This window comes from Chitinophaga dinghuensis (genome assembly GCF_003259435.1).
In the GTDB taxonomy this organism is placed as follows: Bacteria; Bacteroidota; Bacteroidia; order Chitinophagales; family Chitinophagaceae; genus Chitinophaga; species Chitinophaga dinghuensis.
Genome location: NZ_QLMA01000005.1, coordinates 1 through 115,343, shown reverse-complemented (window position 1 = coordinate 115,343; position 115,343 = coordinate 1). Strand labels below are relative to the sequence as shown.

The following is a 115,343-nucleotide window of genomic DNA, read 5'->3' as shown; positions in this document are numbered from 1 at the left end:
CGCTTCAGGAAATGCCTGCTGGTCTGGATGATCATGTGTCTTGCTACAACTACTTTTGCTACTATCCCGCCAGATTCTTCCGGCAGCTATGCTTCCTTCGATCATACCCGTATTCACTTTACTATCAAGGGAAAAGGAACGCCGGTAATACTCCTGCATGGATTTATGCAGCAGGGAGACGCGTGGTTCAAGTACCCGCTGTACGACTCCCTGATTCGTCAGGGATATTGTGTAATTACTCCAGACCTGCGCGGCAACGGCCTGTCTGATAAACCTCATGAAGAGAACGCCTACGCCAATGATGCGGAAGCCCGCGATATCATGGCTTTGGCAGACCATCTGCACCTGAACGCCTATAAAATAGTAGGATATTCCCGTGGCGCCATCATCGCTTCCCGCGTACTCCTCCTGGATAATCGCGTGCGCTGCGGCGTAATGGGCGGAATGGGCACTGCCTTCACCAACCCCGGCTGGCCACGGCGATGGCTTTTCTATCGCGCACTCTCCGGCGAAAATGTACCTGAACTGGCAGCAATGGTGAAAAACGTACAGTCGGCAGGGTTAGACCAGCAAGCACTGGCCCTGCAGCAAAAAGAACAACCTGCTTCTACGCCACAGGAACTGGCAGGCATTCATAAACCAGTACTGGTAATTGGCGGCGATAAAGACGAGGATAACGATACTGGCGGCGCACTCGCAGCCATGATGCCCACCGGCATGCACGCAACAGTCACCGGCGATCATAACAGTACTGTTCGATCCCCTTACTTTGCAGCCTGGGTAATCGACTTCCTGCAAAATCATTAATAACAGTCAGAGACAGGGTAGAATATCATTGGTCTAATGCGGCAATCAGCCCGGAAAAATAGGCGGGAGCCCCTTTTAACCGGCTGCCATACCAGGAAAAATATTCGCCGTCCACCAACTGAATAGTGGCCTCCGGCAATATCTCCTGCAATTCCGACATATGCTTTTCCTTAAATGGATAAGGCTCAGAGGAAAGTAATACCAGGTCGCAATGACTGGCTTTCAGTTGCTCCATCGTAATTTCAGGATATCGGGTCAACTCCCCGAAAACATTCTGAATGCCGCAGGCTTTCAACATCTGCTGAATAAAAGTATCTCCGCCCGCTACCATCCAAGGTTGCCGCCAAATAAAATAAGCGGCTGTTAAAGGCTTTGATAATGGCCGCAGATCGGAGAAATCCTGCGAAATTTCCGCTATCATAGCGGCCGCCCGGTTACTGGTGTGCGTAATCGCACCAATGCCAGCCATCATACCATAAGCATCTTCCAGGGTATGTATATCGCTTACCCATACCGGATATTCCTGCATAAGTGCTTCTATATCCGACTTCGTATTTTCTTCCTTATTGGCAATAATCAAATCCGGACGTAACGACCGGATGGTATCCATATTAACTTGCTTAGTGCCGCCAACACGGGTTTTAGTCCTGAACCACGTGTCAGGGTGTACACAAAACTTCGTAATCCCCACTACCTGCTCTTCCAGGCCCAGCGAATAAAGCAACTCCGTTTGGGAAGGCACCAGAGAGATAATCCTCTCTGGCGCCTTTTCCAGCACGACATTACGTTGCAGTTGATCTGTATATTCCATCATTATCTTCCCAGCGCCTGAATAATATCGTATTTGGTAACAATATGATAATCGCCGCTTTCGTCTTTTGTTAAAACAGCGCCGTTCTCTTTATTAATGTAAAAGGATAATTTCTCAATAGGCGTATTTTCACTGACAACCGGGAATGACGCCTGCATAACGTTTCTGACCGTAGCGTCTTTCAGATGTACGTCATCAATCAGTTTGTTAAACAAACCATTCTCGGATACAGAACCTATCATCTCTCCATTCTCAAATACCGGTAAGTGCTCTATATCATATTTCCTCATTTTGGAAATGACATCGCTTACTTTTACATCCGGTGTAATACTTACCAGTGGCTGATTACGACGGGAGCTTACCACATCCTTCACGGTTTTTACATCCAGGAAGCCGCGTTCCATCATCCATTGGTCGTTGTAGACTTTCCCCACATAGCGACTACCATGATCATGGAAAATCACTACTACCACGTCCGTTGGTTTCAGGTGCTCTTTCAGCTGGAGCAGCCCAGCCACAGCTGAACCGGCGGAATAACCCACAAAAATGCCCTCCTCCTTGGTGATACGGCGGGCCATCACAGCGCCATCTTTATCCGTCACCTTTTCGAAACGGTCAATAACGCCCATATCATAGTTCTGTGGCACGAAGTCTTCCCCAATACCTTCTGTGATATATGGATATACTTCGTTCATATCAATCTCTCCGGTCTCAAAATATTTTTTCAACAGGGAGCCATAGCTGTCTATCGCCCATACCTGTATATTCGGGTTCTTTTCTTTCAGGAATTTACCTGTACCCGTAACAGTACCGCCTGTGCCGGTAGCTACGACCAGATGGGTCACTTTTCCATCCGTCTGTTCCCAGATTTCCGGACCCGTCTGTTCATAGTGCGCATCCCTGTTAGCCAGGTTATCGTACTGATTGACATAGAAGGAATTGGGAATTTCCTGAGACAAGCGTTTGGAAACGGAGTAATAGGAGCGGGGATCTTCCGGCTCCACATTGGTAGGACAAACAATTACTTCTGCGCCTACCGCTTTGAGGATATCCACTTTTTCCTTGGACTGCTTGTCGGTAGTGGTGAAGATACATTTGTAACCTTTGATAACTGCGGCCAGGGCTAATCCCATACCGGTATTGCCGGATGTGCCTTCGATAATGGTGCCGCCGGGCTTGAGCAGACCTTTTTTCTCGGCTTCTTCCACCATTTTCAGGGCCATACGGTCCTTGATGGAGTTGCCTGGGTTAAAAAACTCTACTTTGGCAAACACTGGGCATGGCAGGGTGGCAGATACGCGGTGTAATTTGACTAAGGGAGTATGGCCAATCGTTTCGAGGATGTTTTCACAATATTTCATAATGCTATGAGGTTGTACATTTACTAAGATAGCTTTTTTCTCAATGCCACCAGCAGAGCAAACATTGCCGGAATCCCTATCTTTGCCGGAATGATGAACCGAATTTTTATTACAGGAACAGGCACTGGCGTAGGTAAAACCGTTACTGCTGCCTGTGTGACAGAAGCGCTGCAGGCCGATTACTGGAAGCCCGTACAAACAGGACTGGCCGAAGGAACCGACACCAATACCGTTAAAAGCTTACTTTCCAATCATATATCCGTCTGCCATCCGGAGGTCTATGCCCTGGAGGAACCGGCATCCCCCCATCTGGCAGCCAGGCTGGAACATACCATTATCGAACCCGGGAAAATTTTACAACAACTTAACAGCTTTCCCACCGACCGCCCATTGGTAATAGAAGGCGCTGGCGGACTAATGGTACCCATCAATGAGGAGATGTTTACCCTGGATCTGATTAAAGAAATGAATGCAGGTGTCATAATTGCCGCCCGTAACTATCTTGGCAGTATTAACCATGCCATGCTAACTGCACGCATGCTGCAACATACAGGCGTTCCCGTTATGGGATGGATCTTTGGCGGCGACTGGCACTCCAATGAAGAAGACATTATCCGCTGGTCAGGAATCCCCCGGATAGGACGCATTCCACAGGCCGAAGCTGTCGGAAAGGCATTTATCAGCGAGCAGGCACAATTGTTGTCACGTCCGCTGTACCAACTGTTACAATGACAACTAAAAAGGATATACGAAAACAATTCCTGGAACAAAGGCTCAACCTGGATGAGCCCACCGCAACTCGGCTGAACTCCGCATTGCAGGCCAATGTACTGAAGCTAAACTTCTCCGGATTGCAATATATCCATGTATTCCTTCCCATCCTGGAAAAGAAGGAGGCCGACACCTGGCCTATCATTGAGGCATTGCGCACCCAGTACCCACAACTACGATGGGTACTCTCCCGGTCCGACATGCAAACCGCCACGATGACACATTTCCTCTGGGAACAAGATACTCCACTTGTAAAAAACAGTTATGGGATCACAGAACCAGCTGCCGGCGAAACCGTGACCCCACCACAGATAGACCTGGTGTTCGTGCCTTTGCTGGCATTCGATCACACCGGCCATCGGGTAGGATATGGCAAAGGTATGTACGACCGATTCCTGCAGGAATGTCGGCCGGATGTACAAACCATCGGCCTTTCCCTCTTTGAACCAATTCGGGAAATTCCGGATACCAATGCGGGCGATATTGCCCTGCAAACAGTGGTGACCCCGGAGAATATTTATCATTTTTCTAAAAAAGACTAACGTGCTCAAATATTTGTCAGTACTCCTATATCCCTTCTCCCTGCTCTACGGACTGGTGATGTGGATTCGCAATAAACTGTATGACAAAGGCCTGCTGACGGCCGTTGAATTTGACATTCCTACCATCGCAGCCGGGAATCTCTCCGTAGGAGGAACAGGGAAAACCCCGCATGTGGAATATCTGATCCGACTCCTCAAAGAACATTTCCAGGTAGCCACCCTCAGCAGAGGCTATAACCGCCGTAGCAGCGGATATATCCTCGCTGATGAACATACTACCGCCGCTGATATCGGCGATGAACCCATGCAGTTTCATGATAAGTTCCCGGATATACACGTATCTGTAGGAGAAGAACGCATGCTGGCCATCCCGCAGCTCCTGATGGACGAACCAGGCACCCAGGTAGTGCTGCTGGATGATGCATTCCAGCACCGTAGCATTAAACCTGGCATGAATATTATGATCACAGAGTACAACCGCAGGTTTACAAAGGATCATATAGTACCTTTCGGCCGACTGCGAGAAGGAAGGCAAGGATATACGAGGGCGAATTGCATTATCGTGTCTAAATGTCCGCCAACCCTTTCCCTGGCAGAAAAACAGGCAATTGAAAAAGAAATAAATCCTTTACCCCATCAGCAGGTGTTTTTTACTACCTTGCAGTACGGAGCCATGTACGACCTGATTACGCATGAGCCGGTACAACTGGCAGCAGATACGACCGTTTTGCTGACATGCGGTATCGCAAGACCTGAGCCACTGCTGGAAAAGCTCAGATCTTCATTTGATCAGGTTTTCCTGTTACCATTCCCGGATCATTACTATTATTCTGAAAAAGATATAGCAAAGATCAGGAAGGAACTGGATGATCTTCCAGGTAAAAACAAGATAGTAGTGACCACCGAGAAAGACGCCGTGAGGCTGCATTTACTGAAGAAAACACTGACAGAACAAAACCTGCACATGGCTGTTATGCCTGTAGAAATTGCGTTCCTTTTCGGCGCGCAGGAAACATTTAATAATTTTATTTTTGATTACGTCAGCAGATATTACCCTGCAACCAATCAATGAAGAACTACCCTGAAACATGAGTAAAAAGAAGAAAGATAAAAATAGAGGCGGAAGCCAGAACAGAGGCGGAGGCCAGAAAAAAACCTACAAAGGCGTGGTGGAAGTAACCCGCTCAGGCATGGCCTTCGTAATCGTACAAGGCCTTCCACGCGATATCCTGGTAAAACAGAAAAACCTGAATACTGCACTGGACAAAGACGAAGTGTTGGTGGATATCATTAAGCCTGCCCGCAGCGGAAGCCGTATGGAAGGCGTTATAACGGACATCATTAAACGAAGTAAAACAGAATTCACCGGCACCCTTCAGGTCAGCAAAAACTTCGGTTTCCTGATTCCTGAAAAAGGGATGTTTATGCCGGATATCTATATTCCGGCCAACTCCCTTGGAGAGGCCCGTACCGGCGATAAAGCCGTTGTGAAGATTGTGGCCTGGGGCGAAAAATCCCGCAAACCAGTCGGCGAAATCGTTGAAATCCTGGATGCCAGCAATACCAACGATCTGGCCATGAAGGAAATCCTGATTGAAGCCGGATTCCCGCTGAACTTCCCTAAGGAAGCCTTAGAAGAGCTAAACCACATCCCAGACACTATAACGGAAGCGGAAGTACGAAAAAGAAGAGATTGCCGCGAAATCCTCACCTTCACCATTGATCCGGTGGATGCGAAAGACTTCGATGATGCCATCTCCATTCGTCCGCTGAAAAATGGCCTGTACGAAATTGGTGTACACATCGCTGACGTAAGTCACTATGTGCTGCCAGGTACAGAGCTGGACAAAGAAGCAGAAAAACGCGCTAACTCAGTATATCTGCCGGATCGCGTATTACCTATGCTGCCGGAAAAGATTTCCAACGAACTCTGTTCCCTGCGTCCACATGAGGATAAATATACTTTCTCTGCCATCTTCCAGATGAACGAGAAAGGAGAGGTGAAGCAACACTGGATAGGCAGAACCGTTATCCACTCTGCTCATCGATTTACCTACGAAGATGTACAGGACATTATAGAATCTCAGGAAGGTCCTTATAAACAGGAAATCCTGTTGCTGAATAAAATTGCCCAAACCCTCCGTAAAGACCGCTTCTCTAAAGGCGCTATTAACTTTAGCTCCCAGGAAGTACGCTTCAAGCTGGACGAAACAGGCAAGCCTATTGGCATCGTTATCAAAGAAAGCAAAGAAGCCCACCAGCTGATTGAAGAAATGATGCTGCTGGCCAACAGAACAGTGGCTGCTTATGTGGCTAAAATCAAGGTCAACAAACAGCCAGTTCCATTCCCATATCGGGTGCATGATACGCCTGATCCGGAAAAACTGAAAGTATTCGCTTCCTTCGCCAACAAATTCGGTTATCGGTTTGACCTGAGCTCTCCAGATAACATCGCGTCATCCTTCAATCGTATGCTGGAACTGGTGAAAGGAAAACCGGAACAGCACGTGCTGGAAACCCTCGGTATCCGTACTATGGCTAAAGCGGCTTATACGATAGATAACGTAGGGCACTACGGTCTTGGGTTTGAAGATTATTGCCACTTCACATCGCCTATCCGCCGATATCCGGATGTATTGGTACATCGGGTACTGGCAGAATGTCTGGCCAATGATATCCATCCAAATAAACAGATGGAGAAAGAATGCAAACACTGCTCTGAAATGGAACGTAAGGCCATGGAAGCAGAACGTGCGGCCAACAAATACAAGCAGGTGGAATACATGCAGCAGTTCATTGGTGAAACCTTTACGGGTGTCATCAGTGGCGTGGCACATTTTGGCTTCTGGGTGGAAACCGTAGATACCAAATGCGAAGGACTGGTAAGCGTGCATAACCTGAATAAGAAAGAAGATTTTGTGTTCAATGAGGCGGAATATGCGCTGGTTGGTTCTAGCAGTGGACGCCGTTTCCGCATTGGACAGGAAGTGGAAATCCGGGTGGTAGCGGCTAATTTGGCGAAAAGACAACTGGATTATGAGCTGGAAGAAGAACTGCAAACAAGTATGCAGCCACGCATGCAGCAGCCTAAACAGGTGGTGCAGCACCAGCAGCAACATCCTGGTAAGAAGAAAAAGAAAAAAGACAAACAACGCAACTTTATACCACAACCGGTGGTGAAAACAGAAATCGGAAATGGCGCCGATATGCCGCCGGTAGATCTGCCAGTTATTTCTGAAAGTATTATTACGCCTCCGGAAGTACCAGCAAACTTACAACCGCATATACAACCCGCATCTACTGCCGTTGCTCCTGCTTCCACAGATGGGTTGACCGGTATCGTGAAACCTGCTGCTACGCCGAAAAAAGCAAAAGGCAATAAAAAAGCGGTAGAAGATAAACCAGTGGTGAAGGAGACGCCAGTCGCTCCGAAAGCTGCTGCCTCTAAGAAAGTGGCGAAAGACACTAAGAAGGCAGTGGTAGAAAAACCAGTGGTGAAGCAGACGCCAGTCGCTCCAAAAGCTACTGCTCCTAAGAAAGTGGCGAAAGATACTAAGAAAGCAGTGGTAGAAAAGCCAGTGGTAAAGGAGATACCAGTCGCTTCGAAAGCTGCTGCTCCTAAGAAAGCGGCGAAAGGCACTAAGAAAACAGTTGCCGTAAAACCAGCAGTGAAGCAAGCTGCGGTGGCATCAAAAGCCAAGGTCAAAGCGAAAAAAGCAGAGGCTCCGGCTCCTGCGAAGAAAGTTGCCGCTGGAAAAGTTGCGCCTAAAGCAACGAAAGCTGCAACGACTACCAAGAAAGTAGCTGCGCCAAAGAAAGCCGCCGCAAAAAAAGCGGTAGTTTCGAAGCCAGCGAATAAAAAAGTCGCTGCTAAGAAAGCCGTTCCAGCTAAAAAGACGGTTGTCGCGCCAGCAAACAAAAAAGCAGCTGCGCCTAAAAAGAAGGCCGCGACAACAGTAAAAAAGGCTGCAACTACAAAGGCTACGCCTAAGAAAGCAGTAGCCGTAAAAGTAGCTGCCAAGAAAGCTGCTGCTAAACCGGCTCCTAAAAAAGCTGTTCCTAAAAAGGCAACTACTTCGAAAGTAGCTCCTAAAAAGGCTGCTCCAAAGAAGGCTGCTGCGAAAAAAGCAACTGGCAAGAAAGGCAATACCGTAAAGAAGAAGAAATAATTTTAACGTATATCAGCAATGCAATCATTTAAAGAGTTAACAGGACAGTTCAGTAAACATTTCGATCAGCTGCAATTCCCGGAGCAACCTAACCGGCTTTATGATGCCGCCAGACATATTCTGGAAATAGGAGGTAAACGTATCCGACCTGTGCTTTGCCTGATGGGTAATGAACTGTTCGATGAGCTGCATCAGGATGCATTTCACGCCGGCAGTGCGGTAGAACTCTTCCATAATTTTACCCTGATACACGACGATATTATGGATAAAGCCCCTATCCGCAGGGGCAATCCTACTGTTCATATGGTCTACGGCGAAACGGCAGCCATTCTCTCCGGAGATGTGATGCTGATCAACGTTTATGAGCGGTTGAATAAAGTACACGCGAAATACCAGAAGAAACTGGTATCTGTATTCAATAAAGCCGCTATCGAGGTATGTGAAGGGCAGCAACTGGATATGGATTTCGAATTACTGGAGCCGGAAGCGGTAGACTACGATTCCTATGTGAATATGATTGGGCTGAAAACCTCTGTACTGCTGGCGGCGAGCCTTCAGATGGGAGCGATCATCGGCGGTGGCAGCGAAGGAAACCAGGGGCACTTGTATGCTTTCGGTAAGAACGTAGGCATTGCCTTCCAAATCCAGGACGATTTCCTGGATGCCTTCGGAGATCCTGAAAAATTCGGAAAACAGCAGGGCGGAGATATTCTGGCCAATAAAAAGACCTTCCTGCTGCTGAAAGCCTTTGAGCTGTGCAATCCTGCTCAGAAAGCGGAACTAAAGGCATTGCTGGCATCTAATCCGGAAGATAAGGTTGCCCGTGTGTTGCAACTGTTCCGCGATTGTAAAGTGGATGAATGGGCAGAGAAAGAAAAGGAGCGCTTTACCCAGATGGCTTTCAAAAATCTGGACGATATCGCCGTATTGACTAGTCGCAAACAACCACTGCGAGATCTGGCAGATTTTCTGCTGAATCGTCAGCAATAATCTGTTGAAATATAATTTGGAGTGAAAAAATCCGGGCATAGTCCCGGATTTTTTAATTTACTGTAAATTATTTTTTATAACTTTTTCCCATATATTCGCGCCCAAAACTGTAATAATCCACGCCGATGTCCAATTCGCTGTTTCGTAAAAAGTCGCTCGCAACCATTTTAAAAGACGCCAACGCCGGTTTGTCAGACGGACACGAAGCAGGTGGAATGCATAAGGTCCTGAAAGTGAAGGATCTCACCGCGATGGGTATTGCAGCCGTAATTGGCGCCGGTATCTTTTCTACCATCGGGGAAGCCGCTTTTCATGGAGGTCCTGCCGTTTCCATTCTTTTTATTATCACAGCTGTTACCTGTGGCTTTTCTGCGCTCTGTTATGCGGAATTTGCCTCCAGAGTACCAGTTTCCGGCTCTGCATATACTTATTCCTACGTTACATTCGGTGAACTGGCTGCCTGGGTAATCGGGTGGTCGCTGATCCTGGAATATGCCATCGGTAATATTGCCGTAGCTATTTCCTGGGGCGGATATTTTAATAACCTCCTGAATGGCCTTGGGATTGGATTCCCGGATTGGCTTACCAACAATTATGATAGTGCGCCACCGGAATTGATGGCTGCTGCCCCTCATATTTTTGGGTTACCGATTATTCTGAATCTGCCGGCATTTATCATTGTTATATTGGTGACTTACCTGGCTTATGTAGGTATCCAGGAAAGTAAACGTACCGCCAATCTGATGGTAGGTTTGAAGATTGCCGTTATTCTTTTTGTGATTGCCGTGGGCGCTTTCTTTGTGAAGGAGGAAAACTGGCATCCGTTTATGCCAAATGGTTTCTCTGGCGTATTGCAGGGCGTTTCTGCCGTGTTCTTTGCTTATATAGGCTTTGATGCAGTAAGTACAACCGCAGAAGAATGTGCGAACCCTCAGAGAGATTTGCCTAAGGGTATGATTTATTCCCTGATTATTTGTACCGTTTTATACATCCTCATTTCCTTTATTCTCACCGGTATGGTGCCTTTCACGGAGCTGAAAGTGGCCGATCCGCTGGCTTTTGTGTTTGATAAAGTAAACATGCCATGGATCAGTTATCTTATCTCTGTGAGCGCAGTAGTGGCTACTACCAGCGTATTGCTGGTGTTCCAGATCGGACAGCCGCGTATCTGGATGAGTATGAGTAGAGACGGATTGCTGCCAAAGAAATTCAGCACCATTCATAAACGCTTTAAAACGCCTTCTTTCGCCACCATCATCACCGGTATAATTGTGGGCGTACCGGCGTTATTCCTGAACCTGACCATCGTAACAGATCTGACCAGTATCGGTACCTTGTTTGCCTTTATTCTCGTTTGTGGCGGCGTATTAATGCTGCCCCCACAGGAAAAAACGGCAGAAAAGCGATTCCGTCTCCCGTATATCAACAGCCGGATTATTGTGCCTCCAGTGGTAATCGTGTTGTTGTATTTCTTCGGCGGGGATATCCTGGACCGGTTGACATTCAACGGTGGCTGGGAAGTCTGGAAGCATAATATTCCGTTCATGCTCTTTGCAGTAGTGGCTATTGTCACCATTCTGCTGGCATGTGTACGTAGATTCTCCGCTATTCCCGTTCTGGGACTTTTAAGCTGCTTTTACCTGATGACAGAAATCGGTCTGAAAAACTGGATCGTATTCAGTATCTGGCTTTTGGCAGGCCTCGCTATTTATTTTATGTACAGTTATCATCACAGTAAATTGAAAAAACAATAAATTTTTCGTAACTTAATTGTAGCTCTTTGATCCATAAAATCTGATTTTATGAACACGCTACAAAGAATCGAAAAATGGGGTGATGCGCATCATCCCAAATGGCTCAGTGTCGTCAGAATGGCGCTGGGATGTTTTCTGATGTATGTAGGAGTTTTATTCGTCATGAACAGGGACGCATTGGATGCAATTATCAATGAAAATCCTACATTGACAGCAGTATCATTTGGTATCGCTCACTACATTGTGTTTGCCCACTTTGTAGGTGGGTTATTCATTACAATGGGACTGTATACCCGTCTTGCCGCACTGTTGAACTTACCCGTACTTTTGGGCGCCTTATTATTTGTGCACTCACGAACAGGTTTGTTTCAGGTTTATCCAGTATTAGGCCTTTCACTCCTTGTGCTGTTACTGCTTGCCTTGTTTCTTGTAGAAGGAAGCGGCCCCATTTCAGTAGATGACTACATGCGCCGTCATCCGGAAAAGAAGCATAGCCGTCATTATACTGCCGGCGTCAAGGACAAAGAAGCCTGATTTCATACAGGCATACACGTTAGGCGGGTTTGTTAACCCTGTTCTTTCAGGAGATTCCTCCTGCTATTTTTTCTGTAACTGTATTGTTCCTTTCTTTTGCAGGCGTCTGCCCGCACATACCTTTTATATCCTTCCTCTTTTCTTTGCCGGAAAAATTTTAGCTTTGCAGCAAGAATGCAATTATGAAATACGAAATCGGAGATAAAGTTCTGCTGTTAAGTTCCAAAGAAGAAGGAACTGTAGTGGAAATTGTGAATGATAATATGGTGATGATTGATGTAAAAGGAACCTCTTTTCCAGTATACCTGGATCAGATTGATTTTCCTTACTTTCATCGCTTCACAAAGGAGAAATTGGTGAAACCCAAGCCCAAGCTGATTCCCGGAGATGAGATCAAAGTGAACCGCAGCAAGTATGAAGATCTGAAAACAGATAAAGGTATGTTCATTTCAGTACTGCCTGTTTATCATCATGATGGTTTTGATGAAACAGTAAAGCTGATGAAATTCCATCTGTTTAATGATACTCCGCATGCCATGCGATTCTATTTTCAGGTATGGCTGAATAATCAGCTGGATCTGGAAATTAAGAATGAAATCCATCCTTACAACCATTTCTACCTGACAGATCTGTTGTTTGAATCTTTGAACGATAACCCAAGATTCGAATTTACATTCGTGCTGAAAGATGCGCAGCCGGAACTGGCGTCTTCTGTGAAGAAAACATGGAAGCTCAAAGCCAAACAACTGTTTGTACAACTGGAAGAGTTAAGAACCAAAGCTGAAGCTACATTAACGGTTCCTTTGTTTGAGAAATTCCCTACCAAAGCAGAAGAGCAGCCGGTATTACCTCCTGTTCAGGAAACGCCTGCAGCTGCTGTAAAAGGGAAGAAGCCAGATGTCGCAAAAATAGGATCTGGTACTATGGCCAGTTTGCTGAGCAAAATTCAGCTGCAGCCAGAAACCACGCTGGAACCTAAACATGAAGTGGATCTGCACATTGAAAAGCTGGAGAAAAACTGGAAAGGTCTGAGCAATATCGCCATCCTGGCCATTCAGTTGAATGCATTCCAGCGCTACCTGGACCTGGCTATCTCCCATAAACAACATCATCTGATTGTTATTCATGGTGTTGGGAAAGGTAAGCTGAAAGATGAAATTCATAATATCCTGCGTCAGACGCCGGAGGTAGCGAACTTTGTGAATCAATACCATGCCCGTTATGGCTATGGCGCAACGGAGATAAATTTCAGATAAAGAAAAAAGATATATAACGGATTTCAATACAGGAGAGGGATTGCGACAATCAAAGTCAGCAATCCCTTTTCTGTTAATGGTTTCCGAAGGAAATTCCTTATCTTTGCGTTCTAACTACAAACCGTGCTATCGTCTTCCTGACTTGAGCAGGAAGAAGGAAAGTCTGGACAGCATAGAGCAATGCACCACCTAACGGGTGGGACTATTTTCTGAATAGTACAGCAAGTGCCACAGAAAATGACCGCCTGTGCTCCGGTACAGGTAAGGGTGAAAATGTGGGGTAAGAGCCCACGGTGTAGGCAGGTAACTGTTTATGCGGGTAAACCTTGCGTGCTGAAATGCCATGTATACGGTCGATTGAGGGCTGCTCGTCCGATGACCGAGGGTAGGCAGATACAGGTGATGTGTGAGCATCATCGTAGATAAATGGTAGCAGTTCTCCAGCTTGCTGGAGTTCACAGAATCCGGCTTACAGGTTTGTAGTTTTTCTTTTATTTTAGTGTATTGCAAATTTCAGGATAAGACCTTAACTTCATTTTCTCTCTAAAAAATTACCCCATGAACCAAAGAGATGAAAGAACCTGGGCTACCATTTTACATTTAGCTGGTATAATCGCATTTATTTTCCTCAAATGGGGCTGGGCAGGTAATGTTGTGCTCGTGCTCATTTTGTGGCTTATAAAACGTAATGATTCAACGTTTGTGGAGCAGCAAGGTAAGGAAGCGCTGAATTTCCAAATTACGATCAGTCTGTTGGCATTAGTATTCATTATTATTGGCTTCGTCACCACTGGCATCCTGATGTTGGGAAGCTCCATGATTGGATTTCCAACGGCAGGATTCAATGTTGTCGGATGGATGGGCCTTTATGGATTGCTAGGACTTGCCAATATTATTTTTTCCATTATTGCGGCCGTCAGTGCCAGCAAAGGAGAGAATTACCGTTATCCGTTTGCCATTCGGTTGGTGAGATAATCATTCAGCAGAAATCATAAGAAGACGGTCCGTCGTTCCAGTTAGTTTGGACAAAGCAATTAAAAAGGGCTTGACGTTGTACAAACGTCAAGCCCTTTTTGATAAGTTGCTGATATTTTTAGTCAGACACGTTTTAGTTCTTTCTGACAGGCTTCATTTTAGCTTTATTCTTTTTCGGCTGTAAACGATCGCCTTTAATGGTAGCGGCCAATTTCAGCGCATCGTAAGCGTTTACAATGCCTCCGGAAACAGACAGGTCAGAGAAATTTACTTCCTGATCATCGGTACCTGGTTTATTCACGATGGTAGTACCATCCGGAAGGGGAGTAGCGCTTTTTTCGAGTACATATTTCAGTTGTGCTGCGCTGAGGTCAGGGTAGTAAGACAACACCAGGGCTGCAACGCCGGCTACAACAGGAGACGCCATACTGGTGCCGCTCGCCGCGCCATATTTGTTACCGCCAGGGATGGTGGAATAGATCTGTACGCCAGGGGCGAAGAGGTCTACTTCGTGCTTACCGTAATTGGAGAAATTAGCTACTTTATCCTTGCCTCTTCCACTACCGATAGCGCCTACAGTGATAAAGTTGGTAGCTCTGCCACCACTGAGGTAATTTGGATTAGGGTAGTTAGGAACGGAGTCGTTGTTTTCGCCATCGTTACCTGCGGCATGTACCAGCAGTACGCCTTTCTGTTCTGCATATTTCACGGCATCGTCCACCCAGTCTTTATGTGGGGAATAAGGCTTACCAAAGCTCATATTGATGATCTGAGCGCCATTATCCACGGCATAGCGGATCGCCAGGGCAACGTCTTTATCGCGCTCATCTCCATCAGGAACGGCCTTCACCGCCATGATACGTACATTGTCTGCAATTCCTTCGATACCGGTTTGATTATCGCGTACTGCGCCAATAATACCTGATACGTGGGTGCCATGGAAGGAGAAAGTACCCATCACATCATTGTTACCATAGTTGCGGTCGTTGATATCGTTGTAGTTATCGCCTACAATCTTCTCCCTGTTTGCATTCGGCAGTATTTCTGTACTTTCTGCCTTGCGTTTCAGTTCGTTCAGGTATTCGTCAAATTCTGATTTGAATTCATTGAAAGAGTCTGGCATCTCATCGCCGGCACTTTTCAGGAGTCGGGAGATGAAATTACGTGCCAGCAGTACATCCTGATTGGTAGTTTGGATACTGTCCAGCTGACCGAGTGTGAAGTTGTCCTGGTGAAGATAATTCTTCAGGATAGTTTCGCACTTGGAGAGGTTATCCGCCAGCTTAGACATCGTCTTATAAGACATCTTGTACTGGGTAGCTGGCTTCTCTACTTTCGCCTGTAATTTCAGCCAGGTGGCATATTCTTTAGAATCCTTTGCCAGAGCAGAATCCGGATTGATATATTTCTGTTTGTAGCGATAGTATTCACGGGTAGCTTCATCGGAATCTTCTTTCAGGCTGGTACCATTTTTACCGCCAAGGAAGTTCCATCCATGAATATCATCGATGTAACCATTGCCGTCGTCATCTTTGCCATTGTTGGGTATTTCGCGGTGATTGGTCCATAACACGGGCTTCAGATCCTCGTGCGTGGTATCAATGCCGGAATCAATCACGGCAACAATAACTGGGGTGCTTTTTTTGCCTTTCAGCAGTTCTTTGTAGGCTTTTTCAGTAGCGGTACCATAAACACTGTCCGTGTCATAGGATAACAGATGCCAGTTTCTGGGTACTGGGGTTTTGGATTGTGCAATGGTTTTGGTACTAAACGCAGTCATCAGAGCTACACAACCGGCCACGACTGCTGCCTCTCGACTAAACAATTTCATGATCAACATTTTCCCGTAATAAGTATAAAATAATCTAGATAAGGTTAAAGGTAGGGAAAAAAGCGGGATAACATTAAATATAAATGATAAGTGCGCAATGGGGTAGTTGACTGGTTATAAATAGCTGGAATATGATATTTCTAATAGAATATATATTACTTATTTGTATAAAGTAAAGCGAAATCTACCGTGTAAATGATTTAGCAGAAAGGAAAGATTAGTACAGTAGCACAAACGTTGAATATGAATATTCAAAAATTAGTGTCATATTTATGGTCTGAAGAGTATTTGATAGCATCCTTGCTATCAGGTATTTTTCTCATAAGCATGGTTTCCGTTTAACGAAAAGCGGGGTTCTCTAGCCTCGCTACTATTTTTGAAATCATGTAATGTCGATGTATGTAGAAGCGCAATTTGCGCCATAATTTTGTCAACCGCTTTTAAAAATCTGATCGGGCAGTAACACCTGAAATGAAATTAAAAGCTCCGACGCCTGGCGTCGGAGCTAAGGTCCCAAAGAGATTTTTTCTGTACTATAAGTCGAACTTAATACCTTGTGCCAACGGCAGTTTGGTAGAATAGTTAATGGTATTAGTTTGTCTTCTCATGTACGCTTTCCACGCGTCAGAACCACTTTCCCGGCCGCCGCCTGTTTCTTTTTCACCGCCAAATGCGCCACCGATTTCCGCGCCGGAAGTTCCGATGTTGACATTGGCAATACCGCAGTCAGATCCTGCTGCAGCGAGGAACTGTTCTGCTTCCCGGAGGTTCAGCGTCATGATGGCGGAGGATAACCCCTGAGGTACATCATTCTGCATATGGATAGCCTCTGTGAGTGTCTGGTATTTCATCACGTAGAGGATAGGTGCAAATGTTTCGTGTTGCACGATATCGTAGATGTTTTCTACTGCTGCAATACAAGGTTTTACATAGCAGCCGGAGGAATATTCCGGACCTTCCAGTACGCCGCCTTCCACAAGGAAGGTGCCACCCTGTTTGCGAACGGCTTCAATGCTTTGCTGGTAAGCGAGTACGGCATCCCGGTCGATCAGTGGTCCTACGTGATTGTTTTCATCCAGCGGATTACCGATACGTAGTTGTCCGTATGCTTTAACCAGGCGGGCAATAAACTGATCATATACTTTCTCATGAATGATGAGTCGGCGGGTGCTGGTACAACGCTGGCCAGCAGTGCCTACAGCGCCAAAAACGGCCCCTATGAGCGACATATCCAGGTCTGCATGCTCTGAAATGATAATGGCATTGTTTCCACCCAATTCCAGGATAGAACGGCCCAGGCGTGCGCCTACTGCCGCACTTACCGCTTTACCCATACGGGTGGAACCGGTAGCAGACAATAATGGTACCCGATGATCTGCGGCCAGCCACTCGCCGGCATCGCGACCGCCAGTGAGCAGACAGCAAACGCCTTCTGGTACATCGTTGGCAGCGAATACGGCTTCGACTATACGTTGACAAGCAAGCGCGGTAACAGGCGTTTTTTCAGAAGGCTTCCAAATGCAGACATTACCGCAAATCCATGCCAGCATAGAGTTCCAGCTCCATACAGCTACCGGGAAATTAAACGCGGAAATAATTCCGGTAATACCCAGCGGATGCCATTGTTCGTACATTCTATGGCCAGGACGCTCAGAATGCATGGTAAGGCCGTGCAGCTGACGGGAAAGACCCACCGCAAAATCACAGATATCGATCATTTCCTGAACCTCCCCAAACCCTTCCTGGAGGCTCTTTCCCATTTCATAGGACACGAGTCTCCCTAAATCATGTTTATGCTTACGTAAAGCTTCACCTATCTGGCGTACCACCTCGCCCCGACGCGGAGCCGGCCATTGACGCCATATTTTAAATGCTTCCTGAGCAGTAGCTACTACCGCATCATAATCCTCCTTGCTGGCGGATTTCACGGCAGCAATTACTTTCCCATCCACAGGAGAGGAGGAGGTAATAACCGGACCACCGCCAGCCAGCCAGTGCTTTCCTGTACTGACGCCACTTTGTTGGGCGGTGATACCAAAAGATTTCAGAGTCTCTTCCATATTATGTGTTGTTGAACGCCTGCGGCGTTAGTTTTTCTCGCAGAGTTTTGTTTTTTGATCTCTCGCAGAGCAGCGTAAGCAGCAAGGCAGCAAAAGATGGTGTTATGTTGTTTTGATCTCTCGCAGAGCAGCGTAAGCAGCAAAGCAGCAAAAGATGGTGTTATGTTGTTTTGATCTCTCGCAGAGCAGCGTAAGCAGCAAGGCAGCAAAAGATGGTGTTATGTTGTTTTGATCTCTCGCAGAGCAGCGTAAGCAGCAAGGCAGCAAAAGATGGTGTTATGTTGTTTTGATCTCTCGCAGAGCAGCGTAAGCAGCAAGGCAGCAAAAGATGGTGTTATGTTGTTTTGATCTCTCGCAGAGCAGCGTAAGCAACAAAGCAGCAAAAGATGGTGTTATGTTGTTTTGATCTCTCGCAGAGCAGCGTAAGCAGCAAGGCAGCAAAAGATGGTGTTTTGTTGTTTTGATCTCTCGCAGAGCAGCGTAAGCAGCAAAGTAGCAAAAGATGGTGTTTTGTTTTTTGATCTCTTGCAGAGCAGCGTATGCAGCAAAGAATAATGTATGTTGTTTCTATTTCGTACAAAAAATAAATACTAACAACAAGTTACAAGCCTTTGCTGCTTTGCTGCTTATGCTGCTCTGCGAGCAAAAAATTACGATTTTTTTTCCGTTTGAGCAGCATAGGTGCTTTCGAAGATTTTGTCTGCATTGCCGGCTTCGAAACCATCTCTGCGATGTTCTCTTTTTACTGCGGCTGCGGCCAGATCAGCGTATTGCGGTAATACTCTGCGTTCTGCAAATTCCACGTAAGAGCCGGCAATTTTGTATGCTTCGCCACCGGAGAAAGTTGCTGTCAGCATTTGTGCTACCGTAGCGCTTTGCAGCAGGTTGCCATCCGGACTGGCTTTTATCTTCCCGCCAGCATCATTCAACACAAATCCATGTTTTTCCAGGAACTGGTTGAAATCCGCTATGGTATTATATCCTGTAGGAAGATTATGTACGCTTACCGTAAAATGATTCAGGTAATAACGATTGTAAATAACCCATGCGGCATATTCGCTCTCGGCTGCAAGTACCTTGAAATCCTCGAGGGTAGGCGTTCTCCACAAACCGCTATGCAAAAAAGTATCTACCGCTTTACTATCATCCAGGTTCAGCGCAGTTACCGGATCAACGGTTACTTCATCCGTATAACTGTAAATGATTTCCTGTGCACGGGCGCTGAGATCCTTTACCCGTAACTCGGAAATAAAGATGCGCGGATATTGTGGCGCTGGCGGCGCATACCACCAGGCATCCAGCTTTTTACCTGCGAAGTAATAGTGATCTTTTTTCGTATAGCCGTAATGGAGAAATATTTTCTCCAGGGATTGTACGCCCAGCTGGGGTACGCCCATGGTACGAAAAGCAATATGATCGTTTTCAATGTCTGACGCCTGATGAATTATTCCTTCCGTTATCATGGTTCGGATAACGGCTGCTACGTCTGGCACTCTTTCCTGGTAACGGCTCATCAGGCCATTCAAAATCTCACTGAGCATGGTTGTTTAATTAGTTGTTATAGTAGGAAGTAAACCTGTTGGTAATCAGATCGCCGAAAAGTACGTCTTCCTGACGAACAAATCCTTGTTTAGGCAAAGCTCCTTTGGCATGCAAATCAATCACTGCACAAGCGGCGCCGGCGGTGGTCAGTTGTATGGCGGTAAAATCCTTTCCACTGATCTGCTGGTTATAGATTTTGCGGGAATAGGAGCGCTGTACAGAGCGGCCATTTACCATACCGGACACGGACACAAATACCAGCACCACATCCTGCGGGGTGAAAGGTATGCTATCCTCCATAATTTCCTTCAGTACCTCTCTTTTTTTGTTCAATTTTAACTCATTCAATAAAATCTTCATGAGATTGCAATGGCCAGGATAACGAACGGTTTTATAGTCCAGGTTATAGACTTTTCCATCCAGGATTTCCGCCAGTGCGGAGAGTCCGCCTGAGGTATTAAAAGCCTCATATTCCACGCCATCCAGGGCAAATTTCTCATATCCTTCCATTGGCATCACTTCCTTTCTCACTCCTTCATGAATGGCATCGCAAGGGTTGCAATATTCATTGATGAGGCCATCTGTACTCCAGGTGAGGTTATACATGAGGCTGTTGGTAGGAAACTGTGGCAATGCGCCTACGCGGAGGCGTACGCTCTCCAGAGAATCGAATTGTTTGGCGATATCATAAGCGGCGATGCTGATGAAGCCGGGAGCAAGACCGCACTGTGGCATAAAGCTAACGCCGGCTTTTCCGGCGATTTCACGGATGGCATTGGTGGTAGCCACATCTTCGGTGAGGTCAAAATAATGGGTGTTGGTGTGGGCTGCCGCAGTGGCAATTTTAACATTCAGGAAGAAAGGCGCGGCGCTAAGAACAATATCCTGTTCCTGCAGGGCATTTTGAAGGGCATTGGCATCATTTACATCCAGCAGCAGTGGCGTTACACCTGCGGATACATGCTTTTCCAGCATGAGCGGGTTACTATCGGCCATTGTTACCTGGTAGTCGCCGGATTGTTGTAACAAGAATGCGGCAGTCTCGCCGATCTTTCCGGCGCCGATGATGGTGATCTTTTTCATGTGTCAATGGAATTGGTTATGTATATGAATAGGCTTCTAACGTATATGGCTATACGAAAATGAATACATGATAGCAGAATGCGGCATGCACCATCGTGAACGCATATACGTAAGTAATCGGTCTGCATAACGCAGACAGCCACTAAGATTCCGTAAATAAAAAGAGGATAACCCCGTTAGCCATTAAGGCACGTGGGAGCAAGTGCTCCGTAGATAGGAGAGTAGAGAAAGCTGTATGTTTAACAGATAGTTCATTTCTATCTGGCGAATATAAGGAAATTTGGTAAACAAACCATCAACAAAAAAGCGCCTCTGTTTGTAGAGGCGCTTTTTTAAGCTGTAATGCGATTAATATTGTTCGTTATCGTTGGGGAAGTCTCTGGACTTCACATCTTTAATGTATGCCTGTGTGGCATCATAAATTTCTGTATACAGGTCCAGATAGCGACGCAGGAAGCGAGGTTTGAAATCTTTGTTGATACCCAGCATATCGTGCATAACCAGCACCTGGCCATCTACATATTTTCCGGCGCCAATACCAATGATAGGAATATACAGTTCTTCGGCTACTTTTTTCGCCAGTTGTGCCGGAATCTTTTCCAGTACAATAGCGAAGCAACCGGCATCCTGCAATAGTTTCGCATCATTGATCAGTTTGGCAGCTTCGGCTTCTTCTGTAGCGCGAACGGCGTAGGTACCGAATTTATAGATCGACTGTGGTGTCAGTCCGAGGTGGCCCATAACGGGAACGCCTGCACTGATGATACGTTTTACGGATTCTATAATTTCTTCGCCGCCTTCAATTTTAACGCCATGCGCACCGGTTTCCTTCATGATGCGGATGGTCGAATTCAGGGCTTCTTTGGAATTACCCTGGTAAGATCCAAAAGGCAGATCCACTACTACAAAGGAGCGTTTAATGGCTCTTACAACCGACTGTGCATGATAGATCATCTGGTCGAGCGTAATAGGCAGGGTGGTTTCATGACCCGCCATCACATTGGATGCAGAATCACCCACCAGCAGAATGTCCGTTCCGGCATCATCCAGAATACGCGCCATGGAGTAGTCGTAACAGGTAAGCATGGAAATACGCTCCCCGTCTACCTTCATCTTCTGTAATACATGCGTGGTGACACGCTTGATTTCTTTATTGACAGACATAAGCAGTAAGCATTTGCTTTCCGCAAAGGTGGGGATATAAAAAATAAAACGGAAATGTTTTTTATATAAGGCTGGTAGTGGCAGCAATTTCCGTGTGGAGTGCATGAATCAGACCATCGGCCAGACCAATCTTCGGTACATAGATTTCGGAGGTATCTGCCCAGCGCATCACATTGATATAAATTTGTAATGCCGGTACAATAACGTCCGCACGGTCTTCCCGGAGATTGTAAATATGTATGCGTTCTTCCACGGAGAAGCTGGCAAATTCCTTGTAATAATCCTTCAAGGTATCGAGGGATAACGGTTTGCCTTCTTTACGTTTGGAGAGAGAAAAAACCTTGTTGATATTACCGCCAGAACCGATGGCTACCACTGGTCCGATATTGCGCAGATGATTCTTCAGGAAATCTTTTAGTTGTTGCCAGGTACTGTCTGGCACCTGGTTGTGGAGCAGACGGATTGTCCCGATATTAAAAGATTCTTTAAAAACGAGTTGTTTATTGCTGAAGAGGGTGAGTTCGGTACTACCGCCGCCTACATCAATGTAGAGATAGGATTTGGTATTGTCCAGCTGTTCTGCAATGTGGTTTTCGTAGATGTAAGAAGCTTCTTCCTGGCCACTGATAATCTTGATATCAATACCTGTCTGATGGCGTACTTCCTGCAATAACTGCGGACCGTTAATGGCATCGCGCATGGCAGAGGTAGCACAGGCTTTTAGGTATTTTACTTCATAAACATCCAGCAATAGTTTATATGCACGGATGGTATCCAGCAAGCAGGCTGCTCTTTTTTCAGATATTTTGCCAGTATCAAATACATCAAAGCCCAGACGCAACGGTACTCTTACCAGATTCACCTTGGTAAAATCCATTGCCCCTGTGCGGTTGGGAGAGGCCTCTGAAATAAGGAGCCTCGCAGCATTTGATCCAATATCTATCGCAGCTAACTTCATCTGAACGCTTTAATCTTTAATTAAGACGCAAATTTAAATATTTTTCCTTTTCTCTAAAAGACAATACCAGTAATTGCTTACTGGTATTGTTTCTCTTGCAGATATTTTAAGATTTCCACCTGAGACCGGATCTTTTTATCTCCCTCCCGGTAGTATTCGTTTTTTTGTTCGTTATCGAGTACACGCGCTTTCACATTACCGCTGAGCTGGATTTTCATAATCTCATGCAGCTCTTTTCGTATAGCCGGGTCCGTGATTGGAACTGCGGCTTCCACTCTATGATCCAGATTTCGGATCATCCAGTCGCACGAAGCGATGAAAACTTTTTCCTGTCCGCCATGATGGAAAATGAATACCCTGGCATGTTCCAGGTATTCGTCTACAATGCTGACGGCATGTATGTCTTTTTTCCATTTTTTATTTTCCGTATAGGCGCAACAGATACCGCGTATCACCATCTTAATATCTACGCCTGCTTTGGCGGCTTCATAGAGTTTGCCAATCAAAGCTGCATCGGATAAGGAGTTCATCTTGATGATGATACTTGCTTTCTTTTTATTGCGGGCATTTTTGATTTCACGGTCTATCAGTCGCAGGAAGGTGTTGCGCATGTTCAGCGGACTCACAGGCAGCGTTTTGCAGCCTTCCAGCACTTTGATATCATGGCGGCCATTTTCCAGGTAGGCGAATATTTTATTGATATCAGCCATGATAGCGCGGTTGGCGGTGAGCAGACAATGATCGCCGTAAACGCGGGCGGTTCTTTCATTGAGGTTGCCAGTGCTGACGAAACCGCATTGAATGGTTTTGTTACCGATACGTTTTTTAATCACGCATAGTTTGGCGTGAATTTTCATATTGGGAATACCCAGCATTACTTTTACGCCTTCCTCTTCCAGTCGCGCTTTCCAATCCAGGTTGGCAGCTTCATCAAAGCGGGCGCGGAGTTCCAGAATAACGGTTACATTTTTTCCGTTACGGGCGGCATTGATGAGCGCATTGACTATTTTAGAATTTCTGGCCAGGCGGTAAGCGGTCATCTTGATGCTGGAAACATTCGGATCGATGGCGGCTTCCCGGAGCAAGTCGATGATGGTATCGAAAGAATGATAGGGGAAATGCAGCATTACATCTTGTCGTTGTACTACGTGCATTACGCTGCTAGCATTCAGGAAAAGCGGATGGATAAAGGATTTGCGATGGGAATGCGGCGGAAAGATAGTGTCCGGGAAGTCCATGAAATCCTTAAAGTTGTGGATACGTGCGCCGGGGATGAGGTTATCTTTTCCGGAGAGGCCTAGGCGGCGGATCAGGTATTCCAGCAACAGCGGATCGATGTCTTTGTCGTACACAAAGCGTACAGGCTTTCCTTTGCGGCGGTCTTTCAGTCCTTTTTCGATCTGATGGATAATACTGTCGGCAATATCATTATCGATATCCAGTTCGGCATCGCGGGTTACCTTGATGATATGGGAGCTGAATTTATCGAATCCGAAGTAGGAAAAGACGTGGGGGAGACAGAATCTCACTACATCTTCCAGCAAAATGATATCATGTTCTCCTGGTTTGGCAGGAAGGATAATAAATCTTGGTAAGACAGATGGTATTTCTATCAGGGCGAATTTCTGACCGATGGAATTATCCTGTCGGGCCAGTACTACGGCCAGATAAATGGATTTATCACGAAGGATGGGAAATTGTTGAATACTTTCAATCATCAGGGGAATGATATTCGTTCTCACCTGTTCGTTGAAATAATTCAGGACAAATTTCTGTTGTTCTTTATTCAGTTGTTTTTCAGTGCGGAGGAAGATATGTTGTGCTTCCATTTCCGCCATGATTTCCTTCCAGATTCTGTCAAATTCCCGTTGTTGTTCCATCACGATGGTTTGGATGGAGTCAATGATTTTCCCGGGGTTTTCTTCCAGGTGCATTTTGACAGCGGATTTTCCGAAGGAGAGCATGCGTTTTAAAGTGGCCACGCGCACGCGGAAAAATTCGTCCAGGTTATTAGAGAATATTCCGAGGAAACGAATCCTTTCATAAAGGGGGACGGTTTTGTCGGCGGCTTCCTGCAGGACTCTTGCGTTGAATGCCAGCCAGCTGACATCCCGGGGGATCAGTCGTTTTTTCTCCGCAGTTTCCTTTTTGCGGGTAACTTTCTTTTGTATAACTGCTGTGGGCATCGTCATAATTTCCAGGTTCTCACTCTTCTGCAAACGCATACGGACTTTTTTACATTCAAAAAATTCACAAATAGTAGTGCGATGATACGGTTTTAGAACTAATGTGGGTATTAAATTAAAGTTAACGAAAAGCGCTGAGATAAAAGCAAACTTCCTTTTGCATTTATGACGGAGAGGGATAGGAGAGAAGCGCTATTGCAGTCACAATACCTATTGGATATGTTCCAACAGATGGTGCCTAACAGTAATGGGTATACGAAATGGAACAATCCATACTGAACCTTCCATGATGGGGAAGTTGAACAGGAGGTTGTTTGGGGAGACGGCAGTCGCTCTATAGTGAATAGGCCTGATGAAAATTAGTTAGCAGATGCGGTGTTGTTGTTCTGGCTGCGGTTTTTATTGTAGATCGGGAGGGCGATCAGGCTGATGAAGCCCAGTACAATTACCAGGATCGTTTGTACCACCCAGATGATCCAGCCGAATGCAAAGCCGATTACTTTATTGATACCGTATAGTTCCAGGGTTTTCTGCACCAGTGTTTGGTATGCACCGATACCGCCGGGGGTAACGATCATGCCTATACTACCGATGACCAGCACGGCAAGGGCAGCAGGGATGCCCAGGTGATTGGTTTCTGCCAGGCAATAGAATCCGATGTAGACCTGAGAGAGGTAGCAGCCCCAGATGAGAATTGACTGGAAGATAAAGGCCCATTTGTTTTCCATTTTGCCGATGGAGAGAATACCTTCCATCACGCCGCGGGCGAGACTTTTAATAGTCACTGCGGCTTTGGAGCGGGCGAATTTTTTAAGTAACCAGATAGCGATACCGATAACGGCTGCGAGTATCAGGAGGAGTATCAGTAATTGTACAAAATTGGCGTTGGCTATTTTGTTGCCGATGGGCGTCAGGATCTCGCGGTTGACGTAACTACCGAGTACTTCGGCTTGTGTGAGAACGGTGAGTGCCATGAGGAGAATGAGGCAGAGCATATCCACTGCTCTTTCTGCGATCATGGTACCAACTAGTTTATCGGCGGGAATTTTTTCGTATTGGGCGAGGATGCCGCAGCGGGTAACTTCGCCCAGGCGTGGAACGGCAAGGTTAGCGAGATAGCCCACCATCACGGCAAAAAAGGTATTGAGGGTGGTGGGTTGGTGGCCCAGCGGTTTCATGAGTAGTTTCCATCTGGTAGCACGGAACCAGTGGCTGGCAATACCGAGAATAACTGCAGGGATTACCAGCCAGTAGTTTGCGCGATGGAAAGCCTGATTCATCTGGTCCCATTCAGCGGGAGTCAGATCTTTGGTTACTAACCAGATAAGTAAAACACCTATGCCAAAAAAACAGATAAACTTAATGAGGTTCTTAAGTGCTTTAGGCATAACTGGCGATAGTTTAGGGTGTTACAATTGGTTAGAGACCGGTTTGGCGATTATAATTTGTTTCCTTCCTTAGGGAAGATGGCAATTGGCGTATATTTTTTGGCTTCTTCGAAGTCCATGGTAGCATAGGAAATAATGATCACTACATCACCAGGAGCAACGAGGCGGGCGGCGGGACCGTTCATACAAATAACGCCGGAGCCGCGTTTGCCTTTAATAACATAAGTTTCCAGTCTTTCGCCGTTATTAACGTTTACGACCTGTACTTTTTCATATTCGATGAGACCCGCTGCATCCATCAGATCTTCATCGATGGTGATGCTACCTACATAATGGAGGTTGGCTTCTGTCACGACCGCGCGGTGGATCTTACACTTTAATATTTCTATTTGCATAATTCAATCGACTCCCTGTGAGGAGGAGTGTCTGCAAAGCTATGTAAAATAATGTTTCGGGCCAAAGGGGAAGTGAATCACGCAAAGGCGCATAAGCGGCAAATATGCAATGGATTATGTTTGAAGGAATGTTAAGATATTATTTCCGAAAATAATTTAACAATTCTTTGGACATATATAGTATAAAACTCTTGCGTCTTTACATTTCCTTTGCGTCTTTGCGTGAAGTATGATTACAGTTTGCCTTTGAGAACCATGTTATCGATGAGGCGGACGCCGTCGAGCCAGGCAGCGATGGCGGCTACAACGATAGTATGGTCATCGGCGGGGTGATCGAGTGGGTGGAGCATATCGTCTTTGAGGGCGAGTATGTCTACGTATTCCGGTTCGAAGCCTTTCGCTTTAAGGGAATCCATTGCTTCGTGGGCTGATTCCATGAACAAGAGATCTTTGCCAAAGTTATTTTTCAGGTTGGTGAGGGCCTGGTAGATGGCTACGGCTGTCTTACGGGCAGCGGGAGAGAGGCGGACATTCCGGCTGCTCATGGCGAGTCCGTCGGGTTCTCTTTCCGTTGGGCAGACAACTAATTCTGTGGAAGATCCAATGATTTTGAGTAACTTACTGACGATAAGACACTGTTGGAGGTCTTTCTGGCCCATGAAGAGTTTATTGGGTTGAACGATATCCAGCAATTTATGTACAATGCGGCCGACGCCCTGGAAGTGTCCGGGGCGGAATTTACCCTCCAGAATGGATTCCAGGTCGCCAAAATCATAGTGGATAGCGTCGGAAAGTCCTTCGGGATACATTTCATCTACGGATGGAAGGAATACTATATCCGTGGATACATCATTTAATTTTTTAATATCGGCTTCAATTGTAATGGGATATTTTTCAAAATCTTTCGGGTCATTGAATTGAGTAGGGTTGACGAAGATGCTACAGACTACCACATCGGTATTTTTTTTTGCGGCCTGAATAAGTGACAGGTGCCCGCTGTGCAGGGCGCCCATAGTCGGCACAAAACCAATCGTTTTGCCACTTTTTCTTACCAGGTCCAGGTGCTTCTTCAGGTCAATACTACGCTTAAATTGATACATAAAACATTGTTAAAAAGGATGTTAAAACTGACAGATTGGCCAATATTCCGTAAAAAATCCGTAATTTTGCAAGCCAAATTAAAAATTACTGCATTAATAATCAGCGTTAAATGTCCACAAAGAAAAGAATTCTTTTTATTGCCCAAGAGATGTCGCCTTACCTGGAATTGAGTGATTACGCGGCGATGGTCAATAAAATGGCAATTAAGTCCAATGAGGCCGGACTGGAAGTGAGAGTGATCATGCCGAGATTTGGAATTATTAATGAGAGAAGACATCGTTTGCACGAAGTGGTAAGGTTGTCTGGCATTAACATCGTGATTGACGGGGATGATTATCCGTTGATCATTAAGGTAGCTTCGCTGCCTAATGCCCGATTGCAGGTCTACTTCCTGGATAACGAGGACTATTTCAAGCGCAAGACGGTATTTGCTGATGAGAATGAACAATTCTTTGATGACAATGCTGCCCGTGCCGTATTCTTCTGTAAGGGAGCATTGGAAACCGTGAAGAAATTCGGATGGCCTCCGGACATCATTCACTGTAGTGGTTGGATGACCTCCCTGATCCCTATGTATCTGAAAACTGCCTATAAGAAAGAACCGGTTTTTGCGAACAGCAAAATCGTTTACTCCATGCTGCCAAATACCTTCAAAGAAAAACTGGGAACAACTTTTGTTAAGAAAGCTACCATCAGTAACCAGATCAAGGAGAAAGACATGGAGCTGTTCAAGGAAGGTACCAATACCGCATTGAACAGAGGCGCTGCCAAATATGCGGATGCAGTAGTACTTGCAGCCGACAAACTGGAGAAAAAAGTGGTGGATGAAGTGAAAGCAGAAAAAGGAAAAATTATTCTGCCTTTCAAGAAAGAAAATGAAGATCTGGGTGATTACCTGCAGCTATATAACCAGTTACTGGGTAAATAGCTTTGATGAAACGAATGTTCGGCAACTCAACTACACATAAACACCATAACGCGTGAAGATTAAACTCAGGAACCTAAGCTACGTAGCTGCCATTGTATCTGTATTATACGCATCCACCGGTTGTAATCAAGCGACCCTTCTCGGTACCAATCTTATCCCTCCGGGAGATCTGGTGAACAGCCAGGATTCCGTTGTTACGGGAATTATTACCAGGAACGTATCACAATACGATTCTTCTATTATCAATAATTATAGTAACTATACGCATATTCTCGGTTCTATTACTGCCGATCCTGTATTCGGGAAAACCCATGCCTTCCTTTTCATGCAGGTGGGGCTTCCCCAAAGTGCCTTTACTTTCGAAGGTACCAATCAGATACTGGATTCCGTAGTACTCTCCCTGAGCTATGCTGGTTATACCGGAGACTCTACCTCTCCTCAGACATTCTCTGTTTACAGAATGAATGAGACAGGTTTCAGGATTGATTCCAACTACGCCTACAACAAGGTATTAGGCTACGATAATTCCCAGTTGCTGGGTACCGCTACTGTCACCCCACTGACAACCCGCGATTCCGTAAAAGTGCTGGGAGCAACAGAAACAGCGCAGATTCGTATCAAACTGAGTAACGCATTTGGTAATGAACTCCTGGCCCAGAAATCAGATGGCGCTTTTGCCACAGATTCTTCTTTCCGCGCCTTCCTGAAAGGACTGGCTATCATTCCAGATACCATGGCCGCGAATCATAAGAATATGCTGTATGTGAGCATGAACAGTACCAATACCAAACTGACCGTGTTCTATAAAGCCAATGGTAAAGACTCTACCATGAGAAGCACATTCGGCTTCAATGGCTCTACCAGCGGCCACTCTACCACATTCCTGCGTAACTATAACGGCTCGGAAGCAAGCAATTATATCAATACGAATAATCCAAAAGGCGATAGTATCCTTTTCTTACAGGCAGCTCCTGGTCTGTTTACCAAAATGACTATCCCTAACCTGGAGAACTTCCCGAATGTATTGATCAATTCCGCAGAATTGGTAATCACGCAGATAACTGTTGGAGAAAGTGATAAAAATAATATTTTTATTGAGCCATCTAACCTAACTTTGCGCCAGTATACAAACGGCGATTCCACCAAAGTCCCGATTGATGCAGGTAGTACAAGCTATTATACAGCGCCTAAACAGATTGTCACCAACTTTGGAGGCGTAATGATTGCGCAATACAAGTTTAGCTTAAACCACTACCTTGCACAGCTCATTAAAAAGAATGAAACTAACAACGGATTCAAACTGGAGGGCTTCTCCTCATTGATGATGGATGTTCCCCGCGTGAAAGCTGGCGGTGGTAGCCATTCTCAATACAGCTTGAAACTGCGAGTTATTTATACCAAACCATAAAACTGCTAATCCAAGTTTTTTATGCCTTATTTATTTACATCTGAATCCGTTTCAGAAGGTCACCCGGACAAAGTTGCAGATCAGATTTCTGATGCGTTGATCGATAACTTCCTCGCATACGATGCCAAATCAAAAGTTGCCTGTGAAACACTGGTAACTACTGGTCAGGTTGTGCTGGCGGGTGAAGTGAAATCCGAAGCTTATCTCGATGTACAGGACATTGCCCGTGAAGTAATCCGCAAGATTGGTTACACCAAGAGCGAATATATGTTCGAAGCTAACTCCTGTGGTATCCTTTCTGCTATCCATGAACAATCTCCTGATATCAACCAGGGTGTTGACCGTAAATCTCCAGAAGAACAAGGCGCTGGCGATCAGGGTATGATGTTTGGTTACGCTTCCCGCGAAACCGAAAACTACATGCCACTGGCACTGGATCTGGCTCATAAACTGCTGCTGGAACTGGCTGCACTGCGTCGTGAAAATAACGAAATCAAGTATCTGCGCCCGGATGCAAAATCCCAGGTGACTATCGAATACTCTGATGATAATAAACCTGTTCGTATCGATACTATCGTGATCTCTACTCAGCACGATGACTTCGATCAGGACGAAGCTATGCTCGCGAAAATTAAAGCGGATATGATCAATATCCTCATCCCTCGCGTGAAAGCTAAACTGAAACCAGAACTGCAACAGCTGTTCGACGGTTTTGATATCCAACACCACATCAACCCAACCGGTAAATTCGTTATCGGAGGTCCTCACGGTGATACCGGTCTGACCGGCCGTAAAATCATCGTTGATACCTACGGCGGTAAAGGTGCTCACGGTGGTGGTGCTTTCTCTGGTAAAGATCCTTCCAAAGTAGACCGTTCTGCTGCTTATGCTACCCGTCACATCGCTAAAAACCTGGTTGCTGCCGGCGTTTGCGACGAAGTACTGGTACAGGTTTCATACGCTATCGGCGTTGCTAAACCTTGCGGCGTATACGTGAATACTTATGGTTCTTCCAAAGTAAACATGAATGATGGCGAAATCGCAAAGAAAGTAGAAGAAATCTTCGACCTGCGTCCATACGCTATCGAACAACGTCTGAAGCTGCGTAACCCAATCTATAGCGAAACTGCTGCTTATGGTCACATGGGCCGCGAACCTCAAGTGGTTACCAAAGTATTCAACAAAGGAAAGAAAAATGAAAAATCGGTGGAAGTAGAACTCTTCACCTGGGAGAAACTGGACTATGTTGAAAAAGTGAAAGCAGCTTTTAATATCTAAGCTTTCCCATCTAAAAAATAAAAAGCGGCTGTTTCGTCATGAAACAGCCGCTTTCTTTTTTCAATATACCTTCGCCTCTACGCTTGCTGGTAAACTCGCTTTAAAGGCCTCCAAATGCTTTCTAAGGGCCGGTGCATCCGTACTGTCCAACGCAAAGAAATGAACAATCCGATCCGCACATACCACATTGTCCTGTATCGCCCAGCTTCCCACTTCCGTCCACTTATTATACAACGCCGGACCATACCAATCCTTGTAAATTACGGCTACCTTTACGCCTTCCTTATTCAGAAAAGTTTTCAGATAGTCGTTACTGTAAGTGCCTGTTAATTTACTCCTCGCTATTTCATTATTACCCAAGCCCCATACATCCATGATGCGACTATCAGACAAAAAACTCACAGCGCCAATGTCATTGGCTGCCACCGAAACACCACCATAGTACTGCTTCAGGAATGTACCCATCTGTACCTGTTGTTCATAGATATTCCTGCAGGCTCTGTGTTGTACCCTGTAACCCGCAACAGCCCTGGCTAAGAAAGGACTGCCCGCAAAGAATAATAATAGACATAGGATCGCTTTTTGGGGTAAACCAATTCCCTGGTACCAGCTAACTACCTGCGGCCAGATACTCCAGAGCAATAGCGCTATGCTGATAATCGCAAGTCCTACCAGATAGGCCTCATACCTAAACATCCAACCTACTGCTGCAAGGGCCATATGTAAGGCACAGGCAATGGTCAGTACAATACCAAAATACATGGCCTGTTGGGCACGCGCGCCCGCCCCCTTGGCTTTCACCAATAAAACCAATACGGGTACAATAATCAGCACCCTGATAAGAGAGGTACCAGATATGGAAGAAGCATAAGCCTTGGAGGCATCGGAATGAAATAATCCCTGCACTGTACTGTTGCCGTACATTAATCTGTAGATGAGTACTTCCTGCAATGCCTGGGCCATACTACCAGGACCTGCCGCACCACCACTGCTTTTCAATAGTACAGAATTCGGAAGGATATACCCCCCGTAAGCGACGGAAATCACCGCGAATAGCACTACCGGCAGCACGGCGAGGATGCCCATGATCAGGGCGACTTTTATCTTCCTAAAATATAACAACAATAGACCTGCTGCCCCCAGCAGGAACAATGCTTCGAACCTTGCGCCTACCATCAGCGCGCCATAAGCGCCACTGAGCAGCATTTGCTTTGTGGAGATACGGTCTTCCGAAATCATTTCTACTACTGTCTGTAAAAACAACAGAGAGAACCACAAGTGTAATAAGTGCTCCATACCAGTGAGGATAATCACGGTAAACGGCAGCAGAATTATCAGCGAAAACAGCACCAGTAACCGTCCCGTTGCAGGCATGGCATACTTCAGCAGTACCCGGTGTACACTGTATAACAACCAATAGGCAGCTACTACGTTAATCCAGAAACCTACCATATAACCGTTGACGCCTGTACGAAAAATAATGGCCAGAATAACGGTAAACAGTGGGGAAGATGAAGCGGAGCCATAAGCGTCCGGAGTAATGCCCCATACGCCATGCAGGCCGAAATTTTTGGCGACTGCCATATGAATAAAGGCATCATCCAGGGAATAACAGAAATGTCCGCCTGTAAGTTGAGAAATCCTGATCCAGGAATATACCAGCAGTGCTGTCAAAAAAATCCAGGCGAAGTAAAGCGGTTTGTTTTGTTTCATCCGTTGCAGATTGATTATTTATTCATTAGTTGAATCGCATTTTCCAGCGGCATATTGATGGAGGTTTCCAGGTCTATTTTTGCCTGATTCATGTCTCGTACCAACTTCACATTTTGAACCATTTCAACATTGTATGCTTTATAAGCGGCACTATAAACTTCAATGGCTACTTCTCCTGCTGCAAACTTTTTCTCCGTGGATTGGAAGTTGTTCAAAGCCTCTTCCAGCAAAGGAAGATGGAGCTCGAACAATTTCTTGGTAGCGATGAAATTTTCATATTCAATCAGTACCTTATTTTTGCTGCTACGCAAATCTGCCTGTCGTTCTGCATCAAATAATTTCTTTTGTGCCTGTGCAATTTTTACACTCCTTGGCGTTGTAAAAAAATCACCTAATGAGAAAGCCAGTCCCAGGTTGTAAGTAGGATAATAATTATTTTTATTATTATCATTTTTGGGATCATTGGGATTATTAGGATTGTAATAAGTACTGTTCCTGTTGAAACTATTTTCATTCAGGTTGGTAAAAAAGGTAACATGGGAAAGCCATTGGGCTCTTGCATTGGCGATTTGATAGTCGCTGATTTTTTCTTTGGTCTGTACGGCATCCTGGATAGGCGTCTTACTGGCCAGATCAACAATCAATTGCTTGAAACGTGCTTCCAGTAGGGGACTTTTCAGAATGTAATTCAGTCCCAGGGTATCTTTTTGGGCCTGCACATGCAGCACAAAACAAAGGGATAAAGCGAACAACAGCAGTTTTTTCATACATGCTTATTTTCAGTTACAAATATTTTGATTTCACAATCACGCCAGTCATGGCATTCATAAAAATGGCAGTTTCCATTAGTCCGCCTGTTTCCTGCGCATACATGGAAATAACCACTGCAAACACCATGGAGACGCCGGAAATTGCCAGTAGTTTATCCAGTTCATCGGTAAACCGGAAGTAATTTCCAATACAAGTACTCATCTGTATAAAATGAAATACCAATACTATGATGAGCATTATCCAGCCCATTTCCAGTACAATCCTTACCAGTCCGCTATCCGGTGGAAAGCCTGCCAGCGGGTGCCCGGGATTATAGGAGGTACCTTCTCCGCCAACTGTGAAAAGTCCGCCTCCAAAAGGATGACTATACATAAATGGCTGTACGCTATGCCGGTTGATTTCCCGTACATTCAAGGAAGCATCCTGCGTGCCTACAAAGGCAGTTCTTACCCTGTTGAGAGTAGCATTGCCATAGAATGGCCCGAACAATATTCCGCCTCCGATAATGGTGAACAACATCGCGGCAATAATGGTATTGCGTTTATGAATATTAACCAGCAGGAAGAGAAACAGTCCTGCAGGGATCATTACATATCCTGTTCTGGTACCGGAATAACCTAAGGCCATCAGATGAAATAACAGCGACAAGAATATGAGCAGCTTCTTTCCCCAGCTGATAACCCTGGCGCTGGCACTCAACAGAATCAAGAGCATGACAGAAGTAGCTGCCATCATAATACCATACACTGCCGGATCGCTCATAGTGGAGGATACGCGCAGATGTCCGTCAATCATAGTGGTGGCCATTTTCTCAGGAGTGGACAGCATATACGCCATTTCCCAGGGAGGAAGCCCGAACCACTCCTGTATGCAGCCATATACAGCTGTTACTGTAGATAAACCCAACCAGAATTTGAAGAAGGTATAGATGTCTTTCTTCGTTTTCAGCACCATTGTCGTTAAGATGGCAAACAACAGGTAACGCAGCAGTATGCGCATGAATACTACCAGCGTATCTTTACCGGGCGCCATAGGGTTAAACCCTTCGAGGAAATAATATATAAATTGTAAGTACAGCAATAGTAACAGCGGTTCCTTAAAGTAATTAACCGGGTTCTCTGTTTTACGGTTTTTCTTCAACAACGTTCCCAAAACGGCGCTGAACAACATCGTATCTAATGCCAGTCCCACCTGTACTTCCTGCCCGTATATCCTTTCAAAAAAGCGTATGGTCATCACCGTTGTAATGGTGATATAGAAACCCATCTTGGCGCTATTGAAACATACTACGGCCAGGGTAAGACCGAAAATGGCAAAAAGGATCAACACCCCCGTTTTAAAATCATTGGAGGTTAAATATGATATCAGTGGAACTGCTATGGTGAGCAGCGCCAACAGGATAATATTTGATCGCTGTAGCTTTACCGCTTCCATAATCAGAGAAACAAAACTTTAATCAGCATTGACAACAGTACGATGGCAATGAAAATATTTATTAATTGCTGGTGAAAGCCGGCACTCATACGTTTACCAGTTTTCTTCATAACGATTGTTTTTTACTGGTAAATGGTCCTTTGAAAAGCCATCCCATCTTTAAGGCGGTTAATGTCTTATAAGCCAGAATAGACAATGGGATCGCAGTTATTATCAGTATCAGTAATAACAATGGCACATTCATAATCAGGCCACTTTTCAACAAGAGGCTCCGTATTACAGCGGCCAGCATTACATGCATCAGGTAGATAAACAGGCTGTAATGACCTATCGTCTTCATAAATGTTAATTGCTGATGGCGGGATAACCAGGCAGACAACATCATCATGAATATGCTGCCAGTTAATGCTATCACGGCATACAGATAAAGGTTCATTTGCTGATGATAGAGAAAATACCATTGAGATAAAACAAAGACTGGCAAAAATAACAATAGGTTATAGCCAGACGCCAGCCTGGTTTGCATCGTTTTGTCCAGTAGTAATGGAGCTGCTATTACGCCAATCGCAAAGAATATGTAATGCAGCATGACATCATAAAAGGTACTCCATTGCATTACCAGCGGAGCGAGTGCCAGGAAAACCAATCCCAGCAATAACTGCAGCCTTTCGTTCATTCGTAGTACCACATGATTGAACAGATAAAATGCGGTGACATTAAACAAAGCAAACAGATACCACAGTTGGTCTAACCCTCTCGGCTGAACGATAATATCCAGATAATTCCATACGGTCCTGTTGGCATTGGCATACTTTGCAAAGATGATCTGTAACGTGATTTGGATCACCGCCCAGATGATATAAGGATAAAGCAGGTTATTTACTCTTTCCGTTATTAAACCGCCAGGGCCACGCTTGCGCAATCCCGCCTGAAAGAACAGACCAGAGAGTAAGAAGAATAACGGCATACGAAAGCTGAACAGCATATTGTTGCCGTCAATGATCCACTGCGCTACATCCAAACCGCTATGCTGCAATCCATACAACATATGACGATAGACCACCAGTATGATGGCAATGCCCTTGGCATAGTCCACCCACTCGAAGCGCGTCACGGCTGCTTTAGGCGCTGATGCAATATCTATAATGCTGCTAGCCATCTTACAGTTGCAGGTAATCTTCTTTTACTTTATTTAATACTGCGCCGATGCATTTATCGCCCAACTCGTGCAGGAACTGGATCGATTCTTTATCGGTTTGGGTCAATGATGCGCTGGAAGAAAATACCGCGATAACGCCTTGTACATAATTCACCAGTTCTTTACTGTCCGTGTAGTCATTGAGAGGAGCGCCTTCCAGGAGGATGAAGTCGTAGTGCTTCGCCAGCTCCGGCAGATAATTCAGCAAATGATTCTCTGGTAAAATTTCAGACGGCGTATAGTCGCCGCCTTTACATCCGATCACCTCTACACCTTCAGAAGGGTATCTCGTTACGATATCCTTTATTTTTTCCATACTGAATTTTCCCGGAGGAATAGACAAACTTTCCAATGTCGGCTTAGCTTCCAGCTGTACCGTCAGGTCATTGTTACAGAAGTTGGTATCAATGATCAGTACCTTTTTGTTACTGAGACTGAGACTGTATGCGAGTGCCTGTGTGAGGGTTGTCTTACCTTGCTGCGATTCAGTACTCGTAAAAAGAAAAATCTGTTTGCCGCTATGTTCTACTTCATACCGCAACTTGCGTAGTAGCTCCCGGAATGTATTCTGACGTTGCTTTTTGTCATCTGGCGCTACGGCTACTTTTTTCTGTAAAATCTCAAGGATGCTATATTTGTGGAGATCAGTACGGTTGATGGTGCTGATCAGTTTAAGGTCAACAGAGCGTTCGAAGATGGAGGGCGATTTCAGGGAGTTATCTAAAAATTCCATGAAGATAATCGCAAGGGTAGAAAGGAAGAAAACGGATATACCGGAAAGGCTCATCATGATGAGTCTTTTGGATGATTCGGGTTTGATAGCTGGTTGTCCGATCAGGCTTTGTTTAAATCCATCTTGCGGCGCGGCGCGATTGTCGATGGCAGCATTGAGTTTCTCTTTCAGCTTATTGTAATCTTCCTGTGCCATGGTTACTTCCTGCTGGAGAGAACCTACAGTGGCCTCTTTGTTGGCATAAGAGCCTAGTGTTCCCCTTAGCGATGCGATGCGGGCTTCCAGTGTCGAGATGTTCAGGCCAGTGGCTTTAATCTGTGCCTGGAGGCTGCCTTTCTTCTGCTGTAATTCATCTGCATTGGTTACATTCTTACCGGAGGTGGTGGTCATCTGATCCAGCTTGCCTTGTAACTGGCTGCGCAAAGATTTGATCTTAGCTTCCAATGCATCATCTGTACCGCCGCCTTTCTGATATTCCTCATTGAGGTCGTTGATCTGACGGCGCAAAGAAATGATATCGCTATTGGTGCTGGTATTATACACCGTTTTACCACTGCTGGCGAGGGTCAGTTGGTTATTGATATTTTCCAGGGAAGCCTGGAGCGTATTCATATTGGCTTTCTCATCGAAGAGCTTTTTCTCAAAGCCTTTGATCTGGTCCATTTCACTGCCGCTGGCAGATTCCACATTCAACACTCTTTCAGAGGCTTTGTAGGAGCGAAGCGCTTCCACTTTCTGGTCCAGTTCTTTTTTCTTTTGTACGACCAGACTTTCAAAAGTTTCCACGTTCTCTACTGTCTGCTCTGAACGCTGGCTGCGATAGTAGCGAATGAATTCTGCATACAATCTGTTTACCATATAAGCAGAAAGCTCCGGATGCTCGGATCTGGCAATGAGGTTGATATAGTCAGTCCGATTCATGCGTGCTACGAGCAAGCCATTGCGTACCGACTCATAGTCATATCCGTAAATTTTCAATACATCTTGCAGTTCTCTTTCATCCGGGCGGTATGCACTGAGCATCTGCATGGAATCATGTTTCTGCTGACAGAGTTGCAACAGCTTTTGTTTGTCTGCTTTTTTCATGACGGCACTGTTTTGTTGTGCTTCTTTCAGGGTGCGGAAGGGTTGTCCTTTGCCACCCATATCATGTAAGAGCAGGTCATAAGAGAGCAGGGAGATGACAATCGGAGAGGTGACGGTGGTGATAATACCGTCAAATTTCTGATCTACCTCAAACATATTGACATGATCATCACGTAGTCTGATCTGGTCGGTGTAGGTGAGGCCGGTGGCCATTTGTGCGGTCGACACATACAGCCTGGGTTTGTTCATGGTGAAAAAGAAGGCTGCGACTACAGCCAGTGCGGAGCTGATGAGAATCAGCCATTTTCTTTTCAGTAGTGCCTTCAGAAAATAGATTACATCCATATAAAATTGATCTTTTCGCTTTCATCCATCTGCTGGAAAAGAGATGCCGCGGTTGCAGCATCTCTTTCCAACAAGATTGAATGAATTTATTTATTGCTTGATCGCACGAATGACTTTCGTCTTATGCTGATCATCGGTTAACCTGATGAGATAGTATCCTGGTATAGTGATACTTGCTCCTGTATTGATTCTAAGTGTTGATCTTCCTTTCGGAATCTGCGACAGCATTTCGCCGTACACTCTCTGTCCGTTGAGATTGAACACTTCCAGTATTACGCTTGAATTGCGATTCATGGTCATGTCAATGTTCAGCTGATTTACAAACGGATTCGGGAATGCGGTAACATCTGCGAATACCGTTGATGTGTTGTTGTTAGCTGTACTCATGGCAGGTTGATCGGTGGCCACTTTTACATTCTGATTCAGAGTTTGTAAGCTGCCTGGAACTGCACCTGGGCTGGAAGGTGTGAAACCTTGAATCACCATTGCGCCCAGTAAGCCATAGCTGGAATTAGGACCTGCGTCTACATCCAGTCTGATTTCACCATTCTGATCTGGAACCACGTTGAAAATGGTAGCAGTACCCTTGGTGTTATAATAAGCGTTCAACCAGGTTACCTGTTTGCCGTTGGCAGTAAACTTGGTATTATAGTCCATCAGGTCCAGTGCACTGGAGAAGACGGTCAGGTTGTAGGCCAGCGACTGGTTGAGACCTGTAATCTTCATGCTGGCGTGTGCACCTGCAAACAGTACAAAGTTTTCTTTCATCACTGCATCAGGATATACACCGGAATTATTACCTGTGGTCATACCCTGACCGCCATATATACCTGCGAAGTTGTCCATGATCGTCATGCCGATATTGGTAGGTACGCCGCTATCATCTTTCAGATTGGAGATGAGTACTCCTGGAGCCGGACGTCTGGAAGTATTGTTCCATGGCGCAGGGGCGTAGCTGGTATCGCAGAAATTGACATAGACGTTCAAGGCAAAGGTGGTACCGCCTGCACTTGCACTGTAGTCGGAGTAAACGCCTGATTTCACGGCTCTTACTCGATAGATATAAGGCGTATTGGCAGTAAGCGTGCTATCTAGGTAAGCAGTGGTGTTAGCGACTGTTGTAGCCAGCAACGATTCTGTACCGGTAATGCCTGTTTTTCTCCAGATCTGGAAGCCGGTTTCGTTATTACTGCGATCAGCCCAAACAAGAGAGATACGTTTGTTATCGAGAACGGTTGCACGGAGACTACCAGGACTAACTACCGCCACTGTTGGATCATATGATTCTACCACCAGCGTACCGATGTAAGCCCATGACTTCGGATCTTGCGTGGATGGTCTGGTAAACGTAATCAGTGCAGAATCTCCGCTAGGCGTAATGCCGTTGATCTGAACCGTTTTGCCGATGTTGTATGCGCCGTTAAGGGTGACTGTTTGGGTACCGATAGTATACGTAGTCGTAGCATCAAAACCATAGTTCTGGCTGGCAAAGAATACGAAGTTGTATCGTTTGTTTGGATCAAGGCCATGAACCACCATTTTCCTGGTGGTACCACTCTTCAGGTACCAGGAAGTCATCATGATTGAATCCGGATAGATACCGGCATTCTGACCAGTGTTCATGCCATTATCCGTATACCAACCGTCTGTGAAGCCTTCCAGCAGATAGAAGCTCATGCCATTAGGCGTGTTGTTTTCATCCAGTACATTGGATTTCGCACCAGCGCCTACTAATGGAGGACCTACTACGGTATTCCAAGGAGCAGATGCAGTCTGACTTGCGCCCAGGTTGAAGTAAGTTAATGTAGTATTCTTATCAGAAACAAACAGTCTGAAGTTTCTGGTTCCGATACCGCCATGGATATCTTTCACCTGAATAGTGATATTGTAGGTGCCTACGTTGTCGGTAGATGGACTGAATACTATTTGTCCGTTACCATTGCCGCCATCTGTGAATACTGCGAATGATGGCAATCCTATTGCCAGGAGTTGAAGTCCTGGTTGGTCGGCTGCATCATCTGTTGCATGCAGAGTGATGGATTGTCCGTTGCCTGCACGCACTTTTACATCCGGAATGGAATCCAGTATTGGATCTTTATTTGGCAGGGTAATACCTACATAGTTGGAGAACATAGAGCCACCTGCGCTGTTGAATGCGCGGACTTGATAATAATAAGTCTGGTTACCCAATGCAGTGGCATCTACATAGCTGGTAGCATCCGGAGGAGTGCTGGCCAGCAGGGTGTAGTTATTAATACTATCCTGACTTCTGAATATCTGGTAGCTGGTTTCGTTATAGGCTACATCTATCCAGGTCAGTTTTGCTTTTTGATTTTCAATGCTGCCAACAAGATTTTTTGGAGTGGCAGGAGCGAGGCCATCATCAAAGTTCCAGCCAAGTTCTATCACGCTGAATTCACCTACGTAACTTGGATCTTTCCTCATACCGGCGGCAAGGATTGTACCGTCAGGATTTGGTTTGAGATTATAGAAGTTAGCAGTATTGCTATAGTTATTGAGGGTATAAAGCGTTTTGGTGCTGTCGCCAACACGATAAGTGGTTGCTCCATTCAGATTATCCATCCAGGAACTGCCTCCGGAGAAGAATTTCAAATAATAAAGTTTTGAAACATCCAAACCGGAAATGATAACTGGGATAGAATCTGGTTGATTGTAAGTTAATGCCCCGAAATAAGTGTATTCACTTATTACATTGGTTGGGTAAGCCGTAGTGGCGCCACTTGGAACATTAGGAGGGGCGGGGTTCCAGAGCATACCCAGATTCTTCATCTGAATACCTATTCTGGTGGTATCGCCTTGTTGATTTCTGAGATTGGTAGCAGAAGCTGTCTGGAGGATATTCCAACCATCCCAGGAAGTCACCGTTCTTCTGTTGAAGTTAACCAGTACGCGGCCATTTGGATGACCTTTGCTGACAGTGAGCGTGAATGTTTTCACATCTGTACCACCCTGGTTATCCGTCACTCTGATGCTTACAGGATAAGTACCTGCATCTACATAACTTGGATTGATAGTGGCGGTGCAATTCAGTCCATTGCCATTGAGCGTAATGAAGGATGGCATGTTCACGCCGGTCCAGGTGTAGGTATTGTTGGTATCCTGGTCGGTAGCCGTCAGATTGATTTGTTGTGTTTCTCCTTCCAGCATACTCACGTTTGTGATAGCATTGAGTACCGGAGGATAGTTATTATTGATAACAATACTAAAATTGGTGGTATCGCTGGCGCCGTGGTTATCATTTGCAATGACTACGATATTGAGGTAAGCACCTTGCTTGGTACTATCTGTAGCCACATTTAGATAAGGGCCGTTAGGACCATTTACCTGCGTAATGAAAGTAGGCAGGTTCATAAAAGTGAACGTAATCGGATCGCCATCCGGATCAGTGGCCACTAACGGGATCTGGATCGGATTGTCATACCGGATAGTTCTGCTAGGAATAGGGGCCACTTTCGGCGGATTATTCGGAGCAGTGGCGGAGGCAACATTAGAGTAGTTAGATTGTCCGCCATCATTCACTGCACGAACGCGATAATTATAGGTTTCGTTGGCGAATACGCTGGAGTCGGTATAAGATGCCTGTGCGCCGGTTCCAGGGATCGCATTGATGGTCGCGAAGTTGCGATAATCGGTGCTGCTGCCAACGGAACGTTGGATCTCATATTGGTTTTCGTTATTGGCATTGTCTTTCCAGGTAAGATTGATGGCTTTACCTTGTACGGCGGCAGTCAGTGTACCCGGATCTGCCGGAGCGCTTGGAAGGCTACCAGTAGTGACGAGGTTCAGTGGCAGTGTATTGGCCTGCAATGATGCGATATCAGTTATGGAGCTGTCTATAATGATCACATTATCGACAATGCCATAGAAGGCAGCAGGAGAACCGTCATTGAACGCATTGTTGGAACTATTGGTACCACTGGCTTTACCAATATAGGCCGTTTCCGTACTATTGGAAATAGCGGTGCTGGTATTCGTGGAGCTTTGATACAAGTAACCGTTCAGATAAATTTTCAGTCTGCCGTTAGTATCAAAAACGACAGCAACATGATACCAGGTATTGCTGCTGAGTGTAGGCGTTACCGTTGCTTTGATGGGGGTACTGTTACCATTACCGCCATAAGCTGCTTCCAGTACATTTTTATTCAGTCGGATAGCGAGGCCATTTCCGCGGCTTCCCTGTTCGAAGATATACTGATTAGCCACTGTAACGTTGGTGGGTTTGATCCACATCGAAATGGTGCGTTTGCTGTAGGCATCCTGGAGGAAGCTACCGGAGGTACCATTACTCAACGTAATAAATGCGTTAGCACTACCATTGAGTACCGCTGCCTGTGTACCTTCTTTTGCATCTGTAGTATAGGTTACAGCTGATCCTGCCGTCGCATTATTGCCTGCATAGCTGGAATCGGCAGTATTACCATTCAACTTCCAGATGGCGGTATATGGATAGGAGTTGATCTGTGCGCTGGAGCCGTATTTGTTTACGCCAATTACACGGTAATAATAGCGGGTATTAGGTTGTACCTGCATATCCGTGAAGCTGGTAGTATTGGAAGACACGCGTCCAATGATGGAGAAGGCGCCTTTCTGCGCGCTGGCTCTGTATATTTCGAAGGCGTCCTCGTTAGTGTCGTTATCTGTCCAGCTAACGGTTACACTCTTATAAGAGTTAGCTACTGCGGTGATGGCAGAAGGCGAGTTGGGAGTAGCGCCGCTGTTGGTAGCGCTTTCCTGTAGATAAGATGGATCTATGTCTACAAAGTTGCTGCTACCAGGTATTTTCCATTTTACCTGCATCACCTGATCGCCGCCTGCCTGGAAGTATACAGCGGTAATAGGCACTACTTGTCCTGCTGTCAGCGACATCGTACCCGCAGAGGATGCATATTGGGCCGCATGTGCGCCGTCATTATTTACAGTGGCAGAACCGGTGTTGGTATAAGCTTTGTTGACAAACAGTTTACTTCCGTCATCGGAATAAGTCTGGAACTGATAAGAACCGGTAGTGGGTATACGTAAATATCCCGTCCACATCATGGCATAGTTCACATCCTGCTGACGAACAGATATATCGATGGTCATGCTGTAGCCGCTTGCCAACGCTGTTAAATTGCTAAAGTTCGGCAGATTACTCCAGGTCGTACCGCTAGGCGTTTCGTAGTAGGTCCATTTCCAGCCGCGTCCTATCGCATTGATGGCAAGCTGTGAACTAGGAACAGAGTAGTTGCCACTCAGGTCTTTTGCCACTACGTATATACTGTAGTATTGCTGACTGGTGAGGCCATATAATACCACGTTGGTCTGGCTGGCATCTACTGTATACGTTTTCACACCATTCACATATACTTCATAAGAAGCAACGCCTACATCATCTGTAGAGGCATCCCAGGCAATTGGAATAGAGTTGCTGGTACTAGGTCCATTCAGGCGCAGGTTGGCCGGAGGGGTAGGAGGATTCGTGTCTGCAATGGTAGCGCCACGTACCTCTGCTGACACTGGGCCGGCAGCGTTGTTATTGATTGGACGAATGACATAATAATAATTGGTATTAGGTATCAGTCCATTATCTGTATAGGTAACGACATCCTGAGGAACCTTTGCGACCAGTGTGTATGGGCCACCGGCTGTCAGGGAGCGATATACCTCAAATAAAGTTTCGTTGTATTGAGGATTCACTTTGTCGGTCCAGTCGAGGCGCAGGGCTGTTTTTGAAACTGGCGTAGCGGTGAGCGACTGTATACCATCCGGTCCGTTGGGCCCGTTGGCATTGATAATCGAGAACGGTGCAGAAGCATTGCTGGAGCAGCCGTATTGTTCTGTTACTTTCGCGGTGTAAGTGCCTACAACGCTGGTGGTATAAGTACTGTCCGTGCTCACCAGCTGATTGGAGGAGTTAAACCAATTATACACTGTATAACCTGCAGGAAGGCGCATAGTGACACTGGTGCTGCCATCTGGCGCGGGTATCACATTGCTCTTCATTCCTGTGGTGATAGGCGGCGTTTGTGTAGGCGCTTTGATTTTTACTACCAGTGGGGTAGGAGAGAAAACAGACCAGGTAACGCCGTTATCTCTGGAAACGCTGACTGCATAAGAGCCAAGTGCCGTAACATTTATGGAGTTGGAATTTGAATTAGGAATATCCTGACCATCCTTCTGCCATTTGTAGGCAGAGAATCCCGGAGAGATACCTACGGTAAGGTTGATAGGATCTCCGGTACAGAATTCGGATCTGCCGAAGAGTGGCCATGGCGTCAGGATATGTGCCCGGTTCATGGTTGGAAGAAAATCTGTTTCTGCCCAGGCGTGATACCAGGTATCGTGTGCTACGCCATCGTAGATGGTATACCGGATGTTGGCCCCAGCTGCAAGCGCAGTGTTTACAACATCAGTAGAAGTATATGGCGCAGGAGAACCATCCAGCGCTCCCTGGAAAAGCCAAACCGGAGAGAATTTATATTTATCTATAGTGGCCGGTGTTTTTAAAGAGATACCTGAGTTACTCATAGGTAAGCAGGTAGCCACATAAGAAGGATAAGATGTTTTGAAGTCCCAGGTGCCAGCTCCTCCACTGGAGAGACCATTATCAATTACACGAAATAAGTCCACCTTATTGTTGGCAGCCATGTAATCAAGGATTTCTTTAACGCGGCTTAATTCAAAGTCTGTCCAGAAGCCGCCGGTATTTTGGGGGTAAAGAAGGTAGCCGTCGAACTGTCCATTGAGCACTGCATTACTGAAGATATAGCCGCCGTGATACAGCTGCCATTCATTGTCAGAGATAGGGCCAGATTCGCCTCTACCATGAAAGAATACGAATACGGGGTACTTTTTTCCGTCGTTTGCGGTGGGGTTATAGGATTTAGGAAATTGCACACGGAAAGCCATACCTCTGTAGATATAAGCTTTCAGGGGAGTGGATTTCCAGCCGTATGGCATGTTTCCACTTCTGTCGGTGCTAATCCATTTTCCTATTGTACCATCAGCAGGTTGTGCCGGCAGAGTTCCGCTGGTGTACCTGACGATGGGATCATTGGGGTCAATAACGCTCTGTGAACTGGCCTGCTTGAAACATAGCAGAAGAACGCAGAACAGGATTTGTAGAAATTTTTGCATAACATTCATGTTTATGAATAGGACAGTGAATTGCGCTGTAACTATGGATGTTGGCATACGGCATTACACATACGTTAACGCACATACGAAAACACATGAATTCCAAAGGAGATGGCAAAAATTGTTGGAGGATTGGGATTAATTATTCCAAACCAAAGTTGGCTTTAACGAAGGATAAGGTGAATTATTGGTTAGGTTGTATTACTGGGGTCCCCGAGTATATTGGCAATCACATCTGTACTCTATTATTCTTCTCGAGGTATATCCGGTATCGGCCGCTAATTTACTTCGGCTGTTTTAAATCGGTATCATTTTTACGTAAAAGTTATTTTTTTGTTAGGGAACGCATCGTTTATTCGGTTGAATGCAGCCCACTGCAAAATACATTTATCCCTCTATTGCGCGTTCTGAACGCTCCCATATGGCGGATTGACGCCCGCGCATAAAGCGGATGAAGCCTTTATATACTGCAATATTCATGAATACAAAATAAAAGGGTATATAAAAGTACTTGATTTTCATATCATGCTGTGCCATCAGAAATCCCGTATAGGCGGCCCCGTAGAATAACATTTGTAATACAAACAAGATAATAAACGTATAGTCGGCCCCGTTAAAGATCACCATCAGATTACTGATAAGCAGGAGTGCCAGACATAGCGGCGCCAAGGTCCATCGCAAGACCCTGTGCGATACATACTGCCAGGTAATGGCAGGATATCGGAAAATATTTAGCAACTCCAGTAAGCGTCCCATTGCCTGAAACCCTCCAGCGGCGATTCGTACTTTTCGCTTGAATTCTTCTGTCAGGGAGGCAGACGGCGATTCCATCGCATAAGCGCGGGATTCATACTGCACCGTATAGCCCATCCGATTGATATTGAAGGAGATCATGAAATCATCCAGAATCGTGTCTTCCGAAACCGGCTGGTATAGCTTTGTTCTTACAGCCAGCAATTCTCCTGCGGCACCCATCACACTGTATAGCTCTGCATCCCAGCGTTTGAGTAGGGATTCATATTTCCAGTAGGCGCCTTCGCCTGCGCCTTCTGTACCACTGTCGGCCCGAGGAATCACTTTCTTTTCTCCGGCTACTGCGCCTGTTTTTTCATTGCGGAAATGTTTCACCAACTCCCTCACAGCCTCCGGATTGAGCAGGGTATTGGCGTCCGAGAAAATAACTATCTCACTGTCCACCAGTTTCATCGCTCTGTTTACGGCCGCTGTTTTTCCATTGCGTTGTGGTTCATACATTAGTTCCACTCCTTCATATCTGCTGATGATATTATTAGTGGAGTCGGTACTTCCATCTGTTACAAAGAGTATCCTGAATTTATCTTTCGGATATTCCAGCTCCAGGGTATTGGCAATTTTCAGATGGATAAAAGCGCTTTCGTTATAAGCGGCTACAAGGAAAGTTACAGTTGGTGTGTAATCGCCTACAGGCGGCGGCGTTGCACGCCAGAAGAGGCGTTTAACCCGCAGTACGAGGTACAATACTATACCATATCCCAGATAACTGTAGAAAATGGTAACCAAACTAAAAAGGCATAGGAGTTTCCAGACAATCATAGATATTATACTAACGAAACAGGAAATAAGTTTCAAGCGATAAAAGACCAATCAACATACCCACGGCAAAACGAGCCAGCTTCCAGTAACTGATCCGATCATACGGTACGAGCAAGAGTACCGCTAATCCTGCCGCCTGTGCTACATAGCGACTACTGAACAAATGCGTGACGCCGCAGCTGGTAGCGAGGATTAACAGGCAACTGGCCAGCAGAAAGAGATATGTCTCTTCCTCTCTTCTTTTCCAGGCCTGATACAGACTACTTGCAACATAATATAAGGCGATTGTTGCCAGCACAGGAGAGATCACAAACGGGTAGATACGCATCAATGCAGCTGGCAATACCTTTTCCAGGGCTTCGCTCAATGGGGCATAGCTGTAATGTAAAACAAAGATATTCAGTACCGCCAGTACTACATAGGTGACCAGTAATCCCAGCAGTATCCTCCGGTTATAAATAAACCAGGAGGGCGCAATAATAATGGTCATCATGGCGCCATATGCGAAAGCGAGGATACCATGCCACAGGCTAAATCCTCCGGCAGCTACCAGCGCTTGTTTGGGGGGCATCAAGCCTTTCCATATATAGATCACCGGCGCACAGATGGCCAGCGCCGTTACTGCAAATAGTATCACCAGCATCCAGCGCCGGCTATCTCTCCAATGATACAATAATAATACCCCCGATGCAGGTATCATTACTATAAACGGACTCCTTCCCAATACGGCTAATCCCATCGCTGCTCCCGCAAGTAGGCTGTATAAAATACTCTTTGTAACCGATTGCACTGGGTTGATACCAAGCAACAGCCAGTAAATCGCCAGCAGGGAAAAGAATATAGGAGGTATTTCTGTCAACGCCATTCCGGATACCTGCCAGATCATTGGTACGGCCATTATATTCAATGCATATAGGAATGCAGTGCGCGCATTTATCTTGTAGTGTTGTACGATAATTCGTATAAGCATGAAGGTTATCCCTGCGAGTAATGTCATGTTCACCAGGCGAAGGCCTGGCATCTGCCACCGTGTAAGGAAATACAATGGATAATGTATCATCTGATACAGTGGACCAGGCGCCTGATCATTCATCTCCAGCAAAAACCGGGAGGACAGCCCCTCTTGCTCCATCAGGAAAAGATTACGGACAAACAACGGCTCATCAAATAGCGGCGGCTGATGATGTAAAAGGGTGATGAGTAACAGGAACGCATATCCGCCAATTCCAAGTATGAGTAATAGTCTTTTATTCATAAGTAACGGGATTTGGGATTGGACATGAAGGCATCAGGTGTTTTTGGGATCGTAAAATTATAAATCAATATCAGTATTTCAAAATCATACGCTGAAGAATATTATTTATGATTATGTGTTTTTACACTCACACTTAAATTTGATGCATTCACCGGAAAAAAATTACTGTTTACCAAAAACATGATCACTGATTTATAAAGAAATATAATTTTACGCTCAATCTGAATCGCCCGGTTGTGGCTAAAGTATTAAAAGACAAATAACAACCTATGACCCTGAGATGCCAATGTATCTCCGTAAGTATCCTCCGAGAAACCACCTGATAAAAATCTAATATTTTCGACCAGATCCCAGAAAAAGCCTTCCCATGGTTTAGCTGCCGTATTGGCTTGCACCCATGTCAACTTTTTAAACATTTAAACCAGAAGGTGGAATGAAAAAGAAAGTATTAATAATAGATGATAGCTTACCTATCAGATTTTTACTGGAGGCTATCTTCAGCAAAAATTATCATGTGGTATCCGCACAGGATGGACTGGTGGCTATGTCGTGGTTAGCAAAAGGACATACCCCGGATCTTATTATCACTGATTTGCAAATGCCAAATATAGACGGACATGAACTGGTACAGTTCCTGGCTGCGAGTAATTTATATAGAGATATTCCTGTGGTAGTTTTGTCTGCCTGCAATGATGCAGATACGATTGCTGCAGTCAACCAACATCATAATGTTCAGGCCTTTTTCAGTAAGCCTTTTGATCCTGTACTGTTGTCGACTTCTGTAGCGGATATTCTGAATGGCCATCTGGTAGCTGCCAGTTGAACACCCAACGATTGTTTTAACGCCAAATAGTAATTATGGGAACGTTTACACCTGGATTAACTCCTGTTGCATCACTGAAACCTGTGAATGAGAAAACGGAAACTGCTGTGATTCGCCAACTTAACCCTGAAAAGATTATCATCTTCGTCGGAAACACTTACCTGGATATCAGAGATACTCCCGGTAACTTCAAATTCCTGGTAGTCCAGGACCTCGCTGCCGCGCAGGCTGCCATTTCTGAAGTATTAAACGTGTTCAGAAAAATACCTGCTGTTATCATCTACCGTTTTAACAGCCGCTATGAAGAGGAATGTGAACAATGGGAAAAATACTTTCAGGATAATCAGATCCTTCGCTCTATACCTTTCTTTATGTATTCTGAGCAGGTATCCGATCAACTGAAAGCTTTCGCCCGGAAGTACACTTTTATCGATGAAGTAATTACAAGGGATTGTCTGTTACATACACTCGACAAGAAAATTGCTTTCGTTAGTAAATTCAAATATCTCAGCGTCATTACCCGCCAGGATAAACCTGCCGAAAAAAGAACGAAACTCTCTATCGGTTATATCCTGAAAAGGGGAGTGGATATTCTGCTGGCAAGTACTATCCTGCTGCTGATTTCTCCCCTTCTGCTGATAATTGCGCTGGTGATCCGCCTTGAGTCGAAAGGCCCCATCTTTTACGCTGCCAAACGTGCAGGTAAGAATTACAAAATTTTCAAGTTCTACAAATTCAGAACCATGGTGGCGGATGCAGATAAAAAACTGCAACAACTCCAACACCTGAACCAGTATAGCAACAATGAAGGCGGCGCTGTCTTCTATAAAGTATCCAACGATCCGCGCATTACCAAGTTTGGCGCTTTCCTGCGTAACTCCAGTATCGATGAATTACCGCAACTGGTAAACGTAATACTGGGCGATATGTCGCTCGTCGGAAACCGCCCCCTGCCTTTATATGAGGCAGCTGCTCTCACTACGGACGACTGGTCCCAGCGCTTCAATGCGCCTGCAGGAATCACCGGGCTGTGGCAGATCAGCAAAAGGGGAAATAAGGATATGTCGGTCGAAGAAAGAATAGGTCTGGATATCAACTACGCCAACAAACACTCTTTTGGCTATGATATGTGGATCATGATGAATACGCCTTTTGCCCTGGTTCAAAAAGAAAACGTATAGTAATGACCGTTATTGAAGTGATGTTGTTTGCTGTGCCGGCTTTCTGGGTATTGTATAACCTGATATTCTGTCTGGCGGCTACTTTCGCCGGAAAGAAGAAAAGTAATACGCCTTACCCGGAAGCGTCCCGCAGATTTGTGATTCTTGTGCCTGCTTATAAGGAGGATGGAATTATTCTGTCTACCGTACAGGCACATGAGGCATTGCATTACCCCAGGGAGCTGTATGATATTGTGGTAATTGCCGATTCGCTGCAACCTGCTACGATACAAGCATTACAAGCAACAAGCGCTATCGTGATTCCGGTTTATTTCGAACGCAGCACCAAGGCTAAAGCCCTGCATGCGGCCATGAACCAACTGGAGAAATCATATGATGGCGCAGTAATCAGCGATGCGGATAATCTACTGGATGCCGACTTCCTCCTGAAAATGAACCAGGCCTTCCTGGAAGGACATGAAGTCATACAAGCACGCAGAGTTGCCAAGAATATTGATACGCCATTTGCTATACTGGATACTGCCAATGAAATTATCTCTAATCATATCTACCGAAGAGGAAGTAATGCCATGGGCTTATCCTCTTCTGTAATAGGATCGGGTATGGTCTTCAACTACCGCCTTGTCAGGGAAATATTTTCCCGCATAGATGGGACCGGAGAAGATAAGATACTACAGATGATCATTGCGGAGAAAAAGATATTTGCTGAATTGGGATTACCAGTTCAGTCTATTTATTATATGGAAGATGCGCTGGTATTCGATGAAAAGATCGACAACCCGGCCGCTTTTGCCCGTCAGCGCAAACGTTGGCTGGCAGCCCAATACAGCTACCTCTGGGAATATCGTAAAAATGGTTGGGATGCCTTGCGCAAAGGAAATTTCGATTACCTGAATTTATTTCTTTGCCATAACCTGATGCCACCCAGAATGTTGTTACTGGCATATCTCACATTCATCCCTGTTATCTATTTCATTTTCGGCGCCTACCTGTTTATCCCTTACTGGTGCTGGCTGATACTCTGGTCGCTGAACGCCGCCAGCCTGTTGTTGCCCATTCCAAGAAAGTTCTTCAGCCGTTACTTCGTACAGGCGGTAATCAGTCTGCCCAGAGCAATTGGCATCATGGTGGGTTTGCTATTCCGTTTGAAAGGAGCCGGCACTTCGTTTATCCATACCAGTCATCATAAAACCGCTGTAAACAACCCGTTGGTAGATGCAGAAAGTTAACAACATACCGCTGGTTTCTATTGTAACAGTCAACTACAATAATGCAGCCGTTACAGCTGCCTTATTGGCGTCTGTTGCCCGAAATGATTATGAGCGAGTGGAGATGATAGTGGTAGACAATGCTTCGTCGGAAAATCCTACCGCGCTCTACGCAAAAGATTATCCATGGGTTAAAGTGATCCGCAGCGAAACCAATCTGGGATTTGCTGGCGGAAACAACCTGGGCATACAAGCCGCTACCGGCGAATATCTGTTCCTGGTGAATAATGATACAGAGTTTACACCAGGACTAATCCCTGCGCTGCTGGAGGTTTTTCAGTCGCACCCCGACGCTGGCATCGTAAGCCCCAAATTTCATTTCTTCTACGAACCTGGCATCATTGAATATGCGGGCTACAACAAAATGGATGTGTTAACCGGCCGCAACTCCATGATTGGCAGAGGACAACGGGATGATGGTCAGTATGCCGAACTGACGAATACCTGGTATGCACATGGCGGGGCGATGATGATAAAAAGAAGTGTGCTGGAAGACGTGGGTCCGATGCCAGATATGTATTTTCTCTATTATGAGGAACTGGACTGGTGCGAGCAATTCCGTAGAAAGGGCTACCAGTTGTACTTTCAGCCTGCAGCGCTTATCTACCATAAGGAGTCTGCCTCCACCGGTAAAAACTCCCCGCTAAAGACTTACTACCTCACCCGTAACCGGATTTTATTCATGCGGAGAAATGTGAAGTGGCATCAGTTGCTATTGTTTGCAGGCTATTTCACCTGTATCACTATACCCAAAAATACCCTTGGTTTTTTGCTCCGCAGGGAATCTGAACACTTGAAGGCTTTTTGGAAGGGTGTTTCCTGGCACCTGAAATGGCAGTAACCCTTGTAAAATGTTGAACATGTACATGAACAAAAAAATAAAAGTACTACAGACCATCCACCAGGGAAAAGTGGGAGGAGGAGAACGGCATATTCTGGACCTGGTGAATCATCTGGACCGCAGCCGATTTGAACCTACCGTGCTCTCTTTCACAGACGGCCCAATGGTGGATTCTCTGAAAAGAATGCGTATACCCGTTGAGGTGATTCATTCGGAAAAAGCTTTTGATTTTCGTGTATGGGGCAAGGTGAAAAAATTCCTCGAAGATAAACAAGTGGATATTATACATGTACATGGCACACGCGCTAATACGAATATCCTGCCCGTATCGTGGAAACTGCATCTCCCTGTAATATATACTGTACATGGCTGGTCATTTCATCATGGCCTTTCTCTGCCTGTTCATAAGGCCAGACAACTGGCGGAAAAATGGATTACCAGCAGAACAACGTTAAACATAGCCGTTTCAGAATCTAACCTACAAACAGGGTTGGATAGTTTTGGGAAATTCCGTTCCGTAGTAATCCGCAATGGCGTTAACCTGGAACGTTTTAATCCAGCTGCCGCCAGCGATCATCTGCGTGCGCAATATGGTTTTACAGACGAAGATATTGTAGTAGGGTTCATTGCCCGTATGACGGACCAGAAAGATCCGCTGGGACTGATACGCTCCTTTGCAATGGCAGTACAACAACAACCCCGCCTGAAACTCCTCATGGTAGGAGACGGACCATTAAAAGGGGAAGCTGTCCGACTGGTACAGCAATTAGGGATCTCTGCAAATGTAGTATTAGACAGCTTCCGCTCTGATATACCAGATGTACTCCAGGCAGTTGATATCTATTGTCTTCCTTCACTTTGGGAAGGTTATCCGATTGGCGTACTGGAAGCTATGGCAATGGGAAAAACAGTGATTGCCACAGATGTAGACGGTACCCGCGAAGCGCTGGAAAATGAAGTAAGCGGCATCCTGATTCCGCCGGCTGATAAAACCGCATTATGCGAGGTGCTTCGCAGAGTGGCTGCCGATAAAGGTTTCAGAGATAAACTGGCATTCGCCGCGTTACAACAGGCAAGAGTAGAACATAGCATCACTGCGATGACCTCCAAGATTGAAGATATTTACAACAATATTTTCGTGCAACAGGAAATGGTGAAATGATCTAATTATAATTGTCCCATCAGGGCTATTCGTTGATCCACCTGTTGCAGAATATCCGGCGATTGCGTAATGTCAAACTTCCTGGCAAAGAATTTTCCGGAAGCTACCATGTTGGGTACATCTTCTGGCATCAGTGTTTTAGGCGAAGGCTTTTTGGCAGACCAGTCAATATATCTTAAGTTATCCCGAACTACTTTCGATTTCCATTCCGGTGAATTCATAATAATCGTCTGGAAAATAAACTCATCTCCACCCCAGGTATACTTATAATAAGTCAGAAAGTTAGGATGGGCCTGCACAAAGTCCAGGCAATATCTGACGCATTCCTCACTTAAGCTCCACCAGGCAGAACCGCCCCAGTGCTTATATCCCAGCGGTAATTTACGTACCGGCATCAATCGGTTTACCCATCGGGTCATAAAATATTTACCCCGGAAGTGAAAATCTTCATAATGATATTGATCCAGTTTGGAGATCGTATCCAGCACTTCCTGCTCCGGCATGATATCCAGGAACTCTTTGCCCTGATGTATCGTGAAAAATTCAATAATTTCTGCAATCGGACGAAGGGGATAATCCATGCCACTCAGCAAACAAATATTTACATATTTACGCCTGCTGCTCAAAGCTACTTCCATGCCATTCAAAGTAGCGCGTACTATACTGAAACCAGCCCAGTTCACTTTTACCCTGGCTGGTACAAAATAGACCTGGCTCAACTGCGTAGATGCATGATAGGCCGCGATATCAGCTTTTGCGTCGAGATGTACATAACAATCGACGGAGGGGTGCGATAATCGCTGCAGCAATTGTAATAATTGATCAGGGTTTTTATGGGCAAGGATGATAAATGCAAGTCGCATGACACAATTTATTTTTTAACCAGTTGTAATTTTGCAGGTAATTTTTCTAACATTATCATGATCTCTCCCCATCCCTGTTTCAGTATATCCTTCACCGTTATATCCAGGTATCTCTTCAGACAAATATATCCGAAAATAATACCGGCCACCAGGTTCAGAAAAGATACTGCTGCTACGGCTCTCAAATCCATGAACAGCCAGATAAACAGCAGATCTCCGCCAATATTGATACTCACTTTCAACAGGTTCTTATAAAAGTTTACCTGTGGTTTGTTGATCATATCCAGTGTAACGCCAATGAAACGATCCATTGGGTAAAGGATGGCAGAGAAAAGGAAAATTAATACGATAGGAGTGGCGCCCAGATAATTCTTCTTGGCCAATATGATAATGAGCGGTTGTACAAAGACAATCAATCCAATAATGAAAGGTAATATCAGGAAGGTGATCGCGCCGGTATACCTGCAAAAAGTGCGGGCAACTGCCTGCATATCATTTTTATTTGCTGCGGCGGATAAGGTAGGTTGTGCCGTGGCGGCAAAACTGCGCAGTATAATTTCTATGACTTCCATGAATTTCTGCGGAATGCTGTAAATAGCTACTGCATTCGGATTGATCAGGGTACGAATAAAGAAATTATCAGAATAAGGAATGAAGCTAGACGCCACCATACTGCCCACTATCAGTCGCCCATATACGAAAAGCGCCTTTACATCTTCCATCTTTTTGAAGAATAAAGAGCGCAGGGAAGTCCAACCCAATATCATACTGTATACGCTGGTTACCAGCAGTGCGGCAGCATAAGCGTATAAGATGGTTTGGAGAGACGTCTGTCCGCCGAAATGCAGTATTACCAGCAATGCCAGGAAGGTGCTGTTTTGAAGGAGGCGTAATTGTACTATACGGTCAAACTGATGTTTTGCCTGCAACAACCAACTGGCGAAGTTGAAAGGTAAACTCAATACTAGTAATAGCCCCAGATGTATGCCAAAGAAATGCCAGGTGGCATTAAAATGAGACCACATGGTAGCGAATACTAAAAAATTTATAATCAGGAATCCTGCTGTAAGTAATAAGGCAATGTACCAGGCGGCTCCACATACCCTACGGGCTGTTTCCTCTTCTGTACCAGCATAGAATTTTATCAGACCAGACTGCAATAATCCTGTTCTGATCTGTTCTAAAATATTAAAAGTAGCAATGAATAATACCCATTCCCCGAAATCACTCTCCGGCAAGGTTCTTACCAACAGCGCAAATGAAAGTACATTAAAGAAGGCAGAAATGACATTCCCCAACAATGATTGAAAATGATGATTCCTGACAACAGTCAACAGCCTGAAACCCATACTAAGTTTTATGTTACAGATCCAAACAGACATACCAATGGCTATGTCGCAGATCCGGGATAATAAATATAACGGAGGCTTTTTTGAACAGGATATAGTTGGAGTTGGCCACAAGATACAATTTTTTTTAAAAAATAGATGAATTTTAAAACTAATAAAATATTAATGTAATATGTTGATTTTGTAATCATTGAATATATTAAAAAAATATGCTTTATTAATTTTGGGCATATATATAAAAAAATTTTACTATTTGTTTGAGAAATTATACTTTCTTTGTTGCGTATAATCGATAGTTGTACATACTGAAAAACCATCTACATATCTGGGAAAACTTTACCAATCTTATATGAACGACCTCAATTATTTCAATAAGAGATTGAAAATTGTGATTGCCGTTGGAATGTGGTGCTGGATGATATTTGCTACTCCTACGGCAGTGGCACAGCAGGGGAAGTTAACTGCAAAAGTTACGGGCCTCTTCAACCCCGCGGGTTTACTGGAATCCTTACCGCAGGATTATGCTACCTCCAATAAGAAATATCCGCTATTGTTATTCTTCCATGGACTGGGAGAGGAGGGCGACGGTATCAACGATATATGGAGAGTTATCGCCAATGGGCCGCCCAAGCTGATTAACCAGGGAACCTTTCCGGCTACCTTCACTGTCAATGGCAATACCTATTCTTTCATTGTGATATGTCCGCAGATGAAAGGTCCGCCACCCAACATCCGAGACCTTGATTCCATCATCAATTATTGTTTTAAGAATTACCGGGTAGATACTAACCGGGTGTACTTCACTGGGTTGAGCAGAGGAGGCGGAGAAATATGGGGCTATTGCAGTGCCGCAAATTATTGCGCTAACCGCACCGCAGCCATGGTTCCTATTTGCGGCGCCTACGATCCCGGCCCATTACGTACCCCCATGCCTTATGCGCCTATTACGCTGGCAGCCAACAATGTACCTATCTGGGCACTCCATAACTCCGGCGACCCTACAGTACCGGTATCTTCCTCCCAAAACTGGCAGGACCTCGTGAATGCATATACTCCGAAATGTAATCCCCAGATGAAACTGACCATCTTTAATGCGAATGGTCATGATGCCTGGAGTAAAGCATACGATCCTAACTACCGGGAAAATGGCATGAACGTTTACGAGTGGATGCTGCAATACAGCACCATCAATCGCAACGGGCCTGTCACCAACAAGCCGCCAGTCGCCAATGCAGGGAGTAATATAACCATCACACTTCCGGCTACAGCTCAACTGGACGGCTCCGCCTCCTCAGATCCGGACGGAACTATTACTACGTATAAATGGACCCAGGTATCCGGCCCTAATACCGCCGGCATCAGTAGCCCCGGTTCCGCCAAAACTGCCCTGACCAATCTGGTAAAAGGCGTATATACGTTCCAGTTAACGGTGACCGATAACGGCGGACTCACCGCCACCGCTAATGTACAGGTCACCGTTCAGGATGCTGCTGTCAATAAACCGCCGGTAGCCAATGCTGGCAGTAACTTTACGATTACCCTCCCCGCTACGGCTCAACTGGACGGCTCCGCCTCCTCAGATCCGGACGGAACTATTACTACGTATAAATGGACCCAGGTATCCGGCCCAAATACCGCCGGCATCAGTAGCCCCGGTTCCGCCAAAACTGCCCTGACCAATCTGGTCAAAGGCGTGTATTCGTTCCAGTTAACGGTTACCGATAACGGCGGACTCACTGCTACCGCCAATGTACAGGTCACCGTGCAGGATGCTCCTGTCAATAAACCGCCAGTCGCCAATGTCGGCGCAGACCAAATCATCACGCTGCCTGTGAATGCCGCCACTCTGGATGGTTCCGCCTCCTCAGATCCGGATGGTACGATTGCTACCTGGAAATGGACCCAGGTGAGCGGTCCCAATACGGCTGCTTTCTCCGCGGCCACCGCTGCGAAAACGACGGCCTCCGGATTGATAAAAGGCGTATATGCGTTCCGGTTAACCGTTACAGATAACGGTGGACTCTCAGCCAGCGCCAATATACAGGTAACCGTACAAGATGCGCCGATAGATAAAAAGCCGCCTGTTGCCGTTATCAATGCGCCAGATACCATTCTGCTGCCTGTCAATAAGGTAAAACTGAATGCTTCCGCCAGTACAGATCCGGATGGAACAATCGTTTCCTGGGCATGGTCCCAGTTATCTGGCCCCGGCATATTCCTGGAAAATGGAGGAACGGCTGTCGCGACAGCCATCAATATGCCTCCGGGTGTCTATAATTTTAAATTGCTAATCACAGATAATGATGGGCTCTCCGCCACCGCCACCAAAAAAGTGGTGGTCGTTGATCCTAATGATCATATGCCCAATGACGGTATTGCAGTAAAATATTACCCGAATCCAACCCGTGGCAATCTCCGGTTAGAAGTGCGAAAATCAGATGTCCATAATCTACGTGTAACCATTTACGATATAAGAGGTCTGGCAGAATCCAGGTACACTTATACTGTGAACGGTAACACTTACATCGATCTGGACCTGAGCAGTCTGGCCAATGGTATCCACATGGTGGAGCTCCGTGGTGAAGGGAATTTTAGATGGACCGGCAGAGTGATGAAGTTCTGACGCCATCTGTTTGTAGCAACCCCCGCGCATTCTTTATTGCATGCGGGCTTTTTGTCGCTCAAAATTTTCAATGGCTGCATAAATACCGGCAACGGAATTCTCCCAGGTATGGGATAATGCAAACCTCCTCCGGTCAGCGGCTATCCCAGTACCTGTTTCTGCCAGCGCTTTTTCGGCAGACAGGATATAATCGTCGGCCCCGGTTCCGAGATACACGTAATCCCGGAATAATTCCATCGTAGGGGTAGTCGTAGCCAGTACAGGTTTTCCCATGGCCAGGTATTCATCCACCTTCAAAGGGTAATTGCCGACTGTCATTTCATTCACTAACTGCGGATTCATACAGACATCAAAATGTTGTACATAAGCTGGTAGCTCCTGCATCTGTTTACGTCCCAGGAAATGAACATTGGTTAATCCATGCAGGGCGGAAGTTTGGAAGTCTTCATCTTCTGGGCCTACCAGCACAAAATCCCATTCCTGTTTTCGTGTAGCCATAGCAGTAATCAGGGAGATGTCCAACCGCAGACTCGTCAGCGCACCCACATAGCCAATTACCGGGCGTCCTCCTTTGGGCATATCCTCCGGACGCGGATATTCCTGCTCGGGGTCAAAAAGAGATAACTCGCAACCCTGACCTATATAATAACTGTTAGGGTTATACGATTTCAGCCGGTCGGCCAGATATTTTGAATTGGCTACGCCGATGTCGGCCTTGGCGATGTGCAATGGTTCTATGGTCTGTCCATGTTTTTTCCAGTAATCTACGGCCAGCAGGTAATCCCGGCTATAATAAATGTATACTTCCGGTTGTAACAGCTCCTTCAGATGGAAGCCCCGGAAAATATCATTGTCGTTGAAGAGGATGATATTCCGGAAGCCCAGCTGGCGGACGGCCTTTTGAATAGCCTTGGCGAAACGCCTGTTGTTCAACTGATTGAATACCCGGAAAAGTCCTGTAGAAGGCATCCAGTTAACAGATTCCATTACCGTCAGCGGAAAGTAATTCCACATATTGGGATTGATCTGCACCAGGGCATCCTGCCCTTTTTTTAATAACTCTTTATGATGGAGGATATTAGGATCTGCGTGCTCTGTCAGGATTGTTTTACGATCCAACGGAGCATTGATATACAATACCCGGTTGTGTTTGGAAAATTCCAGGGCTATATTTTTACAGTTACTTCCTATAGGGGTGTACCATGGCTGCAGGCCAACAATGACAATATCCCGGTCATGAACAGGCATAAGTGCTGATATTAAATGATAGATACAGGTTTTTTCCCAGGATGGATGGATAAAATCAGCGGAGTGTAAAGTAAATAAATTTCCCCGAGAGTTGGCTGTCTCCCCTAAAATTCATCCTAAACCTCTTTGCGGGAAAAATGTTAACTTATATGAAGTACAATCTCTTGATTTATGTCCGATATCGTAGAAATCAGAAATCTCACTGCGGAAGATTACTTTGACCTCAAAGAGTCCATGGTATCTGCATACGCCGACATGATCGGCAGCTACTGGCGGGAACCGACGATCCGTCATCTGATCAACATATTTCCGGAAGGGCAGATAGCCGTTACCGTGAACGACCGGGTAGTAGGCTGCGCCCTCTCTATCATCGTGGATTACAATAAGTTCGGGGACGATCATACCTACGAACAGATCACCGGTTACTATACCTTCAATACCCATAATCCTAAAGGCGATGTGTTGTATGGGATTGAAGTCTTCGTGCATCCTGATTTCAGGGGGCAGCGACTTGCACGCCGACTCTACGACGCCCGCAAGAATCTCTGTGAACAACTGAACCTGGAAGGTATTGTGGCAGGAGGCCGCATCCCCAACTATGAAAAATATGCAGATAAACTAACGCCCAGAGAATACATCCGGAAGGTCCGGGATAAGGAAATATACGATCCAACGCTCACCTTTCAGTTTTCAAACGACTTCCAGGTGACGAAGATCCTCCGGAATTATCTGCCTACAGATGAAGCCAGTAAAGGCTTTGCCACCTTGCTGAAATGGTATAATATCTACTATGAACCAGACAGGGATAATATTCGGAACACGAAATCCACCGTACGGATAGGGTTGGTGCAATGGCAAATGCGGGATTACGGGGGACTGGACGGTTTCCTGCAGCAGGTGGAGTATTTCATTGATGCTGTTAGTGACTATGGATCTGATTTTGTGGTCTTTCCGGAGTTATTCAATGCACCGCTAATGGCGGAATTCAATCAGCTGGACCCGGCGGGCGCCATCCGGGGGGTAGCGAGATATACAGAGCAGATCCGCGAAGCCATGCAGCAGTTGGCGGTGTCTTACAATGTGAATGTCATCTGCGGTAGCATGCCTATTGTCATCAACGAACTGTTGTACAATATCTCTTATCTCTGTCGCCGCGATGGTACCCATGAAGAATATACGAAAATTCATCCCACGCCCAGTGAGGTATATGCCTGGGGAATTAAAGGGGGGAGTGAGATAAAAGTCTTTGATACTGACTGTGGTAAAATAGGCATCCAGATATGTTATGATGTGGAATTTCCGGAGCCTTCCCGGATTCTGGCACAGCAGGGAATGCAGATACTCTTTGTGCCTTTCATGACGGATACGCAACATGCTTTCAACCGGGTACGCTTTTGTGCACAGGCAAGAGCCATTGAAAATGAATGTTACGTAGCTATTGCCGGATGTATTGGGAACCTCCCTAAAGTGAATAATATGGACCTACAGTATGCACAAAGTTGTGTACTTACGCCGAGCGATTTTCAGTTTCCGGTAACAGGTATTAAAGCAGATGCCACACCCAATACAGAGATGGTGGTGATTGCGGATGTAGACCTGGTTTTACTGAAGGAACTGCATGCTTTTGGGAGTGTACAAACGATGAAGGATATACGAAATGATTTGTATAAAGTGGTAGAAGTTAAGAAATAATTTATTGAATATAAATGTTTGATTTGTAGTAAGATGAATGTTATTGTTGAAACTATTACTTTAACTATAATCCGATCTTTTACATTCATTTTCAGGTAGGTTGTATTACTTTTATAGTGATTTGTATTAATTCTAAGCTTTAATTAAAAGTTTGTAAATATTTAATAATCAATAGAAAAGTAAAAGATTTAAAGATGAGCAAGACCATTAATTTAGCCCTTCAGATCCTTCCTTCCGTGCCTTCTGAGCAGGTATATGCCGTAGTGGATGAAGCGATAGCAGTGATTAAGGAATCCGGTGTAAAATACAGGGTATGTCCTTTTGAAACCGTGATGGAAGGTACTTATGAAGAACTCATGGAAGTAGTACGCAAAGCGCAGGAAGTATGTTTTAAAGCAGGTGCATCTCAGTTGCTGGTGTATATAAAAATGCAGATAAGAAAGGATGAGGATGTGACTATGGAAGAAAAAACGGGTAAGTATGATAGTATATAAAATTTATTTTCTATCTTTCTTCTTGTAATTAAAAGAACAGACTATGCAATACGCTGCGGAACAGGATAAAGCTTCAAAGATCACAACCCATCTTTTAATTATCCTGGTAATACTGATCGGGTTTCGACAGGCCACAGCAGTTTCCAATTCTTCCATGGCTACCACCATTATGTTGTTTATACTGATTCCGGCGTTGGCGCTGGCATGGTGTTATAGTCCGCGATATTATGTGCTAACTGCTACCAGTATCATTATCAAAGGTCATTTACGTACCATTACCATTCCCCTCGAAGAGGTAGTGCGTTTACGTAGCATTGAAGAAGAGGAGCTGGGTCAGAGTGCGAGAGTATTTGCCAGTGGGGGCGTATTTGGTTATCTGGGTGCTTACAGATCAGTGGAGCTGGGTGATTATCAGCGTTGGTGTACCAACAGTGTGCATATGGTACTGATAGAATCCGCTACTACCAAATGGGTCATCAGTCCGAGTAACTCCGCCGAATTTATCCGGGAAGTCAACAAGATCATCAATGAAGTAAAATGAGCTGATAAGGCTTACAGATATACGAAGAGCTGACCACCGGTCAGCTCTTCTTTTTTTCTCGCAAAGCAGCGTAAGCAGCAGAGCAGCAAAGAATTGTGTTGTGGAGTTTTGTCGTTTTTTCTCGCAAAGGCGCAAAGGGACAAAGGATTATGTTGTGTTGTTTATTAAGCCCGCAAAGCCCTCCCGGGTACTAACACTCCTTACTAGAAAAATTCTTTCAAATAGAGGAGCAGTACCTCAAGACCTTTGCGGTCAGAATTTCACGCAAAGCGTCGTAAGCAGCAGAGCAGCAAAGAATTGTGTCGGAGATGGGCGTTTGAGGTTTCACGCAAAGGCGCAAAGAGGCAAAGGATTATGTTGTTTATTAAGCCCGCAAAGCCCTCCAGGGTACTAACACTCCTTACTAGAAAAATTCTTTCAAATCGAGGGGCAGTACTTCAAGACCTTTGCGGTCAGAATTTCACGCAAAGCAGCGTAAGCAGCAGAGCAGCAAAGAATTGTGTCGGAGATGGGCGTTTGAGGTTTCACGCAAAGGCGCAAAGGGACCAAGGATGATGTTGTGTTGTTTATCAAGCCCGCAAAGCTCTTCAGGGTACTTACATTCCATACTAGAAATACCATTTCAAGTAGAGGAACAGTACTTCAAGACCTTTGCGGGCTATTTATCTCCAGACAATCAAACAGCAAAACATAATCCTTTGCCTCTTTGCGCCTTTGCGAGAAAAAAACGACAAAACACCACAACACAACTCATTGCTGCTTTGCTGCTTATGCTGCTCTGCGAGCAAAAAAATTCGCGTTACTGATGAAAGAACAAGTACCCCAGCACAATAGCCGACACGATCCCACAGAAATCGGCTATCAGTCCTGCCGTGAGGGCATACCGCGTTTTTTTGATGTTCACGGAGCCGAAGTACACTGCCAGGATATAGAAGGTAGTTTCGGTCGTGCCTTGGATGATGCTGGCGATACGGCCGGCAAAGGAATCGGGACCATTATGTTCCAGGATTTCCACCATGAGGGCTCGGGAGCCACTACCACTGAGCGGTTTCATAAAGGCTACCGGTAACGCAGGTACGAAATCGGTATTGCATCCCATGGCGGCAAAGAGGCTGCCGATTCCATTGACCACATAGTCCATACAACCGGTGGCACGGAAAGCGCCGATAGCTACCAGGATGCCCACCAGATAAGGAATGATTCTTACAGAAATCTGGAAACCCTCTTTAGCGCCTTCTATAAATACATCATATACATTGATCTTTTTGAAAATGCCGGCTGCTAAGAAAGACACGACGATGGCGAAGATAATACCGCCGCCAAGGCTCGCCGTACGAGGTCCGATCTGATCAGGCGGCATTGTTTTCACCCAGTAATAAAGTCCGGTTAATAACAGGGCGAATCCTGCCAGAAATATCAAAACAGGTAATTTAAACAGGTTGATTTTCTGATAGATAGATACGGTAATCATCCCGGCTATAAACGCTATAAACGTCGAAATCAGGATAGGGATGAATACATCAGCAGGATTGGCGGCATGAGCAGATAGTCGCAACGCAATCACGGAAGTAGGGATCAATATTACCCCTGCTGTATTTAGCACCAGGAACATTATCTGGGGATTGCTGGCTTCCTCCGGTTTAGGGTTCAGCTCCTGCAATTCCTTCATGGCTTTCAGGCCCATAGGGGTGGCCGCATTGTCCATTCCCAGCATACTTGCGGAGAAGTTCATCAGCATGGAACCCATTGCAGGGTGCCCTTTAGGCACATCCGGGAATAATTTCGAAAAGAAAGGATTCACAAAGTTGGAAAACCGCTGAATCATTCCGCCGGCTTCTCCTACACGCATAATCCCCAGCCAGAAGGTCATTATACCTGCCAGGCCCAGAGAAATTTCAGCTCCCGCCTTGGCGTTGGTCAGCATAGAGTTCATTACTGCTCCAAATACCGTGGTATCCTGCAGGATAAAGGTCTTGAACAGGGCAACTACAAAAGAAATAAGGAAAAATGCCAGCCAGACATAGTTTAAAGCCATGAGTTTTCAAATGTTTAATGCGTGAAGATACTTTTTTGTTTCTATCCGCCAAAGCTGTTAAGGCTTTATAACCCTTTGAGAGTAAGAAACAAAACACTATCTTTGCGCAAATTTTTTTTAAATGGCTTTGCAAGTAGGAATCGTAGGACTGCCGAATGTCGGAAAATCAACTTTGTTTAACGCGGTGAGTAACAGCGCTAAAGCGCAAGCCAGCAACTACCGTTTCTGTACTATTGAACCAAACGTGGGTCTCGTGGACGTACCGGATGCCCGCCTGATGAAACTGGAAGAGCTGGTTAAACCTAACCGAGTAGTACCTACTACCATTGAGTTTGTGGATATCGCCGGTCTGGTAAAAGGCGCCAGCAAAGGCGAAGGTCTGGGAAACAAGTTCCTGGCCAATATCCGCGAAGTGGATGCAATCGTACACGTAATCCGCTGCTTTGAAGACGATAATATCCTCCGTGATGAAGGTCCCATCCACCCGGTGGGCGATAAAGGCATCATCGATACCGAATTACAGCTGAAAGATCTCGAAAGCGTAGAGAAGAAAATCTCCCGTACAGAGAAAATGGCTAAAACCGGCGGTGATCCAAAAGCGAAAAGAGAGTACGAAATCCTGAAACAATGCCAGGAACACCTGGAACAGGGTCGTAACATCCGTGAACTGAACCTGAGCAAGGAAGACAGCGTGGCAATTGCCGACCTCTTCCTGCTGACCGCCAAACCAGTTCTGTATGTAGCCAACGTAGACGAGGCTTCCATCCATACCGGTAACAAATTCTCCGAAGCCCTCGCTGTTGCGGCTAAAGAAGAAGGCGCTCAGGTAATCATCATGAACAACTCTATCGAAGCCCAAATCTCCGAAATGGAAGATCCGGCAGATAAAGAACTGTTCCTCTCTGAATACAGTCTTACAGAACCAGGCCTCAACCGCTTAATCCGTTCCGCTTACGATCTGCTCCAGCTGATCACTTACTTCACTGCCGGCGTGCAGGAAGTTCGTGCCTGGACTATCCACCAGGGCTGGAAAGCGCCACAGGCAGCCAGCGTTATCCATACCGACTTCGAAAAAGGTTTCATCAAAGCAGAAGTAATCGCTTATGATGACTACGTGAAATTTGGCTCCGAAACCGCTGCCCGCGATAACGGTCGCCTCAGAATTGAAGGTAAAGAGTATATCGTTGCTGATGGTGATGTAATGCACTTCCGCTTTAACGTGTAACTATACATAAGAATTCTTCATGTTTGTTGCATGAAGGTTACAACAAAGAGGGGCCGGAGTACATCCGGCCCTTCGCTATTTATGCCCCCATGATAAGTTGAACCCCAAAACCCCAGACCAGATCATGTCTCCCCAATACTACCATATGGTAAAAAAATACTATATATATTAAAATAAAAATGCATAATTCATCTCTAATCACCTGATAATTTACTAGCTTAGCCATCCTAATTAGTTAACTCATGAAATTCGTCAGGAATGTGAAGCTCTTCTTTAGGGAAGGGAACTCAGACAAGACCTATGAAATCGACTTGTGTGAAGTAGGGCCGGATCAATACCTTGTCAACTTTCGATACGGTAAACGAGGAGCCAACCTGAAAGAGGGAACCAAAACTGCCAGCCCCGTACCCCTGGCTAGCGCGACAACCATATTCGATGCACTGGAGAAAGAAAAACGCAGCAAAGGATACATCGGAGAACAGGAGTCGGCCGCCCAGGTACAAATGGAATCAGTGAGCGATGATACCATGGCAGAGGTGCTTAACCCCCGTCACAAAGCGATTCTGAAACGTCTTCAGGGCAAACCAGGCGGCAAAAATGCCTGGAAAACATCCCGCGTTATCTGGAGAGCCGGACAACTGAAAATCCGGGAAGCTGCTCCTTATATTATCCGTCAGGGAGATCGCAAAGATGCGATCCAACGCTATGCTGCCATCTGGGCAATGAGCCGCGCCGGCGATCCGACCGCCATCCCTGCCCTGAAAGCCTATGCAGAAAACAGCGCTTATCCGCTGAACATCCGCATGCTGGCCGCCAACGGTATCTCCATGCTGCTGCCGGAAGAAGAACTGGGCGCTTTCCTCCAGCCATATTATAATGGACTGCCGGATGTGATCCGCTTCTCGGTCGACAGACAAGTACCCCGCGACCTGCACAGCATTATGGTAAACCATATCATGCAGCAGGTCCTCCCACAATACACTGTACTGGAAGATTTATACCTGTTGTCTGGCGCTTACCCAGTAATACGCCAGGCATTGTTGCCATTGCTGGCACAACTGCCATTGCGTCCATCCTGGTTCCAGCATATCCGCCATATCTATAAACAGGCGGAAATGAAAGACGACCATATCGTGGTAGCGTTACTGGCAAAACGTATGTTCCTTTCAAAGCCAATGTTCAGTATGCCGCCAAAGCCGGAAGAAGGCTGGCAGCCGGAAATCTATATCCCGGAACTACAGGACTTTGTTAAGGCACATTCCGAAATCAAAAAACCAGGTAGTCGCATTGCATTCTCTCATAAAACGCGCCGGTACTTTACCCGCAGAGTACTCCGCCGCCTGAAGCAATTAGGCCAGGATGGCGATGATCATTACGTTCGCTTCTCCACCGCCTTACTGCTGCAGCATGCACAGGAAGTAGATGCCTCGAACGCCTACCAGGAAAGGGTATACCAGTACGTTAATAACAGATACACTACTGTCGACAAGCAATATCCGGAAAACTCCAAAGCCGTTTTCCTGAACTATATTATCCGTGGGAACGCTCCAGATCTGCAATACATCAATGGTAGAGAAGAATGGATGTTCAAGCCGAAAGAAACCACGGACACGAATACACGCAGGGCACAACCTAATCCGGATCTGGAAAAGAAAGCCAGCGGAAATCTAATGAAGAAACTCTTCAGTTGGCTGAATACAGATAAACACCTGACCCCGCAGCCAGGAGAATATCAACCAGACAGTCAACCAGAAGTGCAGTCAGATGTACCATACTTACATCTCTGGAAACAGTTGCCGGAAGCGTTTATTCAGTTGCTTATTGGCGGACAAATGGAACAAGTCCATGCATTTGCCCTTGAACAATTGAAAGCGCATGAACGCTTTGAAGAAATCAAAGCAAAAATTGACGAGGATATTATTATCGCTTTCCTCTTTAACCGACTTACTATCCCTCCATTGTTCGGCCTTGAACTGGCGAGAGAAAAATATAACCCAGCTGCTCCTTCCCATAAACTGCTGAAAGCGATGTCGCTTTGTCCACAGCAACAAGTAAGGGAGCAGGCATTGCAATGGATTAAAGAAGGGAAGAACCAGTTGCTGACAGATGCTGGGTTCTTGCTGGATCTCATCTTCTCTCCATATGATGAAGTACGTAAATTCCTGACGGAAGTTTATCCGCCAGAAGAAATGACGTTCGCGCAGTCGCAAGTACTGGCCGGTAAAGCTACTTCCTGGCTGATGGTGGTGGAGGCCCCCAACGATGCGGCCAATCATGTGATTACAGAAGCCTGCCGTATGATAGAACTATACTGCACGGCTACACTGAAAGAGATGGATATGCAGGTAATCAACGACCTCATGTCAAGAGATATAGTAGCGGTACAGGCGTTTGCGGTGAGATTACTGTTGCTCAAAACGGATACGTTCAACTTTGATGTACTGTCTGGCGAAATGCTGGAAAAGCTGCTGGAAAGCGAATATGGCCCGTTAAGAGATGCCGGTTTTGCGTTGATCCGCAGGATGACAGATGAAGAATTGCTGCGCAGACCAGCATTTATTCTTTTCTGCTGTTCGGCCTCCTTTAAAGGTGTCAGAAGACAATCTGCGCAGTTGGTGAAACGTCTTATCCCGCTTGATGAGCGTCTGGCTATATGGCTGGTAAATGAACTGGTGCCTATGCTGATGCGCACGGAAAAATCCGAAGGCATGCATGAGGATATCGCAAATTTGCTGAGTACAGAGCTGGTCGGCTATCTCCATGATGTAGATACCGCCACTGCATTACGATTACTTTATGCCAATTATCGCCCGGCACAGGAATTTGGCCTGGTCGTATTGGAAAAATATATCCCTGCCGATACGCTTACCATCAAACAGATTATTGCCACTGGTGCACATGAATTGTTGCAGGCAAGAGAATGGTGCTGGCGTTATTATCGGGAAAATGAATCCCGCATCCGTGCAGAGAAGGATGGGGCAGTAGCCTTGCTGGACAGCAAATGGGATGATACCCGCCAGTTTGCCATTCAGTACTTCGGATCTGTTTTCCAGGAGGCAGACTGGAGTCCGGAAAGCCTGATAGCGCTTGCCGACAGCGTGCGTCCGGATATTCAGCGCTTTGGAAGAGAGCTGCTGATGCGTTTCTTTAAATCAGAAGATGGTCCGCAGTACTTATTGAAACTGAGCCAGCATCCTAGCACGGCTATGCAAACTTTTGCCACTGGCTATCTGACAAATTATGCTTCCGGTAATCTGGAATATATCCAGTCCATGGAACATTATTTCCGCTCTGTACTCACCCGCGTCAATAAGGCAAGGGTAGCCAAAGAGCGCATCTTTACCTTCCTGGAAACAGAAGCGCTGAAATCCAAAGAGGCCGCTACCTTCATCGGTACGATCATCGCAGATATTTCTGCAACAGTTGCCATTGGAGATAAGGCCAGATGTATCAGTATGATGCGCAGTATCAGCCAGCAGTATGAGGTAGCATTGCCTATCCAATTTGTTGAACCCGCAGTACGCCTGCAATAAAAATCGTTTAGCCATTTATGTTATTCAACTATAGATATAGCGGTAACTCTCAGGTGTTCAGCGATGCCGGCAGCTCCGGTATCTCCTTTGCGCCGGATACGCACCGGGAACCTACTTTCTTTGTAGGTAAACTGAATAAGAAAATCGCTTTCCGTGAAGCCATTTCTTCCCTCCACGATGTGGTAGTTTCTGATCTGCGCTTCAAACCGAAAGATAAAACCGCCTATAAAGAGTGGGCAGCACAACAGGAATCATTGTGGCTGGCACAATACATGAACAACTATGATGTTGATGCCGCCAACGATCGCATTAAAGAGCTGGAAACCTCCCTGCGCCTGGTAAGAGATGAGAAGGATAAAGTGATGGGCCCTTTTAATAAAGCGAAACGTCAGTACTTTGATTATCTCTATGAGAAAGACAAAGATGCCTGGTTTGTATTGGACCCAGTGATCAGCGTGCATCCGGATGAAGTGTTCTTCGAATGTTTCAGTCAGGATGAATCTACTTATGGTAAACTGAGTGCCAATTATAATGTGTTTCGCGAAATCAATGAATTTGAATGCGGTACGACCAACATTGATTATTCCGCCGCACTGTACGATGAATTCCAGAAAATACGAGACTATAAAGAAACCGATTTCCGCATAGATCCAGGAGGGTTCCAGGTGCAAACAAGCCAGGAAGAACTGTATCATGAAGTGAAAATTGACTTGCCAGATAGCTGGGTAAGAGGTTTTCTGCAGGTAAGCTCCGCGATGACGTTGCCTGCCAGCACTTTCGATCTCCATCCGATGGATGTTTACAATTTCTGTTCCTGGTTGCGTCGCTTCAAAGAAAAGAAAGGACCTCGCTCCATTCGGTTCATCCTGGAGCCAGGAAAACCTGTCAGAGCAGTGTTTGAACCGTGGAATAAAGAAATCGTATGTGCGAGATCGTTATATACCGGAAATCAGGCGCGCGAAATTCGTATATGGGGCAGACGCAGACTCTTAATACTGGAACGTCTTATCCCTATTGCAAAGAAATTCACCGTTCACCTGATGGGCACCGGCTTGCCTTCGTTTTATGTTGCAGACCTGGGCGATATGCAGTTCACTTTAGGTCTTTCCGGATGGACTGCGAACGATTGGTCCAGAGCTGGACAATTTGACCTCATGGCGCCAAGAGCAGAAGTTTCAGAAGGAGAGAAGCACAAAGTGTACAATGCCTTGAAGTCAAAGTGGATGAGCTCCGGTCAGGAGCTTGCACATGCAACTGGTCTGAACAGCGCTACAGTACTGGGTGCACTGGGATTATTCACACAGGCTGGTAAAGTAATTTACGATCTGCATACAGGATTATACCGACTCCGGGAATTGAGTCGGGAGCCCCTGCCAATGGAACTGCTGCGTTTCAGCAGTCCTGAAGAAGAACAGGCGGAAGTCCTTGTCAGAGAAAATCGTGTGAAGTTCAGTGCTGCAGAAATTATAGGATCAGGTACACAACTGAAAGGAACGGTAACGGCTAATCGTGCATACCATCCTGTAATGACAATAGATGGCGATGAAAGAATGACCAACGCACAATGCGATTGCGATTTCTATCGTCAGAACAAACTTTACAAAGGACCGTGCAAACATATGTTAGCACTGAGAAAAGCATATGCTGCAAAATAATTTCATGCAAATAATTTTTGTTTTTGAAATTATTATATAACTTGCTGGCTCATTAGAAAAAGATCTTTATAAAGAGGAATTGATTGCACTTGCGCTCCTTCATGGAGATGAATGATGTTTCGTCATTCAGGTATTCTGACTATACATGCTTCACTAAATGCAATCTTTACTTTGGGAGGGGCGTACTATATCGATATTTACGGTATAAGCCCCTTGGGGCTTAAATATCAATATAGTACGCCCCTCCCTGGAGTTGATTGATTTAGTCAATGGTTTGCACGAAGCGCCCTTTCCTCTTTATAAATTTCTACTCTCTCTCCCCAGCGGTTATATCCAGCAAATTTTTAGGTACTTTAATGAACTACTTATTATGCCGGAAGGTTTAACCCGTCAGCAACTGTACGATAGAATTCGTCAGTCTTCCAAAGAAGAATTCATACTTGAAGAAATGACACGCCTTGGCTTCTGGGCCAGAGATGTCAATAAACCATCTGTTCCTGAAACGCTCATCCAACAGGAAGGAGGCTTGCAACGTCAACTGAATGAGCTGTTGCAAGAGAAAGCCAAGTATAGAAATAAACAACGCCTCCTTACAGACATGCGCAAAGAACGCATGGCTAAAGCAAAGGCAAAACGCGCTGAAACCAAACAGCGCAATGAACAAAAACGCATAGAACGCGCAGCCGCATGGGCGGAAAAGAAACAACAAGATATCATCTATCTCGGTGAAGCTGTTTCCGCAGGGCTGAATAAAAATACTTCCAACGAGGCCCAACTACAGCATTTTGGATTACCTGTTTATCACAATGCTCAGCAACTAGCAGACGCTATGCAACTGGCACTGGGTAAATTACGCTTCCTCGCGTTCAACCGTAGTGTTGCTACAACGACTCACTATCAGCGTTTCCAGCTTCCTAAAAAATCCGGTGGCGTTAGAACCATCTCTGCACCAATGCCACAGCTGAAAGCAGCGCAACACTGGATACTGGAGAATATCCTCTACAAAGTTTCCAATAGCGACGCTGCCAATGGCTTTGTGCGCGGACGTTCTATCGTAACCAACGCACAACCGCATATTGGTAAGGATGTAGTAGTGAATATCGATCTGAAAGATTTCTTTCCGGGCATCGCTTATAAAAGAGTAAAAGGCTTATTCTGCAAACTGGGTTACAGTGAACAGGTAGCCACTATTCTTGGATTGATTTGTACAGAACCAGAAGTAGATGAAATCATCCTGGATGGCAGAAAATATTTCGTAGCAAAAACCGACAGGGTTTTACCTCAGGGTGCGCCTACCAGTCCTGCCATTACCAACCTGATCTGCTTCAAAATGGATCGCAGGTTTGAAGGATTGTCTAAAAAATACGGTTACGCCTACACGCGATATGCAGATGATATGACTTTTTCCGCCAAAGGAGATGCGGCTGCTAAAGTAGGTCAGTTACTCTGGGCCGTAAAGAAAGTGGTGGCGGAAGAAGGCTTCGTCCTGCATCCTGACAAGCTGAAAGTAATGCGGAAAGGAGACAGGCATGAAGTAACAGGTATTGTCGTAAATGAGAAACTCAGCATCGACAGAACAACCTTGCGTAAATTCCGTGCACTCCTTCATAATGTAGAACTGACAGGCCTCTCCGGGAAGAAATGGGGCAAAGGAAGCATCATCGCCAGTATGGAAGGATACGCCAACTTTGTAGCCATGGTGAAGCCAGAACAAGGGAAAAAATTAAAAGCCCAACTGGCGGCATTGTTTAGTCGCGCTGATATTAAAGCAGAAGCACAAGCTATTTGGAAAAATGAGGAACAACCGCAGCAAGACAGCTCCGTGTCTCCCCAAACGCCCAATACACAAGATACGCCAACACCCCCTAAACCATCCGGGCCTGAGAAACCCTGGTGGAAAGTGGTTTAATATTTTGCGATCAGTCATCTCAGTAAAAGAGATGACCGATTGCTTTTATACGGCTTCACCTAAAGAAGTGATTCTTTTTATCACAAGTGAGCACTGCATGTAATAAAAAAACGGGTCTCAAATATTTTGAGACCCGTTTTTTTATCGTAGTTATTTTTCGTTTAGTCTTACAGGTTATATCCCAGCGATACGTACCATTGAGAACCCACAGTTGGGTTACCCCATGATTGAACATATGATCTGTTCAGGATATTCGCGCCACCTAATTTTACGGTAGTTTTGGCTTTAGGGAAGAATTTGCTGGCTTGTGCATCCAGTGTACCATATGCAGGAATAACGCCTTGATTGGCCACATTCACCGCATTGCTCACGAAAGTGGATTGCCATACAAACTGATCCTGCCATCTCCAGGTAACATTAAATCCGATGTTGCTTTTCGCGATGTTACGATTACCTACGTACAGGTTGTAACGTACTTTTGGCGTGTTATACATAGGAAGGAAGCTGCCCAGATCTTTTGTTTCCAGTTCATTGTAGGAAATGTTACCGCCAACAGCAAAGTTCTGAGGGAGAGAGTAGTCTATACCCAATGCCCAACCCCATGATTTGATATCTTTATCCAGACTAACAGGAACAGAGAAGATATTTTGTCCGGTAGAAGTAGGCTGTACAAGGATTTGCGGACCATTGAAATTTTTGAAGTTGTTGGTATATACATAAGCATCCACCAATACTTTCTGTGCAAACAGGCCCTTGTAACCTAATTCCCAGGCACGGATTTTTTCTGGTTCAAAATCACGGAAGGTGTACTGTGTTGGATGGCCAGCCTGTACGGATTCCAGTGTATACAACGGACCAGTATTCAGGTGATATCGTTCGCGCAGGAACGGTAAACCGCCGATCAGGCGTGCCTGTGGCGTCAGCAAATCGATGTATTGATCCTGGTTGGTAGGAATACGGAAACCAGTCTGATAGGAAGCCCTGATGTTATGAGATTCCAGGAAGGTATACACGGCAGATAAACGTGGACTGAACTGCCCTTTGAAGTTCTGATTCTTATCATAACGTAAAGATCCAGTCAGTTTCACATGTTCATTCAGAATATTTTTCATCGCCTGTACATAGCCGCCATACTCTTTTACACGGAATTCGTTACCGTTATCATCAACGGCAAACAGCGTTTTTTCTGAGTTCAATTCATATACGCGATAGTTACCGCCCACGAGGATTTCAGCAAATTTCACCAGGTCTTTGAAGTTATACATGAACTCTGCCTGATAGAGATTCGTTTTGTCCATGAACTTCGCGCCTACGCCGGTAGCGTCGCCTGGAATAGGTTTGCTTTTCACTTTGTCGGCTGCAGCATTGAATTCAGGGCTGCCTGGCATGAAACGTCCCTGGTCAGCAATGGATCTGGCACTATTGGCAAAAACTCCTCTGTTATTATTCACTGCAGTCTGGCCAGCAGCAAGCGCCTGAGCTGGTGTAGCGCCACCTTGAAGGGCTGCGCCATATGCTTGTGCGAATGCGCCTACTGATTGCGTGGTATAAGTACCGAAGTACTGCTGATACCATACCTGGCTTGTTTTCCAGGCTTCGTTGATACCAGAAGCCAGCGTACCAATTGCATAGCTGTCGCCAGATCTTTCCTGGGTGGTATACAACCGAACATAGAAGTTAGATCCTCTTAGTTCTGCTTTATACTGGCCCATTTTGAAGTTCTTGATGGCATAACGGTCTGCGCCAGTGTACACAGTGGTACCTGAACCATAACTGCCTTGGATCAATGCCTCCAGATTATCGTGGATTTTATAGTGGAAGGCGGCATTGAACTTCATGTTCTTGGTATTGTAATCCGCTACAGCACTTTCGTCATAACCGGTGCGGGTTACATAACCATTTGCCAGACCAGGCATTGCTGCTGCCAGAATCTGACCAGGAGTAACGGTATTACCCAATTGTGCTGCCACTGCTGCCAGTGTCTGTGACAACTGGCTGGTAGGAACCGCAGCTTGCTGATTCATAGCAGATGTCATGTTCTGCGCCAGTTCATCGCCATAAACGTTTACGCCGTTGTAGCCTTCGTTATTGGCGCGGGTACCGTCTGCAAGGGTATGACCGTTAGCCAGACTCTGATCACGGCGATCATGGGCCTGCCAGTCGTCTGCTTTGATATATCCGAAGTTGAGTTTAAAAGCAAATTTATTGTTGAAGGCTTTGGCATAACGTACCGCCACATCGTAATATCCGGTGGTAGCGGAAGTACGACCGCCGTCGTTCATAATACCTGATTTAACGTTGGCGCTCAAACCCTGGTACTGGAACGGATTCTTACTGTTCAGCAGCACAATACCATTGAGGGCATTAGGGCCGTACAGGGCAGAAGCGGCGCCAGGAATCAGCTCCACATTGTCCATATCCAGTTCAGAAATACCCACGATATTACCTACCGAGAAGTTCAGGCCAGGAGCCTGGTTATCCATACCGTCTGTCAGCTGCAGTACGCGGGTATTACCATTGGCATTAAAACCGCGGGTATTGACAGATTTGAAGGTCAAACTCTGCGTGCTCATTTCTACGCCTTTCAGATTAGCTAATGCATCGTAGAAAGTAGGAGCGGGACTGTTTCTGATGGCCCTGGAATCCAGTTTTTCGATGGACACCGGCGATTTGAGTATGCTTTCTTGTACACGACTGGCAGCTACCACCACTTCCAGACCAAGAATCTCTGTGGAAGACATTTCCAGGTTGATATCTGCGGCACTGGAAACAGTGCGTTCTTCTGTTTTGTAACCTACATAGGAGAATACGAGTGTTAACGGAAACGCGTGTGTAGTCTTAACCTGAAAGCTGCCGCTGTTGCTGCTGACAGCGCCCTGAGTGGTACCTTTCACTGAAACGCTAACGCCAGGAAGAGGATTTCCACTGGTTTTGTCTTTTACAGTACCGGAAATCGTTGACGGACTCTGGGCATAGAGTATACTTGGCACAAGTAGCAACAGGTACAGGATTCGCCTTAGGAACCTGAGTTGATTCTTTTTCATAAACAGTGGAGGGTTTAGTTTGATTTCAGTTGATACTTATTAAATATAAGTAAAAATTAGTAACCAAAAACCTTCCCCTGGAAATATTCGTTAGAACCAGTCCTGCAGGATCTTTCCGATTTTTTCGAATTCTATGAGGAACCCATCATGACCGTACGGAGAGTCAATTTCATGGTAGGTTGCTTGTGGAAGATGATGTGCCAGGAATTGTTGTTCTTCCGGCGGGCATAAGATATCGCTGGTGATGCCAATGAGCAGTACCGGGATGTTGATATGGGAGAGGGAGACCGTAATATCCTCATGACGGCCACGGGCAATGTTATGGCTGTCCATCGCCTTTGTGAGCAGCCAGTACGACTGTGCATTAAAGCGTTTTACAAGTTTATCGCCTTGGTAGGTGATATAGGAAGACGCGCGGAAATGATCCGTCTTTTCCTTATCCGGGTCGGATTGAGTGCGTACGAAAGTCTGGTAATTCCGATAAGTCAGCATGCCAATGGCTCTCGCCGCTTTGAGTCCTTTATGGCCGGCATGGGGCGTATCTTGTTCCCAGGTGTGATCTGCTTCGATCGCTAATCGTTGGGCCGTATGAATAGCTATACCCCAGGCGCTTTCAGCGGCGCCGGTGCAAAGCAGGAATAATTTACCGATGATTCCTGGCTCTGTCAATGCCCATTCCATGGCTTGGTAACCGCCCATAGAGCCACCCACCAATAATTGGATATGTGGAATCTGGAGGTGCTTTCGCAGTAACATATGCGCCTGAACCATATCCCGAACAGTAACAGCAGGGAAGTGGCGATACCAGGGCTTGCCGGTTTTCGGATTTTCAACAGAAGGGCCGGAGCTGCCATAGCAGGAACCCAGGATATTTGCACAGACAATGAAGTGACGAGAGGGGTCAATCACCTTACCTTCACCCACCAGACCAGTCCACCAGTCGGCCACATCGCTGTTGGCCGTGAGGGCATGACATATCCAGACCACATTACTGCCATCCGGCAGCATGGAGCCGTAAGTATGATATGCGATTTGTAATTCCGGTAATGTTTCTCCGGATTCCAGCCTGAATGTTTCCTTACTGTGAAATACCTTTGCCGACAACGATTTAAAATTTTCGCAAAACTAAGGTTTCAATCATTAAAAATGCAATGAAAATTCAGAAGCCCCTGTAGGTAAGGGTTTGAGGTGGCTTTGCAAGATGATGATGAATAGTTATCTTTGAAGTAGAAAATTATAGTTATGAAGATAGCATTACAAAGAATAGACGACGGATTCAATATGGAAGCAGTAGATGAAAACGGCCACAAAGTGCTGATGGATTCTTCTGTAGAAAATGGGGGTAAAAACAATGGCGTAAGACCAATGCAAATGATCGTCATGGGTCTTGGTGGCTGCTCTGCCATCGATGTGGTAATGATCTTGAAGAAACAACGCCAGGAAGTCACTGATTTTCGTATTGAAATTGAAGCAGACAGAGAAAAGGGGAAAGAACCTTCTCTCTGGGAGAATGTACACCTGGTATTTCATTTGTCTGGTAATATCGATGCGGATAAGGCTGCACGTGCTGTTGAATTGTCTATGAACAAATACTGCTCTGTAGCTGAAACACTGCGCAGAGGCAATACACGGCTTACCTGGGAAGTGAAACTGAACGCCTAACTATAGAAAAACCGAGCATGCAAGACAATCAATACCAACCGGAAACCAATGCGGTAAGAATTCAGACGGCCAGAACTGACCAGATGGAGCATTCTACCCCTATGTTCCTGACCTCCAGCTTCTGCTTCGATGATGCAGAAGAGATGAGAGCTACTTTCGCAGATGAAACGGATTTCAATATTTACAGCCGTTTCAGCAATCCCAATGTAGACGAATTCGTCAACAAAATGGTAGCGCTGGAAGGCGCAGAAGCGGGTTATGCTACCTCTTCTGGTATGAGCGCAGTATTTGCCAGCTTTATGGGGCTGCTGCGTGCCGGCGATCACCTGTTGTCCGCCCGCTCCATATTTGGTTCTACCCACACAGTAGTGACAAAATTCCTCCCTAAATGGGGTATTGAATACAGCTATTTCGACATGAACGATCCTGCTGGTATCGAGGCGATGATTAAGCCTAATACCAAAATGATTTTCGTGGAAACCCCTTCCAATCCTGGTCTGGAAATCATAGATCTCGAATTACTGGGAAAGATTGCTGCCAAACATAATATCATTCTTAACGTTGATAATTGCTTCGCGACGCCAGTCTTCCAGCGTCCGATTACCCTCGGCGCTCACCTGGTAACCCATTCGGCCACTAAGTGGATCGACGGACAAGGCCGCGTACTTGGTGGGGCCATAGTTGGAAAGAAAGAACTTATCAAGGATATATATACTTTCTGTCGTAGTACAGGCCCTGCGATGTCTCCATTCAATGCATGGGTGCTCAGCAAAAGTCTGGAAACGCTCTATGTTCGCATGGAACGCCACGGCCAAAGCGCACTGGCAATTGCGGAGGCACTAGAAGGCAATCCGCATCTCAGTGCAGTGAAATATCCATTCCTGCCTAGTCATCCGCAATATGCTATTGCGAAAAAACAGATGACCGGCGGCGGTGGTATCGTATGCTTTGAACTGAAAGGCGGTATCGCCAGCGGCGTGAAATTCCTGAACGCCCTGAAACTGTTGTCACTCACTGCCAACCTCGGAGACTCCCGTAGTATTGCCTCTCATCCGGCCAGTACCACCCACGCCAAACTCACCGATGAGGAAAGAGCAAACGTAGGTATAACGCCAGGGCTTATACGAATTTCCGTAGGCCTTGAAAATGTGAAAGATATCCTCGCTGATATTCTCCAGGCACTGGAAAGCAGTAAATAATATGAGCAATTGATTGTTTCACGCAGAGCAGCAAAGGGGCAAAGCAGCAAAGAGATTGTTGCGGAGATAGGCAATTGATTGTTTCTCGCAAAGGGCGCAAAGGGCAAAGGGGCAAAGGATTATGTTTTGTTGTTTAGTTAAGACCGCAAATTTTTTTGGGTACTGTTTTGGAATCATATAGGATTATTAAAAGTATCGTGAGATAGTACTTTAATCCTTTGCGAGCTTCTAAAACAAAACATGATAAACAAACAACAAAACATAATCCTTTGCTCCTTTGCGCCCTTTGCGTGAAACTGCAAAACACCTTCTTTGCTGCTCTGCTGCTTATGCTGCTCTGCGAGCAAAACCTCCCTGCTCTGCGAGCAAAAGTAATCCGCATTGCGAGCAAAAAAATCATATATTCGGAGCATGAAATCCTTCGCCCATTTTTTGCTCATCCTTATCCTGGCCTATGTGGCAGGAATGACGCTTCCCTGGTGGAGCGCACCCTTAACGGCTTTCCTGATAACTTTACTCTATCCGCTAAGACCCGGAAAGTCATTTTTCTCTTCTTTCAGCGCTATATTTATCCTGTGGCTGGTACTGGCATTCTATCAGGATATCCGCAATGATCATCTGTTGGCCAATCGTATGAGTATTACTATTCTCAAGGTGAAAAGTGCGCCTTTGATGGGGGTAATAAGTGCACTGATAGGCGGACTTACAGCCGGTTTTGCAGGACTAACGGCAGCCTATATACGTAGTCCAAAACAAACGGCAAGCGCTGCCTGATAAATTCTGAATGTTCGCTCTAATCTTAGAATAATGAGATGCTTGTTTTTATGGCTAACCATCCTGGTTAGCTTTTCTGCATCAGGGAATACCCTGAAAGGGATTGTCATGGATGACCATCGTCAGCCATTGCCCTATGCCACCGTCATGATAAAAGGAACTACCAGCGGCACTACCACTAATGCCGCTGGGCATTACCAGTTGGAACTGCCAGCCGGAGATTATGTGATCGTCTGCCAGTATATGGGTTTTAAAAAAACGGAGCATAAAGTTACGCTTTCATCGCCGGTACAGGAACTGGACTTCCAATTGGAGCCCATTAGTATGCAGGTGAAAGAGGTAGTGGTGAAAGCAGGAGGAGAAGACCCTGCCTATGCCATCATCCGGGAGGCGATCAAGAAAAGACATTTTTATCAGCAACAGGTAAAGGAATTCAGTTGTATGGCATATACGAAAGGGACCTTGCAATCGAAACAAGCTCCCAATCGGTTATTTGGCCAGAAAATAGACAAAGTGGATATGGGAGTGGACAGTGCAGGAAAAGGCGTACTCTTTCTTACCGAAACCGTCAGCAAAGTAGGCTACCGCTATCCGGATAAAATGAAACTGGAAGTGATCAGTTCCCGCAAAAGCGGGGGAGGAATGGGTTTCAGTTTTCCGGCATTTATCAGTTTCTATGATAATAACGTAGAAGCAATTGCGACGCAATTGGGCCCCCGTGGCTTTATTTCACCGATTGCGGAGAATGCGCTCAACTTTTATAAATACCGACTGGAAGGCTCCTTTATCGAAGATGGGAAAAATGTATACAAGATAACTGTCATCCCTAAACGAAAAATGGAACCACTGTTCTCTGGATCCATTTTCATCACGGATGGCGACTGGCGCATTCATAGCACAGATCTGCTGCTGACACCGGAATATCAACTGGAACTGATGGACACACTGGAAATCCGCCAGACGCACGTGCCTGTGAACAGAGATGTCTGGAGAGTAAAAGACCAGGTCGTACATATCGCCTTCCAGAAATTCGGATTCAAAGCAGTAGGTAACTTTGTAAGCGTATATTCCGAATACAATCTGCAACCCCATCTTCCGGATAAGTACTTTGATAAGGTGGTCATGAAGCTGGATTCCGCTTTTGATAAAAAGCCGGTTACCTATTGGGATAGCATCCGCCCCGTGCCATTGGAAACGTATGAAGCGCAGGATTTTCATACCCGCGACAGTGCAGCCAAAGCTAACCGCGATAGCGCTGCCAGCAGGTACAGACTGGATTCCATGCAACGCAAACAAGGCCCGGTGAAAGTGATGGATGTACTTTGGAATAATGTAAGACATAACTATTTCTTCCATAGAGATAGTTCCATTGTATACAATACCTTTTATATGAAGTCGCTTTTGAAAGCGCTGAAGTATAATACCGTAGAGGGTTTGGTGTTGGCTTTGGAACCATCCATGGTGTTCAATACTGGAAAGAATGAAGCCTTGAGAGTATCGCCTTTTGTGCGATACGGATTAAGTAATACACACCTCAATGCTGGGCTGGGACTCGGTTACAGCAATGAAGGGCGACTCTTCCACAAATTGGGACGAAACGATTTCCAATTGTCTGGAGGGAAGCGTGTCTCCCAATTCAATCATGATAACCCCATTGATAATATCACCAACGAATTCTATACGCTCATCCTGCGGGAGAACTACATGAAGCTGTATGAGAACTGGTTTGCCAGAGGAAGTTACACGCGTACATTTCAAAATAACTACCGCCTGACACTCAGTGGAACGTATGAAAATCGGATTCCGTTGGAGAACACGACCGACTTCAGCATCTTCGGAAGCAAGAACAAGCTGTTCCTCCCGAACCATCCTTATGAACTGGCCAGCGTACCTTTTGAAAGACATAGTGCAGTGGTATTGGGAGCTAGCTTCCATTTTCAGCCGGGCCAGCGGTTCATAGAGCTGCCGGACAGGAGAGTACCATACGGTTCCAAAGCGCCTGTTTTTGAAATTAGCTATGCCAAAGGGATTCCGGGTATCGCCAATAGCGTCGTGGATTTCGACAAATGGAAGGTGGGCATTGAAGATGGCATCAACTTAAAACTATTTGGTGAATTCAAGTACCATGTCACCTTCGGCGGATTCCTCAACAGCAAGGATGTAGAGATCCCCGATTACCAACATTTTAATGGCAACCAAACGTTCTATACACTAAAGTACCTGAACAGTTTCCAACTGGCTCCCTATTACTTGTATAGCACCACGGCTTCTTTCTATACCACAGCAAATGTGGAACACCACTTCAACGGCTTACTGACGAATAAAATTCCTCTCTTCAACCGACTGAAATGGAACCTGGTGGCAGGTGCAAATGCATTCTATGTAAATGGCGATAATAACTATTTAGAGCTGTTTGCAGGATTGGAGAACATCTTTAAAATTGCCCGTGTAGACGTGATTGCAGGCTACCAGAGTAAGGATAATACACGTGTAGGCGTACGCGTTGGGTTTGGCGGCATCCTGGGTAGTTTGCTGAAACCGAATTAACAGAAAATACTGGAAATAAAAAGTCGGGAAGATCTGTGCCTGGGGCGCGGATTTTTCCCGACTTTTTTTTGTGAAAGACGCCGTTGTGAAGGGGCCTATTTGCCTTTTTTAACTTTACGGCTGGCGCCACTGTCGAAGTAATACGCTAATAACCGATAAACCCAAATTCCAACGATAGCGTACAAGAAGTAAGTAACATAATGACTCATGACATAACATTTTTGGGTTAAACAATAATCTTCTCGAACCTTTATTCAAATCAAATGCCAATCGGGGTGTCTTAACTTTAAGCTAAAGTTATATACAATAATAATCAAATAGTTAGAATTCAATAAATAACTTTTTCACAGTTTATGAACATTTAAACGGTAGATATTAAGGTAAATTCGTATCTGATGATCCAGCTTATTCACTATCCATGGATCACACATAGATGTTATCTGTAATGGGTACATCAAAAAAAATGGGAGAAAAGACTAAAAAAAATCGACAGCTAGTAGAGACCAGCCGTCTGTCAGTATTTACGTTTTATACTTTATGAAATATTAAGTTTAGACGCGGTGTTCTACCTGGGTAGAAGTAAGCGCAATAATTTTGACCAGTAAGGAAGGGATATCTTTTGAATTTTTTACGAGATAGGCTGCTGCACCGGCTTTCCGACATTTGTTGGCTATCTCGCCAATACCGGCGGTAGCGTAAACGATAATGGGAGCGGAACAGCGATTGCGGATGGAGGCCACCAGCTCTTCAACACTGGTGGGGTCCCAGAAACTGTCCAGGATTATGAGATCGTAGTTGTGGTGGTGCAACAGTTGTAGCGCACTGTCCGCATCCTGTTGCAGGTTTACACTAAAATGTACACGTTCCAGCGCACTTTTAAATGCCTGCCCGAATACAACGTCGCTATCAATTACTAAAACATTTTTGCTGCTGATTTGCTGAAATCTGCCGGAGTACAGTGCGGGGTCCATACACATGATTTTGGTTCGCAGAACGTCCCGGCAAAAAAATAAGCGCGGGACTCTTACATTCACCGATCGTTCAGGAGCCCGTAGGATGGCAGAAGGACGTGGCAAAGAAGAGCCCGCGCTAATAGCACGAGCTTTACCTTCTCCTCGTTTCCTTCTTTGAAAATTTCCTACGTTTCCTGAAGACGAGTTTAAAAGAATCAGCTTCAATCTTTTAAATTGGAGCTGCAAGATAGCAATTTAATGCATAACAGCAGTACTCCAGATAAAATCTGATCCGATTAACCTAAAATTAACGATAAATACTCAGATGTTATCATATCTGGATAAAAAAATCTATATCCACTGCGAAATAATCACATGATATAAGGGTTTATGATATATATCAGCTTTTTCTTCCGGTAAATTGACCTAATTTTGCATCCTGCTGCAAATGGAATTTTAAGTTGCAGTTTTTATTAAGATAACTTATTGATATTTAATTGGTTATCTTGAAATTTTGTTCACCAGGCAAGTGTCCTAAAAATTTCAAGTCCTAATGGCTTTACACAACAGAGTTTCTGCAGCGGAACTGAAAATTAAGCTGCAGGAAGAAACATTCAAACGCATTACCGTTTCTTTCTATCAGTATGCGAAAATAGAAGACCCACAAGCTTTTCGCGATGCACTCTACACCGACTTGTTTAAACTGGATGTCTTCGGACGCATTTACGTGGCCAATGAAGGAATCAACGCCCAGATCAGCGTTCCGGAACATCATTTAGAAGCGTTCCGTGATGCCCTCTACAAAGTGAGCTTCCTCAACGGCATCCGCCTCAACATCGCTGTAGACGATGACGGTAAATCCTTCTATGTACTGAAAATTAAAGTACGCGAGAAAATCGTTGCAGACGGTATCGAAGACCCTACCTTCGACATGGACAACAGAGGTCAATACCTCAACGCTGCGGCTTTCAACGAAATGGTAGATACCTCAGAAACCATTATCGTAGATATGCGTAACCACTACGAATATGAAGTAGGTCACTTCGAAGGCGCTATAGAAGTTCCTTCTGATACTTTCCGCGAACAATTGCCAATGGCAGTAGATATGCTGAAAGACCAGAAAGACAAGAACATCATCATGTATTGCACCGGTGGAATCCGCTGTGAGAAAGCATCTGCATACATGTTGCATAACGGCTTTAAGAACGTATATCACCTCGAAGGCGGTATCATTGAGTACACCAACAAAGCTAAAACAGCAGGATTACCTGTTAAATTCAAAGGCAAAAACTTTGTGTTTGACGACCGTCTCGGTGAGCGCATTACAGAAGATATCATTTCAGAATGTCACCAATGCGGCAAACCCTGCGATACGCACACCAACTGCCTGAATGATGGTTGTCACCTCTTATTTATTCAGTGCGAAGAATGTGCCGCTAAATATGATGGCTGCTGCAGTGAGGAATGTAAAACAGTACATGCATTACCTGTGGAAGAACAAGCGGAACTCCGCAAAGGCGTGGAGAAAGGACTGATGTTCAACAAATCCAGACGAAGAAGAAATAAAGTAGAATAATACGCTCTCAGCAAAACGCTGTTGGCAATAAATAAAAAGAATGGATGGACCTCACAGAGCTCCATCCATTCTTTTCGAAACCACCACTTCAATTAGATTTTACTGAAGTGTAATCCCGTAATATAGTTTTATCTGTTCCTGATACAGCTCTTCGGTATGGCGTAACAACGCGCGCTCCCACCAGAATTCTCCTACTCGCGCATCAACGGTCAATGCGCTGAAGGTTTTATCTGTTTCATGGATGGCAGCTTCAAAGTCTTGAAACGATGGATAGACACGCATCTCCGTACGATGAAACACAGGTTCTATCATTGTTCTGAAAATGACCCCCTCGTCAAAATCAAAGATGGACCCGTTGTATATTCCCTGGCATCCCTGTACAAAATCCTTCCAGAATTTGGCAATGACTTCAGGAGTATCCTGATCGGCATACCCCCAATTCAATTCGTGTAATGCTACTTTAAACTGATGCAGATAATTATCACTCATACTTCCGGTTTAGTATCATAAAAGTACCTTAAAATCAGGACACATCCCGCATCGGAGCTAAACTATCCATTATCCTGTTTGTTTAATTAAAAGGGCATATACCTAAAAACAGCCTGGAAGGAGGTAATGAAAATGAGGAGCAAAAACATATTTCCTACTGTTATATTCTTTATCATCTTTATTGCGATTATGGCGGTGACCTATTGGAGCACGGGTCTGAAATCTGCCAGTAGCGCATTTGTCATCGTACCAGCCCTGATTATTGCAGCACTCGTATCAGCCGCTATCAAAATAGCAGATCCATGGGATAGGGCAGTGGTACTGCGTTTGGGAAGGTTCGTTCACTTACGCGGACCCGGTCTCTTCCTCATCATTCCTGTTATCGATACGATCCCTTACTGGATTGATACCAGGGTGATCACCACATCATTTAAGGCAGAAAAAACATTAACAAAAGATACCGTCCCCGTGGATGTAGATGCCGTGCTGTTCTGGAAAGTATTGAATCCAAAGCAGGCGGCGCTGGAAGTGGCCGATTATATGAATGCTATTAGTTGGGCCGCACAAACAGCTCTCCGCGATGTTATCGGTAAAACCTTACTGGCAGATATGCTGGAAGGTAGAGAAAAGATCAGTGCGCAATTACAACAAATTATTGATGAACGTACCGAACCATGGGGCATCCGGGTAAATTCAGTAGAGGTCAAAGATGTACTGATTCCGCCTTCGCTGGAAAATGCGATGTCTATGCAGGCACAGGCAGAAAGAGAAAGGCAGGCGCGCGTCATCCTGGGGGATTCAGAACGTCAGGTGGCAGAGAAGTTTGATGAGGCAGCCCGTACTTATGCGGATAACCCTACAGCATTACATCTGAGAGCGATGAACATGCTGTATGAAGGACTTAAACAAAACGCGACCATAGTTGTGGTACCTAGTTCTGTAATCGATACCATGCAGTTAGGAGGACTTCCTAAAAAATAAAAAACCACCCCGCGTGGTTTCTTCTCGGCGGGGTGGAGCGACTGAGTCTTTTACAGCGGGCTGGAATTCCGGCCCTTTCTGTACTGCGACCCATTCTATCAACCTATATGCGAACTAAAAATGTTTCCCGAAAAGTCAATGGCGCAAAGAAATATTTACTAGTAATCCTGACATCTTTGCGCCTTTGACTCCATTGCGTCTTTGCGTGCAACTACGCAGCTTTCGGGGCAGTTCCTTTTCTATATGCGGTATAGAAGATGATCGGGAATACCAGCAGCGTCAATACAGTCGCTGTGATCAATCCTCCAATCACTACTATTGCCAGCGGTTTCTGTGTTTCTGATCCAATACCATGTGATAATGCTGCTGGTACCAGACCAATAGCAGCCATCAGCGCGGTCATTACCACCGGACGGATACGACTCTGTACTCCCAGTCGGATGGCATCATTGAGCGTCATCTTCTGCTCCAGATTCTTATGGAATACCGAGATCAGAATCACTCCATTCTGTATACATATACCAAATAATGCAATGAAACCAACACCGGCAGAGATACCGAAGTTCATGTTGGTTACATGCAATGCGAGGATTCCTCCAATCAATGCAAATGGTACGTTCATCAACACCAGACCCGCGTCTTTCACATTACCCAACATAATAAACAGCACCAGGAAGATGGCTACAATACTGATGGGTACTACTTGTCCAAGACGTTTGGTTGCGCGCACCTGGTTCTCAAATTCACCTGTCCAGCCAATGCTATAGCCTTTAGGCAGCTTAATCGCTTTGCTCACATGTTCCTGCGCTTCCGCAATGGTGCTACCAAGGTCACGGTCACGAACAGAGAATTTAACCCCAATGAAGCGCTTGTTCGTATCCCGATAGATGAATGCCGGACCAGTGATAGTCTTGATTTCAGCAATCTCTTTCAGCGGCACTTTATTGCCATTGATAGTTGGCACCATCAGGTTGGCAAGATCATCTTCTGTTTTACGATAGTTTTCATCGTAACGGATACGTATATCGAATTTCTTTTCGCCTTCATACAGCTGAGTGGCTGTTTTACCACCAATAGCCATTTCAATTACAGCCTGGGCATCACCGGTAGATACGCCATACTGCGCCATCTTATTATCATCCAGGTTGATGCTCATTTCAGGCTGACCAATATTACGGATCACACCAAGGTCTTTGATACCCTGTACATGTTTCAGCTGTGCTATTACCTGTTGTGATAAAGCTTCCAGCTTCACCAGGTCGTCACCAAATATCTTCACCCCATTGGCGGCTTTGAAACCGGCCACTGCTTCAGATACGTTATCACTGATAGGCTGGGAGAAGTTCAGGATAATACCCGGATACTTTCTCAGTCGGCCTTCCATTTGCGCAATCAATTCATCCTGTGTAATCTTGCGTTTCCAGTCTGCCTTCGGCGCCAGGTCTACCTGGTATTGTACAAAGTAAAATCCGTTAGGGTCTGTACCATCATTGGAACGACCTACCTGAGAGAGTACGCGTTTCACTTCAGGGAATCCGCCCAGGTCCTGACGGATATCTCTGGCCATTTTCACGCTTTCTGTGAGCGACATACTCATAGGTAATTCTGTTGTTACCCAGAGGGAACCTTCATTCAGCTGCGGCAGGAACTCTGTTCCAAGGAATTTGGCAGACATGAATACCAGTACCATAAAGGCCAGCGAAGCGATCAGACTCAATCGCTTGTTGCGATAAGTCCAGCTGAACCCATTCGTAACAATGCGGTCGAAGAAATTCACCACTATGTTGTTCTTCTCTTTTACATTTTTGTTCAGGAGAATGGAACATAGTACCGGCACCAACGTAAGGGTGAACAGCAAAGCGCCCAGCAATGCAAATCCCAGTGTCCAGGCCAGTGGCGAGAACATTTTACCTTCTACTTTCTGGAAAGAGAAGATGGGTACAAGGGAGATGATAATAATGAGTTTGGAGAAGAAGATTGCTTTTGCAAGATCACCGCCGGTTTGTTTTATCCAACCCAGTTTGGCCATCTTGTTAAACCGCTCCATCCCATATTTATGGGCTTTATGATCCAGCATTACAAATATCCCTTCCACCATTACGACGGCTCCATCTATGATGATACCGAAGTCGATAGCGCCCATAGACAGCAGGTTCGCGCTCATGCCTTTAATACGCAGACACATAAACGCAAACAGTAATGCCAGCGGGATGATAATGGATACGATCACGGTTGTCCGCCAGTCGGCCATGAAGATGAATACAATCACCGTCACGAAAATGATACCTTCCAGCAGGTTATGCATTACGGTATGCGTACAGAACTCCATCAGCGTATCACGATCATAGAACGTAACCATTTTGATGTCGTCCGGAAGTACTGTTTCATTCAGCTCTTTCAGCTTTTCTTTCAGACGGCCGAGTACTTCGGAAGGGTTTTCACCTTTACGCATTACTACGATGCCTTCTACGATATCGTCTTCCTTGTCGAGCCCCACCTGGCCTACGCGAGGGGCGGAGGACTCATGCACATTGGCGAGGTCCTTTACCAATAAAGGCACGCCGTTGATACTTTGTACGATGATATTCTGGATATCCTGGATGCTGTTAAGTAAGCCTATACCGCGCACTACGTATGCCTGGCCGTTCTTTTCAATCACGTCTCCACCAACATTCACGTTACTCTTGTTAACCGCCTGGTAAAGCTCCAGTGGCGTGATATCATATTTTGCCAGTCGTACAGGATCTGCGGAGATCTCATAGATTTTTTCCTGGCCGCCGAATGCAACGACGTCGGCAACGCCAGGTACACTGCGGATTTGACGGTCTATCACCCAGTTCTGCCAGGTGAGCAGATCCCTGGAGTCTCTTTTCGGACTTTTCAGGTAATAACGGAAGATCTCGCCGGTAGGGCCATACGGAGGTTGTACTTCCGGATCGGCGCCTTCTGGCAGACTCACTGTAGCCAGCATGTTGTTGACCTGCTGACGCGCGAAGAAGTCCTCCACATCGTCGTCGAAAATGATTCTAACTACAGACAGCCCAAACATGGTCACAGAACGCACGCTGGTTTTGCGTTGTACAGCGTTCATAGATACTTCGATAGGCAGTGTTACGAAGCGTTCCACCTCCTGGGCGCTACGGCCGTTCCATTTGGTAACGATTACGATCTGGGTGTTGGTCACATCCGGAAATGCTTCGATAGGCGTATGTACGAAGGAGAATACTCCTGCGATGATCAGTGTTATTACCCCGATAAAAACAAAGAGTTTGTTTTTAAGGGAGAATGCCACAATATTTCTGATGAATTTGTTCATAATCCTGTTTCTTTAGAATGCCACTCTTGTTCTGATTCCAAAAATATTTACCGGTCCGCGGTCTTTATTGTAACCTGGGTTGAGTACAAATTGGTAGTCGGGAGTGATGGCCAGATGGAGTTTAGAGATATTCCAGCTATAGTATAACTCCAGAATGCCTTCATGGCCATAGTTCAGTTGTCCATCCCCGAGCATAAAGCCATAACCGCCAGCGGCCAGGTATTTCTGATGATCCCGGGAGATGCCATTCACCACGATTGCCAATCCCACTCTATCTTGCGGCCGATGCCAGCGGTTTCCCGCCTGTACCCATCCTGCGCTGATGGTTTGGTCAATTTCTGTGAAGGCCCATGTCTGGTTATGGCCATCGTTCCAGGAAGCCTTGAGGAAAGCGCCTCCGTCGTCGGTGAACTCCTGGTCCATATTGATACCGAAACCATATTTGGTGTGACCGTTGCGGCCTACAGCATCTACATCCGGCGTGTCCACTGCTACGCGGATCGCTTCCAGGTAATTCCCCATGGCGGCCTGGTTAAGGAAGGTCATGAAACGGATATTCCCTTCATGCTTACCATGGAGTTGGTGCGTATGCGTTACTTCCGCCATCCAGCCATTAGACCTGCCATAGTTGTAGTTCAGGTTGGGGCCATTGGCTTCCGTCGGTTCCAGTGAAGACGCTGCCTGTACCATCCAGTTATCCTTGCGGTATTGTAAGGTTACGGCCATTGTATAACCTCTTACATCTGCAGGATAGTCCCAGGCTGCATTGTTCATCAGTCCCCAGTTTAGAAACTGTGTTCTCGGATCATGGCTGTAGTTGTTCAGGTCGAAATAGTCGGCCAGACAGTATTTACCAACAATGAATCGGAGGTAATGCATAGGTGTGGTACCTGCTACGTTATTCTGGTCATCGTCATCGGTTTCCACTCTGGTGGTAAACGGTAACGTATACACGCCGAATGCCCTTGCGAGGTAGATCTTCGGCGTAGGATCGCCTACGCGGAAAGTTTCTCCGTTAGGGAATCCTGCGATACCTGTCGCTTTGCTCAAACCCTTACCTCCGGCGAGTTCCGGGTTGATGAACAGTTCCAGGTTTTTCACTGGACGAATCCCTGCGTATATGGTACTGGTAATGGAAGTGGCACTCGGCTCATGCGTTAGAAAACTGTTCTGGCCAGTATATTTGGCCGAAAAGTCGGGATGCCACTGGGTTACCAGCGTTTGCTGAAAGTGAAAAGTGTAGGGGAGCAGCGAGTCTTTCTTTTCTTGCGCTGATCCATGTAAGACGCCGAGAGACAGTAGTCCGACGGATAAAATCTTCTTCATGCGGACGGTTAGTCTTTAAGTGCGTCGTAAATAAGCAGCTGATTTTTGGAGATTACTTTCTCATCAGGCTGAAGGCCTGATTGGATGTAAGTGATATCTCCGGAGGATTTGGCTACTTCCACCTGTCTTACAGAAATGTTGAATTTATCTTTGAATACCAGTACAAAGTTTTTGCTGTTATCGAAAATAACGGCAGCAGAAGGAACGGCTATTTTCTCGTCATTATCTTTGTAGGTAACGTATACTGTCGCAAACATTTCCGGTTTCAGTTCCATTTTTTTGTTATCGAGACTGATGCGTACCTGCATGGTTTTGGTAGCAGGGTCCAGGAAGTTATAGATCTTGTCGATACGGCCATGGAAGGGCTGATCAGGGTAGCTTACTGTTACTACGCTGGCATCATAGCCTTCTTTGATTTTCGCGATATCTGTTTCGAACACATTGGCCATTATCCACACATCATCCAGTTCGGAGATGGTGAAGATATTGGAGCTGTTATCGGTACGGATCTCCATGTTATTATTGATGTTCTTTTCAATAATATATCCGGAAATCGGTGCAGTTACCAGGTAGGTGGCGCCTTTCCCTTTACGGTATATTTTAAACAGATCGTTCAGTCGGGTGATTTCTGCATTCGACTTAGCGAGATCGCCTTTAGCGTTCACGACATCTTTTTCAGTGGAGAGGCGGCTGTCGTACAGGTCCTGAGCCACTTTCAGGTTTTTCTCGGCAACGCCCTGATCGGAGCGGGCTTGTGCCAGTTGTTTTTCATAGTCTGCGATTTCCGCACTATGAATCACTGCCAGTACCTGACCTTTCTGAACGTAATCGCCCAGTTGTACTTTGATATCCTGTACATAGCCACTCACCAGCGGATATACTTTCAGTACTTTACCGCCGTTAGGAGTAACCTTTCCGGATAAACGAAGTTGGTTCTGCACCGGTTGTAAACGGGCGGTGTCGATACGAATATTTTTGAGCATGGTATCGCTGAGAACGAAAGTGCTTTTCTCTGTATCTTCCGCCTGGGTGTGTTTGCATCCACTCCATATAAACGCTGCCAGCAGCGAAAACCCGATGAATAATATAGGGCGCGTCATGTGCTTAGTTTTTAAATAATTCTTGTCCTGTTGCATAGTTGAGTTCTTCGTATGCATTAACCCTGTTAGATAAAAATTTGTTGATATTTTTTGCGTTGTCGCTATAGCTGTTGAAGTAGTCGATAAACTGTAACAGGGAGATGTTTCCCTTTCTGAAATTCTTGGCTACTTCGGCTATCAGCGTATCGAACTCGTTCTGGAACTGATGCAGATCAAAGTCTTTATAACGCTTTTCCAGCTGTATAATGCGGTGATAGGCATTCAGTACTTCTGTCTGTGCTATATTCTGCTGCTGTTGGTATTGCGCGGCTTCGCTTTTCATGGCGTATTGCGCGGAGCGGATATTGCCCTGGTTGCGGTTCCAGAGTGGGAGGTCAATGCCTACAGTCAGACCAATAAAGTTGTTGACATAACTACCTTGTTTGTCGTAGGTAGCGCCTACGTGCAGATCCGGTACAGCGAGGGATTTTTGTAAACGGTAGTTCAGTTCGGCGCTTTGATACTGCAATGCAGCTACTTTCACATCCGGACGGTTCTGGGTGGCCGTTTCCATCAACTGTGGCAGTTGGATATGATCCAGGCTGTAATGGGCCAGGTCTGCGGGTTGCAAACTGGCCACATAGAAGTCCTGGCTATGGAGTAACTGTTGTAGGTTTTTCTGAGATTCCAGTTCTTCCTGCTTCAGGTCCGCATAATCGTTTTCAAGTCCCACCTGGAGGGCTTGTAGTCTCACTAAATCAGCATGTGCAACAGATCCTTTCTTATCGGCTTCCGCATATGCGTTGACGATAGTTTGCAGATTGCCCAGCTGTTCTTTCAGTACTTTCCCTGATTGCTGGTTGTAGTAAATATTGTAGTAATTCTCGCGCAGTTGCAGCTTTAAAACCCGTACCAGTTCATCGAAGGTGGCCTCATTCATTTTGCTGGCGGTAGCGGCCAGTTGAATGTTCTTATTACGTTTGCCTGCCAGCTGAATCAACTGATCGATGTTGTACGAAGTTTCTCCATCGGAGCCTACTCTGAATGGCTGCACATGATCTGTACTTCCAAAACCCAGTACGGCGCTGAAATTGGGGTTATCCCAAATTTTGGCCTGTCTGATAAGCGCTTTGGATGCATCGATTTGATATCGTTGTGCGAGTAAAGCATAGTTCCGGACGAGGAAGGAGTCTTCCACCTCCTGCAATGTAATAGGTGTTGGCTGAATCTGAGCCCTGAGAGGTTGTGTAAAGCCCAAGCCAATAGTGCATGCTGATATTACCAGCATCCTGAATGTTCGCATATAGCCCAATTTGATGGGACAAAAATCTTAAAATGAGATTAAAGCCACCTTTAACCCGTATTAAAAACAGATTAAAATCAAATTAGTTGACTGAAATGCAATTACATCATATGCGGTAAAATGACCGTGAACGTGGTGCCTTCATTCGGTGTGGAGGTAACGGTGATATGCCCTTTGTGTATCTGTACAATCTTTTTACAGATAGATAATCCCAGCCCGTGGCCCCGTGTCTTCTGTACATTCTGACCTCTGTAAAAGGGCTCAAATATCTTATTCAGTTCATCCACGGGAATGCCAATTCCTTTATCCCTTACCTGCACCATGATGTATTGCGTATAGAAGTCAATACTAATATGTGCGGTATTGTCGCGCGAGAATTTGCAGGCATTGTCCACCAGGTTAATGAAAAGAATTTTCAAAAGGGACTCATTCCCGAAACAGGTGACCAGCAGGTCGTTGTCGGGGAGTTTGTTGAATTGAATATCGATTTTGCTTTCCTTTTGCTTCAGGCGGATCAGGTTGGCCATATCCATCAGCAGTTCGTCTATGCGTACATTGGAGAACACGAATTGCTGCACCCTCATTTCCGACTGTGCCAGTTGGAGCAAGCCATTGGTGAGGTCCGTCAGACTTTCAGCATCTTCCAGTACGGAGTTTAGTACGTCCTGGTATTCGCTGGCATTGCGTTCTTTGGAAAGCGTTACCTGTAACTGGCTGATAATAGAGGCGAGGGGAGTACGCAGTTCATGGGAAGCATTGCTCACAAAGCTTTTCTGCAAATCGAAGGAGTCGCTGAGTCGCTGCAACATGGTGTTGAAGTTGGCTGCCAGCTTGGCGATTTCGTCTTTCCCTTGTACGGCCACCTGGCGGTCTTGCAGGTTGTTGGCGTTGATACTGTCTACTTCCTTCACCAGTTTATCGATTGGCTCCACCATTTTCCGGGCGAAGAAATAACCAACGCCTATCAGCACAATAATAGCGGTTGCCAGCTCCAGGAGCAGGATCTGGCTAAGATTGGTCAGATTTTGATATCCATATTTATCAAAGGAAGACACGATGACGATAACAGAGACTTCGCCCTCTGTGTAATAAATGCCGACTACCTCTCCGTTACCTTTCTCATAACTGTAGGATTTATTCACTTTGATGTAATCGAGCAAATTGCGGTGGGTGCGAATGGTCGTGTCTTTCAGATTGCTGTACAGCAGATCGTAATTGGGATTATATACGAGGATGGCTTCCTTGTAAAGGTCCTGAAAGGTAGTACGGTCCAGCTTTCGGAGCAGGTCCACTTTTACGTGGCCATCTTCAATAATCACGTTGGCGATAGACCGGGCACGATATTCCAGTCTTTCCAGGTATTCCGCTTTGCGGGATTTGGAAGAGAAATAATAGGCCAGTACTGCAAATATCATCAGCATCAGGGTCGCTGATGTGGTGTAGTAGAGCGCTATTTTGTATTTAATCTTCAAGACTTACTGTTCTTCAGAGAGATAATAACCCATACCGGTTTTGGTATGCAGCAGTTTATTGTCGAAGTCTTTATCAATTTTTTTGCGGAGGAAGTTCATATATACTTCGATCACGTTAGTACCGGTATCGAAGTCGATATCCCATACCTTTTCTGCGATAGTGAGTTTGGAGATGACTTTCCCTTTGTGCAGTGCCAGGAATTCCAGGAGCTGGTATTCTTTCGCTGTGAGGGCGATCTTGCGGCCTGCGCGGGACACTTCTTTTTTCTCGCGGTCGATTTCGAGGTCGGAGATGGTAATTTTATAGTTGGTACCCTGCGCTGTTTCTGCGCCGGCACGTTTGAGGAATACGCGGATGCGGGCCAGGAGTTCCCGGAAATCGAAGGGTTTTACCAGGTAATCATCTGCGCCCAGTTCAAATGCCTGCATTTTATCTTCCATGCCGCCCAGGGCTGTCAGCATGATGATAGGAATGCGGATATTTTTGGCACGGATGACTTCACAGAGCTCATAACCGTTGCTGTGGGGGAGATTCAGGTCCAGGATGACCAGATCATAATTATTACTAACGACGAGGCTTTTGCCCATGCGGCCGTCGTAAGCCAGGTCAACATCAAAACCATTTTCTTCCAGTCCTTTCTTAACCGCATTGGCCACTTTCACTTCATCTTCAACAACAAGGATTTTTTGCATGAAAATGTAATTTTTTTTGAAGGTGCAGAAAAAGCCGGCAGGGGTAGCTGCCGGCTTTCAGTAATATTAACTCATCAGCGATGCTTCCAGCTGCATGATTTTCTCGAACAGCTCTTCGTATTGCTGATTGGCTTTTTCCAGGAATTTCAATACATCGTTGTATTCACTTTCCACGGAAGCGAATTTATTCTTGTCGCCGTAGATATCTGGGTGACCGAGACTGGCTTCCAGGTCTGCTTTGCGGACTTTGAGGTTAGCCAGTTGACCTTCTACGTTGGAAAACTGTTTTTGTTGTTTTTGCAGTTCCCTTTGTACTTCCTTATTGATAGCGCCTTTTTGGGCTGCCGGTTCCTGTTTTACTTCCTTTTTAGGTTGTTCAACAGTGGGAGTAGGGCCGGGGCTTGGTTTGGCGGCAGGTTGTGGCGCGTTATTGGCGGCCATGCGTTTTTTCCAGGCTTCCCATTCTGCATAGGTTCCTTTGAACTCTTTGATTTCGCCATCAACGATTTCCCAGATTTTGTTGGCGGTCTGGCTTACAAAGTAACGGTCGTGCGATACGAGTACCAGGCTGCCTTCATATTTATTGAGCGCATCAATGAGCATCTGTACAGAGTTCATATCCAAGTGGTTCGTGGGCTCATCCAGCATGAGGAAGTTGGCCTGACCGATGATGGTCTTTGCGAGTGCCACACGGGCTTTTTCACCTCCGGAGAGGATACGGATTTTCTTGAATACGTCGTCTCCGGTGAAGAGGAAGCAGCCCAGTAGTTGGCGGAGTTCCAGTTCTGTTTTACCGCTGCCGCAGTTTTTCAGTTCGTCGAGGATTTCGCTGTTCAGGTCCAGGGATTCCAGCTGGTGCTGTGCGTAGAAGCTGGTGATCACGTTGTGGCCTGGTTGGTTTTCCCCTTCATGTGGTTCCACGCCTGCGATGATACGGAGGAGGGTGGATTTACCTTTACCGTTGGCGCCGATGAGGGCGATTTTATCACCACGGTTGATTTCAGCGTTGGTGTTTTTCAGGATGACATTACTCCCGAAATTCTTGCTGATATTGGTTAAGGTAGACAGAATTTTACCTGGCATTTTTTCCACGGTGAAGTTGATCCTGATTTTGGAAGGACCGTTGTCTACCTGTTCAATTCTTTCCAGTTTATCGAGTCTTTTGGCGATACTCTGTGCCTGCGCGGCTTTGGAGGCTTTAGCCTTAAAGCGTTCGATGAAGCGTTCCTGCTGGCGGATGTAATCCTGTTGGTTCTCGTAGGCGCGTTGCTGCATTTCGCGGCGCAGTTCTTTTTCAACTTCGTAGTCGGAATAGTTACCTGCGTAGTGGTGCAGCTGTTGCTGATACACTTCCACGACACCGTTCACCATTCTGTCCAGGAAGAAGCGGTCATGCGAAACGATGATCACGGCTCCGTTGTAGCCGGTCAGGTAGCGCTCCAGCCATTCGATGGAAGGAAGGTCAAGGTGGTTCGTAGGCTCATCGAGCATGAGTACATCCGGCTGTTGCAAGATCAGACGGGCCAGGAGTACGCGCATACGCCATCCTCCGGAGAACTGGCTGTAAGGACGATCCAGGTCGGCGGTGCTAAAACCTAAACCTTCCAGTACCTGGGCGGTTTTGTGTTTCATATTATAACCGTCGAGCGACTCAAACTCATGAAGTTTATCACTAAATTCATGGAGGAGTTCCTCGGTTTGGTTATGTTCCAGTTCCTGGGTAATTCTTTCTATATCTTTTTCCAGTTCCAGGGCTTTACCGAAGGCCATCATACCTACGATCAGGATGGATTCATCTGTTTCAAAGCTAAGGAGGTCCTGGTTGAAGAAACCAATGGTAAGGTTTTTACTTTTGTTTACGCTTCCTTTGGAGACAGAATATTCACCATTAATGATACGAAGGAGGGTGGATTTACCCGTACCATTCAGCCCGATCAGACCAATACGGTCGCCGGGTTCAATATGCCAGGAGGAATCTTCCAATATCACCCTGGAACCAAACTCAAATGTAATATCCTGTAAAGCGATTAACATAATCTAAGCAAATAGTTAAAATAAACGTGCAAAGTTACTGATAATAAGCATAATTCACAGATTATAATCTCTATGAATACAATTCTTTAGTTTTGTTTAACAAATTAGTAATTATGAAATTAAAAATATATGCATCTATAAGTGCATTGGTATTGACATCCGCCCTTTTTTCCTGCCAGCAGCAGGCGCCTAAAACGGAGGAAGCGGCCCAGCTGCCTGTTGCTGCTTTACAAGCGCCGTACAGTCAGGTATGGTATGACTCCCTGAACCAGGTGATGACTGCTTATTACAGTCTTTCTGCCGCGATGGTAAAAGCGGATACTGCGGGCGCTACAGTAGCCGGGCAGGCTTTGAAGCAGCATGTAGATAGTTTGCCTTATATTCAACTGCAAATGGACAGTGCCCATCTGGCGAATTTATCCGGCATAGGAGGGAGTATCAGTGCGGAGTTGGTAGGATTACAGGGAGAAACAGGTATTGAAGGGAAAAGGGAAAGTTTTCAAATGGTCTCCGACATGCTTTTTGACCTGGTGAAAGCGACCGGATTCAAGGGCCATACCGTCTACCGGCAATTCTGCCCGATGGCATTTGACGACAAAGGCGCCTATTGGTTAAGTGAAACGAGGAAGATTACGAATCCTTATTTTGGGGCAAAAATGCTGGATTGCGGCTCTACCAACGATTCCCTGATATATAAGTAAGATTTTGAATACTGCGTTCCCGTCGCTGTTTTTCATATTATTTTACGAAAATTAACATATATAATTTGCATTTTCTGTAGGCTGTTGCTTAAAAGCTGACAGCTATTTCTTAACTTCGCAAACATTTTATTAAGGAACAACGGTATTCATCCAAAAAAATGGATACTATAGAAAAACGTATGATAAATATCACACTACCAGATGGCGCAGTGCGGCAGTATGAAGCTGGCGTTACTGCATTGGACATCGCGAAATCCATCAGTGAAGGATTGGCGCGTAAGGTTTTGGCTGCAAAGGTAAACGGGGAAGTCATTGACGCGACCCGTCCTATTACGACGGATGCAACGTTGCAGTTACTTACGTGGACGGACACGGATGGCAAGTCTACCATGTGGCACTCTTCCGCTCACCTCATGGCGGAAGCGCTGGAAGCGCTGTATCCTGGTGTGAAACTGGGTTATGGTCCGGCAATTGAAGGCGGCGGTTTCTATTATGATGTGGACCTGGGTGGTCGTACTATCAATGAAGAAGATCTGAGAAAGATCGAAGCAAAGATGGTGGAACTGGCCAAACATAACAGTGTATATACCCGTAAGGAAGTGAGCAAAGCAGATGCATTGCAATACTTCACAGAAAAGGGAGATGAGTATAAAATTGAAACCATCCACGAACTGGCGGATGGCTCTATCACTTTCTATACACAAGGTGGATTTACGGATCTGTGTCGCGGGCCTCATATCCCGAACACCGGCTTTATCAAAGCGATTAAGCTGACCAACATTGCCGGCGCTTACTGGCGTGGTAATGAGAAAAACAAAATGCTGACCCGTATTTACGGTATCACTTTCCCGAATCAGAAAGAGCTGGATGAGCATCTGGCACTGATCGAAGAGGCAAAGAAACGTGATCACCGTAAGCTGGGTAAAGAACTGGAACTGTTCACTTTCTCTGAGAAAGTGGGTCTGGGTCTTCCTATGTGGTTGCCAAAAGGTGCGCTGCTGCGTGAACGCCTGCAACGTTTCCTCCAGGAAGCACAGATGGCTACCGGCTACCTGCCAGTAGTGACACCGCATATCGGTAACAAAAATCTGTATGTGACTTCCGGTCACTACGAGAAATATGGCCAGGATAGTTTCCGCCCGATTACCACACCAGAAGAAGGTGAGGAATTCATGCTGAAACCAATGAACTGTCCGCATCACTGTGAGCTCTATAAAGCGTCTCCGAAATCCTACAAGGATCTGCCGGTTCGTTTTGCGGAATTCGGTACCGTTTACCGTTATGAGCAGCACGGCGAATTGCACGGGTTAACCCGCGTAAGAGGCTTTACTCAAGATGATGCGCACCTTTTCTGCCGTCCTGACCAGGTGAAGGATGAATTCATGAAAGTGATTGACCTGGTGTTGTATGTATTCAACAGCCTCGGTTTCCAGAACTATACTGCACAGGTATCCCTGCGTTCCAAAGAAGACCGTAGCAAATACATTGGTACAGATGAAAACTGGGAACTGGCAGAACAGGCAATCATCGAATCTGCTGCTGCAAAAGGCCTGCCTACTGTAGTAGAATATGGCGAAGCAGCGTTCTATGGTCCTAAACTGGACTTCATGGTGAAAGATGCCCTGGGCCGTAAATGGCAGTTGGGTACCATCCAGGTAGATTACAACCTGCCAGAGCGTTTCGAACTGGAATACATTGGCGCTGATAATGCGAAGCATCGTCCGGTAATGATTCACCGTGCGCCATTTGGCTCCCTGGAGCGTTTCATCGCAGTACTGATCGAACACTGTGGCGGTAAGTTCCCGCTGTGGTTAGCGCCAACACAGGTGAAAATCCTGCCTATCTCTGACAAGAGTCAGGAATATGCTGAAAAAGTGGCAGCTCAACTGAAAGCGGCAGACATTCGCGCAGAGATTGATGACAGAAGCGAGAAAATTGGTAAGAAGATTCGTGAAGCTGAGCTCGCTAAAATTCCTTACATGCTGGTACTGGGTGAAAAAGAAGCTACCGACAACCTCGTAGCCGTTCGCCGCCAGTCTAAAGGAGACCTGGGTACTATGACCATGGATCAGTTCAAAGAACTGGTAAATGAAGAAGTAGTAAACAGAAAACCATTTGAGTAGTTCTTACAAATGTGGAAAAAAAGAATATAAGCAGATGAACATTACTATTTTCAGGTATGTTTATTGCTAAAGATTTTCGCATTACTTTTGTAGAAATTGTTTTTGGTCCATGGAGGTATATGGACCATGGACACCGGACAATTATTTAATTAACTTTTATTTTCTTAATGCAAAACAGACCCAAACCAAGTTTTAACAGGGGCAGAAACCCAAATTTTCGTAAAGAGCAACAACAGGAACATCGTACCAACAAGATGATCCGCGTTCCTGAGGTAAGACTCGTAGGCGAGAATATCGAAGTGGGCGTTTATAAGACTGAAGATGCGCTTCGTATGGCGGAAGAACAGGGACTGGACCTGGTGGAGATTTCTCCAAATGCAGCGCCTCCTGTATGCCGTATCATCGACTACAACAAATTCCTCTACGAGAAGAAGAAGAAGGAGAAGGAGATGAAGGCGAACGCACACAAAAGCGAAGTGAAAGAAATTCGCTTTACGCCTAACACCGATGATCACGACTTCGACTTCAAAGCCAAGCATGCGGAGAAATTCCTGAAAGACGGTAACAAGGTGAAAACCTATGTACAGTTCAAAGGCCGTGCTATCATGTTTAAAGAGCGTGGTGAACTGATCCTTCTGAAATTCGCAGAAAGACTCGCAGAAGTAGGTGGACTGGAAGGTATGCCTACCATGGAAGGAAAGCGTATGATCGCGATCTTCGCGCCAAAAACCGCAAAGAAAAAAGCAGACAAACAGCCTAAAGAAGCTAAAGAGCCGAAAGAGCCTCGCGTTGCTGAAAGCAAGCAGGAAGGAAACGCTCAGTAAGACTTTGGGTTAAAATATGTAAGCAGCCACGCCAGGAGCGTGGCTGCTTTAGTTATTTATGCCTGTTCAAGATACCTGATAATACGCTGTTTCATGCGTTGCAAATCTTCCGGGTTGACAGGGATACCCGTTTCTTTTCCCATATCATCCCAAATCCGCAGTTGGATATATTGTTCAAACAAGGGGTCTGCGCGGAATACCGTCGCTTCTTTTTCCGTCATGGGGCCGCCCTGGAAGGCCAGTGTCTTTTTGCTGGTTTCTGAGAGGGTATCGTAGTAAGCACTGTCTGAAAACGTGAGGTAACGCTTTGCCTGTACATGACTGGCCACGAGAAGAATGAGTCGTTCAGGAAAGCCTCTTTCCTGTAGGAACCTGCGCCCGAGGGTATCATGGGCCATAGTACCATAACCGTCCATTTGTTCTTCCTCCTCAAAAAAGTGACCAATGTCATGGAGAAAAGCTGCCAGGACCATCTCATCGTCAAATCCCTGTTCTTCTGCAATCAGCGCTGATTGCATCATATGCATCAGCATGGTGACGTCCTCTCCATAGGCCCTGTGGCCATGAGTTTCATAAAGTGTAAATATTTCCGCTGCGATAGCTGCGTGTCTGTCTTCCATAAAATCAACATCTTTATATTGACTAACGTATATGCATATATCAAGATCGTTAATTACAGAATATATAAGTAGATGAATGGAGTGAAATAACAATTTGTTTACCTTCGCTGTTTACATTTGCAAAAAATCTAGAACCTTTGCTGAAACGAGAACTACGCGTCATCCTGATTTCTTTGGTGGTGAGCTTAATCCTTACTGCCGTGAAATTCATCGCTTATGGAATGACGCATTCTGTTGCCATCCTCTCAGATGCCCTGGAATCCATTATTAACGTGGTAGCGGGCGCTTTTGCCAGTTACAGTATATATCTGGCAGGTAAGCCCAAAGATGAGAACCATCCTTATGGTCATGGTAAGGTGGAATTCTTTTCTATAGGTTTTGAAGGGGCCATGATCTTCTTTGCAGGCGTACTTATTCTTGTCAAGGCAGTCCAATATTTTATCTTCCCGAAAGAGCTGCACAAAATGGAAAGCGGTATCTGGCTTTTAGGCGCCACTACCGTTGCCAATCTTTTGTTAGGAATATACCTGAAGCAGTCTGGTAAGAAGCTGAACTCTATTACTATTGCCGGTAATGGTCAGCATATCATGACGGATGTGTACAGCAGTGCGGGTTTGATAGTGGCGTTATTGATTATTCAGTTTACCGGCTGGAACTGGCTGGACCCCGCAGTGTCTGTGATTATGGGCCTGCTGATTCTGGTGAATGGTTATAAACTGATGCGTCGTTCCATTTCCGGATTGATGGATGAAACTGATATGCAGGTGGTGGACAGAGTGATTACCATTTTATCGGCACACAGAAGAGAGAACTGGATTGACGTACATAATATGCGTATCCAGCAATACGGTAATAACTACCATATAGATTGTCATATCACCTTACCTTATTACCTGGAACTGAATGATGCCCACGATGAAATGAAGCGGGTGGAAGTGCTGGTCAATAAAGAGTTTGAGAATAGTGAAGTGGAGTTTTTCATTCATATGGACCCTTGTATTCCGTCTTGCTGTCATTACTGCCTGAAAGCAGAATGCCCGGTTCGGAGTCATGCCTTTACAGGTGAAATCACCTGGAGCAGAGACAATGTACTGCCGAACCGAAAGCATGGGGTCTGATTACTCTTCCCCTGATTCCTCACCATCGCCATGGCCCAGGATATCCCGGATTGGTTTTACGGCGTGGTAAATACCTCTGTTATATTTATTACCTAAGATAATCAGTGTAGTGCTGTCTTGCACAAAACGATAGAACACGGTATTATTACCATGCCACCAGCCATTGTGGTAAACGATATTCTTTGTGCTGTCTGGATATACCATCAAACGCCATCCAAGGCCATAATTTCTGACACCTGGTTTTTCATGGCTGTATGGCGTGTAAGCAGCCTTTAAGGTTTCCGGTTTTAAGAAGTGCCCGGAGTATAAAGCCTGGTCCCATTTCAGCATATCTTCCGCTGTACTGTAAATACCTTTATCGCCCATAACGCCATCAAAATAGGTATCTGGTTCTGCCTGCCCGTTGAACTTGTGACTCTGTGTCTGGTGAGCTCTAACAGGGGAGGCCGGATCATATACAAAGGTGTTCATCATGTGCAACGGTCTGAAGATCATTTGCTGCATGAAGTCGGCATATTTCTGACCGGTGACTTTTTCAATGATAGAAGCCAGCAGCAGATAGTTGGTATTACAATATTGGAAATGAGTATTGGGCTGGTGTTGAATGGGAGGTTTATGTACTTCCATCAGTTTGATCACTTCGTCGTTGGTGATAAAGCGATCGCGGTCTTTCCAGAGGCTGTCGCAGAAGTAGAGGTAGTTAGGCAGTCCGCTGCGGTGATTTAGCAGCATCCGCACGGTAATTCCTTTATAAGGGAATTCCGGGAAGTATTGCTGCAGATGATCGTCGAGGGAGAGCTTGTCGTGATCTGCGAGCCACAGGACTGCTCCGCCGGTAAATGTTTTGGAAACAGATGCCAGTTGAAATGCGGAGCTGTCGATGATCGGAGTTCTGGTACGAAAATTTTCCAGGCCATGGTACTTTTCGAAAATGATCACGCCTTTTCTGGCTACGATCATGGCGCCGTTGAATCCGGTGCGGACAAACTTACTGTAAAAATCATTTAAGCCTTGCTGAATCTGGACGGTACGTGGTGAAGTAAGGATTGCTTCCTTTTCTGCCGCTGTAAGTCCTATAGTATATAATGCACTGTCTGCTGTAATTTTATTTGCATTTGATGCTTTTCGTGCCGCTGTACTCTGACAGCTTGTGATGATGACAACTCCTGAAATAGTGAGTAGTATGCCTGCTGCTTTCAATCGCTTCATTAGAAGTTTGTATGACTCTTTATTGCCTATGAAATCTCCCGAACTTATATATACAAAACACGAAAATAGTGCTGAATGTTACCCCTTACCAAATAAAAATACTGCCGCGGATCAGTTTTAATGTTTTTTTAAGAAGATGAACGCATTGTTGATTGAAAAACTTGCAACACAATTAGTGATTTTTTGATAAAATCAAATTTGCTGGGTCAAGTATTTGAATATTCGTCAACATCCAGTAGGTTTGTGCCTTGTTAATTCCCGCGAAGGCAGCAATTATTAAGCCAATTGGACAAAAGAATATACATATAATTTTATATAATACTATGGATCAGCACAAATTGACAAGTTATCCGAAGGAGAAGATTAGCATTTTATTGTTGGAGAACATCAGCGATGCAGCTGTTGCAGAATTCACCGACGCAGGCTATTCGGTACGTAAGTTGTCGGGCGCGCTGAGCGAAGAAGACCTGATAGCTGAAATCAAGGATGTACATCTGCTGGGGATTCGTTCCAAGACACAGGTAACCCGCAAGGTATTGGAAGCGGCCAAGAAGTTACAAGCGATTGGATGCTTTTGTATCGGGACCAACCAGGTGGATCTGAAAGCAGCCACAGAAGCGGGCGTAGCCGTATTTAATGCACCTTATTCCAATACGCGTTCGGTAGCGGAACTGGTGATCGGTCTGTCGATCATGTTGATTCGTCGTATTATTGATAAGAACAACGCTGCCCATCAGGGAATCTGGATGAAAGAAGCCAAAGGTAGCTATGAGCTGCGTGGCAAGACGTTAGCAATCGTAGGTTATGGTAATATCGGTTCACAGGTGAGCGTACTGGCGGAAGCGCTGGGAATGAACGTTACTTATTACGATGCAGAAACGAAATTGCCACTGGGTAATGCTACACAGATCAGATCCCTGAAAGATCTGTTTGGACAGGCAGATATCATTTCTCTGCACGTCCCATCGTCCAGGACGACAGAAAATATGATCAATGCAGAAACGCTGTCATATGTAAAGCCTGGCGCTATATTCATTAACTATGCACGTGGCGAGGTGGTAGACCTGGATGCCCTGAAAGATGCGCTTGTTAGCGGTCAGCTCTCTGGTGCAGCCATCGACGTATTCCCGGTAGAACCAGAGAAAAATGGTGCGGCATTCTCTACGCCATTACAAAAATTACCAAATGTAATCCTGACGCCGCATATCGGTGGTAGTACAGAGGAAGCGCAACATAATATAGGCCTGGACGTTAGTAGTAAGTTGCTGAACTATCTGGAGAAAGGAGCCAGCTTCGGTTCCCACACAGTGCCAGCAATCAGCGTACCAGCAGTAGAACATACGCATCGTATCCTCCATATTCACGAGAACGTACCGGGCGTATTGTCTGCCATCAATACTGCACTTTCAGAAAATAAGATCAACATTCTGGGTCAGTATCTGAAAACCAATGACTTGATTGGTTACGTGGTACTGGACGTAGATAAACAGCTGTCAGCCGAAGCACTGGCCTTGTTGAAAGAAGTAAAACATACGATCAAGACCAGGTTATTATATTAATAGCTCTGGATCAAATAGTTGGAAGGCTGCCTTGTGGGCGGCCTTTCTTTTTATAGCTCGTCTGTTGCCCTGGAAGGAGGATTCACCCCTTCATTCCGCCTGTTCATCGAGTGAAGGCGGGATTGAAAAATGTTTTTACGTACCTTGTTTTAAATAGCTATCTTGGCGAAATTAATGTCTCTTCTGCATGAAAATTGGTAAGTTACTTTTACCCGGCACTGCACTGTTAGCCGGTTTGTTTATGGCATCTTCGGTACAAGGACAGGACGCTGATCCTAATAAATGGGCGCCTGTAAATATCCAGATCGACGGGAAAGCCACCGAATGGCCTAAGCCTTTATCTTTTTATAACAACGACACGAAATTATTTTATACAATCGCGAACGATTCCAACAATCTTTATGTTGTAATAAGTGTCCCTGATCCGGTCAGCCAGATGAAAATCATGCGGGCAGGCGTTACCTTCTCCGTTAATCCCACAGGAAAGAAAAAGGTAGTGTCGTCTGTTACATTCCCGCTGCTCGGTGAGGATGCCCCGGAAGTGGTGGAATCCCAAAATCAGCGTACGTCAATAGAGTGGAGGAGAAGCATACTTCAGAATGCAAAACATATTAATGTGGAAGGCCTCATTGGCGTACCAGATGGCAATCTGCCGGTAAAGAATGACAAAAACATTGTTTCCGCTGCTTCCCTCGATGATCAGGGAAACCTGGTTTGCGAGGTGGCCATTCCGCTACAGTATCTTGGTTTAACTATCAGCAACGATAAGCCCGTAGCTTACAGGTTTAAAATCAACCCTCTGAATCGCGACGACCGTAAAGCAAAAGAAAAAGAACAGAAAGACAGACAAGCCGCTATCGCTGCTGCCCAAAAAGAAGGTAAAACGCCTCCTGCTGAACATGAAGGACATGGTATGTATAAAGGCATGAATGGCCCTGGTATGGAGAATCTCTTCTATGCAAAGGACTTCTGGACCAGACAAACCATGGCCACACACCGCTGATCTTTTTGAAATAAGATATTTCATATAGCCATAATCGTTATTATGCAACAGCAATTACTCAGCCTCGCAAAAAAGGTGTTAGTCGCAACATGCTGCATCGCATTGATGTATTCCTGCAAAAAGGATAAACTGACAACCGACAATAACAATGGCGGTAACGGCGGTACTACCAGCGGTGGTACAACTGCACTGTCCAATGAAGATTCCCTGAAATACCTCATGTATAATATCATGCAGGTATCCTATGCAGATGGCGGTCGAACGCCTTCTAAGGGATTACCAACCTATTTCTGGTATAACTCCGTGCCCACCCTCAACCCGTTGGATGCCAAGTATAGCACCGCGGATGTATTGTTGAGAACTATCGCTGGTTATGCCATCAATCCCACCACACAACAACCTTATGATCATTACAGCTTTCTGGATCGTACCGGAGTGCTGACCAATAAATTAATGAACGGGGTTTCTGCAAGTCGGAACGTTATGGCCACCACCGGAGATATCGGGATGGAATATGCGCCAGTATGGGACTCGCAGAATAAGAAAGTACGCTTGTTTGTATTATATGCGGATAAAAACAGTCCTGCAGGACAGAAAGGCGTTACCAGAGGTTGGGAGATTGTTTCTTTTAACGGGGTTACCAAATTTGATACCACCGCCACTTTCCTGAACCAGGCCTACAACGCCATTTTGAACTCCAGTTCTGTAACGTTGGGCTTCATTCGCAATGACGGCAGCAGTTATACTACTAATCTGGCCACGGGTACTTATAACGTTAATCCGGTGGCATTCGACTCTGTGCTTACCATGAATGGGAAGCCAGTAGGATATTTCGTATTGTATACTTACTCCAGCGTTGTCAATTCATCCGGACAGGATACCTATACGAAAACGGCCATCGATGCTTCTTTCAGCAAGTTTAAAGCGGCAGGTATCACCAACCTGATCGTGGACCTTCGTTATAATGGAGGAGGAGCGGTGACTACGGCTGAATACCTGGATAACCTGATTGCGCCTGCCAGCGCGGCGGGAAAGGTCATGTACTACTATCAGTATAACGATAAACTAACAGCAGTAGCTTCCTCGATCGGACTGGAATCACAGGTGAATTTCAGTAGTACCGCGGGCGGTATGAACCTGAGTAATGTGTTCTTTATTACCAGCAGAAACACCGCTTCTGCCAGTGAGCTGACGCTGAACAACCTGCGTCCTTACTTTACAAATGGCATACACCTGGTAGGCGATACTACGTATGGTAAACCGGTAGGCTTCATTGATTTCAATATCTCAATGTTCGATAGCACCCATACTCAGAAGTACCTGGCAGATCTCTATGCGATCAATTATGCCACTACCAATGCAAACCATTCCGGCGGATATTACACAGGTATACCAACAGATCCAGGCGCACAGGCGGCCGACAGAGTGAATGTGCCATGGGGAAACACTACTTACGATGACAACCTTATATTGATCAACAGCTACCTGAATGGAAGAGGATATACTTTGGCGAGAATAGAATCGCTGAATAACTTCCTTCAGCCTATCAAGAGTGCCACGCTGCACACAGGATTCAATGGCATGGTGGATTACCGCCTGAGCCAGAAGATCCAGAATGGACTGAAATAGCTGTCGTCTCCCTAAAATATCAAAAGGAGCAAAATCATAAAGGACTATCCTTTACGATTTTGCTCCTTCTTTATTTGCAAATATTTAGTGTACAATTATCTCATCCGCAAAGAGGAAGCCATGCTGGGCATTCTTCGCTTTCACCCGGATGTAGCGCGATTTCCGGTTACCCAGATCAAAACGGAATTGCTTAAAGGTAAGCTGGTTTTGACTTTCCGGGACATCATTCTTCACAACTATTTCCTGTCCGAATGTAATGCCGTCATCAGACAACGATACCGTTACATCAGCCGGAATATAAATACCTACTGCAGTCAGCTGCATAAAATTCAGGGCAACGGAACGCAGGGACTGTACAGCTTCCATATCTACTACCACATCCATATCATGGGAGTCGAATCCTTGCCACTGGCTATCTCCATAGGAAACAGTTCCCAGGTAACCATCTGTTAATGTCGCTTCTTTTTTCGCAGGATAACTTTTGCTGTATGGTTGTTTATAGATCACCGGTTTTCCGATGGCCAGGTGATAATCCGCCATCAGTACTGCCGGCTTGCCTTGCAGCAATGTATCCCGGAATACTGCAGCCGTGATGTTGGCTGAACCAGTAAATGAGAAAGGACCGGTATAGCGCGTAGCATGCTGGTCGGGCGCCGTACCGTCCATTGTATAGCGTATTACAGGTTGGTACTGCTGTGATTCAAGACGTATCGTCGTCTCCTTTTTATCGTAGTTGATTGACGGAACAATAGTAACCGTATAAGAAGGGCGACAATAATTTACGTATAGTCGTTGCAGTAAGAGATAATGTGATTGCAGTCTGCGTTGAAAATCCGAAAAATCCTTCTGGTTATTATTTGTCCACGCAACTTCCGCCAGGGCTGGGAGTCGGGGATAGGTCATATATTCCAGGTGACTGCTGTTTGGAATGAGTTCTGTCCATATATTGGCCTGAACGCCGAGAATATGTTTGGATTCCGGCTCCTGTGGCTGAAAGGGATCAGGGTTGTAACTGTAGACTTTCTCCACGGGGAGGTAGCCGCCCTGGGCTTCCGGTTGTGTGGCAGGATCTGCCTGGTAATGGTCGAAGTAGCAGTAGGCGCCTGGCGTCATGATGACATCATGACCTGCTTTAGCAGCGGTAATGCCGCCGCTTTCGCCTCGCCACGACATTACAGTCGCTTCTGGCGCGAGGCCACCCTCAAGGATTTCATCCCAACCGAGTAGTTTACGGTGGTGTGATTTCAGGAATTTTTCCATTCGGCGAACAGCGTAACTCTGCAGTTCGTGTTCATCTTTCAGGTGTTCGGTATGAATGCGTTGCTGGCATTTAGGGCAGGCCTTCCAGGCTTTCTTATTGGCTTCATCACCACCTATATGGATATACGTAGATGGGAAAATGGCCATTACTTCCGTCAAAACTTTTTCCAGGAAGGAGTAGGTAGCATCGTTACCGAGGCAGAGTTCTGAATTTACGTAAGGTATGCCGGAACAAGAAAGCTGCGGATAAACGGCGAGGACTTCTTCTGAGTGTCCGGGCATCTCTATTTCAGGAATGACGGTAATGCCTCGTTGTGCCGCGTATGCCACAATTTCCCGGGCATCGTCCTGGGTATAGTATCCGCCATAGGCGTTAGGGTCGCCTGCATTGGCGTAGCGTTTGCCGCCGGCAGCCCATTCTTTCCAGCCTTCGCCATATCTCCAGGCTGCACGATCTGTTAGCTCAGGAAACTGTTTGATTTGCAAACGCCAGCCGGCGCCGTCTACAAGGTGCCAGTGAAAGGTATTGATTTTATAAAGCGCCATCAAATCCAGGTATCGCTTGATGTAGGATATGGGGAAGAAATGGCGGGACACGTCCAGCATGACGCCTCGGTAGCCAAATCTGGGATGGTCCTGGATTTGTACGCAAGGAATACTACTCATATCTGGTTGCAGCAATCGTAGTTGCAGGAGCGTTTGTATACCGTTGATCGCCGCGGTAGTAGTACGGGCATATATCCCGATGCTACCTTCTTTCACTTCCAGTTTATAGCTGTTGCTATCTGGGAGACTATTTGCCGTAACGTGCATGATTTGGATGGTTACTGGCGTGCTGTTGGCTTTATAGGGAGACACGATCCCGATGGTTTGGCCGGAATCAGCTAATAGTCGCGCTGCATCTTCGAATACCTTCGATGCAATAATGGGAGTGGCTTTGGTCCATTTGAAAGTACCCGTTCCTGGTGTGATCTGCGATGGTTTGGGAATCAGGTCCAGGTTGGGTTTGGTCTGCGCCTGGATTTGCAGGGAAGTGCCTGCGAGTAGCGTCAGGCAGCAGGCTAAACGTTTAATCATGCTCACTTTTCTTTGATACACAGACGAAAGTAATATAAAAAAAGTCCTCCGGCAAAGCGGTAGGACTTTAATATGTTAAGCGGTAAAATAGTTATCTGGAGCCGAGTTTACGGATCAGGTCTTCAGAGATATCTTCGGAGTAGGTACCGTAGCCGTGCATTAATACGCCTTTGCGGCCATCTTTGGTGGCAACGGCGTATACGATGTCTTCATCTTCGGGATTGGAATCGCCTTCAAAGCGATAAGTTTCGAGGATATCGAAATCTTCTGGTTTGAGGGTGGTGGCATTTTCGGCATCCTGAATGGTGTCGAACTGTAGGTTAAAATCCCTGGTGAAGCCGCGTTCGCGGAGATCTTGCAATGCGTCGGTGACGGTATCGTAAATTTTCATAGACCAAACTTTCTAGCTACAATTTACAGAAAATTTCCAGAAGCAAAAAAGCTGGTCTTTTGCAAGACCAGCTTTTTGCGAATGTTAGGTTAAAAGGATTATCTGATTACAGTTACTTCACCTTTGAGGACGGTTGCAGTTCCGTTAGCGGATTTCTTGTAAGTCAGCCACCATACGTATGTACCAACATCTACAGGCACGCCTTTGTGTTTACCATCCCATCCTCTGTGTTGATCATCAGAGATGAAGATCATTTCACCCCAGCGGTTGAAGATGCGCAGTTCGTATTCGTACATTGGTCCGCGAACCACTGGTTTGAATACATCGTTGCGACCGTCGCCATTTGGAGAGAAGGCGTTTGGTACTTGCGGTTTAGGTTCACATACTGTGAAGTCTACGCGGATTTTATCGGTAGCGCTTCCACAATCGTTGAAGACAGTTACGGTGTAAGTACCGCTTTCTGTTACGTTCATTGTAGGAGCGGAAGAACCGTTATCCCAGCGTACCGCGCTGATACCAGTACCTATTGCTTTGAGGGTGAGTGTTTCACCTTTACACATTACGGTGTCGTTGCCGAGGTTTACTTTAGGTATACCTGTAACGTTTACTTTCACGCTGTCCATGTATACGCGCTGACAGAATTTATCCATTACTGCCAGTTTGTATCTACCAGCCTGGTTGATTTGTTTCACCGGATTCGGATCGCCATCATTCCAGAGGTAGGAGATTGCGTTATCAGTAGTACCGTCGAGGGTGATAGTAGTACCAGGGCAGATATTTCTGTCTGGTCCCAGATTCACCTTGATAGAAGGTTTCAGTCTCACGTTAACCGTGTCTCTCACCACGCAATTATCTCTGCTTACAGCTACCCAGTATCCACCAGGTTTGTTTACAACGATAGAGTTGCTGGTTTCGCCGGTCTGCCATTGAATGCGTCCGCCGTTAGAGTTTACAGTGAGCATGATAGACTGATCAGGGCAGATAGTCGTATCGCGATTCAGGCTGATATCTGGTGGTGGGTTCACGCGAACTTTCACCGTATCGATAGTGATACAACCTGATTTGGATACTTTCACCCAGAAGTCTTCCTGCGTACCTACCAGGATAGAGGAGGTGGTTGCACCTGTACTCCAGAGGTAAGAAGCGCCATTTACATAGGCATCCAGTTTCACTGATTGACCGCGACAGATGGTAGTATCAGGGATAGTTACCAGTGGGGTCGGGATCAGGCCTACTTTAATGGTATCGGTAGTGGCACATTGACCATTGGATACGTTCACCCAGTAAGTACCAGCTTTGGTTACGTTGATACGTTGGGTTGTTTCACCGGTAGACCAGTGGATGCTGTAAGCGAAGTTAGCAGCACCTGCATCCAGTACGAGGCTGTTGCCACCGCAGATGGTTGTGTCTTTACCCAGTTTCACCACAGGTGTTTGCAGGTATTTCAGATCGTATTTCACGGTATCTGAAGAGCAACCTGTTGTGCCGTCTGTGACGATGAAGGATGCGCTTGTCGCACCGTTCAGGTTGAAGATATTGCTGGTTTGCGTGATTGGCAGGCCATTTACTGCGTTTGCAGGGTTGATGGCTACCAGGGTATAGGTAGGTTTAGACACGGTACCTACAATCTTCAGCGCAAATTTCGGATTATTGGAACAGTTTACTGGCAGTGACGTTTCCAGTTGTGGTTTTGCACAAGGTTTGATAACAATGCGCTGGATCACATCATTGGCTTTGTTGCCACAAGCGTCAGTTACGCTCCATCTTCTTACGATCGTATATCCGTTACAGATATCTTTCACATAAGGATCTTCAGTATAGGTTACTTTTTTCGGGAACGCAGGGTCACAGTTGTCGGATGCAATCAGCTGCGGAGAAGCAGGGACTTTATCTTGACAATAGATTTCCACGTCTGCCGGAGCCGGAGAAATTACCGGACGTGTGGTGTCTACCACGGTGATCACCTGACGTACCGTTGTCTGGTTGGTGCAGGCATCAACAGCTGTCCATGTTCTGATGATACGGTAAGAGTTACCGCAAGCGCCAGGGATATTTTCAGTAGTGATGGTTCTGATCAGTTTCAGTGCTGATCCGCTGCTGCAATTATCGGTTGCTGTTACGTTCGCAGCTGGAGCAGGGATTGCATCGCAGTTTACGGTAATATCAGCAGGAGGCAGGATGGTGAATACCGGTTTGGTAGTATCCTGCACGGTTACGATTTGTTGCATGGTAGCGGTGTTACCACAATTGTCGGTTGCTGACCATGTACGGATTTCCATGAAGGAACCGGAACAAGCGCCTGGCAGTTTCACAATTCTGGAAGCTGTATTTACCTGTACGCTACCGGTGCAATTATCGGAAGCGCTGATTACAGGCCATCCTGGCAGTTTATCGCAATCCACGATGGTGTCTTTAGGCGCAGGCATGGAGAATACTGGTCTGGTAGTATCCTGTACAGTGATGATCTGTACTACGGTTCTGCCATTGCCACATTGATCCAGTGCAGTCCATTTACGGAAGATCGTGTATTTGCTGTCGCAATCGCCAGCTTTATGTACCACAGAATCTTTTGGTTGTACATTGATTACACCGGCAGTGCAGTTATCGGCAGCAGTAAGTGCCGGACCTGCAGGGATCTTATCACAATCAACTGTGATATTAGCCGGAGTAGGCATTGTAAATACCGGAGCAGTGGTATCCTGTACGGTAATGATCTGGGTCAGGGTAGCGCCTGTGTTACAAGCATCCTTCGCAGTCCATGTACGGATCAGTTGATAATTGTTGGCGCAGTTGCCAGGGATGTTTTTCCTGGTTTCTACAGGAACGATGGTGATGTCGCCACCGCAATCGTCTTTCGCCAACAGATTCACCAGAGCAGGCACCTTATCACAATCAACGGTGATATTCGCTGGCGCTGGAGTGGTGAACACTGGCGCTTTGGTATCAACGATGGTGATAGTCTGCGATGTTTTCACGCTGGTACCGCATCTGTCAACAGCCACCCAGGTACGGGTAATTGTTTTGGTGCAGGCATCGATCACGTTAGTAACATCGGAGGAAGTAACAGTCAGTTGCTCGTTGGTATAAGGAGCGTGGCTGAACTGTGGTGTTCCGAACATCTGGGTGTAATCTTTATTGAGTACGCATTCAGTTGTGAAGGATGGCGGTGTAGTTACAACGAACGGAGGTTGCGTCATTACCACGATACTTACAACGTTGCTGATATCATCGATACAAGCGCCTGAAGTTACCAGTCTTCTGTACCAGGTATTCTGAGCAAGAACGCCAGGTTGGTAGCTATCATTGGTAGCGCCGTTGATGTTGGTGAACGGTCCGGTAGCACCTGTTGTGCTGGACTGCCACTGGTATGAGTAGCTGCCATTTCCACCGGAGAGGGAAGCGCCGGTCAGTGCAGCCGCCGTTTCTGTTTTACAGAGCGTTTGATCTGCGGAGATGGTGTTACCCAGGATTGGTTTACGGTTGATGAGTGTCAGGCTGGAGCTGGTTGCTTCGCAGACACCGTTGCTCACCACCCATGTCAGTTGTACAGTTTCACCTGCCTGTACAGTGATGGTTGCATTCTTATCATTTTCGTTACTGATAGTAACTTTTGTTTTGTCGCCACCAGTTACAATCCAGGTTCCGATTGCACCTGCAACTCCAGGATCGCTTGCGTTCATCTGGAAGGTCGCGTCGTTACAATGTTCCTGGTTAGGACCGGCTTTCGCATCAACTGGTTTCTTGTAGTTAATGATGATAATTTCATCATCAGTTGATGTACAGTTACCATTGCTGATGGTCCAGCGCAGGGTAGCAGTATCGCCAGGCGCCACATAAACGCCGGAGTTATATTTGTTTTTATCTCTGATGGTAGCGTTACCTTTTATAACTGTCCAGATACCGGAAGCTGTGCTTACACTAGGCTGAGCGGCATCGAGGGTGAAGTCATTTGTTTGGTTACATGCTGCCTGATCCGGACCAGCATTTGCTTTATCAGCCATTGCGTAGTTGATCAGGGTTACCTGACTGCTGGTAGCAGTACAGTTACCATTAGTGATAGTCCATTGCAGTACTGCGTTGTTACCAGGTAATACGGTTACTGCAGTATTGTACAGATGATTGTTGTGGATGGTAGCGTTACCAGATACTATAGTCCAGGTACCCAATGCAGGGTCAGGACCAGGATCATTGGCAGCCATGATGAAGTCATCTGTGCTGTTACATTTTTCCTGAAGGCCTCCAGCGATTGCTGTAGGAGCTGTTTTGTAATTCACCAGGATAACATCGTCATAGGAATCCGCACACACGCCATTTACGATTGTCCATCTGAGTACCACGCTGTCACCTACCGCTACAGTTACCTGAGCTTTAGGATCATTGATAGAAGAGGTACCAAAGTTCGC

79 protein-coding genes and 1 other RNA gene (1 of these 80 running past the window's edge) are annotated in these 115,343 nt (G+C 45.8%); 40 read left to right on the top strand and 40 right to left on the bottom strand.

From position 1 onward, the window contains the following. Positions 1–807: the 3' portion of an alpha/beta fold hydrolase gene (locus tag CLV59_RS15690; RefSeq protein ID WP_111593009.1), read on the top strand. The gene continues 9 nt to the left of window position 1, outside the view; 807 of the gene's 816 nt are visible here — the last part of the coding sequence; the start codon falls outside the window, past its left edge; the stop codon is at positions 805–807. A 25-nt stretch (positions 808–832) separates the two neighbouring features. Here CLV59_RS15690 and CLV59_RS15685 read toward each other — a convergent pair whose 3' ends face one another. Beyond that, entirely contained in the window at positions 833–1,618 is a 786-nt protein-coding gene (locus CLV59_RS15685; protein ID WP_245950881.1) for a helical backbone metal receptor, read from the bottom strand. Positions 1,619–1,620: 2 nt separating this feature from the next. Beyond that, positions 1,621–2,979 (bottom strand): pyridoxal-phosphate dependent enzyme, encoded by a 1,359-nt coding sequence (locus CLV59_RS15680; protein ID WP_111593007.1) that lies wholly within the window; start codon positions 2,977–2,979, stop codon positions 1,621–1,623. A gap of 90 nt (positions 2,980–3,069) precedes the next feature. Here CLV59_RS15680 and bioD point away from each other — a divergent pair, with 90 nt between their 5' ends. The 10 genes from bioD (at position 3,070) to CLV59_RS15630 (ending at position 13,970) form a co-directional block, all read left to right on the top strand. Then, the gene (bioD, locus tag CLV59_RS15675) at positions 3,070–3,711 is read left to right on the top strand and encodes a dethiobiotin synthase (RefSeq protein WP_111593006.1); all 642 of its coding nucleotides are present in this window, start codon (positions 3,070–3,072) and stop codon (positions 3,709–3,711) included. Further along, positions 3,708–4,292: a 5-formyltetrahydrofolate cyclo-ligase gene (locus CLV59_RS15670; RefSeq protein WP_111593005.1), complete on the top strand. Its 585-nt coding sequence runs from the start codon at positions 3,708–3,710 to the stop codon at positions 4,290–4,292. Before bioD ends, CLV59_RS15670 begins: the two co-directional genes overlap by 4 nt. 1 nt (position 4,293) lies before the next feature. Then, entirely contained in the window at positions 4,294–5,364 is a 1,071-nt protein-coding gene (gene lpxK, locus CLV59_RS15665) for a tetraacyldisaccharide 4'-kinase (protein WP_111593004.1), read from the top strand. Positions 5,365–5,380: 16 nt separating this feature from the next. Continuing rightward, positions 5,381–8,461, top strand: coding sequence for a ribonuclease R (rnr, locus tag CLV59_RS29115; RefSeq protein ID WP_211323903.1), 3,081 nt, complete (start codon positions 5,381–5,383; stop codon positions 8,459–8,461). Between the two features lie 18 nt (positions 8,462–8,479). Then, complete coding sequence (locus CLV59_RS15655) at positions 8,480–9,451, top strand: polyprenyl synthetase family protein (protein WP_111593003.1); 972 nt, start codon at positions 8,480–8,482, stop codon at positions 9,449–9,451. Between the two features lie 125 nt (positions 9,452–9,576). Further along, positions 9,577–11,205: an amino acid permease gene (locus CLV59_RS15650; protein WP_111593002.1), complete on the top strand. Its 1,629-nt coding sequence runs from the start codon at positions 9,577–9,579 to the stop codon at positions 11,203–11,205. Positions 11,206–11,253: 48 nt separating this feature from the next. Next, positions 11,254–11,739 (top strand): DoxX family protein, encoded by a 486-nt coding sequence (locus CLV59_RS15645; RefSeq protein WP_111593001.1) that lies wholly within the window; start codon positions 11,254–11,256, stop codon positions 11,737–11,739. A 182-nt stretch (positions 11,740–11,921) separates the two neighbouring features. Continuing rightward, positions 11,922–12,995 (top strand): Smr/MutS family protein, encoded by a 1,074-nt coding sequence (locus tag CLV59_RS15640; RefSeq protein ID WP_111593000.1) that lies wholly within the window; start codon positions 11,922–11,924, stop codon positions 12,993–12,995. A 113-nt stretch (positions 12,996–13,108) separates the two neighbouring features. Further along, an RNA gene (gene rnpB / locus CLV59_RS15635) (RNase P RNA component class A) lies at positions 13,109–13,483 on the top strand. A 70-nt stretch (positions 13,484–13,553) separates the two neighbouring features. Beyond that, positions 13,554–13,970, top strand: a complete 417-nt coding sequence (locus CLV59_RS15630) for a DUF4870 domain-containing protein (protein WP_111592999.1) — start codon at positions 13,554–13,556, stop codon at positions 13,968–13,970. A 133-nt stretch (positions 13,971–14,103) separates the two neighbouring features. Here CLV59_RS15630 and CLV59_RS15625 read toward each other — a convergent pair whose 3' ends face one another. The 10 genes from CLV59_RS15625 to panC form a co-directional block, all read right to left on the bottom strand. Then, entirely contained in the window at positions 14,104–15,801 is a 1,698-nt protein-coding gene (locus CLV59_RS15625) for a S8 family peptidase (protein WP_211323901.1), read from the bottom strand. Between the two features lie 533 nt (positions 15,802–16,334). Further along, on the bottom strand, positions 16,335–17,861 hold the full coding sequence (gene amaB, locus CLV59_RS15620) for an L-piperidine-6-carboxylate dehydrogenase (protein ID WP_111592998.1): 1,527 nt from the start codon (positions 17,859–17,861) through the stop codon (positions 16,335–16,337). Between the two features lie 650 nt (positions 17,862–18,511). Continuing rightward, positions 18,512–19,402, bottom strand: a complete 891-nt coding sequence (locus CLV59_RS15615) for a DUF1338 domain-containing protein (RefSeq protein WP_111592997.1) — start codon at positions 19,400–19,402, stop codon at positions 18,512–18,514. Positions 19,403–19,412: 10 nt separating this feature from the next. Next, complete coding sequence (locus CLV59_RS15610) at positions 19,413–20,486, bottom strand: saccharopine dehydrogenase family protein (RefSeq protein WP_111592996.1); 1,074 nt, start codon at positions 20,484–20,486, stop codon at positions 19,413–19,415. Between the two features lie 348 nt (positions 20,487–20,834). Beyond that, positions 20,835–21,650 carry a 3-methyl-2-oxobutanoate hydroxymethyltransferase gene (panB, locus tag CLV59_RS15605; protein ID WP_111592995.1) on the bottom strand — a complete coding sequence of 272 codons (816 nt, stop codon included), beginning with the start codon at positions 21,648–21,650 and terminating at the stop codon, positions 20,835–20,837. Positions 21,651–21,711: 61 nt separating this feature from the next. Further along, positions 21,712–22,608, bottom strand: coding sequence for a Ppx/GppA phosphatase family protein (locus CLV59_RS15600; protein ID WP_111592994.1), 897 nt, complete (start codon positions 22,606–22,608; stop codon positions 21,712–21,714). 77 nt (positions 22,609–22,685) lie between these two features. After that, entirely contained in the window at positions 22,686–24,833 is a 2,148-nt protein-coding gene (gene ppk1, locus CLV59_RS15595; RefSeq protein ID WP_111592993.1) for a polyphosphate kinase 1, read from the bottom strand. A 320-nt stretch (positions 24,834–25,153) separates the two neighbouring features. After that, positions 25,154–26,182 (bottom strand): lysylphosphatidylglycerol synthase transmembrane domain-containing protein, encoded by a 1,029-nt coding sequence (locus tag CLV59_RS15590; protein WP_111592992.1) that lies wholly within the window; start codon positions 26,180–26,182, stop codon positions 25,154–25,156. Between the two features lie 50 nt (positions 26,183–26,232). Then, positions 26,233–26,577 (bottom strand): aspartate 1-decarboxylase, encoded by a 345-nt coding sequence (gene panD / locus CLV59_RS15585; RefSeq protein WP_111592991.1) that lies wholly within the window; start codon positions 26,575–26,577, stop codon positions 26,233–26,235. A gap of 233 nt (positions 26,578–26,810) precedes the next feature. Then, positions 26,811–27,677 carry a pantoate--beta-alanine ligase gene (panC, locus tag CLV59_RS15580; protein ID WP_111592990.1) on the bottom strand — a complete coding sequence of 289 codons (867 nt, stop codon included), beginning with the start codon at positions 27,675–27,677 and terminating at the stop codon, positions 26,811–26,813. A gap of 110 nt (positions 27,678–27,787) precedes the next feature. On the opposite strand from panC, the gene CLV59_RS15575 reads away from it, so the two are divergent. Genes CLV59_RS15575 through metK form a run of 3 tightly spaced genes read left to right on the top strand, consistent with a single transcriptional unit; the run spans position 27,788 to position 31,292 of the window. After that, positions 27,788–28,606, top strand: coding sequence for a glycogen/starch synthase (locus CLV59_RS15575; RefSeq protein WP_111592989.1), 819 nt, complete (start codon positions 27,788–27,790; stop codon positions 28,604–28,606). 52 nt (positions 28,607–28,658) lie between these two features. Continuing rightward, positions 28,659–30,014, top strand: a complete 1,356-nt coding sequence (locus CLV59_RS15570; protein WP_111592988.1) for a DUF4270 family protein — start codon at positions 28,659–28,661, stop codon at positions 30,012–30,014. Between the two features lie 21 nt (positions 30,015–30,035). Continuing rightward, entirely contained in the window at positions 30,036–31,292 is a 1,257-nt protein-coding gene (gene metK / locus CLV59_RS15565; protein ID WP_111592987.1) for a methionine adenosyltransferase, read from the top strand. 60 nt (positions 31,293–31,352) lie between these two features. Here metK and CLV59_RS15560 read toward each other — a convergent pair whose 3' ends face one another. The 8 genes from CLV59_RS15560 to CLV59_RS15525 form a co-directional block, all read right to left on the bottom strand. Then, positions 31,353–33,005, bottom strand: coding sequence for a hypothetical protein (locus tag CLV59_RS15560; protein WP_111592986.1), 1,653 nt, complete (start codon positions 33,003–33,005; stop codon positions 31,353–31,355). Positions 33,006–33,019: 14 nt separating this feature from the next. Further along, positions 33,020–33,772: a TolC family protein gene (locus tag CLV59_RS15555; RefSeq protein ID WP_111592985.1), complete on the bottom strand. Its 753-nt coding sequence runs from the start codon at positions 33,770–33,772 to the stop codon at positions 33,020–33,022. A 16-nt stretch (positions 33,773–33,788) separates the two neighbouring features. Further along, positions 33,789–35,210, bottom strand: coding sequence for an O-antigen ligase family protein (locus CLV59_RS15550; protein WP_111592984.1), 1,422 nt, complete (start codon positions 35,208–35,210; stop codon positions 33,789–33,791). Between the two features lie 106 nt (positions 35,211–35,316). Further along, a complete protein-coding gene (locus CLV59_RS15545; protein WP_111592983.1) occupies positions 35,317–36,369 on the bottom strand; it encodes an acyltransferase family protein in 1,053 nt (350 codons plus the stop codon). Position 36,370: 1 nt separating this feature from the next. Further along, the gene (locus CLV59_RS15540) at positions 36,371–38,572 is read right to left on the bottom strand and encodes an exopolysaccharide transport family protein (protein WP_111592982.1); all 2,202 of its coding nucleotides are present in this window, start codon (positions 38,570–38,572) and stop codon (positions 36,371–36,373) included. A gap of 90 nt (positions 38,573–38,662) precedes the next feature. Then, positions 38,663–45,709 carry a fibronectin type III domain-containing protein gene (locus tag CLV59_RS15535; protein WP_170137776.1) on the bottom strand — a complete coding sequence of 2,349 codons (7,047 nt, stop codon included), beginning with the start codon at positions 45,707–45,709 and terminating at the stop codon, positions 38,663–38,665. A 387-nt stretch (positions 45,710–46,096) separates the two neighbouring features. Next, positions 46,097–47,281, bottom strand: a complete 1,185-nt coding sequence (locus CLV59_RS15530) for a glycosyltransferase family 2 protein (RefSeq protein WP_111592980.1) — start codon at positions 47,279–47,281, stop codon at positions 46,097–46,099. A 10-nt stretch (positions 47,282–47,291) separates the two neighbouring features. Then, positions 47,292–48,536 (bottom strand): hypothetical protein, encoded by a 1,245-nt coding sequence (locus CLV59_RS15525; protein ID WP_111592979.1) that lies wholly within the window; start codon positions 48,534–48,536, stop codon positions 47,292–47,294. A gap of 433 nt (positions 48,537–48,969) precedes the next feature. Between CLV59_RS15525 and CLV59_RS15520 the strand changes: the two genes are divergently transcribed. Genes CLV59_RS15520 through CLV59_RS15500 form a run of 5 tightly spaced genes read left to right on the top strand, consistent with a single transcriptional unit; the run spans position 48,970 to position 53,811 of the window. Next, on the top strand, positions 48,970–49,359 hold the full coding sequence (locus CLV59_RS15520) for a response regulator (protein WP_111592978.1): 390 nt from the start codon (positions 48,970–48,972) through the stop codon (positions 49,357–49,359). Between the two features lie 35 nt (positions 49,360–49,394). Beyond that, entirely contained in the window at positions 49,395–50,540 is a 1,146-nt protein-coding gene (locus CLV59_RS15515) for a sugar transferase (RefSeq protein WP_245950880.1), read from the top strand. 2 nt (positions 50,541–50,542) lie between these two features. Further along, a complete protein-coding gene (locus CLV59_RS15510) occupies positions 50,543–51,769 on the top strand; it encodes a glycosyltransferase family 2 protein (protein WP_111592977.1) in 1,227 nt (408 codons plus the stop codon). After that, positions 51,756–52,649, top strand: coding sequence for a glycosyltransferase family 2 protein (locus tag CLV59_RS15505; protein WP_111592976.1), 894 nt, complete (start codon positions 51,756–51,758; stop codon positions 52,647–52,649). The genes CLV59_RS15510 and CLV59_RS15505 overlap by 14 nt, the downstream gene beginning before the upstream one ends. 25 nt (positions 52,650–52,674) lie before the next feature. Beyond that, entirely contained in the window at positions 52,675–53,811 is a 1,137-nt protein-coding gene (locus tag CLV59_RS15500; protein WP_170137775.1) for a glycosyltransferase, read from the top strand. A gap of 5 nt (positions 53,812–53,816) precedes the next feature. Here the strand turns inward: CLV59_RS15500 and CLV59_RS15495 are convergent, their stop codons facing one another. After that, positions 53,817–54,674 carry a beta-1,6-N-acetylglucosaminyltransferase gene (locus CLV59_RS15495; RefSeq protein ID WP_111592974.1) on the bottom strand — a complete coding sequence of 286 codons (858 nt, stop codon included), beginning with the start codon at positions 54,672–54,674 and terminating at the stop codon, positions 53,817–53,819. 8 nt (positions 54,675–54,682) lie between these two features. Further along, the gene (locus CLV59_RS15490) at positions 54,683–56,023 is read right to left on the bottom strand and encodes a lipopolysaccharide biosynthesis protein (RefSeq protein ID WP_170137774.1); all 1,341 of its coding nucleotides are present in this window, start codon (positions 56,021–56,023) and stop codon (positions 54,683–54,685) included. 349 nt (positions 56,024–56,372) lie between these two features. Here CLV59_RS15490 and CLV59_RS15485 point away from each other — a divergent pair, with 349 nt between their 5' ends. Continuing rightward, on the top strand, positions 56,373–58,646 hold the full coding sequence (locus CLV59_RS15485) for a PKD domain-containing protein (RefSeq protein WP_111592972.1): 2,274 nt from the start codon (positions 56,373–56,375) through the stop codon (positions 58,644–58,646). 33 nt (positions 58,647–58,679) lie between these two features. On the opposite strand, the gene CLV59_RS15480 is transcribed toward CLV59_RS15485, so the two are convergent. Further along, positions 58,680–59,894 (bottom strand): glycosyltransferase, encoded by a 1,215-nt coding sequence (locus tag CLV59_RS15480; protein WP_111592971.1) that lies wholly within the window; start codon positions 59,892–59,894, stop codon positions 58,680–58,682. Positions 59,895–60,065: 171 nt separating this feature from the next. Here CLV59_RS15480 and CLV59_RS15475 point away from each other — a divergent pair, with 171 nt between their 5' ends. The 3 genes from CLV59_RS15475 to CLV59_RS15465 all read left to right on the top strand — a co-directional run bounded on the left by CLV59_RS15475 (position 60,066) and on the right by CLV59_RS15465 (position 62,621). Beyond that, entirely contained in the window at positions 60,066–61,586 is a 1,521-nt protein-coding gene (locus CLV59_RS15475) for a bifunctional GNAT family N-acetyltransferase/carbon-nitrogen hydrolase family protein (protein WP_111592970.1), read from the top strand. Positions 61,587–61,780: 194 nt separating this feature from the next. Continuing rightward, positions 61,781–62,080, top strand: coding sequence for a thiamine-binding protein (locus CLV59_RS15470; RefSeq protein WP_111592969.1), 300 nt, complete (start codon positions 61,781–61,783; stop codon positions 62,078–62,080). Between the two features lie 43 nt (positions 62,081–62,123). Beyond that, positions 62,124–62,621 carry a PH domain-containing protein gene (locus tag CLV59_RS15465; RefSeq protein WP_111592968.1) on the top strand — a complete coding sequence of 166 codons (498 nt, stop codon included), beginning with the start codon at positions 62,124–62,126 and terminating at the stop codon, positions 62,619–62,621. Between the two features lie 799 nt (positions 62,622–63,420). Here the strand turns inward: CLV59_RS15465 and CLV59_RS15460 are convergent. After that, the gene (locus tag CLV59_RS15460; RefSeq protein ID WP_111592967.1) at positions 63,421–64,656 is read right to left on the bottom strand and encodes a nucleoside recognition domain-containing protein; all 1,236 of its coding nucleotides are present in this window, start codon (positions 64,654–64,656) and stop codon (positions 63,421–63,423) included. A gap of 121 nt (positions 64,657–64,777) precedes the next feature. Here CLV59_RS15460 and ychF point away from each other — a divergent pair, with 121 nt between their 5' ends. The 4 genes from ychF (at position 64,778) to CLV59_RS15440 (ending at position 72,978) form a co-directional block, all read left to right on the top strand. Continuing rightward, positions 64,778–65,881 carry a redox-regulated ATPase YchF gene (ychF, locus tag CLV59_RS15455; protein WP_111592966.1) on the top strand — a complete coding sequence of 368 codons (1,104 nt, stop codon included), beginning with the start codon at positions 64,778–64,780 and terminating at the stop codon, positions 65,879–65,881. Between the two features lie 242 nt (positions 65,882–66,123). Beyond that, positions 66,124–69,414 (top strand): hypothetical protein, encoded by a 3,291-nt coding sequence (locus tag CLV59_RS15450; protein WP_111592965.1) that lies wholly within the window; start codon positions 66,124–66,126, stop codon positions 69,412–69,414. Positions 69,415–69,431: 17 nt separating this feature from the next. Further along, on the top strand, positions 69,432–71,069 hold the full coding sequence (locus CLV59_RS15445) for an SWIM zinc finger family protein (protein ID WP_111592964.1): 1,638 nt from the start codon (positions 69,432–69,434) through the stop codon (positions 71,067–71,069). A gap of 370 nt (positions 71,070–71,439) precedes the next feature. Further along, a complete protein-coding gene (locus CLV59_RS15440) occupies positions 71,440–72,978 on the top strand; it encodes a reverse transcriptase family protein (protein WP_111592963.1) in 1,539 nt (512 codons plus the stop codon). A 167-nt stretch (positions 72,979–73,145) separates the two neighbouring features. On the opposite strand, the gene CLV59_RS15435 is transcribed toward CLV59_RS15440, so the two are convergent. Continuing rightward, a complete protein-coding gene (locus CLV59_RS15435; RefSeq protein WP_111592962.1) occupies positions 73,146–76,022 on the bottom strand; it encodes a TonB-dependent receptor in 2,877 nt (958 codons plus the stop codon). A 90-nt stretch (positions 76,023–76,112) separates the two neighbouring features. Next, positions 76,113–77,126 (bottom strand): homoserine O-acetyltransferase MetX, encoded by a 1,014-nt coding sequence (metX, locus tag CLV59_RS15430; RefSeq protein WP_111592961.1) that lies wholly within the window; start codon positions 77,124–77,126, stop codon positions 76,113–76,115. A 138-nt stretch (positions 77,127–77,264) separates the two neighbouring features. Here metX and CLV59_RS15425 point away from each other — a divergent pair, with 138 nt between their 5' ends. The 4 genes from CLV59_RS15425 to CLV59_RS15405 all read left to right on the top strand — a co-directional run bounded on the left by CLV59_RS15425 (position 77,265) and on the right by CLV59_RS15405 (position 82,204). After that, on the top strand, positions 77,265–77,684 hold the full coding sequence (locus CLV59_RS15425) for an OsmC family protein (RefSeq protein WP_111592960.1): 420 nt from the start codon (positions 77,265–77,267) through the stop codon (positions 77,682–77,684). Positions 77,685–77,701: 17 nt separating this feature from the next. Continuing rightward, positions 77,702–78,883 (top strand): O-succinylhomoserine sulfhydrylase, encoded by a 1,182-nt coding sequence (locus tag CLV59_RS15420; protein WP_111592959.1) that lies wholly within the window; start codon positions 77,702–77,704, stop codon positions 78,881–78,883. 411 nt (positions 78,884–79,294) lie between these two features. Next, positions 79,295–79,657: a hypothetical protein gene (locus CLV59_RS15410; RefSeq protein ID WP_111592957.1), complete on the top strand. Its 363-nt coding sequence runs from the start codon at positions 79,295–79,297 to the stop codon at positions 79,655–79,657. Positions 79,658–79,690: 33 nt separating this feature from the next. Continuing rightward, entirely contained in the window at positions 79,691–82,204 is a 2,514-nt protein-coding gene (locus tag CLV59_RS15405) for a DUF5686 and carboxypeptidase regulatory-like domain-containing protein (RefSeq protein ID WP_111592956.1), read from the top strand. A 551-nt stretch (positions 82,205–82,755) separates the two neighbouring features. Here CLV59_RS15405 and CLV59_RS15400 read toward each other — a convergent pair. Beyond that, entirely contained in the window at positions 82,756–83,175 is a 420-nt protein-coding gene (locus tag CLV59_RS15400) for a response regulator (protein WP_170137773.1), read from the bottom strand. Positions 83,176–83,710: 535 nt separating this feature from the next. Here CLV59_RS15400 and trhO point away from each other — a divergent pair. Next, positions 83,711–84,733: an oxygen-dependent tRNA uridine(34) hydroxylase TrhO gene (trhO, locus tag CLV59_RS15395; protein ID WP_111592954.1), complete on the top strand. Its 1,023-nt coding sequence runs from the start codon at positions 83,711–83,713 to the stop codon at positions 84,731–84,733. Positions 84,734–84,832: 99 nt separating this feature from the next. Here the strand turns inward: trhO and CLV59_RS15390 are convergent, their stop codons facing one another. Continuing rightward, positions 84,833–85,222 carry a hypothetical protein gene (locus CLV59_RS15390; protein WP_111592953.1) on the bottom strand — a complete coding sequence of 130 codons (390 nt, stop codon included), beginning with the start codon at positions 85,220–85,222 and terminating at the stop codon, positions 84,833–84,835. Positions 85,223–85,411: 189 nt separating this feature from the next. Here CLV59_RS15390 and CLV59_RS15385 point away from each other — a divergent pair, with 189 nt between their 5' ends. Next, positions 85,412–86,203, top strand: a complete 792-nt coding sequence (locus tag CLV59_RS15385; protein ID WP_211323899.1) for an SPFH domain-containing protein — start codon at positions 85,412–85,414, stop codon at positions 86,201–86,203. A gap of 211 nt (positions 86,204–86,414) precedes the next feature. Here the strand turns inward: CLV59_RS15385 and CLV59_RS15380 are convergent, their stop codons facing one another. From CLV59_RS15380 to CLV59_RS15350, 7 genes are all read right to left on the bottom strand, one after another. Further along, positions 86,415–89,519: an efflux RND transporter permease subunit gene (locus CLV59_RS15380; RefSeq protein ID WP_111592952.1), complete on the bottom strand. Its 3,105-nt coding sequence runs from the start codon at positions 89,517–89,519 to the stop codon at positions 86,415–86,417. 12 nt (positions 89,520–89,531) lie between these two features. Then, entirely contained in the window at positions 89,532–90,845 is a 1,314-nt protein-coding gene (locus tag CLV59_RS15375; protein WP_111592951.1) for a carbohydrate porin, read from the bottom strand. Between the two features lie 8 nt (positions 90,846–90,853). Beyond that, a complete protein-coding gene (locus CLV59_RS15370) occupies positions 90,854–91,945 on the bottom strand; it encodes an efflux RND transporter periplasmic adaptor subunit (RefSeq protein ID WP_170137772.1) in 1,092 nt (363 codons plus the stop codon). 4 nt (positions 91,946–91,949) lie between these two features. Continuing rightward, the gene (locus CLV59_RS15365; protein ID WP_111592949.1) at positions 91,950–93,227 is read right to left on the bottom strand and encodes a TolC family protein; all 1,278 of its coding nucleotides are present in this window, start codon (positions 93,225–93,227) and stop codon (positions 91,950–91,952) included. Positions 93,228–93,328: 101 nt separating this feature from the next. Beyond that, positions 93,329–94,699 (bottom strand): sensor histidine kinase, encoded by a 1,371-nt coding sequence (locus tag CLV59_RS15360; RefSeq protein WP_146616209.1) that lies wholly within the window; start codon positions 94,697–94,699, stop codon positions 93,329–93,331. A gap of 3 nt (positions 94,700–94,702) precedes the next feature. Continuing rightward, positions 94,703–95,392 (bottom strand): response regulator transcription factor, encoded by a 690-nt coding sequence (locus tag CLV59_RS15355; RefSeq protein WP_111592947.1) that lies wholly within the window; start codon positions 95,390–95,392, stop codon positions 94,703–94,705. A gap of 66 nt (positions 95,393–95,458) precedes the next feature. Continuing rightward, a complete protein-coding gene (locus tag CLV59_RS15350; protein ID WP_111592946.1) occupies positions 95,459–97,426 on the bottom strand; it encodes an ABC-F family ATP-binding cassette domain-containing protein in 1,968 nt (655 codons plus the stop codon). Between the two features lie 113 nt (positions 97,427–97,539). On the opposite strand from CLV59_RS15350, the gene CLV59_RS15345 reads away from it, so the two are divergent. The 3 genes from CLV59_RS15345 to infC all read left to right on the top strand — a co-directional run bounded on the left by CLV59_RS15345 (position 97,540) and on the right by infC (position 101,074). Then, positions 97,540–98,127 carry a DUF3347 domain-containing protein gene (locus CLV59_RS15345; RefSeq protein ID WP_111592945.1) on the top strand — a complete coding sequence of 196 codons (588 nt, stop codon included), beginning with the start codon at positions 97,540–97,542 and terminating at the stop codon, positions 98,125–98,127. 158 nt (positions 98,128–98,285) lie between these two features. Beyond that, on the top strand, positions 98,286–100,250 hold the full coding sequence (thrS, locus tag CLV59_RS15340; protein ID WP_245950879.1) for a threonine--tRNA ligase: 1,965 nt from the start codon (positions 98,286–98,288) through the stop codon (positions 100,248–100,250). A 167-nt stretch (positions 100,251–100,417) separates the two neighbouring features. Further along, a complete protein-coding gene (infC, locus tag CLV59_RS15335) occupies positions 100,418–101,074 on the top strand; it encodes a translation initiation factor IF-3 (RefSeq protein ID WP_111592944.1) in 657 nt (218 codons plus the stop codon). A 56-nt stretch (positions 101,075–101,130) separates the two neighbouring features. Here infC and CLV59_RS15330 read toward each other — a convergent pair whose 3' ends face one another. Beyond that, complete coding sequence (locus tag CLV59_RS15330; protein ID WP_111592943.1) at positions 101,131–101,694, bottom strand: HD domain-containing protein; 564 nt, start codon at positions 101,692–101,694, stop codon at positions 101,131–101,133. A gap of 137 nt (positions 101,695–101,831) precedes the next feature. On the opposite strand from CLV59_RS15330, the gene CLV59_RS15325 reads away from it, so the two are divergent. Continuing rightward, positions 101,832–102,812, top strand: coding sequence for a cation diffusion facilitator family transporter (locus tag CLV59_RS15325; protein ID WP_111592942.1), 981 nt, complete (start codon positions 101,832–101,834; stop codon positions 102,810–102,812). Here the strand turns inward: CLV59_RS15325 and CLV59_RS15320 are convergent, their stop codons facing one another. Beyond that, positions 102,813–104,021, bottom strand: coding sequence for a serine hydrolase domain-containing protein (locus CLV59_RS15320; RefSeq protein WP_245950878.1), 1,209 nt, complete (start codon positions 104,019–104,021; stop codon positions 102,813–102,815). Positions 104,022–104,344: 323 nt separating this feature from the next. On the opposite strand from CLV59_RS15320, the gene serA reads away from it, so the two are divergent. The 3 genes from serA (at position 104,345) to CLV59_RS15305 (ending at position 108,212) form a co-directional block, all read left to right on the top strand. Next, complete coding sequence (serA, locus tag CLV59_RS15315) at positions 104,345–105,580, top strand: phosphoglycerate dehydrogenase (RefSeq protein WP_111592941.1); 1,236 nt, start codon at positions 104,345–104,347, stop codon at positions 105,578–105,580. A 187-nt stretch (positions 105,581–105,767) separates the two neighbouring features. Further along, positions 105,768–106,583, top strand: coding sequence for a hypothetical protein (locus CLV59_RS15310; RefSeq protein ID WP_111592940.1), 816 nt, complete (start codon positions 105,768–105,770; stop codon positions 106,581–106,583). A gap of 42 nt (positions 106,584–106,625) precedes the next feature. Then, entirely contained in the window at positions 106,626–108,212 is a 1,587-nt protein-coding gene (locus CLV59_RS15305; RefSeq protein ID WP_111592939.1) for a S41 family peptidase, read from the top strand. 84 nt (positions 108,213–108,296) lie between these two features. Here CLV59_RS15305 and CLV59_RS15300 read toward each other — a convergent pair whose 3' ends face one another. From CLV59_RS15300 to CLV59_RS15290, 3 genes are all read right to left on the bottom strand, one after another. Then, positions 108,297–110,549 carry a beta-N-acetylhexosaminidase gene (locus CLV59_RS15300; RefSeq protein ID WP_111592938.1) on the bottom strand — a complete coding sequence of 751 codons (2,253 nt, stop codon included), beginning with the start codon at positions 110,547–110,549 and terminating at the stop codon, positions 108,297–108,299. Positions 110,550–110,640: 91 nt separating this feature from the next. After that, positions 110,641–110,940: a phosphoribosylpyrophosphate synthetase gene (locus CLV59_RS15295; RefSeq protein ID WP_111592937.1), complete on the bottom strand. Its 300-nt coding sequence runs from the start codon at positions 110,938–110,940 to the stop codon at positions 110,641–110,643. 98 nt (positions 110,941–111,038) lie between these two features. Then, on the bottom strand, positions 111,039–115,343 hold a 4,305-nt coding region (locus CLV59_RS15290), incomplete at its 5' end, for a T9SS type B sorting domain-containing protein (protein WP_146616208.1).

What these genes read in the sequence shown, in the direction of transcription:
- CLV59_RS15685 (WP_245950881.1), bottom strand. Translation starts at nt 1,618, where the DNA reads ATGGAATATACAGATCAACTGCAACGTAATGTCGTGCTGGAAAAGGCG.
- CLV59_RS15680 (WP_111593007.1), bottom strand. Translation starts at nt 2,979, where the DNA reads ATGAAATATTGTGAAAACATCCTCGAAACGATTGGCCATACTCCCTTA.
- bioD (WP_111593006.1), top strand. Translation starts at nt 3,070, where the DNA reads ATGATGAACCGAATTTTTATTACAGGAACAGGCACTGGCGTAGGTAAA.
- CLV59_RS15670 (WP_111593005.1), top strand. Translation starts at nt 3,708, where the DNA reads ATGACAACTAAAAAGGATATACGAAAACAATTCCTGGAACAAAGGCTC.
- rnr (WP_211323903.1), top strand. Translation starts at nt 5,381, where the DNA reads ATGAGTAAAAAGAAGAAAGATAAAAATAGAGGCGGAAGCCAGAACAGA.
- CLV59_RS15655 (WP_111593003.1), top strand. Translation starts at nt 8,480, where the DNA reads ATGCAATCATTTAAAGAGTTAACAGGACAGTTCAGTAAACATTTCGAT.
- CLV59_RS15650 (WP_111593002.1), top strand. Translation starts at nt 9,577, where the DNA reads ATGTCCAATTCGCTGTTTCGTAAAAAGTCGCTCGCAACCATTTTAAAA.
- CLV59_RS15645 (WP_111593001.1), top strand. Translation starts at nt 11,254, where the DNA reads ATGAACACGCTACAAAGAATCGAAAAATGGGGTGATGCGCATCATCCC.
- CLV59_RS15640 (WP_111593000.1), top strand. Translation starts at nt 11,922, where the DNA reads ATGAAATACGAAATCGGAGATAAAGTTCTGCTGTTAAGTTCCAAAGAA.
- CLV59_RS15630 (WP_111592999.1), top strand. Translation starts at nt 13,554, where the DNA reads ATGAACCAAAGAGATGAAAGAACCTGGGCTACCATTTTACATTTAGCT.
- CLV59_RS15625 (WP_211323901.1), bottom strand. Translation starts at nt 15,801, where the DNA reads ATGAAATTGTTTAGTCGAGAGGCAGCAGTCGTGGCCGGTTGTGTAGCT.
- amaB (WP_111592998.1), bottom strand. Translation starts at nt 17,861, where the DNA reads ATGGAAGAGACTCTGAAATCTTTTGGTATCACCGCCCAACAAAGTGGC.
- CLV59_RS15615 (WP_111592997.1), bottom strand. Translation starts at nt 19,402, where the DNA reads ATGCTCAGTGAGATTTTGAATGGCCTGATGAGCCGTTACCAGGAAAGA.
- CLV59_RS15610 (WP_111592996.1), bottom strand. Translation starts at nt 20,486, where the DNA reads ATGAAAAAGATCACCATCATCGGCGCCGGAAAGATCGGCGAGACTGCC.
- panB (WP_111592995.1), bottom strand. Translation starts at nt 21,650, where the DNA reads ATGTCTGTCAATAAAGAAATCAAGCGTGTCACCACGCATGTATTACAG.
- CLV59_RS15600 (WP_111592994.1), bottom strand. Translation starts at nt 22,608, where the DNA reads ATGAAGTTAGCTGCGATAGATATTGGATCAAATGCTGCGAGGCTCCTT.
- ppk1 (WP_111592993.1), bottom strand. Translation starts at nt 24,833, where the DNA reads ATGCGTTTGCAGAAGAGTGAGAACCTGGAAATTATGACGATGCCCACA.
- CLV59_RS15590 (WP_111592992.1), bottom strand. Translation starts at nt 26,182, where the DNA reads ATGCCTAAAGCACTTAAGAACCTCATTAAGTTTATCTGTTTTTTTGGC.
- panD (WP_111592991.1), bottom strand. Translation starts at nt 26,577, where the DNA reads ATGCAAATAGAAATATTAAAGTGTAAGATCCACCGCGCGGTCGTGACA.
- panC (WP_111592990.1), bottom strand. Translation starts at nt 27,677, where the DNA reads ATGTATCAATTTAAGCGTAGTATTGACCTGAAGAAGCACCTGGACCTG.
- CLV59_RS15575 (WP_111592989.1), top strand. Translation starts at nt 27,788, where the DNA reads ATGTCCACAAAGAAAAGAATTCTTTTTATTGCCCAAGAGATGTCGCCT.
- metK (WP_111592987.1), top strand. Translation starts at nt 30,036, where the DNA reads ATGCCTTATTTATTTACATCTGAATCCGTTTCAGAAGGTCACCCGGAC.
- CLV59_RS15560 (WP_111592986.1), bottom strand. Translation starts at nt 33,005, where the DNA reads ATGAAACAAAACAAACCGCTTTACTTCGCCTGGATTTTTTTGACAGCA.
- CLV59_RS15555 (WP_111592985.1), bottom strand. Translation starts at nt 33,772, where the DNA reads ATGAAAAAACTGCTGTTGTTCGCTTTATCCCTTTGTTTTGTGCTGCAT.
- CLV59_RS15550 (WP_111592984.1), bottom strand. Translation starts at nt 35,210, where the DNA reads ATGGAAGCGGTAAAGCTACAGCGATCAAATATTATCCTGTTGGCGCTG.
- CLV59_RS15545 (WP_111592983.1), bottom strand. Translation starts at nt 36,369, where the DNA reads ATGGCTAGCAGCATTATAGATATTGCATCAGCGCCTAAAGCAGCCGTG.
- CLV59_RS15540 (WP_111592982.1), bottom strand. Translation starts at nt 38,572, where the DNA reads ATGGATGTAATCTATTTTCTGAAGGCACTACTGAAAAGAAAATGGCTG.
- CLV59_RS15535 (WP_170137776.1), bottom strand. Translation starts at nt 45,709, where the DNA reads ATGCAAAAATTTCTACAAATCCTGTTCTGCGTTCTTCTGCTATGTTTC.
- CLV59_RS15530 (WP_111592980.1), bottom strand. Translation starts at nt 47,281, where the DNA reads ATGATTGTCTGGAAACTCCTATGCCTTTTTAGTTTGGTTACCATTTTC.
- CLV59_RS15525 (WP_111592979.1), bottom strand. Translation starts at nt 48,536, where the DNA reads ATGAATAAAAGACTATTACTCATACTTGGAATTGGCGGATATGCGTTC.
- CLV59_RS15520 (WP_111592978.1), top strand. Translation starts at nt 48,970, where the DNA reads ATGAAAAAGAAAGTATTAATAATAGATGATAGCTTACCTATCAGATTT.
- CLV59_RS15515 (WP_245950880.1), top strand. Translation starts at nt 49,395, where the DNA reads ATGGGAACGTTTACACCTGGATTAACTCCTGTTGCATCACTGAAACCT.
- CLV59_RS15510 (WP_111592977.1), top strand. Translation starts at nt 50,543, where the DNA reads ATGACCGTTATTGAAGTGATGTTGTTTGCTGTGCCGGCTTTCTGGGTA.
- CLV59_RS15505 (WP_111592976.1), top strand. Translation starts at nt 51,756, where the DNA reads ATGCAGAAAGTTAACAACATACCGCTGGTTTCTATTGTAACAGTCAAC.
- CLV59_RS15500 (WP_170137775.1), top strand. Translation starts at nt 52,675, where the DNA reads ATGAACAAAAAAATAAAAGTACTACAGACCATCCACCAGGGAAAAGTG.
- CLV59_RS15495 (WP_111592974.1), bottom strand. Translation starts at nt 54,674, where the DNA reads ATGCGACTTGCATTTATCATCCTTGCCCATAAAAACCCTGATCAATTA.
- CLV59_RS15490 (WP_170137774.1), bottom strand. Translation starts at nt 56,023, where the DNA reads ATGGGTTTCAGGCTGTTGACTGTTGTCAGGAATCATCATTTTCAATCA.
- CLV59_RS15485 (WP_111592972.1), top strand. Translation starts at nt 56,373, where the DNA reads ATGAACGACCTCAATTATTTCAATAAGAGATTGAAAATTGTGATTGCC.
- CLV59_RS15480 (WP_111592971.1), bottom strand. Translation starts at nt 59,894, where the DNA reads ATGCCTGTTCATGACCGGGATATTGTCATTGTTGGCCTGCAGCCATGG.
- CLV59_RS15475 (WP_111592970.1), top strand. Translation starts at nt 60,066, where the DNA reads ATGTCCGATATCGTAGAAATCAGAAATCTCACTGCGGAAGATTACTTT.
- CLV59_RS15470 (WP_111592969.1), top strand. Translation starts at nt 61,781, where the DNA reads ATGAGCAAGACCATTAATTTAGCCCTTCAGATCCTTCCTTCCGTGCCT.
- CLV59_RS15465 (WP_111592968.1), top strand. Translation starts at nt 62,124, where the DNA reads ATGCAATACGCTGCGGAACAGGATAAAGCTTCAAAGATCACAACCCAT.
- CLV59_RS15460 (WP_111592967.1), bottom strand. Translation starts at nt 64,656, where the DNA reads ATGGCTTTAAACTATGTCTGGCTGGCATTTTTCCTTATTTCTTTTGTA.
- ychF (WP_111592966.1), top strand. Translation starts at nt 64,778, where the DNA reads ATGGCTTTGCAAGTAGGAATCGTAGGACTGCCGAATGTCGGAAAATCA.
- CLV59_RS15450 (WP_111592965.1), top strand. Translation starts at nt 66,124, where the DNA reads ATGAAATTCGTCAGGAATGTGAAGCTCTTCTTTAGGGAAGGGAACTCA.
- CLV59_RS15445 (WP_111592964.1), top strand. Translation starts at nt 69,432, where the DNA reads ATGTTATTCAACTATAGATATAGCGGTAACTCTCAGGTGTTCAGCGAT.
- CLV59_RS15440 (WP_111592963.1), top strand. Translation starts at nt 71,440, where the DNA reads ATGCCGGAAGGTTTAACCCGTCAGCAACTGTACGATAGAATTCGTCAG.
- CLV59_RS15435 (WP_111592962.1), bottom strand. Translation starts at nt 76,022, where the DNA reads ATGAAAAAGAATCAACTCAGGTTCCTAAGGCGAATCCTGTACCTGTTG.
- CLV59_RS15425 (WP_111592960.1), top strand. Translation starts at nt 77,265, where the DNA reads ATGAAGATAGCATTACAAAGAATAGACGACGGATTCAATATGGAAGCA.
- CLV59_RS15420 (WP_111592959.1), top strand. Translation starts at nt 77,702, where the DNA reads ATGCAAGACAATCAATACCAACCGGAAACCAATGCGGTAAGAATTCAG.
- CLV59_RS15410 (WP_111592957.1), top strand. Translation starts at nt 79,295, where the DNA reads ATGAAATCCTTCGCCCATTTTTTGCTCATCCTTATCCTGGCCTATGTG.
- CLV59_RS15405 (WP_111592956.1), top strand. Translation starts at nt 79,691, where the DNA reads ATGAGATGCTTGTTTTTATGGCTAACCATCCTGGTTAGCTTTTCTGCA.
- CLV59_RS15400 (WP_170137773.1), bottom strand. Translation starts at nt 83,175, where the DNA reads ATGGACCCCGCACTGTACTCCGGCAGATTTCAGCAAATCAGCAGCAAA.
- trhO (WP_111592954.1), top strand. Translation starts at nt 83,711, where the DNA reads ATGGCTTTACACAACAGAGTTTCTGCAGCGGAACTGAAAATTAAGCTG.
- CLV59_RS15390 (WP_111592953.1), bottom strand. Translation starts at nt 85,222, where the DNA reads ATGAGTGATAATTATCTGCATCAGTTTAAAGTAGCATTACACGAATTG.
- CLV59_RS15385 (WP_211323899.1), top strand. Translation starts at nt 85,412, where the DNA reads ATGGCGGTGACCTATTGGAGCACGGGTCTGAAATCTGCCAGTAGCGCA.
- CLV59_RS15380 (WP_111592952.1), bottom strand. Translation starts at nt 89,519, where the DNA reads ATGAACAAATTCATCAGAAATATTGTGGCATTCTCCCTTAAAAACAAA.
- CLV59_RS15375 (WP_111592951.1), bottom strand. Translation starts at nt 90,845, where the DNA reads ATGAAGAAGATTTTATCCGTCGGACTACTGTCTCTCGGCGTCTTACAT.
- CLV59_RS15370 (WP_170137772.1), bottom strand. Translation starts at nt 91,945, where the DNA reads ATGACGCGCCCTATATTATTCATCGGGTTTTCGCTGCTGGCAGCGTTT.
- CLV59_RS15365 (WP_111592949.1), bottom strand. Translation starts at nt 93,227, where the DNA reads ATGCGAACATTCAGGATGCTGGTAATATCAGCATGCACTATTGGCTTG.
- CLV59_RS15355 (WP_111592947.1), bottom strand. Translation starts at nt 95,392, where the DNA reads ATGCAAAAAATCCTTGTTGTTGAAGATGAAGTGAAAGTGGCCAATGCG.
- CLV59_RS15350 (WP_111592946.1), bottom strand. Translation starts at nt 97,426, where the DNA reads ATGTTAATCGCTTTACAGGATATTACATTTGAGTTTGGTTCCAGGGTG.
- CLV59_RS15345 (WP_111592945.1), top strand. Translation starts at nt 97,540, where the DNA reads ATGAAATTAAAAATATATGCATCTATAAGTGCATTGGTATTGACATCC.
- thrS (WP_245950879.1), top strand. Translation starts at nt 98,286, where the DNA reads ATGGATACTATAGAAAAACGTATGATAAATATCACACTACCAGATGGC.
- infC (WP_111592944.1), top strand. Translation starts at nt 100,418, where the DNA reads ATGCAAAACAGACCCAAACCAAGTTTTAACAGGGGCAGAAACCCAAAT.
- CLV59_RS15330 (WP_111592943.1), bottom strand. Translation starts at nt 101,694, where the DNA reads ATGGAAGACAGACACGCAGCTATCGCAGCGGAAATATTTACACTTTAT.
- CLV59_RS15320 (WP_245950878.1), bottom strand. Translation starts at nt 104,021, where the DNA reads ATGAAGCGATTGAAAGCAGCAGGCATACTACTCACTATTTCAGGAGTT.
- serA (WP_111592941.1), top strand. Translation starts at nt 104,345, where the DNA reads ATGGATCAGCACAAATTGACAAGTTATCCGAAGGAGAAGATTAGCATT.
- CLV59_RS15310 (WP_111592940.1), top strand. Translation starts at nt 105,768, where the DNA reads ATGAAAATTGGTAAGTTACTTTTACCCGGCACTGCACTGTTAGCCGGT.
- CLV59_RS15305 (WP_111592939.1), top strand. Translation starts at nt 106,626, where the DNA reads ATGCAACAGCAATTACTCAGCCTCGCAAAAAAGGTGTTAGTCGCAACA.
- CLV59_RS15300 (WP_111592938.1), bottom strand. Translation starts at nt 110,549, where the DNA reads ATGATTAAACGTTTAGCCTGCTGCCTGACGCTACTCGCAGGCACTTCC.
- CLV59_RS15295 (WP_111592937.1), bottom strand. Translation starts at nt 110,940, where the DNA reads ATGAAAATTTACGATACCGTCACCGACGCATTGCAAGATCTCCGCGAA.